This is a genomic window from Flavobacterium dankookense, from assembly GCF_004362665.1.
GTDB classification, from domain to species: domain Bacteria; phylum Bacteroidota; class Bacteroidia; order Flavobacteriales; family Flavobacteriaceae; genus Flavobacterium; species Flavobacterium dankookense.
In genome coordinates this window covers 230,687-346,029 of record NZ_SNXR01000011.1, presented here as the reverse complement: position 1 = coordinate 346,029, position 115,343 = coordinate 230,687, and the positions used below count along the sequence as shown (strand labels likewise).

125 protein-coding genes and 3 tRNA genes (2 of these 128 running past the window's edge) are annotated in these 115,343 nt (G+C 32.6%); 98 read left to right on the top strand and 30 right to left on the bottom strand.

Going from position 1 to position 115,343, the window contains the following annotated elements:
* The 4 genes from BC748_RS02800 to BC748_RS02785 all read left to right on the top strand — a co-directional run.
* Window positions 1–185, top strand: the final stretch of a protein-coding gene (locus BC748_RS02800) for a serine hydrolase (protein WP_133531939.1). It extends 1,357 nt beyond the left edge of the window; the window shows 185 of its 1,542 coding nt (coding positions 1,358–1,542); its start codon lies beyond the left edge, outside the window; its stop codon occupies window positions 183–185.
* 99 nt (window positions 186–284) lie between these two features.
* On the top strand, window positions 285–2,504 hold the full coding sequence (locus BC748_RS02795; RefSeq protein WP_133531938.1) for a RelA/SpoT family protein: 2,220 nt from the start codon (window positions 285–287) through the stop codon (window positions 2,502–2,504).
* A 58-nt stretch (window positions 2,505–2,562) separates the two neighbouring features.
* The gene (locus tag BC748_RS02790) at window positions 2,563–3,015 is read left to right on the top strand and encodes a Fur family transcriptional regulator (protein WP_133531937.1); all 453 of its coding nucleotides are present in this window, start codon (window positions 2,563–2,565) and stop codon (window positions 3,013–3,015) included.
* A gap of 152 nt (window positions 3,016–3,167) precedes the next feature.
* A complete protein-coding gene (locus tag BC748_RS02785; RefSeq protein WP_133531936.1) occupies window positions 3,168–4,439 on the top strand; it encodes an adenylosuccinate synthase in 1,272 nt (423 codons plus the stop codon).
* A 39-nt stretch (window positions 4,440–4,478) separates the two neighbouring features.
* Here BC748_RS02785 and BC748_RS02780 read toward each other — a convergent pair whose 3' ends face one another.
* Complete coding sequence (locus tag BC748_RS02780) at window positions 4,479–6,356, bottom strand: alpha-amylase family protein (protein ID WP_133531935.1); 1,878 nt, start codon at window positions 6,354–6,356, stop codon at window positions 4,479–4,481.
* A gap of 124 nt (window positions 6,357–6,480) precedes the next feature.
* On the opposite strand from BC748_RS02780, the gene BC748_RS02775 reads away from it, so the two are divergent.
* The 8 genes from BC748_RS02775 to rlmH all read left to right on the top strand — a co-directional run bounded on the left by BC748_RS02775 (window position 6,481) and on the right by rlmH (window position 15,161).
* On the top strand, window positions 6,481–8,562 hold the full coding sequence (locus BC748_RS02775; protein WP_133531934.1) for a prolyl oligopeptidase family serine peptidase: 2,082 nt from the start codon (window positions 6,481–6,483) through the stop codon (window positions 8,560–8,562).
* 92 nt (window positions 8,563–8,654) lie between these two features.
* Window positions 8,655–10,301 carry an OstA-like protein gene (locus BC748_RS02770; protein ID WP_133531933.1) on the top strand — a complete coding sequence of 549 codons (1,647 nt, stop codon included), beginning with the start codon at window positions 8,655–8,657 and terminating at the stop codon, window positions 10,299–10,301.
* Window positions 10,301–10,546: a hypothetical protein gene (locus BC748_RS02765; RefSeq protein ID WP_133531932.1), complete on the top strand. Its 246-nt coding sequence runs from the start codon at window positions 10,301–10,303 to the stop codon at window positions 10,544–10,546. Before BC748_RS02770 ends, BC748_RS02765 begins: the two co-directional genes overlap by 1 nt.
* Window positions 10,547–10,572: 26 nt before the next feature.
* Window positions 10,573–11,763, top strand: coding sequence for an aspartate aminotransferase family protein (locus BC748_RS02760; protein WP_133531931.1), 1,191 nt, complete (start codon window positions 10,573–10,575; stop codon window positions 11,761–11,763).
* A gap of 266 nt (window positions 11,764–12,029) precedes the next feature.
* A complete protein-coding gene (locus BC748_RS02755) occupies window positions 12,030–13,424 on the top strand; it encodes a tetratricopeptide repeat protein (RefSeq protein WP_133531930.1) in 1,395 nt (464 codons plus the stop codon).
* 2 nt (window positions 13,425–13,426) lie between these two features.
* A complete protein-coding gene (locus BC748_RS02750) occupies window positions 13,427–13,831 on the top strand; it encodes an energy transducer TonB (protein ID WP_133531929.1) in 405 nt (134 codons plus the stop codon).
* The gene (locus tag BC748_RS02745; protein ID WP_133531928.1) at window positions 13,828–14,565 is read left to right on the top strand and encodes a shikimate dehydrogenase family protein; all 738 of its coding nucleotides are present in this window, start codon (window positions 13,828–13,830) and stop codon (window positions 14,563–14,565) included. Before BC748_RS02750 ends, BC748_RS02745 begins: the two co-directional genes overlap by 4 nt.
* 122 nt (window positions 14,566–14,687) lie before the next feature.
* Window positions 14,688–15,161, top strand: a complete 474-nt coding sequence (gene rlmH / locus BC748_RS02740) for a 23S rRNA (pseudouridine(1915)-N(3))-methyltransferase RlmH (protein WP_133531927.1) — start codon at window positions 14,688–14,690, stop codon at window positions 15,159–15,161.
* A gap of 39 nt (window positions 15,162–15,200) precedes the next feature.
* Here rlmH and BC748_RS02735 read toward each other — a convergent pair whose 3' ends face one another.
* Complete coding sequence (locus BC748_RS02735) at window positions 15,201–15,836, bottom strand: hypothetical protein (protein WP_133531926.1); 636 nt, start codon at window positions 15,834–15,836, stop codon at window positions 15,201–15,203.
* A 2-nt stretch (window positions 15,837–15,838) separates the two neighbouring features.
* Window positions 15,839–16,663 carry a dihydropteroate synthase gene (gene folP / locus BC748_RS02730; protein ID WP_133531925.1) on the bottom strand — a complete coding sequence of 275 codons (825 nt, stop codon included), beginning with the start codon at window positions 16,661–16,663 and terminating at the stop codon, window positions 15,839–15,841.
* A gap of 123 nt (window positions 16,664–16,786) precedes the next feature.
* On the opposite strand from folP, the gene BC748_RS02725 reads away from it, so the two are divergent.
* From BC748_RS02725 to BC748_RS02690, 8 genes are all read left to right on the top strand, one after another.
* Entirely contained in the window at window positions 16,787–17,335 is a 549-nt protein-coding gene (locus BC748_RS02725; protein ID WP_133531924.1) for a DUF1599 domain-containing protein, read from the top strand.
* Window positions 17,336–17,345: 10 nt separating this feature from the next.
* Window positions 17,346–18,416 (top strand): MauE/DoxX family redox-associated membrane protein, encoded by a 1,071-nt coding sequence (locus BC748_RS02720; RefSeq protein ID WP_133531923.1) that lies wholly within the window; start codon window positions 17,346–17,348, stop codon window positions 18,414–18,416.
* Between the two features lie 12 nt (window positions 18,417–18,428).
* Window positions 18,429–18,740: a hypothetical protein gene (locus BC748_RS02715; RefSeq protein WP_133531922.1), complete on the top strand. Its 312-nt coding sequence runs from the start codon at window positions 18,429–18,431 to the stop codon at window positions 18,738–18,740.
* Window positions 18,737–19,234, top strand: coding sequence for a TlpA family protein disulfide reductase (locus BC748_RS02710; RefSeq protein WP_133531921.1), 498 nt, complete (start codon window positions 18,737–18,739; stop codon window positions 19,232–19,234). Before BC748_RS02715 ends, BC748_RS02710 begins: the two co-directional genes overlap by 4 nt.
* Entirely contained in the window at window positions 19,234–19,986 is a 753-nt protein-coding gene (gene tpiA, locus BC748_RS02705) for a triose-phosphate isomerase (protein WP_133531920.1), read from the top strand. The genes BC748_RS02710 and tpiA overlap by 1 nt, the downstream gene beginning before the upstream one ends.
* A gap of 150 nt (window positions 19,987–20,136) precedes the next feature.
* On the top strand, window positions 20,137–20,604 hold the full coding sequence (locus BC748_RS02700) for a hypothetical protein (RefSeq protein WP_133531919.1): 468 nt from the start codon (window positions 20,137–20,139) through the stop codon (window positions 20,602–20,604).
* Window positions 20,605–20,662: 58 nt separating this feature from the next.
* Window positions 20,663–21,496 carry a 50S ribosomal protein L11 methyltransferase gene (prmA, locus tag BC748_RS02695; protein ID WP_133531918.1) on the top strand — a complete coding sequence of 278 codons (834 nt, stop codon included), beginning with the start codon at window positions 20,663–20,665 and terminating at the stop codon, window positions 21,494–21,496.
* Between the two features lie 33 nt (window positions 21,497–21,529).
* Window positions 21,530–21,805, top strand: a complete 276-nt coding sequence (locus tag BC748_RS02690; RefSeq protein ID WP_133531917.1) for an ATP-dependent Clp protease adaptor ClpS — start codon at window positions 21,530–21,532, stop codon at window positions 21,803–21,805.
* On the opposite strand, the gene BC748_RS02685 is transcribed toward BC748_RS02690, so the two are convergent.
* The 5 genes from BC748_RS02685 to bamM all read right to left on the bottom strand — a co-directional run bounded on the left by BC748_RS02685 (window position 21,798) and on the right by bamM (window position 25,147).
* Window positions 21,798–22,223: a hypothetical protein gene (locus BC748_RS02685; protein WP_133531916.1), complete on the bottom strand. Its 426-nt coding sequence runs from the start codon at window positions 22,221–22,223 to the stop codon at window positions 21,798–21,800. The two genes, BC748_RS02690 and BC748_RS02685, sit on opposite strands and share 8 nt — an antisense overlap.
* A gap of 18 nt (window positions 22,224–22,241) precedes the next feature.
* Window positions 22,242–22,586, bottom strand: coding sequence for an Hpt domain-containing protein (locus BC748_RS02680; RefSeq protein WP_133531915.1), 345 nt, complete (start codon window positions 22,584–22,586; stop codon window positions 22,242–22,244).
* Window positions 22,586–23,197 carry a fumarylacetoacetate hydrolase family protein gene (locus BC748_RS02675; protein WP_133531914.1) on the bottom strand — a complete coding sequence of 204 codons (612 nt, stop codon included), beginning with the start codon at window positions 23,195–23,197 and terminating at the stop codon, window positions 22,586–22,588. Before BC748_RS02675 ends, BC748_RS02680 begins: the two co-directional genes overlap by 1 nt.
* A 21-nt stretch (window positions 23,198–23,218) precedes the next feature.
* Entirely contained in the window at window positions 23,219–23,989 is a 771-nt protein-coding gene (locus tag BC748_RS02670) for a 3'-5' exonuclease (RefSeq protein WP_133531913.1), read from the bottom strand.
* 120 nt (window positions 23,990–24,109) lie between these two features.
* A complete protein-coding gene (gene bamM / locus BC748_RS02665) occupies window positions 24,110–25,147 on the bottom strand; it encodes a BamM family beta-barrel-assembly machinery protein (protein WP_133531912.1) in 1,038 nt (345 codons plus the stop codon).
* Between the two features lie 79 nt (window positions 25,148–25,226).
* On the opposite strand from bamM, the gene BC748_RS02660 reads away from it, so the two are divergent.
* Both BC748_RS02660 and BC748_RS02655 read left to right on the top strand, forming a co-directional pair.
* Window positions 25,227–25,598, top strand: a complete 372-nt coding sequence (locus BC748_RS02660) for an RNA-binding S4 domain-containing protein (protein ID WP_133531911.1) — start codon at window positions 25,227–25,229, stop codon at window positions 25,596–25,598.
* Window positions 25,599–25,619: 21 nt separating this feature from the next.
* On the top strand, window positions 25,620–26,117 hold the full coding sequence (locus tag BC748_RS02655; RefSeq protein WP_133531910.1) for a phosphoribosyltransferase family protein: 498 nt from the start codon (window positions 25,620–25,622) through the stop codon (window positions 26,115–26,117).
* Here BC748_RS02655 and BC748_RS02650 read toward each other — a convergent pair.
* Window positions 26,109–26,630: a shikimate kinase gene (locus BC748_RS02650; RefSeq protein WP_246013989.1), complete on the bottom strand. Its 522-nt coding sequence runs from the start codon at window positions 26,628–26,630 to the stop codon at window positions 26,109–26,111. The genes BC748_RS02655 and BC748_RS02650 overlap by 9 nt on opposite strands.
* Before the next feature lie 124 nt (window positions 26,631–26,754).
* On the opposite strand from BC748_RS02650, the gene BC748_RS02645 reads away from it, so the two are divergent.
* From BC748_RS02645 to BC748_RS02615, 7 genes are all read left to right on the top strand, one after another.
* Window positions 26,755–26,827 (top strand) — tRNA-Lys (locus BC748_RS02645).
* Between the two features lie 25 nt (window positions 26,828–26,852).
* Window positions 26,853–26,925, top strand: a tRNA-Lys gene (locus tag BC748_RS02640).
* 41 nt (window positions 26,926–26,966) lie between these two features.
* A tRNA-Leu gene (locus tag BC748_RS02635) sits at window positions 26,967–27,048 on the top strand.
* Between the two features lie 103 nt (window positions 27,049–27,151).
* Window positions 27,152–28,048 carry a MerR family transcriptional regulator gene (locus tag BC748_RS02630; protein ID WP_133531909.1) on the top strand — a complete coding sequence of 299 codons (897 nt, stop codon included), beginning with the start codon at window positions 27,152–27,154 and terminating at the stop codon, window positions 28,046–28,048.
* A gap of 19 nt (window positions 28,049–28,067) precedes the next feature.
* Window positions 28,068–29,528, top strand: coding sequence for a phytoene desaturase family protein (locus BC748_RS02625; protein ID WP_133531908.1), 1,461 nt, complete (start codon window positions 28,068–28,070; stop codon window positions 29,526–29,528).
* A gap of 12 nt (window positions 29,529–29,540) precedes the next feature.
* Window positions 29,541–30,380, top strand: coding sequence for a phytoene/squalene synthase family protein (locus BC748_RS02620; RefSeq protein WP_133531907.1), 840 nt, complete (start codon window positions 29,541–29,543; stop codon window positions 30,378–30,380).
* A 6-nt stretch (window positions 30,381–30,386) separates the two neighbouring features.
* Window positions 30,387–30,830, top strand: a complete 444-nt coding sequence (locus BC748_RS02615) for a sterol desaturase family protein (RefSeq protein ID WP_133531906.1) — start codon at window positions 30,387–30,389, stop codon at window positions 30,828–30,830.
* 51 nt (window positions 30,831–30,881) lie between these two features.
* Here BC748_RS02615 and BC748_RS02610 read toward each other — a convergent pair whose 3' ends face one another.
* The 4 genes from BC748_RS02610 to BC748_RS02595 are packed head-to-tail and all read right to left on the bottom strand — an operon-like array spanning window position 30,882 to window position 32,895.
* Complete coding sequence (locus BC748_RS02610; protein ID WP_133531905.1) at window positions 30,882–31,415, bottom strand: DUF4252 domain-containing protein; 534 nt, start codon at window positions 31,413–31,415, stop codon at window positions 30,882–30,884.
* Window positions 31,416–31,418: 3 nt separating this feature from the next.
* The gene (locus tag BC748_RS02605) at window positions 31,419–31,943 is read right to left on the bottom strand and encodes a DUF4252 domain-containing protein (RefSeq protein ID WP_133531904.1); all 525 of its coding nucleotides are present in this window, start codon (window positions 31,941–31,943) and stop codon (window positions 31,419–31,421) included.
* 9 nt (window positions 31,944–31,952) lie between these two features.
* Complete coding sequence (locus BC748_RS02600; RefSeq protein ID WP_133531903.1) at window positions 31,953–32,399, bottom strand: hypothetical protein; 447 nt, start codon at window positions 32,397–32,399, stop codon at window positions 31,953–31,955.
* On the bottom strand, window positions 32,386–32,895 hold the full coding sequence (locus tag BC748_RS02595) for an RNA polymerase sigma factor (RefSeq protein ID WP_133531902.1): 510 nt from the start codon (window positions 32,893–32,895) through the stop codon (window positions 32,386–32,388). Before BC748_RS02595 ends, BC748_RS02600 begins: the two co-directional genes overlap by 14 nt.
* 111 nt (window positions 32,896–33,006) lie before the next feature.
* Here BC748_RS02595 and BC748_RS02590 point away from each other — a divergent pair, with 111 nt between their 5' ends.
* The 21 genes from BC748_RS02590 (at window position 33,007) to BC748_RS02495 (ending at window position 49,129) form a co-directional block, all read left to right on the top strand.
* Window positions 33,007–34,410 (top strand): S41 family peptidase, encoded by a 1,404-nt coding sequence (locus BC748_RS02590; RefSeq protein WP_133531901.1) that lies wholly within the window; start codon window positions 33,007–33,009, stop codon window positions 34,408–34,410.
* Window positions 34,411–34,753: 343 nt separating this feature from the next.
* Window positions 34,754–35,074, top strand: a complete 321-nt coding sequence (locus BC748_RS02585; RefSeq protein ID WP_133531900.1) for a hypothetical protein — start codon at window positions 34,754–34,756, stop codon at window positions 35,072–35,074.
* Between the two features lie 51 nt (window positions 35,075–35,125).
* A complete protein-coding gene (locus tag BC748_RS14140; protein ID WP_162846391.1) occupies window positions 35,126–35,266 on the top strand; it encodes a hypothetical protein in 141 nt (46 codons plus the stop codon).
* A gap of 183 nt (window positions 35,267–35,449) precedes the next feature.
* On the top strand, window positions 35,450–35,797 hold the full coding sequence (locus BC748_RS02580; RefSeq protein WP_133531899.1) for a hypothetical protein: 348 nt from the start codon (window positions 35,450–35,452) through the stop codon (window positions 35,795–35,797).
* A gap of 185 nt (window positions 35,798–35,982) precedes the next feature.
* Window positions 35,983–36,327: a hypothetical protein gene (locus tag BC748_RS02575; protein WP_133531898.1), complete on the top strand. Its 345-nt coding sequence runs from the start codon at window positions 35,983–35,985 to the stop codon at window positions 36,325–36,327.
* Window positions 36,328–36,545: 218 nt separating this feature from the next.
* Window positions 36,546–37,079 carry a CIA30 family protein gene (locus BC748_RS02570; protein WP_246013988.1) on the top strand — a complete coding sequence of 178 codons (534 nt, stop codon included), beginning with the start codon at window positions 36,546–36,548 and terminating at the stop codon, window positions 37,077–37,079.
* Window positions 37,080–37,411: 332 nt separating this feature from the next.
* Window positions 37,412–37,753 (top strand): cupin domain-containing protein, encoded by a 342-nt coding sequence (locus BC748_RS02565; protein WP_133531897.1) that lies wholly within the window; start codon window positions 37,412–37,414, stop codon window positions 37,751–37,753.
* Window positions 37,754–37,841: 88 nt separating this feature from the next.
* Entirely contained in the window at window positions 37,842–38,402 is a 561-nt protein-coding gene (locus tag BC748_RS02560; protein WP_133531896.1) for a helix-turn-helix domain-containing protein, read from the top strand.
* Window positions 38,403–38,538: 136 nt separating this feature from the next.
* On the top strand, window positions 38,539–38,865 hold the full coding sequence (locus BC748_RS02555; protein ID WP_133531895.1) for a ferritin family protein: 327 nt from the start codon (window positions 38,539–38,541) through the stop codon (window positions 38,863–38,865).
* Window positions 38,866–39,062: 197 nt separating this feature from the next.
* A complete protein-coding gene (locus BC748_RS14335; RefSeq protein ID WP_162846390.1) occupies window positions 39,063–40,517 on the top strand; it encodes an OmpA family protein in 1,455 nt (484 codons plus the stop codon).
* A gap of 163 nt (window positions 40,518–40,680) precedes the next feature.
* A complete protein-coding gene (locus BC748_RS02545) occupies window positions 40,681–41,715 on the top strand; it encodes a glycoside hydrolase family 130 protein (RefSeq protein ID WP_133531893.1) in 1,035 nt (344 codons plus the stop codon).
* A 1-nt stretch (window position 41,716) separates the two neighbouring features.
* Window positions 41,717–44,038, top strand: coding sequence for a glycosyltransferase (locus BC748_RS02540; protein WP_133531892.1), 2,322 nt, complete (start codon window positions 41,717–41,719; stop codon window positions 44,036–44,038).
* 181 nt (window positions 44,039–44,219) lie between these two features.
* On the top strand, window positions 44,220–44,693 hold the full coding sequence (locus BC748_RS02535; RefSeq protein ID WP_133531891.1) for a Dps family protein: 474 nt from the start codon (window positions 44,220–44,222) through the stop codon (window positions 44,691–44,693).
* 12 nt (window positions 44,694–44,705) lie between these two features.
* The gene (locus tag BC748_RS02530) at window positions 44,706–45,464 is read left to right on the top strand and encodes an MlaE family ABC transporter permease (RefSeq protein ID WP_133531890.1); all 759 of its coding nucleotides are present in this window, start codon (window positions 44,706–44,708) and stop codon (window positions 45,462–45,464) included.
* A 5-nt stretch (window positions 45,465–45,469) separates the two neighbouring features.
* A complete protein-coding gene (locus tag BC748_RS02525) occupies window positions 45,470–46,207 on the top strand; it encodes an ABC transporter ATP-binding protein (RefSeq protein WP_133531889.1) in 738 nt (245 codons plus the stop codon).
* A 15-nt stretch (window positions 46,208–46,222) separates the two neighbouring features.
* Window positions 46,223–47,215, top strand: a complete 993-nt coding sequence (locus BC748_RS02520) for an MlaD family protein (protein ID WP_133531888.1) — start codon at window positions 46,223–46,225, stop codon at window positions 47,213–47,215.
* 367 nt (window positions 47,216–47,582) lie between these two features.
* Window positions 47,583–47,837 (top strand): hypothetical protein, encoded by a 255-nt coding sequence (locus tag BC748_RS02515; RefSeq protein ID WP_133531887.1) that lies wholly within the window; start codon window positions 47,583–47,585, stop codon window positions 47,835–47,837.
* 68 nt (window positions 47,838–47,905) lie between these two features.
* Window positions 47,906–48,151, top strand: a complete 246-nt coding sequence (locus BC748_RS02510) for a hypothetical protein (protein WP_133531886.1) — start codon at window positions 47,906–47,908, stop codon at window positions 48,149–48,151.
* Between the two features lie 66 nt (window positions 48,152–48,217).
* Window positions 48,218–48,721, top strand: a complete 504-nt coding sequence (locus BC748_RS02505) for a hypothetical protein (protein WP_133531885.1) — start codon at window positions 48,218–48,220, stop codon at window positions 48,719–48,721.
* Window positions 48,721–48,873, top strand: a complete 153-nt coding sequence (locus tag BC748_RS02500) for a lmo0937 family membrane protein (protein ID WP_133531884.1) — start codon at window positions 48,721–48,723, stop codon at window positions 48,871–48,873. The genes BC748_RS02505 and BC748_RS02500 overlap by 1 nt, the downstream gene beginning before the upstream one ends.
* A 16-nt stretch (window positions 48,874–48,889) precedes the next feature.
* Complete coding sequence (locus BC748_RS02495) at window positions 48,890–49,129, top strand: YtxH domain-containing protein (protein ID WP_133531883.1); 240 nt, start codon at window positions 48,890–48,892, stop codon at window positions 49,127–49,129.
* 66 nt (window positions 49,130–49,195) lie between these two features.
* Here BC748_RS02495 and BC748_RS02490 read toward each other — a convergent pair whose 3' ends face one another.
* Window positions 49,196–49,585, bottom strand: coding sequence for a hypothetical protein (locus BC748_RS02490; RefSeq protein WP_133531882.1), 390 nt, complete (start codon window positions 49,583–49,585; stop codon window positions 49,196–49,198).
* 193 nt (window positions 49,586–49,778) lie between these two features.
* Here BC748_RS02490 and BC748_RS02485 point away from each other — a divergent pair, with 193 nt between their 5' ends.
* The 15 genes from BC748_RS02485 to BC748_RS02420 all read left to right on the top strand — a co-directional run bounded on the left by BC748_RS02485 (window position 49,779) and on the right by BC748_RS02420 (window position 65,269).
* Complete coding sequence (locus BC748_RS02485; RefSeq protein WP_133531881.1) at window positions 49,779–50,594, top strand: alpha/beta hydrolase; 816 nt, start codon at window positions 49,779–49,781, stop codon at window positions 50,592–50,594.
* Between the two features lie 288 nt (window positions 50,595–50,882).
* A complete protein-coding gene (locus tag BC748_RS14135) occupies window positions 50,883–51,050 on the top strand; it encodes a hypothetical protein (RefSeq protein ID WP_162846389.1) in 168 nt (55 codons plus the stop codon).
* A gap of 62 nt (window positions 51,051–51,112) precedes the next feature.
* Window positions 51,113–51,583, top strand: coding sequence for a DUF1572 family protein (locus BC748_RS02480; RefSeq protein ID WP_133531880.1), 471 nt, complete (start codon window positions 51,113–51,115; stop codon window positions 51,581–51,583).
* Between the two features lie 135 nt (window positions 51,584–51,718).
* A complete protein-coding gene (locus BC748_RS02475) occupies window positions 51,719–52,150 on the top strand; it encodes a MarR family winged helix-turn-helix transcriptional regulator (RefSeq protein ID WP_133531879.1) in 432 nt (143 codons plus the stop codon).
* A gap of 105 nt (window positions 52,151–52,255) precedes the next feature.
* Window positions 52,256–54,646 carry a 3-hydroxyacyl-CoA dehydrogenase/enoyl-CoA hydratase family protein gene (locus BC748_RS02470; RefSeq protein WP_133531878.1) on the top strand — a complete coding sequence of 797 codons (2,391 nt, stop codon included), beginning with the start codon at window positions 52,256–52,258 and terminating at the stop codon, window positions 54,644–54,646.
* Between the two features lie 3 nt (window positions 54,647–54,649).
* On the top strand, window positions 54,650–55,831 hold the full coding sequence (locus tag BC748_RS02465) for an acetyl-CoA C-acyltransferase (protein WP_133531877.1): 1,182 nt from the start codon (window positions 54,650–54,652) through the stop codon (window positions 55,829–55,831).
* Window positions 55,832–55,939: 108 nt separating this feature from the next.
* Window positions 55,940–57,730 carry an acyl-CoA dehydrogenase family protein gene (locus BC748_RS02460; protein ID WP_133531876.1) on the top strand — a complete coding sequence of 597 codons (1,791 nt, stop codon included), beginning with the start codon at window positions 55,940–55,942 and terminating at the stop codon, window positions 57,728–57,730.
* A 266-nt stretch (window positions 57,731–57,996) separates the two neighbouring features.
* Entirely contained in the window at window positions 57,997–58,875 is an 879-nt protein-coding gene (locus tag BC748_RS02455; protein WP_133531875.1) for a DNA-methyltransferase, read from the top strand.
* A complete protein-coding gene (locus BC748_RS02450) occupies window positions 58,835–59,572 on the top strand; it encodes a PmeII family type II restriction endonuclease (protein WP_133531874.1) in 738 nt (245 codons plus the stop codon). Before BC748_RS02455 ends, BC748_RS02450 begins: the two co-directional genes overlap by 41 nt.
* A 19-nt stretch (window positions 59,573–59,591) precedes the next feature.
* Complete coding sequence (locus BC748_RS02445; RefSeq protein ID WP_133531873.1) at window positions 59,592–59,840, top strand: hypothetical protein; 249 nt, start codon at window positions 59,592–59,594, stop codon at window positions 59,838–59,840.
* Window positions 59,841–60,460: 620 nt separating this feature from the next.
* Window positions 60,461–61,105 (top strand): peptide deformylase, encoded by a 645-nt coding sequence (def, locus tag BC748_RS02440; protein ID WP_133531872.1) that lies wholly within the window; start codon window positions 60,461–60,463, stop codon window positions 61,103–61,105.
* A 59-nt stretch (window positions 61,106–61,164) separates the two neighbouring features.
* Entirely contained in the window at window positions 61,165–62,841 is a 1,677-nt protein-coding gene (locus BC748_RS02435; protein ID WP_133531871.1) for a DUF8201 family protein, read from the top strand.
* A gap of 51 nt (window positions 62,842–62,892) precedes the next feature.
* Entirely contained in the window at window positions 62,893–63,417 is a 525-nt protein-coding gene (locus BC748_RS02430; RefSeq protein ID WP_133531870.1) for a superoxide dismutase family protein, read from the top strand.
* 7 nt (window positions 63,418–63,424) lie between these two features.
* Window positions 63,425–63,997: a YdeI/OmpD-associated family protein gene (locus BC748_RS02425; RefSeq protein ID WP_133531869.1), complete on the top strand. Its 573-nt coding sequence runs from the start codon at window positions 63,425–63,427 to the stop codon at window positions 63,995–63,997.
* Between the two features lie 72 nt (window positions 63,998–64,069).
* Complete coding sequence (locus tag BC748_RS02420) at window positions 64,070–65,269, top strand: LETM1-related biofilm-associated protein (protein ID WP_133531868.1); 1,200 nt, start codon at window positions 64,070–64,072, stop codon at window positions 65,267–65,269.
* 29 nt (window positions 65,270–65,298) lie between these two features.
* Here BC748_RS02420 and can read toward each other — a convergent pair whose 3' ends face one another.
* From can to BC748_RS02395, 5 genes are all read right to left on the bottom strand, one after another.
* On the bottom strand, window positions 65,299–65,934 hold the full coding sequence (gene can / locus BC748_RS02415) for a carbonate dehydratase (protein ID WP_133531867.1): 636 nt from the start codon (window positions 65,932–65,934) through the stop codon (window positions 65,299–65,301).
* 16 nt (window positions 65,935–65,950) lie between these two features.
* Entirely contained in the window at window positions 65,951–66,634 is a 684-nt protein-coding gene (locus BC748_RS02410) for a carbonic anhydrase family protein (protein ID WP_133531866.1), read from the bottom strand.
* A 27-nt stretch (window positions 66,635–66,661) separates the two neighbouring features.
* On the bottom strand, window positions 66,662–68,269 hold the full coding sequence (locus BC748_RS02405) for a SulP family inorganic anion transporter (RefSeq protein ID WP_133531865.1): 1,608 nt from the start codon (window positions 68,267–68,269) through the stop codon (window positions 66,662–66,664).
* Between the two features lie 60 nt (window positions 68,270–68,329).
* Window positions 68,330–68,617, bottom strand: a complete 288-nt coding sequence (locus tag BC748_RS02400; protein ID WP_133531864.1) for a hypothetical protein — start codon at window positions 68,615–68,617, stop codon at window positions 68,330–68,332.
* Window positions 68,618–68,685: 68 nt separating this feature from the next.
* Complete coding sequence (locus BC748_RS02395) at window positions 68,686–69,165, bottom strand: Dps family protein (protein ID WP_133531863.1); 480 nt, start codon at window positions 69,163–69,165, stop codon at window positions 68,686–68,688.
* 114 nt (window positions 69,166–69,279) lie between these two features.
* Between BC748_RS02395 and BC748_RS02390 the strand changes: the two genes are divergently transcribed.
* Complete coding sequence (locus BC748_RS02390; protein WP_133531862.1) at window positions 69,280–70,221, top strand: LysR substrate-binding domain-containing protein; 942 nt, start codon at window positions 69,280–69,282, stop codon at window positions 70,219–70,221.
* Between the two features lie 47 nt (window positions 70,222–70,268).
* Here the strand turns inward: BC748_RS02390 and BC748_RS14275 are convergent, their stop codons facing one another.
* From BC748_RS14275 to BC748_RS02365, 5 genes are all read right to left on the bottom strand, one after another.
* The gene (locus tag BC748_RS14275) at window positions 70,269–70,463 is read right to left on the bottom strand and encodes a hypothetical protein (RefSeq protein WP_133531861.1); all 195 of its coding nucleotides are present in this window, start codon (window positions 70,461–70,463) and stop codon (window positions 70,269–70,271) included.
* A gap of 206 nt (window positions 70,464–70,669) precedes the next feature.
* Complete coding sequence (locus tag BC748_RS02380; protein WP_425459543.1) at window positions 70,670–70,855, bottom strand: hypothetical protein; 186 nt, start codon at window positions 70,853–70,855, stop codon at window positions 70,670–70,672.
* 133 nt (window positions 70,856–70,988) lie between these two features.
* The gene (gene mnmC2, locus BC748_RS02375) at window positions 70,989–71,651 is read right to left on the bottom strand and encodes a tRNA (5-methylaminomethyl-2-thiouridine)(34)-methyltransferase MnmC2 (protein ID WP_133531859.1); all 663 of its coding nucleotides are present in this window, start codon (window positions 71,649–71,651) and stop codon (window positions 70,989–70,991) included.
* Between the two features lie 2 nt (window positions 71,652–71,653).
* Entirely contained in the window at window positions 71,654–72,115 is a 462-nt protein-coding gene (locus tag BC748_RS02370; protein ID WP_133531858.1) for a hypothetical protein, read from the bottom strand.
* 5 nt (window positions 72,116–72,120) lie between these two features.
* Window positions 72,121–72,615 carry a DUF4920 domain-containing protein gene (locus BC748_RS02365; protein WP_133531857.1) on the bottom strand — a complete coding sequence of 165 codons (495 nt, stop codon included), beginning with the start codon at window positions 72,613–72,615 and terminating at the stop codon, window positions 72,121–72,123.
* A 227-nt stretch (window positions 72,616–72,842) separates the two neighbouring features.
* Between BC748_RS02365 and BC748_RS02360 the strand changes: the two genes are divergently transcribed.
* The 4 genes from BC748_RS02360 to BC748_RS02345 all read left to right on the top strand — a co-directional run bounded on the left by BC748_RS02360 (window position 72,843) and on the right by BC748_RS02345 (window position 80,490).
* A complete protein-coding gene (locus BC748_RS02360; protein ID WP_133531856.1) occupies window positions 72,843–73,910 on the top strand; it encodes a branched-chain amino acid aminotransferase in 1,068 nt (355 codons plus the stop codon).
* A 261-nt stretch (window positions 73,911–74,171) separates the two neighbouring features.
* On the top strand, window positions 74,172–76,019 hold the full coding sequence (locus tag BC748_RS02355) for a tetratricopeptide repeat-containing sensor histidine kinase (RefSeq protein ID WP_162846388.1): 1,848 nt from the start codon (window positions 74,172–74,174) through the stop codon (window positions 76,017–76,019).
* The gene (locus BC748_RS02350) at window positions 76,019–76,768 is read left to right on the top strand and encodes a LytR/AlgR family response regulator transcription factor (protein ID WP_133531854.1); all 750 of its coding nucleotides are present in this window, start codon (window positions 76,019–76,021) and stop codon (window positions 76,766–76,768) included. Before BC748_RS02355 ends, BC748_RS02350 begins: the two co-directional genes overlap by 1 nt.
* A gap of 32 nt (window positions 76,769–76,800) precedes the next feature.
* Entirely contained in the window at window positions 76,801–80,490 is a 3,690-nt protein-coding gene (locus BC748_RS02345) for a DUF7619 domain-containing protein (protein ID WP_133531853.1), read from the top strand.
* A gap of 55 nt (window positions 80,491–80,545) precedes the next feature.
* Here BC748_RS02345 and BC748_RS02340 read toward each other — a convergent pair whose 3' ends face one another.
* Window positions 80,546–80,929 carry a pyrophosphohydrolase domain-containing protein gene (locus BC748_RS02340; protein ID WP_133531852.1) on the bottom strand — a complete coding sequence of 128 codons (384 nt, stop codon included), beginning with the start codon at window positions 80,927–80,929 and terminating at the stop codon, window positions 80,546–80,548.
* A 77-nt stretch (window positions 80,930–81,006) separates the two neighbouring features.
* Here BC748_RS02340 and BC748_RS02335 point away from each other — a divergent pair, with 77 nt between their 5' ends.
* The 14 genes from BC748_RS02335 to BC748_RS02270 all read left to right on the top strand — a co-directional run bounded on the left by BC748_RS02335 (window position 81,007) and on the right by BC748_RS02270 (window position 93,544).
* On the top strand, window positions 81,007–81,195 hold the full coding sequence (locus BC748_RS02335) for a hypothetical protein (protein ID WP_133531851.1): 189 nt from the start codon (window positions 81,007–81,009) through the stop codon (window positions 81,193–81,195).
* Between the two features lie 10 nt (window positions 81,196–81,205).
* Complete coding sequence (locus BC748_RS02330) at window positions 81,206–82,321, top strand: SRPBCC family protein (RefSeq protein ID WP_133531850.1); 1,116 nt, start codon at window positions 81,206–81,208, stop codon at window positions 82,319–82,321.
* Window positions 82,322–82,381: 60 nt separating this feature from the next.
* The gene (locus BC748_RS02325; protein WP_133531849.1) at window positions 82,382–82,924 is read left to right on the top strand and encodes an RNA polymerase sigma factor; all 543 of its coding nucleotides are present in this window, start codon (window positions 82,382–82,384) and stop codon (window positions 82,922–82,924) included.
* A 30-nt stretch (window positions 82,925–82,954) separates the two neighbouring features.
* Window positions 82,955–83,365, top strand: coding sequence for a hypothetical protein (locus BC748_RS02320; protein ID WP_133531848.1), 411 nt, complete (start codon window positions 82,955–82,957; stop codon window positions 83,363–83,365).
* A gap of 4 nt (window positions 83,366–83,369) precedes the next feature.
* Window positions 83,370–83,828, top strand: coding sequence for a sensor of ECF-type sigma factor (locus BC748_RS02315; RefSeq protein WP_133531847.1), 459 nt, complete (start codon window positions 83,370–83,372; stop codon window positions 83,826–83,828).
* A 123-nt stretch (window positions 83,829–83,951) separates the two neighbouring features.
* Entirely contained in the window at window positions 83,952–84,557 is a 606-nt protein-coding gene (locus BC748_RS02310) for a flavin reductase family protein (RefSeq protein WP_133531846.1), read from the top strand.
* Window positions 84,558–84,674: 117 nt separating this feature from the next.
* Window positions 84,675–86,975, top strand: a complete 2,301-nt coding sequence (locus BC748_RS02305; protein WP_133531845.1) for an oxidoreductase — start codon at window positions 84,675–84,677, stop codon at window positions 86,973–86,975.
* Window positions 86,976–86,996: 21 nt separating this feature from the next.
* Window positions 86,997–88,601 (top strand): AMP-binding protein, encoded by a 1,605-nt coding sequence (locus BC748_RS02300; RefSeq protein ID WP_133531844.1) that lies wholly within the window; start codon window positions 86,997–86,999, stop codon window positions 88,599–88,601.
* Window positions 88,602–88,831: 230 nt separating this feature from the next.
* Window positions 88,832–89,260 carry an acyl-CoA thioesterase gene (locus tag BC748_RS02295; protein WP_133531843.1) on the top strand — a complete coding sequence of 143 codons (429 nt, stop codon included), beginning with the start codon at window positions 88,832–88,834 and terminating at the stop codon, window positions 89,258–89,260.
* Between the two features lie 60 nt (window positions 89,261–89,320).
* The gene (locus BC748_RS02290) at window positions 89,321–90,301 is read left to right on the top strand and encodes a carbon-nitrogen hydrolase family protein (protein ID WP_133531842.1); all 981 of its coding nucleotides are present in this window, start codon (window positions 89,321–89,323) and stop codon (window positions 90,299–90,301) included.
* Window positions 90,302–90,386: 85 nt separating this feature from the next.
* A complete protein-coding gene (locus BC748_RS02285) occupies window positions 90,387–91,496 on the top strand; it encodes a cupin domain-containing protein (RefSeq protein ID WP_133531841.1) in 1,110 nt (369 codons plus the stop codon).
* 62 nt (window positions 91,497–91,558) lie between these two features.
* On the top strand, window positions 91,559–92,467 hold the full coding sequence (locus tag BC748_RS02280; protein WP_133531840.1) for a fumarylacetoacetate hydrolase family protein: 909 nt from the start codon (window positions 91,559–91,561) through the stop codon (window positions 92,465–92,467).
* A gap of 88 nt (window positions 92,468–92,555) precedes the next feature.
* Window positions 92,556–93,302, top strand: coding sequence for a maleate cis-trans isomerase family protein (locus BC748_RS02275; protein WP_281275063.1), 747 nt, complete (start codon window positions 92,556–92,558; stop codon window positions 93,300–93,302).
* Between the two features lie 5 nt (window positions 93,303–93,307).
* Window positions 93,308–93,544: a 4a-hydroxytetrahydrobiopterin dehydratase gene (locus tag BC748_RS02270; RefSeq protein ID WP_133531839.1), complete on the top strand. Its 237-nt coding sequence runs from the start codon at window positions 93,308–93,310 to the stop codon at window positions 93,542–93,544.
* Between the two features lie 168 nt (window positions 93,545–93,712).
* Here BC748_RS02270 and BC748_RS02265 read toward each other — a convergent pair whose 3' ends face one another.
* Window positions 93,713–95,689, bottom strand: coding sequence for an alpha-ketoacid dehydrogenase subunit alpha/beta (locus BC748_RS02265; RefSeq protein WP_133531838.1), 1,977 nt, complete (start codon window positions 95,687–95,689; stop codon window positions 93,713–93,715).
* Window positions 95,690–95,773: 84 nt separating this feature from the next.
* Window positions 95,774–96,823, bottom strand: coding sequence for a WD40/YVTN/BNR-like repeat-containing protein (locus BC748_RS02260; RefSeq protein WP_133531837.1), 1,050 nt, complete (start codon window positions 96,821–96,823; stop codon window positions 95,774–95,776).
* 136 nt (window positions 96,824–96,959) lie between these two features.
* On the opposite strand from BC748_RS02260, the gene BC748_RS02255 reads away from it, so the two are divergent.
* The 5 genes from BC748_RS02255 to BC748_RS02235 all read left to right on the top strand — a co-directional run bounded on the left by BC748_RS02255 (window position 96,960) and on the right by BC748_RS02235 (window position 105,093).
* A complete protein-coding gene (locus BC748_RS02255) occupies window positions 96,960–98,297 on the top strand; it encodes a hypothetical protein (protein WP_133531836.1) in 1,338 nt (445 codons plus the stop codon).
* A gap of 131 nt (window positions 98,298–98,428) precedes the next feature.
* The gene (locus tag BC748_RS02250) at window positions 98,429–100,405 is read left to right on the top strand and encodes a KUP/HAK/KT family potassium transporter (protein WP_133531835.1); all 1,977 of its coding nucleotides are present in this window, start codon (window positions 98,429–98,431) and stop codon (window positions 100,403–100,405) included.
* A gap of 83 nt (window positions 100,406–100,488) precedes the next feature.
* Window positions 100,489–101,700, top strand: coding sequence for an RsmB/NOP family class I SAM-dependent RNA methyltransferase (locus BC748_RS02245; protein ID WP_133531834.1), 1,212 nt, complete (start codon window positions 100,489–100,491; stop codon window positions 101,698–101,700).
* 5 nt (window positions 101,701–101,705) lie between these two features.
* Window positions 101,706–102,818, top strand: coding sequence for an endonuclease (locus tag BC748_RS02240; protein WP_133531833.1), 1,113 nt, complete (start codon window positions 101,706–101,708; stop codon window positions 102,816–102,818).
* A gap of 157 nt (window positions 102,819–102,975) precedes the next feature.
* Window positions 102,976–105,093, top strand: a complete 2,118-nt coding sequence (locus BC748_RS02235) for a DUF349 domain-containing protein (RefSeq protein WP_133531832.1) — start codon at window positions 102,976–102,978, stop codon at window positions 105,091–105,093.
* 29 nt (window positions 105,094–105,122) lie between these two features.
* On the opposite strand, the gene BC748_RS02230 is transcribed toward BC748_RS02235, so the two are convergent.
* Both BC748_RS02230 and pyrR read right to left on the bottom strand, forming a co-directional pair.
* The gene (locus BC748_RS02230; RefSeq protein WP_133531831.1) at window positions 105,123–106,052 is read right to left on the bottom strand and encodes an aspartate carbamoyltransferase catalytic subunit; all 930 of its coding nucleotides are present in this window, start codon (window positions 106,050–106,052) and stop codon (window positions 105,123–105,125) included.
* Window positions 106,053–106,153: 101 nt separating this feature from the next.
* Entirely contained in the window at window positions 106,154–106,687 is a 534-nt protein-coding gene (gene pyrR / locus BC748_RS02225; protein WP_133531830.1) for a bifunctional pyr operon transcriptional regulator/uracil phosphoribosyltransferase PyrR, read from the bottom strand.
* Window positions 106,688–106,912: 225 nt separating this feature from the next.
* Here pyrR and BC748_RS02220 point away from each other — a divergent pair, with 225 nt between their 5' ends.
* The 8 genes from BC748_RS02220 to BC748_RS02180 all read left to right on the top strand — a co-directional run bounded on the left by BC748_RS02220 (window position 106,913) and on the right by BC748_RS02180 (window position 113,025).
* Window positions 106,913–107,866, top strand: coding sequence for an isopenicillin N synthase family dioxygenase (locus BC748_RS02220; RefSeq protein ID WP_133531829.1), 954 nt, complete (start codon window positions 106,913–106,915; stop codon window positions 107,864–107,866).
* Window positions 107,867–107,950: 84 nt separating this feature from the next.
* Window positions 107,951–108,283, top strand: coding sequence for a translation initiation factor (locus BC748_RS02215; RefSeq protein WP_133531828.1), 333 nt, complete (start codon window positions 107,951–107,953; stop codon window positions 108,281–108,283).
* A gap of 38 nt (window positions 108,284–108,321) precedes the next feature.
* Complete coding sequence (locus BC748_RS02210; RefSeq protein ID WP_133531827.1) at window positions 108,322–109,188, top strand: nucleoside phosphorylase; 867 nt, start codon at window positions 108,322–108,324, stop codon at window positions 109,186–109,188.
* A 92-nt stretch (window positions 109,189–109,280) separates the two neighbouring features.
* Window positions 109,281–109,835: a GNAT family N-acetyltransferase gene (locus BC748_RS02205; RefSeq protein ID WP_133531826.1), complete on the top strand. Its 555-nt coding sequence runs from the start codon at window positions 109,281–109,283 to the stop codon at window positions 109,833–109,835.
* 94 nt (window positions 109,836–109,929) lie between these two features.
* Window positions 109,930–110,781 carry a substrate-binding domain-containing protein gene (locus BC748_RS02200; RefSeq protein WP_133531825.1) on the top strand — a complete coding sequence of 284 codons (852 nt, stop codon included), beginning with the start codon at window positions 109,930–109,932 and terminating at the stop codon, window positions 110,779–110,781.
* 17 nt (window positions 110,782–110,798) lie between these two features.
* Window positions 110,799–111,734 carry a transglutaminase-like domain-containing protein gene (locus BC748_RS02195; protein ID WP_133531824.1) on the top strand — a complete coding sequence of 312 codons (936 nt, stop codon included), beginning with the start codon at window positions 110,799–110,801 and terminating at the stop codon, window positions 111,732–111,734.
* Window positions 111,735–111,857: 123 nt separating this feature from the next.
* Window positions 111,858–112,424: a DUF3575 domain-containing protein gene (locus BC748_RS02185; RefSeq protein ID WP_133531823.1), complete on the top strand. Its 567-nt coding sequence runs from the start codon at window positions 111,858–111,860 to the stop codon at window positions 112,422–112,424.
* 10 nt (window positions 112,425–112,434) lie between these two features.
* Window positions 112,435–113,025 (top strand): hypothetical protein, encoded by a 591-nt coding sequence (locus tag BC748_RS02180; protein ID WP_133531822.1) that lies wholly within the window; start codon window positions 112,435–112,437, stop codon window positions 113,023–113,025.
* A gap of 3 nt (window positions 113,026–113,028) precedes the next feature.
* Here the strand turns inward: BC748_RS02180 and BC748_RS02175 are convergent, their stop codons facing one another.
* The gene (locus tag BC748_RS02175) at window positions 113,029–113,697 is read right to left on the bottom strand and encodes a uracil-DNA glycosylase (protein WP_133531821.1); all 669 of its coding nucleotides are present in this window, start codon (window positions 113,695–113,697) and stop codon (window positions 113,029–113,031) included.
* Between the two features lie 84 nt (window positions 113,698–113,781).
* Here BC748_RS02175 and BC748_RS02170 point away from each other — a divergent pair, with 84 nt between their 5' ends.
* Window positions 113,782–115,343 carry the 5' portion of an endonuclease MutS2 gene (locus BC748_RS02170; RefSeq protein WP_133531820.1) on the top strand. It continues 613 nt past the right edge of the window, so 1,562 of the gene's 2,175 nt are visible here — the first part of the coding sequence; its start codon is at window positions 113,782–113,784; the stop codon falls past the right edge of the window.

The following is a 115,343-nucleotide window of genomic DNA, read 5'->3' as shown; positions in this document are numbered from 1 at the left end:
TTTTATACAAAGACCAAAACTTTGTTGTAAAATGGAATATCCGAAGTTTTCATGCCGACTCACATATTTTCTTTGATGAAGACAAAACTGGAAAAGTAAATCATTTTACCATGAAAGCCATCTCACCTTTAACAGATTTTAGTTACGACTTTCATGATTTAGATTTTAACCGAGTTCAAAAATAAAAACAGAATTCGAATGTTTCGTTTTCATCAAAAAATTGTAATTTTTACTGCAAAACGTATCTTTTTTTTTCTTATTTTTAGTCGATAGAATTATTGGCTATGATTGAGATAGATTTAGAAGAGGAAAAAAAAGCAATTGCAAGAGAATACAAAGAATTACTGCGCATAAGTTATCAAACACTTACTGATGACGATAAAAAACTGATTCGCAAAGCATTTGATGTTGCCGTTGATGCTCACAAAGACCAACGAAGAAAATCAGGCGAAGCGTATATTTTTCATCCTATTGGTGTGGCAAAAATTGTCGCTTCCGAAATTGGACTTGGTGCAACGAGTATTGCAGCAGCTTTGATGCACGATGTAGTCGAAGATACCGATGTGACTATAGAAGACATTGAAAAAATTTTTAATCCTAAAATTGCTCATTTGGTTGAAGGATTGACAAAAATTTCGCAAGTCAAAAAAGACATGAACATTTCCATGCAAGCGGAAAACTTCAGAAAAATGTTGTTGACACTCAATGATGATGTTCGTGTAATTCTAATTAAAATCGCCGATCGTTTGCACAATATGCAAACTATGGATTCCATGCCCGATTACAAGCAAGTAAAAATCGCTTCCGAAACACTTTACATTTACGCACCATTAGCCCATCGATTGGGGTTATACAACATCAAAACCAAACTCGAAGATTTAGGTCTAAAATATACGGAGCCAGATATTTACAATGAAATAGTAAGCAAAATTAGAGAAACTAAAGAAGAACAAGATGCTTATATCAATTTGGTTTCAGATGTTTTAAAAAAATCACTTAGCGAAGAAGGCGTTGAATACACCATGAAAGGAAGACCAAAATCCATCTATTCTATTCGTAGAAAAATGGCGGCTCAAAATGTAACCTTTGATGAAGTATATGACAAATTTGCTCTCAGAATTATCTATAAATCAAACCTTCATGATGAAAAATTCCTTGCTTGGAAAATATATTCGGTAGTAACTGATCATTATCGTCCAAGTCCAAGTCGATTACGTGATTGGATATCTTCACCAAAATCAACAGGTTATGAAGCGTTGCACATTACAGTTATGGGACCAAAAGGTCGATGGGTAGAAATTCAAGTTCGTAGTGAACGAATGGATGAAATTGCTGAAAAAGGATATGCTGCACATTATAAATATAAAAATGGTGCCAACGAAGAAAGTGGTTTGGATGTTTGGCTCAATTTATTAAAAGAAGCTCTAGAAAATTCGGAAACAAATGCTGTCGATTTTGTAGAAGATTTCAAAATGAATTTGTATGCCAAAGAAATTTTTGTTTTCACTCCAAAAGGCGAAATAAAATCATTGCCAAAAGGCGCAACTTCTCTCGATTTTGCTTTTAGCATTCACTCCGAAATTGGTGTAAAAACACGCGGTACAAAGGTTAATGGAAAATTAGTTCCATTAAATCATGAACTTAAAAGTGGTGACCAAATTGAAATTATCACTTCGCCCAATCAAAAACCTACAATCAACTGGTTAGATTATGTAACCACATCGAGAGCCAAAAATAAAATCAGAAACGTTCTCAACGAAAATACAAAAAAAACAGCCGAAGAAGGAAGAGAATTACTAACCCGAAAACTAAAACATTTAAAAATCACTTTAAATGAAAGTGTCATCAACGAGTTAGTTAATTTCTTTAAACTCAAAACTAGTTTAGACTTATTTTATAGAGTTGGGATTGGCTCAATTGAAAATCAACAACTAAAAGATTTTGCTGCTCAAAAGAACAACTCCTTTATCAATTTCTTTAAAAATAGAATTAAACGTTCACCAAGTTCAAATCAAGAAGAAATTAATAAACCAGAACTAAGCAACAATTATGATATGCTTGTTTTTGGTAGTGAAAACGACAAGCTCGATTATAAATTATCTTCCTGTTGTAATCCAATTCCTGGTGATGATGTTTTTGGTTTTATAACCATCAACGAAGGAATAAAAGTTCATAAAAGAGACTGTCCAAATGCAATAACATTACAATCCAACTATGCATATCGAATTATGCCGGCTAAATGGATTGATTCCTCTCAACAAGAATTTAAAGCGCTTTTAAAAATTACTGGGATGGATACTTTGGGTCTAACTAACGAATTGACTAAAGTAATATCCAACCAAATGCACGTTAACATTCAAAGTATTTCGCTTAGTGGAGAAGCAGGAATGTTCAACGGACAAGTAGCCGTAATTGTAAACAACAACAATATTTTGAAAAAACTCATCGAAAACATCCGAAAAATAGATGGAGTTGACAAAGTAACGAGAGTTTATACAAATTAATTTTTTTTTGAAAACTCTAAACTTTTAAACTTTTAAACTTTTAAACTATCTTTGCCACATGACACTAATTGCTACAGATAATACCACAAATCAAGAAACTGTAAAAAACGTTTTTACACTCTATCTTGAAAACAAAGGTCATCGCAAAACACCTGAACGCTATGCGATTCTTCAAGAAATATATGATAGCGAAGAGCATTTTGATATTGAAAATTTATACATCAAAATGAAAAACAAAAACTATCGTGTTTCTCGAGCTACTTTATACAACACTATAGAATTACTCCTAGACTGTGGTTTAGTTCGCAAGCATCAGTTCGGACAAAATCAAGCACACTATGAGAAATCCTATTTTGACAAACAACATGATCATATTATCATGACAGATACAGGTGAAGTTATCGAATTTTGCGATCCAAGAATTCAAACCATTAAACAAACAATCGAAGAAATTTTTGGTATCGAAATTCACAATCATTCACTCTATTTTTATGCCAATAAAAAAGAGTAATTAGAAGCGAATCGTTCGGGCATTTCTACAAACCATATTCCCGCTTTTCGTTGCAAGTCCCGATAAAATCGGGAGCTTTCCACTACAATCGGGGCTAAAAAAGAAACCATAAAAATAAAAACAACAACACAACAAATACAACACACAAAACAATGACTGTAGATTTACTACTCGGATTACAATGGGGTGACGAAGGAAAAGGAAAAATCGTCGATGTTCTAACTTCAAAATATGACATTATTGCTCGTTTTCAAGGCGGACCAAATGCTGGACATACACTAGAATTTGACGGAATAAAACACGTTTTAAGAACCATTCCATCTGGAATTTTTCACAGTAACAACATCAACGTAATTGGAAATGGAGTGGTTATTGATCCTGTCGTTTTTAAACAAGAAATTGACGGATTAGCAAAATTCAATCTGGATTTAAAGTCAAAACTTATCATTTCTCGAAAAGCACATTTAATTTTACCAACACACAGATTGCTTGATGCCGCTTCTGAAGCTTCAAAAGGTAAAGCTAAAATTGGTTCTACTTTAAAAGGAATTGGACCAACCTATATGGACAAAACCGGTAGAAACGGAATTCGTGTTGGCGATATTGAACTAGCCGATTTCGAAGAAAAATACCGTGCTTTAGCAAACAAACACGAAGAAATGATTAAATTCTACGATGTTGCTATTCAATACAATTTACCCGAATTAGAAAAAGAATTTTTTGAAGCCATTCAAGATTTAAAAAAATTAGATTTCATCGATAGCGAAGAATACTTAAACCAAGCACAAAAAGCAGGAAAATCAATTCTTTGTGAAGGTGCACAAGGTTCATTATTAGATGTTGATTTTGGAACGTATCCATTTGTAACATCATCAAATACAACAGCTGCTGGAGCTTGCACTGGTTTAGGAATTGCTCCAAATAAAATTAAAGAAGTATATGGAATTTTCAAAGCCTACACAACTCGTGTTGGTTCTGGACCATTTCCTACAGAAGATTTCACTGATGCTGGCGATATGATGGCAAGCATTGGAAACGAATTTGGAAGCGTAACGGGAAGAAAAAGACGTTGTGGTTGGTTAGATTTAGTAGCGTTAAAATATGCCATTCAAGTAAATGGTGTAACACAATTAATGATGATGAAAGGCGATGTTTTATCGGGATTTGAAACATTAAAAGTGTGTACTTCTTACAATTACAAAGGAGAAATTATTCAGCATTTACCTTATAACATAGAAGAAGAAAATGTCAAACCAGTTTACACTGAATTCAAAGGATGGAAAGCCGATTTAACCGGATTAACCACTTATGAAAGTTTACCAAAAGAACTAAAAGAATACATCGAATTTATAGAAAAAGAAGTCGAAGTTCCAATAAAAATTGTTTCAGTTGGACCTGACAGAAAACAAACAATTTTGAAGTAAAAAAAGAAACCCTTTCAAATATGAAAGGGTTTCTTTTTTTTATAATTTGAAAATAAAACTTTCGCTCGGTTTAATTTTTACTTTCATATAACCTTCTCCATCAATCACCTTCAAAGTGACGGTCTCATTATTATAAAGTTGATCCTTAGTTTCATAAACACCATCTTGAAGTTTCCATTCTGAAATAATTTTTGCTGGAATTTTCAACACAAATTTACTTTCCGTAATCCAAGAAAAATTAGTAACGATAATTAATTTTTCAGTTGAAGACCATCTAACAAAAGAATATATCCCTGGATCATAATTAGCTGTTTGTTCCCTGTTTATGGATTGTATCTCTCTAAAACTTCCAAGCATTGCATCACTAGTCAATGTAAAATTTAAAAGACGTGAATAAAAGTCACGCAAACTTTTTTCACTTTCAGACAATGGCTCTCCATTAAACTTGCCTTCATTCATCCATCTTTGGTGATTAGGAACTCCAACATAATCAAAAATTGATGTTCTAGAGCGTTTTCCAAAACCCGCATCTTCATTACCAGCTTCGCCTACTTCTTGTCCAAAATAAATCATCGTTGGTGAAGAACTTATAGTTGCAGATACAACCATTAATGGTTTTCCTTTTTCTGGAGTTCCAGCAAACTCTGGACTTGCCAATCGTTGTTCATCATGATTATCTAAAAAATGTAACATGTGATGTTCTATATCTTGCAAATTATTTTGAATATCAGAAAGTCCATCTGGCAATGCTTTTCCTTGAATAACTGCTTTTAAATGGTCATAAGTTTCAACTTTATCATAGAGATAATCCATTTTACCAAGATGAATATAATTTCTATATTCCTTTGGATTATATACCTCTGCAAGCAAAAAAGCATTTGGATTTTTGATTTTTATTGATGAATTTAAATAGCTCCAGAACTCATAAGGAACCATTTCTGCCATGTCATATCTAAATCCATCTACACCTTTTTCTATCCAATATAGGGCAATGTCTTGAAATTTTTTCCAAGAATTAGGAACATCTTTTCCTTTCCAAAATGCTGCATGTTCTTCTATCGATTTTTTGTCGAAGCCTTCTGGTAATTCAGGAAAATCTTTTGTTCCATCAGGACGAATACCATAATTTACTTTTACTGTTTCATACCAATCGTTGATATCTGGTTTTGCTAATCGTGATCCATTTCCTGTCCATTTTGCAGGATATTCAGAAAACTTCCCATCACTTAATGTATTTTTTTCTCCATTCAATGGTTTGTAATCTGGAGATGTTGGTACTTCAAATGCTTTTCCTGGTATATAATAAAAGTTGTTATCTCTATCATATTCAACAGAAACTTTATCATCTGCGCCAAAATCTTTAACTCCTTTTGGATTATTCAATCCTTTGTAATTTCTAGCAATATGATTGGGTACAATATCAATAATTACTTTTAATCCGTTAGCATGAGAACGAGCAATTAGTGCTTCAAACTCTTCTAATCTTTTGGCTGGATCAACGGCTAAATCCGGATTTACATTATAATAATCTTTAACAGCATAAGGTGAACCTGCTCTACCTTTTACTACATCTGGATCATCATTAGAAATTCCAAATTTTGTATAATCTCGAATCACGGCATGATGAGGAACACCTGTGTACCAAATATGTGTTACACCTAATTTTTTTATTTCTTGAAGTGCTACATCGGTAAAATCATTAAACTTCCCTACTCCATTTTCTTCAATTGTTCCCCAAGGTTTGTTGGTAGTATTTGTGTTTCCAAACAATCTAGTAAAAACTTGATAAACAACAGTTTTTTTGGGTTGTTCAACAACCGGTTCGCTTTTCTTCATAAGAGCAAATGATTTTTTTTGGGCTAAAGTTGAACTTCCTGTAAACGCAATAGCCAGCAGTAATACTATTTTTTTATTCATAACTTTCTACTTGTTTATTTTTTTGACAAGTCTATAGTTACAAATATAAATAAACCACTAATAAAAACTATTTATTATAACTTATATTTAATTGATATTTTTACATTTTGAAAAACAACCGTCAATGAAAAAATCGTTCCTTTTTTTGCTTTTTATTAGCCAAACCATTTTTAGTCAAAATAATTTATCTACAAAAAAAATTCCAACATCTTATAAACTTCATAATGTTTCAATTGAAGATAACTATAGTTGGTTAGAAGAAATTAAATCAGTAGCTACCCTAAATTGGGTGAAAGAACAAAACGATGTAACTAATTTACATATTAATCAAATCGTTGGTGAATACGATTTTGAAAAAAAAATCAGAAAATATAACACTCATAATTCTAGTAACTTTCCTAGAAAAAAAGGCGGCTATTTTTTTTCAATGTACTACAAGGAAAAAGATAAGCCTTCTTCACTTTTTATTCGAAAAAAATTAGAAGATCCGCCAACAGAACTTATTGATACTTGGGCTATTTTTAAAGACCGGAATGTAGTTATTGAAAATTATTATCCTTCTAAAAGCTCTAGCATTGTAGCTTTTAAAACAAGTAATGATGGTAGCGATGTTAAAGAAGTTAGATTTATCAATACTTTCAAAAAAGAACTCTATGATGATGTTCTAAAAAGCGTTAAATTTTCAGATATTGAATGGAATTTAGATTTTGGTGTGTTTTATAAAAAAAATAGTAACCAAAACCGAATTGAAAAAGACTCTACTTTTCAAATAATGTACCACAAGATAGGTACAAGTCAAAATGAGGATTTATTGGTTTATGATGCCACGAATAAAGCAGTTTCTTTTGATTTTTTTACCACTAGAGATAAGCTAATTATTTCAGAAAAGAATGCCATCACACAAATTACAACCTATTATAAAGTTTCTCTTTCAGATGAAAGTTTTCAACTGGTTAAATTATTTGAAAAAGATTCTGAAAAGTTCAAATTATTAAACTACATTAATGATCTAGTTTATTTTTCATCAAAAGAGTATGATTGGGGTGATGTTAGATCATTTCACGTTAATGACATTGGAAATGAGAAAACCATAGTTCCACAAATATATTCACATTTATTATTACAATCCTATTTAACCGAAAACTACCTGTTTTGTGTTTACAAAAACAACAATAAATATGCTATTAGAGTATATGATTATAATGGAAACTTTATAAAAAAATTTGATGCTCCAGAAGGTTCAATATTTAAAATCAAATACTATGACAAAGAAAGTAACAATCTATTTGTAGAAATGAATTCCTATACGATTTATAATTATAACTTTAAATTAAATTTAGAAACTGGCGAGGCAAATCCCTATTTTAATCAATATATAAAAGCCAAGCCAACTCTTTTTCCATTTGATTATTTCATAACGAAACATGTCACTTATAAAAGTAATGATAACAAAGATATTCCATTAACTATAGTTTATAAAAAAGGAACACCTATTGATGGTAATAATCCAACATTGCTCGAGGCTTATGGTGGATTTGGAGTAATAAGTCTTCCATCCTATTCAACTAGTTTATTGAGTTTTATAGAAAAAGGAGGCGTTTATGCTTTTGCAGAAATTCGTGGTGGTGGCGAAAAAGGTAATCAATGGGCTATTGATGGAAAAGGCTTAAAAAAGAACAATTCTTTTAATGATTTTATTGCAGCCGCAGAATTTTTAATAAAGGAAAAATATACTTCATCAAATAGATTAGCAATTAGTGGTGGTTCAAATGGTGGTTTAGTTGTTGGCGTTGCAATGACAAAACGACCAGACCTTTTTAAAGTTGTAATTCCTGAGGTTGGTGTTTTTGACATGCTGAAATTTGACAAATACACCATCGGAAATCATCATTATCAAGAATATGGAAACCCTAACATTAAATTGGAATTTGAGTCCTTATTAAGTTATTCTCCATATCATAATATTAAAGAAGATGTTAACTATCCTACAACATTAATCATAACTTCAGAAAATGACGATAGAGTCGTTCCATTGCATTCCTATAAGTTTGCAGCACATTTACAAAATAGAACAGCCCAAAAAAATCCAATATATCTTTTAGAATATAGCGATTCAGGCCATTATGGTAAAATATCAACTTATGATTCGTATGTAAAACGTCAAGCCGATTTTTATTCATTTTTGTGGTTTCACTTAAACAAATAATTCCAATTCTAATTTAAGATTGATATATAAATAATTCTTAATAAACATTTTGATTGCTCCTATTTTCATAAATTTGGCAAAAATTAAAACACTTGAAAAAGTTACTATTTCTTAGCTTTCTATTATTTTGTTTTGGATTAACTATTCAAGCACAAAAAGCATCTAAAATAAAAGTAGAATATGCAGATCATTTTGACATCAATCAAACCGAAATTCCTGATGCGGCATTACTACGAGGCAATGTTAGAGTAAGTCACGATGGCGTTGTTTTTACCTGCAATAAAGCCTATTATTTTCAAGAAGAAAATTACATTAAAGCCTTTGGAGATGTACAAATGGTGCAAGGCGACACACTTTTCTTAAACAGTAAATATGCAGAGTACAGTGGCGAAGTAAAAAAAGCTTATGCAACAGGAAATGTAATTATGCGTTCACCTGAATCAACTTTAGTAACAGATACTATTAACTTTGATAGAAATGTTCAAGAAGCTTTTTACAATTCTCATGCAACCATTACCAATCGTGATAATACTTTGAAGAGTAAGTCAGGTCGCTATTATGTGACACAAAAAAAATTTCAGTTTCTAACAGCGGTAACAATTACTAATCCTAAATATGTAATCAAATCCAACCATTTAGATTATTATACCAATTCTGGACACTCCTATCTATTTGGACCGTCAACCATTACTAGCAAAGAAAATTATATTTATACCGAAAAAGGATTTTACGATACGAAGAAAAATGTCTCTTATTTCAAGAAAAAATCATACATAAAATATAAAGACCGATTAATAGAAGGTGATAGTTTGTTTTACGATCGAAATCGGGAATATGCTTCGGCAACAAACAATGTAAAAATTACAGACACTATAAATAAAGGTCTTGTTAAAGGTCATTATGCCGAAATTTATCGGGATTTAAAAACTCAAAAAGACTCGATGATGATTACTAAACGTGCCGTTGCAATTACTTTAGTTGAAAAAGACTCAATGTATATTCACGGAAAGAAAATGTTAATCACAGGAAAACCGGGTGAACGAATTGTTCGTGCGTTCAACAACGTTCGCTTTTTCAAAACGGATATGAGCGGAAAATGCGATTCTATTCATTCCGACCAAAAAACAGGTTTAACCAAAATGATTAAAAACCCTATTCTTTGGAACTTTGAAAACCAAATGACTGGTGACATTATGCATCTTATCGGCAACAACGAAACTGAAAAGTTGGACTCGCTAAAAGTATTGAATAATGCTTTCATTATTTCAAAAGACACACTCAGCACAGGATACAATCAAGTGAAGGGACAAAATCTGTACGGCAAATTCATTGAAAATAAACTCAAAGAAGTTGATGTGGTTAAAAACACGGAAGTTATCTATTTCATGCGAAATGATGAAAAAGAACTCATCGGTATAAACAAAAGTACAAGTGGTCGATTGAACATGATTTTGGAGGGTAATGCTATTGAAACGCTAACGAATTTTAATCAAATTGAAGGTGAGATTTATCCAGAAGTTGAACTTCCCGAAAATGCTCGAAAGCTCAGAGGTTTCATTTGGCGCGGCGATGAACGAATAAAAACAAAAGACGACATCTTTCCACCAGAAGAAAACGAATTAGACGCAAATATTCAAGCAAAGAAAAAAGCCGCATCAGCTGAAGAAAATAAACCACTTGAACCAAGCAAAGAAACCTTGGATTATGACAAAAACAATCCAAAACCAATGGTAAAATAATGACTACACAACAATGTCCAAAGTGCAAACAAAATGCTTTTACTTGGTATGTTAGTGAAGTTTTGCCCAACATAACCGTTTGGAGTTGCAATGCCTGTCCGCTTCAAATATATGAAGATGATAAAGAGGAAGAAGTCTGTGAAAACTGCAACGAAAAAACCAAAACGTTTCTTCAAAGTCAAGAAGAACAATTCAATTGGTGTTCCGAATGTAACGCAGTGACCAATTATCAATTAAATGAATAACAGATTACTTCACAAGTTTTAAAAACATGAAAGAAGATTTTCTAAAATACCAAGCCCAAACATCGCCTTATCCTTTAGCAATGGAAGTTTCCTATGCAAAAGGTTCCTATATTTATGATACAAATGATAAAAAATACCTTGACTTTGTAGCCGGAGTTTCCGCTTGTTCACTTGGTCATCAACATCCTCGTGTCAATGCCGCAATTATTGATCAATTGAACAAATATTCACACGTGATGGTTTATGGCGAATATGCCCAACATCCAGCTGTGGAATACTGCAAATTATTGGTTGAAAATTTACACCCAAGTTTAAACAAAGTCTACCTAGTAAACTCTGGAACTGAAGCTTGTGAAGGTGCGCTAAAACTCGTTCGTCGCGTTACAGGAAGAAGCCAATTGATTTCTTGTCACAATGCTTATCACGGAAATACTATGGGTTCGATGAGTGTAATGGGTTTTGAAGAACGTAAACAAATTTTTCGCCCATTAATTCCTGATGTGGATTTCATCACCTTTAATAATGAAGATGATATTCAAAAAATAACAACCAAAACGGCAGGAATTATTCTCGAAAGTATTCAAGGTGGTGCAGGTTTTATCGAGCCTAAAAATGATTTCTTGGCAAAAGTTAAAAAGCGTTGCGAGGAAGTTGGAGCACTAATGATTATCGATGAAATTCAACCAGGATTTGGACGAACAGGAAAACTATTTGGTTACGAAAACTACAATGTCGTTCCCGATGTTGTCATTATTGGTAAAGGAATGGCTGGTGGAATGCCTGTTGGTGGATTTATTGCCAACTCCAATTACATGGATTTACTTAGTCACGATCCAAAACTCGGACACATTACCACTTTTGGCGGACATCCTGTCATTGCGGCAGCAAGTTTGGCTACATTAAAAGAAATTTTAGACAAGGATTATGCGGCGCAATCTTTAAAAAAAGAAAAGCTTTTTAGAGAACTACTAGTTCATCCATTAATAAAAGAAATAAGAGGAAAAGGCTTGATGCTTGCAGCCATGACAAGCGATGCCGAGATAACTAATAAATTGATTTTCAAATGCCAAGACAAAGGTTTGATACTGTTTTGGTTACTCTTTGAAACCAAAGCCATCCGAATTTCGCCACCTTTAACCATTTCCGAAGATGAAATTAGAGAAGGTTGTGGCATTATTATTGAAGCAATGAATGAAGTAATGGATGAAAACCGCTAATTTTTTTTGGAGCAATTTCCAGCTTTACACTATATCTTTTCATCTCGTTTTGAAAACGAGATAAAAAGGATGCCGTTTCAATCTGGGCTAAACAATCAGTAAAGATTAGTTCAAAAGTAAAAGTCAGTTAACATTTGTAAACAATTTAAAGCTCTGAACTAAAAACAAAAAATTGTTAATTAAATTGTTTACAACAATAAAGTTAATCAATTAAAAAAAGGAAGCATTTCTCTACTTTTATTAAGGATAATTTTAAACCTACTATTATGCATTTGGATCACGACGAAGAAGACTACAACTTATCCCTATCGAAGTTTGAATCCATGTTGAAAACCAACAAAGTATTCTTTTTCGACTCAGAGGAATTCGAGGAAATCATTCTGCATTATCTCGACATAGGTAAAGCTAATTTAGCCAAAAAAGCGTTAAAATTAGGATTAGACCAACACCCAAAATCTACTGGATTAAAATTAGTTCAAGTAGAAATGTTGGTTTATGATGACAAATTGGATCAAGCAGAAAAGTTGTTAAACGAACTCTATGCAATCGAACCAACTAATGAAGAAATTTTTATCCAAAAAGCTAATATTTATTCCAAAAGAGATCAACACGAAAAAGCTGTTGAATACCTAAATATCGCTTTGAAATATACCGAAGATTTTGCAGACGTCTATAATTTAATTGGTATGGAATATCTTTTTATGGATAATCTAGAACAAGCAAAACAAAGTTTTATTAAATGTTTAGAAGAAGATATTGAAGACCAATCGGCTTTGTACAATGTGGTTTATTGCTATGAATTTTTAGACCAAAACCTTGAAGCAATAGAATATCTCAAAACGTATATCGAACGAAATCCCTACAGCGAAATCGCTTGGCATCAGTCGGGACGATTGTATTATGGTTTAAAAGATTACGAAAATGCAGTGCGTGCTTTTGAATTTTCAACCTACATCGATGATGAGTTTATTGGTGCTTACATGGAAATGGGAAAAGCACAAGAGCGTTTAAAAAAATATAACGAAGCAATTGAAAGTTATCAAAGAACCATCGAATTAGACGATCCAACTTCGTATGCTTTACTTCGCATCGGAAAATGTTACGAAAAGCTAGGAAATAAAGTTGAAGCTTTAAAATATTTCAACAAAACTGTTCATGAAGATCCGCTTTTAGACAAAGGTTGGATTGCCATTACCGATTTTTATGTGCGTCAAAAAAACTTCCTAAAAGCATTATATTATGTAAACAAAGCTTTGGCAATAGATGACCAAAATCGTTTGTATTGGAAACGTTTTGGAACCATCAATAAAGCAATGGACAATTTTGAAGAAGCAGAATTCGGATACCGAAAAGCGGTAGAATTTGGAGATTATCAATTGGATACTTGGTTATTTTGGGTTGATATGATGCACCAAATGGGCGAATACAACAATGCCATTTTAACTTTAATTCAAGCAGCTGAGTATTTTCCAGAAGAAGCAGAAATTGAATACCGTTTGGCTGGTTTACACTTATCCTTACACGAAGACGAAAAAGGAAATTTTCACCTTAGCAACGGACTTCGATTGAATGTAAAACATCAATCTATTTTACAAGAAATGTTTCCAATGATTTGGGATTTGAAATCGGTTCAAGAGTATATTGCAAAATATAAAAAATAATAATGAAGAAATTAATCTTTTTCATTTTGTTATTTTCTGTAACATTTGGTCAAAACAAAAAAGAAGTTACCAAAGAAGAAAAAATATACAATCAGAACGAATTAGACGAAACTGCACACTACATAGACGGAAAAGATTTGCTATATGCTAAAATTTATCGCAATTACAAAAACCCTACTGCATTAGAAAAAAATGATATAACAAGATGTTCTATCGCAATTTCTTTTACAATTGAAAAAAATGGAAAAATCAGTAATTTAAAGTCAATTCGTGACTGTGGGTTAGGTTCCGGTGAAGAAGCAATTAGAGTTTTAAAAAGCATCAAGGGATGGAAACCTGGAAGAATTAAAAATAAAGCGGTCAGATCTTCATACATTATTAGCATTCATTTAAGAAACTTGGAATGAGAAAGAACTACGGTTTAATCGGCAAAAATATTTCCTATTCTTTTTCTAAAAAATATTTCACTGAAAAATTTGCTTTAGGAAATTTGGAAGGTTATGTTTATGAAAATTTCGATGTACAATCCATTGAAGAGTTTCCAAAACTCATCACTGAAAATCCCAATTTAAAAGGTCTGAACGTAACCATTCCATACAAGGAAGAAATCATTCCTTATTTAAGTAAATTATCAAAAAAAGCATCGCAAATTGGTGCCGTAAATGTTATTCGTTTTACTAAAAAAAGAAAATTAAAAGGTTACAATTCAGATTATTATGGATTTAAAAAATCATTACAACCTTTATTGCAACCGCATCATAAAAAAGCATTAATTCTTGGAACTGGCGGTGCAGCTAAAGCCGTTGCCTTTGCTTTGAACGAACTCCGAATTCTCTACACCTTTGTTTCTCGCGAAGAAAAAGAAGGAATGATTGATTACAACCGAATTAACGATACAACATTTGACAATTATCATATAATTATCAATTGTACGCCATTAGGAACAAGTCCGAATATTAAAGATTTTCCACTTTTACCATATCAATTTTTCACCGAAAAACACATCGCTTTTGATTTGATTTACAATCCCGAAGAAACGCAATACTTGAAAAAAGCCAAAAAGAAAGGCGCAATAACTAAAAACGGTTATGAAATGTTGGTTTTTCAAGCAGAAAAAGCGTGGAAAATTTGGAATAAATAATAAAACAAATTCAAACCATATAAGAAGTGTAAGGTCATTTAAGTTTTTTTATATTCAAAATTATCTATGTCTTTCTAAAATCTTATATGACCTTAAATGCCTTAAATGGTTAAAACAAAAAAATGAACATCAAACTAATCGCCATTGGAAAAACCGATAATAAATCGTTGCAAACTTTGATTGACGATTATACTAAACGTTTATCTTTTTACATCAAATTTGATTTAGAAATCATTCCAGATATTAAAAATGTAAAAAATCTATCGGAAAGCCAACAAAAAGAAAAAGAAGGCGAATTAATTTTATCAAAGCTCACTCCTACTGATCAATTGATTTTGTTAGACGAAAATGGAAGTACTTATTCGAGTATGAAGTTTTCCGATTTTTTACAAAAGAAGATGAATTCTGGTGTAAAAACTTTGGTTTTTGTAATCGGCGGACCATATGGCTTTAGCGATGAAGTTTACAAAAAAGCACAAGGAAAAGTTTCGCTTTCTGAAATGACTTTTTCACATCAAATGGTGCGTTTATTTTTTATTGAACAATTGTATCGCGGATTTACAATTTTAAGAAATGAACCGTATCATCATCAGTGATTTAGTGTTCAGTTAACAGTTTTTAGTTGGCAGTTGAAACTAATAAATAAACTCTTTGGTATAATTAATAGTCAAGCTCAATTTAGTTATCACTATTTTTTTAGTCTTCAACCTATATTTTAAATAGTTTTCAAAACTCAAATTTTTATCATAACCAATAAAAATTTCACTTTCTCTTTCAACTTTCAAATTATTAAGATATTGCTCTAACTCTTGTTCTGATAATTGTTGATTGTTAAAAAAAATCTTCTCATCAGTTTTAAAGTAAAGTGTATTTAATCCCAATATTGCTTTATCAAAAACATATTCAACATCAATTAGTGGTAAAAAAGCCAATGTCTTCTTCTCTTTATCCATATAAGTAAAATAGTTTTCAGAACCTTCTTTTTTATGTGAACTTTTCGCTTTTTTGGCTTGGAGTTTCTGAATTTCAGGGATAACTAATTTCAACGGCAATCGCTTGTCGATATTAAACAACCAATTGGTCGAACTAATCGAATTACTGCGGTTCACATCAATCAAAGTGTCATTTCCATTGGTTTCAAAAAACATATAAATAGGCGAATGATCTTTGACATCAGCAACAACAGTTTCGCCCAATTGAGGCAATTGGATTTCTTTTTTACCACAAGAAAATGATGAAATCAGCAATAAAGCAACTACTATTTTTTTCATACTTACCCAATTAGACTGTTGTAAAGTTTTACACATTCCAAAGCTTCTTTTACATCGTGAACTCTGAGAATTTTTGCTCCTTTTTGCAACGCAATGGTATTCAAAACAGTCGTTCCGTTCAAGGCAAATTCAGCCGAAGTTTCAAGTGTTTTGTATATCATCGATTTTCTTGAAATACCAACCAGCAAAGGCAATTCAAGCATTTGAAATAAATCTAATTTGTTCATTGCTTCAAAATTTTGTTCCAATGTTTTAGCAAATCCAAATCCAGGATCGATGATTAAATCATTTATCCCTAAACTTCTCGCCTGCGCCACTTTTTCTGAAAAATAAAACAACATTTCTTTGACGATATTTTCATATTGAGCCAAACTTTGCATCGTTTGAGGATTGCCTTTCATATGCATCATAATGTAAGGAACTTGAAGTTTTGCAACGGTTTGCATCATGTTTTCATCCAAACTTCCAGCAGAAATATCATTAATAATACAAGCTCCGTTTTCAATTGCTTTTTTTGCAACAATAGCACGAAAAGTATCTACAGAAATTAAAGTTTCGGGGAAATGTTTTAAAACCAAATCAATTACAGGAAGTAAACGACTAACTTCTTCATTTTCAGAAACAAATTCAGCATTTGGTTTACTCGAATACGCACCAACATCGATAAACGTTGCACCATCAACCAACATTTTTTCAACTTGCTGTAAGACAGAATTATCATCAGCATATTTTCCGCCATCAAAAAACGAATTTGGCGTAATATTCAAAATTCCCATTATTTTGGGCAAAGTCAAATCGATTAAATTTCCTTTACAATTGATAGTCATTTCTATTTTAAGATAGTTATAAGATTTAGTACTTTGAACTTCAATCTTTATTCTTTACTTTTGACGCTAGACCTTTTTGGTTGAACCAATAAAGCAAAAAATTTGACACAAAGATACATCGAAATGAGTACTACTTCTCAAGAATATGACAAAGTTATCGCTATTTGCCGACAACTTTACATCAATAAAATGAAAGATTATGGAAGTGCTTGGCGCATATTGAGATTGCCATCATTAACCGACCAAATATTTATCAAAGCCCAACGCATCAGAAGTTTACAGCAAAACGAAGTTCGAAAAGTTGACGAAGACGAAACCGGAGAATTCATCGGAATTATCAATTATTCCATCATGGCATTAATTCAATTGGAACTCGGCGTTGTAGAACAACCTGATTTAGATATTGAAAAAGCTACACAACTTTACGACGAAAAAGTAGCCTTAACCAAAGCTTTAATGGAAGCCAAAAATCATGATTATGGCGAAGCTTGGCGCGAAATGCGTGTTAGTTCATTAACCGATTTGATTTTACAAAAACTGCTTCGAGTGAAACAAATTGAAGATAACAAAGGAAAAACTATCGTTTCAGAAGGAATTGATGCCAATTATCAAGATATGCTAAATTACTCTGTATTTGCATTAATTTTAATGGGATTTGGACAAAAAAATTAAACTAAAAATTATGTCAAAAAATAATATCGCTTGGGGAATTCGAATAATTATTTCGTTTTTATTCTTGCTTTCAGCTGTAGCAAAATTATATCCATCACCTTATTTTGCTATTTCAACATTTGAAGTAAAACAATTGTATCCAATGGGATTTTCAGAAGGTTTCGCACCTTATTTTTCCCGAATTCTTATTGGAATTGAATTCGCGCTCGGTTTTTTATTACTTCAGAAAAACTTTTTAAGAAAAATTGTTATTCCTGCAACCATTTTATTACTAGCTGTTTTCACTACACATTTAACAATCGAGACGTTTGTTAACGGAGGAAATTCAGGCAATTGTGGTTGTTTTGGAAGTTTGTTGCCAATGACACCAATTGAAGCAATTATCAAAAACGTTGTTGCAATGGCTTTACTTATTTGGTTGTTTATAATTCTCCCAAAATCAAGCGAAAGAGGACATAATTTTTGGGTTTTAAATTCAGTTACTTTGGCTTCTATTTTAGCATTATTCATGGTTGCGCCAATTCAACCAATTGAAGCAAAACCAGTTGAAATAGAAGTAAATTCTGTTTTACCATCAATAGACACAACCTTTACGTCAGAACCAAAAATTGAAACTAACATTGATACTACATCAAAGGTTACTGAAAAAACAGTTGAAAAAGTAGTTGATGAGCCAACAAAGAAAAAATCAGGTTATGCGCAATATTTTTCAACAATTGATAATGGTAGAAAAACACTTGCATTATTTGTTCCAGGCTGTGATCACTGTCGCGATGCCGCAAAAGAGTTAACCGATTTAAGAAAAAAAACCAAAAATTTCCCGGAAATTTCAATTATCTTTATGAATGAAGAAGCGGATTTAATACCCGATTTTTTCAAAGCAGCTGGTGCTGAATATCCATATAAGATTATTGAAGTAATTCCTTTTTGGAAATTACTTGGCACAGGAAGAGATACACCAGGAATAAAATACCTTTGGAACGGAAATGAATACAAATTTTATGACGGCATCAATGCCAATAAATTTGATATTATTGATTTCCAAAAACTAATTGAAAAAAAGCATACTGAATTAAAATAAACATCATAAATAATGATAAAGTTATTTAAAAGAAGAAAAAACTCCGACAATTCATATATCGCTTTGATAGTATGTATTGTGGTTTTAATAATTGGATACATTACACTGAACCACATTTCAATGTTGGAAGATCCACCACTTGGAAATACTTTCTATATTTTTCTTGGAAGTACATTATTGTGCTGTGGTTTGTTGGGTATAATAGTCATAATTAAACATCTTCGCGATGTTGAAAGAAAAAAAAGAAAGCAAGAATACCTGAGAAAAAAACATAAAATTGTATTTCTAAAGGATACACAAACAAAATCTGAAAACAAATCATGAAACAATTAGCAATAGTAATTATCACAGCAATTATGACATTATCTTGTTCAAATGCTCAAAACAAGCAGTTTTCTAAAGAAGCGTTGTCAAAAAATTTGATAAAAGAAGACAAATCGAATATAACTTTTAGTGAAATTTTAAAAAAACACAATGGAAAAGTTACTGTAATTGAAGTTTGGGCTTCATGGTGTAGCGATTGTGTTAAAGCAATGCCTAAATTAAAAGAATTACAGTCCAATAATCCTGAAGTTGATTTTGTGTTTATTTCAATGGATAAAGATTTTGAAAAATGGCAATCAGGTATTCAAAAACATGAATTGAAAGGAGACCAATATTGGGCAACCGATGGAATGAAAGGAGCGTTTGGTAAATCAATAGATTTAGATTGGATTCCGCGCTATATCGTTGTCGATAAAGACCAAAATGTAGTTCTTTATAGAGCAATTGAAACTGATTTTGAAACAATACAAACGACATTAAAAAACCTAAAATAATGAGACAAAAAATTGTAGCTGGAAACTGGAAAATGCACAAAAACGCAGAGGAAACAGAAGATTTACTAAATGAATTAATCGATAAAATTCCAAATGATATTGATGCACAAATTATTGTAGCACCAACATTCGTAAATTTAGCATCGGCAGTTGACCATTTAGAATTTACAACAATAAATGTAGCAGCACAAAACATGCATCAAAACGAAAATGGTGCTTACACTGGTGAAATTTCGGCTGATATGTTGACAAGTATTGGTGTAACCACGGTAATTATTGGTCATTCAGAGCGCAGAGCTTATTTCAATGAAAGTGATGCCATTTTAGCAGAAAAAGTAACAACAGCTTTAAAACATGATATGACTTCTATTTTTTGTTTTGGTGAAGAATTGAAAGACCGAAAAGATGGACAACATTTCAATGTAGTTGAAAACCAACTATGTGATGGCTTATTTCACATTGAAAATGAAGATTGGAAAAAAATAATACTTGCTTATGAACCAGTTTGGGCAATTGGAACTGGAGAAACTGCTTCACCAGAACAAGCACAAGAAATGCACGAATTTATTAGAGAAACAGTTAGAAAAAGATACGGAAGTAACATTGCGGAAGGAGTTTCAATTCTTTATGGTGGAAGCGTAAAACCAGAAAATGCAAAAGAAATCTTTTCAAAACCAGATGTTGATGGAGGATTAATTGGTGGTGCAGCATTAAAAGCCGATGATTTTTGTAAAATTGCAACTTCTATTTAGTTGAATAAATAGCTACAAATAGAAAATATAAAACTTATTTTTAAAGTTTATTTTTACGTAATTGAAGATAAATGTGTTTTTCGTCGATTTTTTTAGCATTTTAACGGTAATTTAAATTACATTTACAACTGAATGTCAAAATCACAAATAATGAAAACAAAATTAGTTTTACTATTGCTATTTTTTTCTTGCGTGAAAATTTTTGCTCAAGTTGATAATCAAAAACGTTTACAATCTGATACCAGAAAGTATTACGTGTGGAATAACGAGTTCAAAAAGTATGAATTGATGGAGACCGAATATGAACATTCCGTAATTGATATTCGAGAAATTGGTTCAAAAACAAATGGCTATATCGCGATCAGTATGTTAGACAACGGATTGACTCGTTTACATCATGGTTCGATAACAAATTTTGCTCAAACGAGTGAAAACGAGGGAACTTGGATAATTCGTTCCAAAAGCATGAAAGCAAAACTAACTTACAATCCACAGGATAATACGGTTACTTATTTGTATGATGCAGATAATGATAGATACAAAAGACTAATGATTTTTAATGTATATCCAAACGATATTCCTGATTCAAGTTTGAGAACAATCACAAAGATTGACTAAAAAATTTATTTTTATTTAGAAAAAGTAGTATCGATTACTACCTTTGCAAAAAAAATAAATGTCAAATATATATTTAGGATACAACTTCACTGTTGAACCAAAAGAATTAGGTTCAGAAATACTAATTGCTGAACTAGGAGAAAAACCATTTGAAAGTTTCATCGAAACTGATAATGGTTTTATTGCTTACATTCAGAAAGATCTTTGGAATACAAACATCCTTGACGACATCTATTTGTTAACCTCACCAGAATTTACAATATCGTATAGCGTCGAAGAAATTGACCAAGTTAATTGGAATGAAGAATGGGAAAAAAACTTTGAACCTATTGATGTAGATGGAAAATGTCATGTTCGCGCGCCATTTCATCCAAAAACAAATGCAGAATTTGATATTGTTATCGAACCAAAAATGAGCTTTGGTACTGGTCATCATGAAACGACACACATGATGATACAACATCTATTGGAAACTGATGTAATGAACATGAAAACTTTAGATATGGGTTGTGGTACTGCTATTTTAGCTATTTTAGCTGAAATGAAAGGAGCAAAACCAATTGATGCCATTGATATTGATAATTGGTGTTATTTAAATTCGATTGAAAACTGTGAACGTAATAATTGTAATCAAATATCAGTTTTTGAAGGTGATGCAGCATTACTAAATGGAAAAAAATATGATTTACTAATTGCCAATATCAACAGAAATATTTTATTAAACGATATGCAACAATATGTAAATTGTTTGAATAAAGATGGAATACTTTTATTAAGTGGTTTTTACACAGAAGACATTCCATTTATTGATGCATCTTGTAAAGAAAAAGGATTAACTTTTGTTAAAAAATTTGAACGAAACAATTGGGTTTCATTAAAATATATAAATTAGTCAACTGAAAATTAAAGGTAAGAATAAATGAAAATGAGCACTGTAGAAAAAATTCAAGAAGAAGTTTTAGTTGAAGAACAAGTTGGAGTTAATAACGAAATTGTGTTGTACAATGATGATGTTAACACGTTTGATCATGTAATTGAAACATTAATTCGAGTATGCAATCATACATCCGAACAAGCGGAACAATGTGCTATATTGGTTCATTATAAAGGAAAATGTACCGTAAAAACGGGTTCGTTTGATGAATTAAAACCACAATGCACACAGCTTTTAGAAGCTGGATTGAGTGCTGAAATTATTTAAATTTCCAGTCAAATTCATCATTGTCTTTGATAATCGCACCAATTTCAAGACGAATAATTTCTCCAAATTCCGATTGTAGAATTAACCAATTGCTTTCATTGAAGTGATTTTCTACACTATCAAAATCATCTTGTTCCCAAGATTTAAAAGGCAATTCGGATTTTACTTCCTCAACTTTTTTACCAATTATCTTTTTATCAAGAATAAGTAACTCAGGATTTGAGGTAATCAAATATCCTAATCTAAAATCTTCATCTTGATAAAAAGTCAATCGTAATTTATGAGCATAGTATAACCAAATTATATTATCATCTTCATCAGAAAAAAATTTATCTGGTGAACCATAAATTGCTTCAACATCTTTTTGTTTCATACCAAAAAGAAGTTTATCGATACCTATTTTAGGAATTATTTTCAATTAAAAAAAAATTATAAACTACAAGTCGTAGTCTTTCTTAATTTCCTTAACCGCTTTTTCAACTTGGCTTTCGATGCTTTTGAAAGTTTCTACAATTTCCTTTCTTTTACCTTCACGTTTTGTCCAAGCTTCAACTTGAAGAATTTCTTCAAAAGCAACAGTCATACCAAGCAAATCTAGTGTTGGTTTTATTTTGTGAGCATAACTATATGCTAACTTGTGGTCTTTCGTTTTTATACCTAAGTCTATTTGCGTCATGTCTTGTGGAACTTCTGTTACAAATAGTGTAATAATTTGCATAACAAATTCAGGGTCATTGTCTGAAAGTGCATATACTTTTGATAAGTTGTAGTTTATTGCCATTATTTAATGTGTAATCTTAATACTTTTTTGTTTTCTATAAAACCTTCTAAAACATCATTCTGTTTTACGGCAGCAACACCTTCTGGAGTTCCTGTAAAAATAATGTCTCCCTTTTTTAATGTAAAATAGTTCGAAACATGAGCAATTATTTCGTCTATTTTCCACAACATTTGGTTGGTATTGCCCTTTTGGACTACTTTTCCGTTGTTATGCAATTCAAATGTAATACTTTCAATGGAACTAAAAATATTTTTCGGTATAAAGTCACCAATAATCGCTGAACCGTCAAAAGCTTTTGATTTTTCCCAAGGCAAACCTTTTTCTTTGAGTTTATTTTGCAAATCTCTAGCTGTAAAATCTATTCCTAATCCAATTTCATCATAATACTTGTGGGCAAACTTTTTGTCAATATATTTTCCCACTTTATTTATTTTGACTAAAATTTCCACTTCGTGATGAACATCATTACTAAACTCTGGGATATAAAATGGTGTTTTCTTTGGGAGAATAGCTGTATCAGGTTTCATGAAAATGACAGGTTCATCAGGACGTTCGTTTTTTAACTCCTCAATGTGATTGGCATAATTTCGTCCGATGCAAATTATTTTCATTCTTGAATTTTTAAAATAATGCTACTTTGTATTGAGTTTTCTCAATTTAATTGCTGTAAGTACTTTTTTAGTATATAACGGAAACTCCGCATTTTGTATCCATCCAAAATAACCTGGTTCTTTCTCTAAAACGTCATCAACTAAAGCGCCTTTATGCTTTCCGAAAGTGAAGATTTCTTGACCTTTATCATTAAGCGCAATAAAACCAGCAAAATCAACTGATTTTTTTCGGGTTGTAAATTCTGAAAGTGATTTCATGTCATTATCTAAATCGTCATATCGCTCCAATTGTGCTTTCAAAATTTCAAAGGTAGCATTTGTATCAGCTTCTGCAGAATGGGCATTTTCTAGTGTTTGATTACAATAAAATTTATATGCTGCACTTAGTGTTCGTTCTTCTTTTTTATGAAAAATAGTTTGAACATCAACAGAAACTCTATTTTTCATATCAAAATCAACATCAGCACGTAGTAACTCTTCTGCTAAAAGCGGAATATCAAACCTATCAGAATTAAATCCTGCTAAATCACTATCTTTAATCATGGAATAAATCTGAGACGAAAGTTGAGTAAATGTTGGTTCGTTGGCTACTTTTTCATTAGTAATTCCATGAACAGCTGTTGATTGTGGCGGGATTGGAATAGTTGGATTTACTAACCAAGTTTTGCTTTCTTTATTACCATTTGGAAATACTTTAAGAATAGCTATTTCAACAATTCTATCTTTGGCAACATCAATCCCAGTGGTTTCCAAATCAAAGAAACAAATAGGTCGGTTTAGTTTTAATTCCATTATTTAAATTTAAGTTCACAAATATAAAATATTGTGATTACCGTTTATCGATATTAGAAAATTATTGCAATAAAAAAACCTGCTCAAAAAAGAACAGGTTATAGTTTAAATGCAAACTATTTAGTGACAGATATTTGAGAGATGTTTTTTCTTTCCATCTGTACAAGTTGGAATATCTGCATAAGGAAATGCTTCTCCGGTCAATGGATTTTTAATTTCGCTTGCGGTAGTGAAATAATCGCCATCGTCATCTCCATCTAAAAAATCAGGTATGTTATCTTTTCTATAATATGCTGGTGGATTTGAACCCGGAATTTGCACTGCTATTTCATTAGTGTTGTCAGTATTTGTAACACCATCTTCAAGTAAGTACATATATCTGTCATTATTTAAATCCTCTTGATAAGAGGGAATTCCATCACCGTCTTGGTCAGTTCTTTCAATTTCATATAATTTAAAACTAAAAATAAGTGGTGAATAGGCAGGAATACTTACAGTAGAAGTACCATAATATGCCAATCCTGAAGGTATAAACATTACTCCAGCACCAAAATCAAAGAACGAAGTAGTTCCATCGGTATTTCCGCTATAACTACCAGTACTAAACTGAGGGAAAATTTCGCTCCAACCTCTTATTACACTTGTTAAATTAAAAAATGTTTGAGGATTTACTGATTCTTCAAATTGTGTTATTTTTAATTTTTCAACTTCGTTTCCATTTTCTTCAACTGTTTCAGTTGAGATATATTTGCCGTTATATGAAGTCAAAACTCTATCCACATTACATGGGAATTTACTATTTGGTCCACTTCCTTCTCTTAATTTTAAATAATAAATTTTATAAGTGATATCAGCACCGTTCTGTTTTACCGTAACATTTCTAGTCAATAGTGGATAAGTAGTTTGATTCCAAATAGAAGTTTGTGTTCCACCGGTTGGTATTTTTGTATAAGTAACATCCATATCCTCTGTAGCTCCTGGATTAGAAACTACTTCTATGTAATGTGTTTTTAAAAATTCTTCTATTTTAGCTAAATCGGTTTCATATTGGGTTGCATAATCACGTAAAGGTAAAGAAGTTGTATCGTCATTTTTATCGCACGAAACAACTAATACCAGAGTAATTAATAGAAAAAAAGTTTTGAAAAATTTGTTCATTTTTATTTGTATTTTGGATGCGCAAGATACAATATTGATTTATTTTTGTAAACAAATTAACGTTGATTTTAGAAAAAAGATGAGAGTGGATAAATATTTATGGTGTATGAGGTATTATAAAACGAGAAATATGGTTACTGAAGCCTGTAAAAAGAACCAAATAACCGTAAATAATCAAGTTGCTAAGGCTTCTCGAGAAGTTTTTCCAAGTGATAAAATTACCTTTAGAAAAGATCAAATTACTTATGTTATTGTAGTTTTAGACATTCCTGACAATCGTGTTGGTGCAAAATTAGTAGATATTTACAGAAAAGATGAAACTCCAGCAGAAGCTTTTGAACATTTAGAACTATTAAAACTTTCAAAAGAACACTATAGGAAACATGGTGAAGGAAGACCTACAAAAAAAGACAGAAGAGATTTAGACAACTTAGAATTTAATATTGAATAAAAACATAACAATAACAAACCAATGAGCCAGAATATTATTCTTACCCACGAAGAAATTGAACATAAAACTCAAAGAATAGCTTATCAGATCTATGAAACATTTGGTGATGATGAAGAGCTTATCATTGCAGGTATATCAAAAAATGGTTTTATTCTAGCCGAGAATATTTTAAAAAAAATATCAAAAATAATGGCTACAAAAATTACCATCTGTGAAGTTTTTATTGATAAACAAAACCCTTTAAACCCTGTAACAACATCAATACCAAAAGAAATTTATACAGATAAAAATCTTGTTTTAATTGATGATGTTTTAAACTCTGGAACAACATTAATATATGGAGTAAAACACTTTTTAGAAGTGCCAATCAAAAAATTTAAAACAGTTGTATTAGTTGATAGAAATCATAAAAAATATCCAGTAAAGGCAGATTTTAAAGGAATTTCTTTGTCAACATCTTCAAAAGAACATGTTCAAGTTGTTTTTGAAAATAATAACAGTTACGCATATTTAGTCTAAAATTGAAAATATTTCAGAAGCAACTTCTTCAACCGTTTTACCGTCAACATCAATTTTATATTTGGCTTGATTGTAAAAATAATTTCTTTCAAAAAGATGCTTTCCAATAAACTCTTTTAATTCATCGTTAGAAATTGATGAAACCAAAGGGCGTTTATTTTTTTCATTTATTATGCGATGATATATTGTTTCAATAGATGCCTTTAAATAAATTGAAACTACATTTATTTCATTTAGATAAATATGATTATTAAAATAACAAGGAGTTCCACCACCAGTTGACATAACAAAAGTTTCATGATTTTCAATATATTCTCTGAAAATTTCATGCTCAGCTTTCCTAAATGAAATTTCTCCTTTCATTTTAAAAATTTCAGATACCTTAAGTTTAAGTCTATTTTCAATTAAATCATCCAAATCGTAACAATCAATTTTCAGATGATTTGATAATTTTTGAGCAATCAACGACTTACCTGCTCCCATATAACCAACTAAAATAATTTTTCTAACCATTTTAAAACCTTATAAATTAACAGATTAAGTCAAACACATAAAAAAAGGTAAATTTATACTAAAATTGCTTTGAAATATAAAGAATAACACCTTATATTTGCACCCGCATTCAAAAAAGAAAATAGACTCGATAGCTCAGTCGGTAGAGCACATCACTTTTAATGATGGGGTCCTGGGTTCGAGCCCCAGTCGGGTCACATTTTTTCTCTTTTTTTATGTAATGACTCGATAGCTCAGTCGGTAGAGCACATCACTTTTAATGATGGGGTCCTGGGTTCGAGCCCCAGTCGGGTCACAAAAAGTCGAACAAGTTATTGTTTGACTTTTTTCATTTATGGCCACGTGGAGAAATTGGTAGACTCGCTATCTTGAGGGGGTAGTGTCGCAAGACGTGTCAGTTCGAATCTGATCGTGGTCACAATAAAAGGTAAGTTCATTTTTGGCTTACCTTTTTTTATTTTTAATAAATTGCTTTAAATCATTATTTTTTATTATTTTTGTTTAACTTTTATATAAAAAAGATGAACAACGTAAAAAATATTTTCAGCATAAAAGATCTTGAAAACCTTTCTGGAATAAAAGCTCATACAATTCGTATATGGGAAAAAAGGTATAGTGTTTTGGAACCAATGAGAACAGAAACCAATATTAGGATGTATGATTTAGCTAATCTGCAGAAACTCTTAAATATTACACTACTTCATAATCATGGCTATAAAATATCGAAAATATCAAAATTCCCTAAAGATAGAATCCCTGAACTTGTCAATGAAATAGTAACTATTAAAAGTGCAAAAAGTCATGCGATAAGCTCATTTAAAATGGCAATGATGAATTTTGATCAAGTATTATTTTTTAATACTTATGACAAACTTTTATCTGAAAAATCTTTTCGAGAAGTTTTCTTTGAGGTATTTATACCACTAATCCAAGAAATTGGTACACTTTGGCAAACAGATACAATATCCCCAGCTCACGAGCATTTTATTAGTTATCTCATAAAACAAAAACTATTAATTAATACAGAAAAATTACAAACACAACCTCCTACTAATGAGGATAAAGTGTTCATTTTATACCTGCCAAGTAATGAAATACATGAGTTGGGTTTAATGTATTTAAATTATGAAATTTTGCTAAGTGGTTATAAAACTATATATTTAGGAGAAAGTGTTCCTATAGATTCTATAAAAGATGTTACAAAATATTTTGATAATATTACTTTTGTTTGCTACATGACTGTTGAGCCTACAAAAGATGAAGTAAATAATTACGTCAAACAAATAAAAACCGAATTCGAAGATAACAATTCAAATTTTTGGTTTATTGGCAGAATGACTGAAAACATAGATAAAAAACTACTCACTGATAAGTTGAATATCTACAATTCTATTATTGATTTAACTTACGATTTATAATCCCAACATTCAACTTCAAATGTCCAAAAAAATAACAATAATAGGTTCAGGTTTTTCATCCTTAGCAGCTGCATGTTATTCAGCCAAAGCTGGTAACGAAGTAACCGTATACGAAAAAAACGCTACAATTGGTGGAAGAGCAAGACAACTAAAAAAAGAAGGATTTACTTTTGATATCGGACCAACTTGGTATTGGATGCCAGATGTTTTCGAACGTTTCTTTGCAGATTTTAATAAAAAACCATCTGATTATTATGAACTGATAAAATTATCACCAGCATATCAAGTTTATTTTGGTGTTAAAGATTTTGTCACAATTGCTGATAATTTACCTGAGATAGTAAAAACATTTGAGCAAATTGAAACTGGAAGTGGCAAACAATTAGAGAATTTTATAAAAGAGGCACAAAGTAATTATGATATTGCTATAAAAGACTTGGTTTACAGGCCTGGAGTTTCACCCTTAGAATTGATAACAATTGAAACTGCAAAAAAAGTCAATCAATTTTTTGGTAATATTTCAAGCGATATCCGAAGAAAATTCAAAAACAAAAAACTAATCCAAATTCTTGAATTTCCTGTTTTATTCCTTGGAGCAAAACCATCTGATACTCCTTCATTTTATAGTTTCATGAATTTTGCAGATTTTGGTCTTGGAACATGGCATCCAAAAAATGGTATGTACAGCGTCATTCTAGCTATGGAAAAATTAGCGATAGAACTTGGTGTAAAAATCTATACGAACTCAAATATTGAAAAAATAGAAGTTGAAAACGGAACAGCAAAAGCCTTAATTATAAATGGTGAAAAAATTATATCAGACGTTATTCTCAGTGGAGCTGATTATCATCATAGCGAGAGTTTGTTAGATGAAAAACACCGTGCTTACTCTGAAAAATATTGGAATAATAAAACCTTTGCTCCTTCTTCACTCCTATTTTATGTTGGATTTGACAAGAAAATTCAAAACGTTGAACACCATTCATTATTTTTTGATGTAGATTTTGATGTTCATGCTTCTGACATATATGATAATCCAAAATGGCCGAAAGAACCACTTTTTTATGCAAGTTTTCCATCAAAAACTGATGAAAATTCAGCACCAGAAGGAAAAGAAGCAGGTATATTTTTAATTCCTCTTGCTCCTGGTTTAGAAGATACAGAAGAACTTAGAAATGTATATTTCGAAAAAATAATTACACGATTTGAAAATTTAACACAGCAAGAAGTTAAAAATTCTATTATCTTTAGGGAATCGTTTTGTGTAAATGATTTCATTAAAGACTACAATTCGTATAAAGGGAATGCTTATGGCTTGGCAAACACGCTGCTGCAAACCGCTTTTTTGAGACCAAAATTGAAAAGTAAAAAAGTGAAAAACCTCTATTTTACTGGTCAATTAACAGTTCCAGGTCCAGGAGTTCCGCCTGCATTAATTTCAGGGAAACTCGTATCGGAACTCATAGAAAAAAACAGTTAAAATTCATTTGCTATGAAATCCATTTTTGACACTGTATCCTTTGATTGCAGTAAAAACGTAACTAAATCTTACAGTACTTCTTTTTCGGCAGCAGTAAAAATGCTTGGACCAAAAATAAGACAAGACATTTACAATATTTATGGTTTTGTTCGATTTGCGGATGAAATTGTAGACACATTTCATGACTATAACAAAGAAGAACTTTTTGGGCTTTTTGAAAAAGATTTAGAAAATGCTTTGAACAACAAAATAAGTTTAAATCCTATTCTAAATTCATTTCAACATACGGTACACAATTATTCCATTCCAAGAGAAATGATTGATGCTTTTATGAAAAGTATGAAACTTGATCTTCATAAAACAGTTTACAAAACTACAGAAGAGTATAATGAATACATTTATGGTTCCGCCGATGTTGTTGGGTTGATGTGTTTAAAAGTTTTTGTTAATGGAGATGAAAAAAAATTCAAAGAATTAGAACACTCAGCTATGCGATTGGGTTCAGCATTCCAAAAAGTAAATTTTCTTCGTGATTTGAAGGCTGATTTTGAGGATTTAAACCGTACTTATTTTCCAAATACTGATTTATCAAAACTAGACGAACAATCTAAAAATGAAATCATCAAAGAGATTGAAGCAGATTTTCATGCTGGTTTTGAAGGTATTTTGAAATTACCTATTGAAGCTAAATTTGGAGTATATACTGCTTATGTATATTACAAAAAACTACTTTCAAAATTGAAGAAAACACCATCGATGGAAATAAAAAATACTCGAATTCGTGTTTCTGATTATCAAAAAGTTGGCTTACTAGCCAAATGTTATGTCAATTATCGATTAAACTTAATTTAATATTTTATGCTACTTCACATTGTTGTTTTTTTATTAACTTTTTGCATGATGGAGTTCATGGCTTGGTTCACTCACAAGTATGTAATGCATGGCTTTTTATGGAATTTACATGCTGACCATCACAAAAAAGACCATGACTCATGGTTCGAACGAAACGATACTTTTTTTATTTTCTATGCTGTGGTTAGTATCGGCTTCTTTTTGCTTTGGCAAAATAATATTTTAGAAATTGGGCTTGCAATTGGCTTAGGTATTTTTGCCTATGGATTAGCCTATTTTATTGTTCATGACATTTTTATTCACCAACGCTTTAAACTATTCCGAAATGCAAATAATATTTATGCAAAAGGTGTAAGACGAGCTCATAAAATGCATCATAAGCACATTGGAAAAGATGATAGCGAATGTTTTGGAATGCTTTTCGTTCCTTTCAAATACTTTAAAAAATAAAAAAAGTCCCGAAATAATTCGGGACTTTTTTACTAACTAACCAATTACAATTTATTTCATTAAATCTTCTAGTGGTTTCAATTGTTCCATATCTATATTGGCATCTTTCAAAACCGAAAGCATTGTCATTATATTATTTGGGTTCATATCATCACCAAGAATTCTAACTACTGCAAAACCATTTTCTTTCTTATTTGCATAAATTATAAATTCATCAATATTGTCTTCATTACCAACAAAACTTATGGAAGCAGCATCTTTACCTGAACCAACTTTCATTAATTCCTGATACGTTTCATCCTTCAGAATTTTAGAAAGTTTTTCACGCTCTTGTTCATATAGAGCAGCATTGTTTTTATCCAATTTGAAGGCAAGAATATTCATTTTGTCAAATGATTCCAATGCTGTTTTTTGATCAGCGGTCAACTTGGTTTTATTGACATTCAAAATACTTGGGGAAACATCAAGTGAGATAAAATCTTTTTTCTCAGAATTGTCAACGAAATAGCGTTGCAAACTTGGTTCGGAATTACAGCTTGCTAACATTGTAGCTGCAAGTAATGCTAGAAATAAAGACAGTTTCATAACTTATTTTTTAGTTTTTGAAGCTTTATTCAAAACATCTCTTCCAGGTAAATTCATTTTTTCTGTTAAAACAGACAGTTCGTCTAAATCAAAATTACCTGTTAAGGACATTAATACCGTTTCTTCTTTTCCTCCTCCTTCAATAAACATGAATAGCTCTTTGATTTGAGAGTCTGTCGCTCCTGATTTTACAAAGATTTTTACCAATTTACCTTTTTCGTTAATTCTCATTAACTCTTCAAGTGCTGCTGATTTTAAATATTTATCCGAAGTGGTTTTCATTTCATTTGCCCATGTAGCATTGCTCGTTACAAACACTTTAAGGTTGTCCAATTTTTTGATAAGATTCACATATTGTTGTGTTTCTTTATCTTCTACTTTCATTTTGCTTAAAAGCGAAAACATTTTTTTGTTTACAATGACTGAAGAAACATTTTCTTTTCCGTCAAACTTGTCAAAAAGTGTTTGCTGTGCAAAAATGGTATTGCTTATAAATACTAATGCAACGATTAAAATTAACTTTCTCATGATTTCTTTTTATTTAAAAATTTTGTTTTTTGATTGTTCATATTCACTTAAATAGTTCACACTTTCTATGCCGGTATTTACATGTTTTGATATAAGTGCCAATGCTTTTTGTGTTTCTCTAAAGGCTATTTCTGGATCTTCAATAACGCCTAAATCCTGATGCTTTGGTTCACTTGTACCTTGGTATGCAAACACTCCAACAGCAAGCATAACAACTAACGATGCTGCAACAGATAGCCAAACTACTTTAGTTTGTTTTTTAGTGTGTAATGGTATCGTTGCCGTAAACTGTTCTTGTTTTGCTTGAGAGAAATAACCAAATAATGGTTGGTAATGTTCCAAATGCTGCGCAACATCTGATGAGGAAAAATAATCTTTCAATTCTTTTTCTTCGGCACTACTTGTTTCTCCTTCGAAGTATTTTTCTATTAATTTTTCTATTCTATCCAATGCCATAATGGTGTGTTTTTGTCATTTTTTCTCTTATCACTTTTCTTGCTCTCGACAAGGCTGTTCTAATTGCTTGTTCGTTCATTTCCAAGACTTTGCTTATTTCTTCAAATTCCATTTCTTCAATGTCACGCATTTGAATAATTAGCTTTTGTTGTTCGGGTAGATCGTTTATTATTTTTTCAACCCAGTTCCATGTGTCACTGTCTTCTATTTTTTGTTGTAAACCTGCTTCCCTATCGGTGAAGTTGTTATGAACTATAGTTAGATTACTGGCTCTTTTTGATTTTAATTGGTCCAAACAATAATTTTTTGTCATTGTCATCGCCATGGCTTCAACACTTTTATATTCTTCTAGACTTTCGTTCTTTTTCCATAACTTAACCATTACTTCTTGAGTTGCATCTTCGGCTTCTTCCGTGCTAACGAGTAACCGTTTTGCCATTCGGAAGACTTTATCCTTAAACGGATTTACAACTTGCATAAACTCTTTTTGGTTCATTGTATTGGTTGGGTTATATAGTCAAGACGAGCGATAATTTGTTTTGTTACAAAAAAATATTTTTTTCTAAACTAAACTTGCTAAATTTACGTTTATAAAAAGAAACACGCTATGAAAAAGATTGTATTTTATTTATTACTAGGTTTCGTTGTTTTCCTTCCGTTGGGATGTGAAGACAATGATGATAACTTGATTCCATCTAGTCTGCAAAGTAAGGACTTTGTTTGGAAAGGAATGAACCTTTATTATCTCTGGCAAGAACAAATTGACAATTTAGCTGACGATCGATTTGCAACTCAAAACGAATTGAATACATTTCTAAAAGAGTTTACTTCGCCTTCAACGTTATTTACTAGTTTGCTTTATGAGCGAGCAACGGTTGATAAATACAGTGTTATTTTTAGTGATTATTCCGTGTTGGAAGGTATATTAACTGGAAATACTAAGAATAATGGTGTTGATTTTGCTATCAGAGAAAAACCTGGGAGTACAACAGAAGTTTATGGTTGGGTTCGATATATTATTCCAGGTTCTGATGCTGCTGGAAAGGATATTCAGCGCGGTGATTTGTTTTATGCTGTTAATGGAACTGCTCTTACTGTTGATAATTACAGGAGTTTATTATCTACTGATAACTATACTTTAAACCTTGCGGATTATAATGGTGGTGCAATAACTCCAAATGGACAATCGGTTTCGTTAACCAAAACTGTTTTGGCAGAAAATCCAATTTTAGTGAATACTGTTCTTACCGAAGGTGATAAAAAGATTGGTTACTTGATGTACAACGGTTTCTTTTCGGCTTATGATACGCAATTGAATAGTGTTTTTGGTACTTTTAGTGCTCAAGGCGTTACTGATTTGGTTTTGGATTTAAGGTATAACTCTGGAGGAGCAGTTACCTCAGCAACTAAATTGGCAAGCATGATTACAGGACAATTTGATGGGCAATTATTTGCCAAAGAACAATGGAACAGCAAAGCGCAAGCCTATTTCTTAGCTAATAATCCAGGTAGATTGGAGAATAAATTTGTTAGCGGCTTGAATAGTTTGAATTTGACTAAAGTGTATGTGCTTACTTCCAAGAGTTCTGCCTCTGCTAGTGAGCTGGTTATTAATTGTTTGAAACCTTATATTCAAGTTGTTCAAATTGGAGATGTTACGGCGGGAAAAAATGTAGGTTCTATTACACTTTATGACTCTCCAACTTTTTCTAAAACGGATGTTAATACAAGTCATAAGTATGCAATGCAACCAATAGTGTTGAAAATAGTAAACAAAAATGGTGTTGGCGATTATACTGCTGGTATTACTCCTGACTATGAGCTTTTTGAAGACATGGCGATGCTTGGTGTTCTTGGTGATAGCGATGAAACGTTACTTAACAAAGCCATTACTTTAATTACTGGCAGTGGCAGAATGACAAATCAACCTGCAGAAGTTAAACAACGTGATTTAACAGATGCTAAAGCGCTTCAACCGTTGCGCAGTGAGATGTATGTTGAGATGAAATAAGATTTATTTATAATTTATATATAAAAAGGAGCTTCATTGGCTCCTTTTTTTGTGGACTTAATTAATAAAAAGTTTTTGAGTAGTCTAGCTAAGAAATTTCAAAATCAGCAAAATTAGTTGAGGATTGCAAAAAATTCTATTTCTAAAAAAAACTTCCTACATCAGCAGTTTTCGAGCTATTGCTGGTTTTTCTTGAGTTGTTCTTATTTCTTCACGAAAATATTTTATCTTAGCAGGAAGTACGCTGTTCGCTGATTTCGCAAATACAAATAGCCTAGAAACGTAATGACTACTCTCGTTCGACGGAAATATAAAAGTAAATCAGACATCTAAATTGTAGATAATGAAATTAATAACAAAAATATTTTTTTTGACCATTATTCTTAATTCTTGTGTCGGAAAAAATGAAACGACCGAATTGGCTACGTTTGATAAAAACGGGAAAATGATTGTTTATAATGAAGGTGTTTATGCTAAAATGTGGACGGAAAATAATAACCTAGATGTTACGGTGATTGACGCATTATGCATTAGTCAAAAAGCAAAAGCAATAAACGATATTAAAAATGGAAAACTGATATATTTTGGTTTAATTCCTGAACAAATTAAAAGTAAAGTTATAAAAACATTTCGTCAACACGGTATTGAAACAAAAGAACACTAAGGGCGTTGCGTCAGAATGAAAGGTTTTGAACCCTACTGCTATCAAAATGAAATGTATAGAGCGATATTAAAAAAATATGGAGACAATTTTATTGATTTAACTTTCGAAAATGCAAAAAAAGAATTTGTAAAAGAGAACCCGAAAACAGAACTTACAGAAGATGGAATAAAGTTGAGTGAAAAATATAAATAAAAAAACTATACGCTACACAAAGTCTCTCGACTTTGCTAATAATACCTAACTACCACGCCAAACCGAAACACTATAATCTAAACAATTCAAAAATATCACAAAGTATTCGCTACAACTTCTGCAACGAAAATAAATTTATTCTAACTTTTTTTCGTAAACTTGTTACACCTTAAAACATGTACTATGAGACTATTAATCGTATCCCTTTTGATTGTATTCAACTTTTTCTTTATTGGACAAGATGCTATTAAACTAAGTTTTAAAAATGATTATGAAGATGCTTATCATCTTTCGTTGATTATATTCACTCCAGATGGTAAAGGTCAAACCAGAGTAAGCAATGTTGAGCCAAATGCTAATAAAGAATATAATTTTCCAGTTGGCACAGCAATCTATGTTGCTGACAATAAGCAAGAAGCATTCGCCATGAAAGGAAATGACATAAGAAAAACAGACGCAAAACCATGGCTTGTAGTATCAAAAACTGATAATAATAGAATTGTTTTATTAACTAGTTTTCAGCAGAAGTAATTTTTTTCATTTATAAAAATGCATCAGCTGCCGCAAGAAACCTTTCTGTGGTAATTATTTATTTTTATAACAATCCACCACGTCACTTGGAGTATTTTTGGCAAATTAAAAACCATCAACAGAAAAACAAATCACAAAGTCCAAAAATGTATCGAGAAGCAACAATCTAAAATCCAACAAGTATCATGAAAAAAAAGTTAGCCTCCATTTATCATTTTGTTGTTGCCTTTATTTTAATAACAAAAGGGTTTGACAAAATTCAGCACCATCACAGTTTTATAGGATGGACAATTCTGTTACTAGGTTGTATTATCTTAGGCTATTTTATTAATGTAAAAATTTTAAAGAGAAACCATTCCTCGTTGGAGATCGTGATCCATTTCTTTGAAAGTATTGCTTTGTTTCTAACATCTTATGTTTACTTCGAAGAGGGAAAAACTTGGTTGCCTTATGTAACTCTCTTTGCAGGAATTGGATTTTTAATCACAACTATTTTACATTTAAAACAGCATAAAAAAAACCACAATTAAGCAAATAAATACTTTAATCCTACTCGTCTCTTTGAGTGTTGTTGGCTAATAAAAAAATGGCACTTCAAACAAATGCAATGATTTGAATATTATAGAGTAAAGACAGAACATAATTAAAAATCCTTTTCAGTACATTTGTTCAAAACCAACAGCACTACAAAACGCGAATTGTTAATACCATAACAACAGTAAAAAGGTCGTACTAAACCCAAAAACAAATGAAATACCTTATATTCCTATTTTCCATCAGCCTTTTTGCTCAAACCAACATGAAAAAAATATACACCTTTAGCGAACAAACAAAACCCAACGAATGGCGCGTAGTAAATGATGGTGTTATGGGTGGAATATCCAGCAGCAGCATCCAACTAACGGATAACAAAAACGGTCAATTCTCTGGTCATGTCTCTCTAGAAAACTACGGAGGATTTGCTTCCATTCAATTGGATAAAACTATAGCTATTGAAGAAAAAAAACACATCGTTTTACGTATCAAAGGAGATGGAAAAAACTATGAATTCCGTCTAAAAGGCTTTAGTGACCAACCCGAATCCTATGTTCACTCCTTCTCTACAACAGGCGATTGGGAAATAATAAAATTACCAATCAATGAATTCTACCCACAGTTTCGAGGAAGAAAACTAAACCTTCCCAATTTTAATTTTAATACCATCGAACAACTAAGTTTTTTAATTGCAAACAAGCAAGAAGAAGACTTTACATTGCTCATCGATTGGATAGCACTAGAGTAATTGTAATCGATTTGATTAATACCATCAATTTGTAAAAAAAACAATAGCCACTACGCTATAAAATTGAATTATTACCAAAAACTCCACTTCAAAAAGTCCACACGACTTTACAAAAATCAAATCCACAAATCTAATAATCTAATAATCTAATAATCTAACATTCTAACAATCTAATAATTTAATAATCTAAATAGTCTAATAATCCCATAATGTGGTAATTATATAAAATTTTACTGATATTTCATAACCAATAATAGTTATATCTAGCTACCTTTACTATATATTATTACTATTTTATAATTGCGGTTAAAAACCCTCACTAAACCTATCCAATGGACAACAAAGAACTAGAAAAATCTAAATCGCATATTATTGTTGAAATCATTCAATACATACCAAACGCCGTGGTTAGCAAGACGATTATCAAAAAAACAACAGGCAACATAACCGCTTCCTCTTTTGATGCTGGCGAAGAACTAGCCGAAAAAACATCGCCTTATGATAATTATATTCAAATTATTGACGGCACAGCAGAGATTATTATTAAAGAAAAAAAACACAAACTGGTTTTGGGTGAAGGTATCATCATTCCTGCGCATGCACAACACAGTTTTAATGCCAACGAACAATTTAAAATGATTTCTACCATAATCAAAAGTGGTTACGAAGATTAGAAAGCATATTCTCTAAAGCTATAATAGCGCTCAAAACTTTAGTAGATGACACCAATAACAGTTAGAAAATTCTTAGACAGAATAACAAATGAAACTATACATAAAATATATGGTCAGTTTACGATGCAAAATGGTTGTCAAAGAAGAATTAAAAAATCTTGGACTTCATTTTACCTGTGTTGAGCTTGGCTTTGCTGATATACTTGAAACCATCACAGAGGAACAAAGAATAGAATTAAAAAAGAATTTATCCCTTTGTGGTTTAGAACTAATGGATGATAAGAAGGCAATGCTTATCGAAAAAATAAAGATTGTCATCACCGAAATGGTGCATTATAATGATGAATTGCCCAAAGTTAATTTCTCCGAATACTTGAGTAATATTATGGGTTATGATTACACTTATCTTGCCAATATCTTCTCGGAAGTAAAAGGAATTACCATCGAACATTATATTATTTCACATAAAATAGAACGAGTTAAAGAACTGCTAATCTACGATGAACTTAACTTAACTGAAATCTCGTATAAGATGAACTATAGTAGCGTTTCCCACCTTTCGTCTCAGTTCAAAAAAGTAACTGGACTAACACCTACTTTCTTCAAAAACTTAAAAGATAAAAAGCGTACTTCCTTAGAAAATATGTGAATTATATCACATTATAAGCTAATTTCATAACAATCCTTATTTCATTTTAAAGCAACTTTGTCCTATAATTAACTAACGTTATAAAAACAAGTTGAACAGTGTTTAAAAGATTTTTTTAACCTCTAAATGAAACAATATGAAAACGAAAATAAGCAACAATTTATCTAGAGTTACTAGCATTAATCATGTAAAAAAGATAATTGCTAGCAGAAGATATGATGGTATAGACCAATCCAAACATTTATTATTAAAAGAATTAAAAAAAATTTACGAACATGAAGTACAATTGTTAGTAGCAATTGATTTAATGATGATGGGTGCTTCTACTTTTGAACTCGTTAACTATTTGACAGTACATTTGAAATATACACGAGACCATATTAAACACCTAGAAGAAAATTTTCCAGACTTTTTTGACACCCAAAAAAGTGATATCATTATGCATAGCGCCATAGCGTGCTAAACCATTTTTTTCTTTGATAGATTGAATAAATGTAGAGACCATTTGTTCGGAAAGTCCTGTTTTTCATACTACAGGGCTTTTTTTTATGCCTTTTTCTAAAACAAAAATGTGTGAATAACACAAACATAAATAATAGTTGTATAACAAATCAGCTTGGCAGTTGAATGACCTTTGTCCTAATATTAAATATCATAAATATGAAAAAATTATTACTTCTATGTATTTGCTTAGCATCTACAATTACATCGAATGCGCAAACGGAAGATAAAAAATGGAACTTTGGTCTTCATGGTGGAATTATCCAATACCACGGCGATTTAGGAAGAGATTGGTATAAAACAGACGAAACCATGTATGGTTTTGGAGGTATTTCAGCTACTCGCTTTTTATCTAAATACTTCGATTTGAACTTATCCTTTTCTAGAGGAACTTTAGGATACAACAGTGGTGTTACTGGTTATAAAAGTGATTTCAGTGCTGCTTCGTTAAACTTACGTTTGAATTTGTTAAGCTCTGATTATTATATTAGTCCTTACGTTTTTGGTGGTGTTGGTGCAATTCTTTTTGATAATCAATTAAACTTTCACACCGAAAAAATTGATTACGCCTTGCCTACTGCTGGTGCTGGTATCAACATTAAACTATCTCCAGTATTGATTCTTAACATCCAAGAGAAATTTCTTTTTACAGACAATGACCAAAGAGATGGAGTTGAGTCAGGAAAAAACGATGACTATGTGATGCACTCTGCGGGTTTAACATTCAATTTTGGAGACAAAAAAGATGCCGACCTTGATGGTGTTTCGGATAGTAATGACAAATGTCCTGATACGCCAGCTGGTGTAGCAGTTGACAAAAAAGGTTGTCCGCTAGATAAAGACAATGATGGTGTTGCCGATTATCTAGACAATTGTCCTGATGCTGCTGGAAATGCACTAATGAATGGTTGTCCAGATAGAGACAATGATGGTGTAGCCGACAAAGACGACAGATGTCCTGATGTTACAGGAACAACAGCCTTAAAAGGTTGTCCAGATTCTGACAATGATGGCGTTGCTGATATGGATGATAAATGTCCAAACTCAACACCAGGAAGCAAAGTAGATCAAACTGGTTGTGCTATGGATAATGATAAAGATGGTGTTACTAATGACAAAGATAAATGTCCAGATATTGCTGGTCCAGCAAGTCTAAACGGTTGTCCTGATACGGATGGCGATGGCGTTGCTGATATTGACGATAAATGTCCAACATTAAAAGGAAATATCGCTAACAAAGGTTGTCCAGAAATAGCAAAACAAGATGCTGTGAGAATTACTTATATCGGTAGTAAACTTTTCTTTGAAAACAATAGTGATAAACTTAAAGTAGCTTCATTAACGTTGTTAGATGAATTGACTGCTATCCTTAACAAATATGAAGGTGCAAGTTTATACATCGATGGTCATACTGATAGCGTTGGTTCGGACGATTCTAATATGGTTTTATCACAAAAAAGAACCAACTCAGTGAGAACTTATTTAATTGGAAAAGGAATTTCAGAAAGTAGATTGACTGCAACAGGTTTTGGCGAAAGCAAACCAATAGCCACTAACGAAACTTCATTAGGTCGTTCTAAAAACCGAAGAGTAGAATTAAGAACTAACTACTAATTTATAGAATCCCAATTATTTATTAGTTAATTAAAAGGTTGTCCCTCATGTGGCAACCTTTTTCTATTGTGGGAATAATGCAACTCAATTTTAAAATTATATAACAGTTACTACACCAATTATCTCGAAATTTAAAATAGTAAAAAAACTAATAAAAACCCTAATGATACAAGTCATAAAAGAAGGCATTCTACTAAAAAAAACCAATCATAATTTTGAAAACGAAGGCGTTCTTAATCCAGCGGCAATTAGAGATGGTGAACATGTTCATCTTTTATATCGTGCGGTTCGGATTGGAAATCATTCTACTATTGGCTATTGTCGATTGGATGGTCCATTGTTTATTGAGCAACGAAACGAAACACCTTTGCTTTCTCCCGAAATGGATTATGAAAGTCATGGTATTGAAGATCCGAGAATTGTGAAAATTGACGATACCTATTATTTGACCTATACGGGTTATGATGGTGTAAACGCATTGGGTTGTTTGGCTACCTCAACAGATTTAGTGAATTTCGATAGAAAAGGTATCATCGTTCCACAAATAACTTATGAAGAATTTAATGATTTAGCCAAAGAGAATGCAACGATTAACGAAAAATACTTTCGCTACAATCAACACGAACATATTATAGAAAAAGATGGCGTAAAGATGTTGGTTTGGGACAAAAACCTCATTTTCTTTCCCAGAAAGATAAACGGTAAACTCTTCTTTCTCCATCGTATTAGACCAGAAATTCAAATTGTAGTTGGTGTTGAAACCATAGAAGAACTAACCCCAGAGTTTTGGAGAAATTACTTTCTTAATTTCAATGATTACTTAGTGCTTACGCCAAAATACAAGCATGAGATAAGCTACATTGGTGGTGGTTGTCCTCCAATAGAAACTGAATTTGGTTGGCTACTTATTTATCATGGTGTTCACGATACGCTAAAAGGATATGTCTATTCTGCGTGTGCCGCAATGCTCGATTTAGATAATCCACAAAAAGAAATTGCGCGTCTTCCCTATCCGCTGTTTTATCCAGAATTCCATTGGGAATTAAAAGGCGAAGTCAACAATGTTTGTTTCCCAACAGGTGCAGTTGTTTTTGACGAGACTTTATATATCTATTATGGTGCTGCAGATGAACGAATTGCTTGTGCCTCTATGAATTTACAGGAATTAATAACCGAATTAATGCTAAACAAAATCTAACATGAAAAATAACATTCAAGCCGAAAATCTTCCTGAAATAGTTTTAATAACGTCTTATCCACCAAGAGAATGTGGCATCGCAACCTATTCGCAAGATTTGGTTTTTGCAATCAAAAATAAATTCGAAAAAACGTTCAAACTGTCTATTTGTGCTTTAGAATATGAAAATGAAAAACAGTTTTATCCAAAAGAAGTAAAATACATTCTCGAAACGGACAATGAGGTTTCCTATAAAGAAACTGCTACCAAGATTAATAATAACGAGTTAATTCAAATAGTAGTAATACAACACGAATTTGGATTGTTTAGAACTAATGAAACTGATTTTATTGCGTTTTTAAATCTACTAAACAAACCTATTATTGTTGCCTTTCACACCGTTTTACCAAAACCAAATGAAGAGTTAAGAAAACTAGTAAAAAGTATTGAAAAAGTAGCCAAATCGATTATAGTAATGACAAAATCTTCGGCAAAAATTTTAATTGCTGATTATGACTTGGATGCTGCCAAAATTGAAATTATTCCTCATGGAACCCATTTAGTAGAACACACTGATAAAGATATTTTAAAAGAAAAATACAACCTACTAGGTAGAAAAGTTCTTGCCACATTTGGACTGTTAAGTTCTGGAAAATGCATAGAAACAACTATCAATGCTTTACGAATCATCGTGAAACGATATCCAGATGTGTTGTTTTTAGTCATCGGGAAAACGCATCCCAATGTGGTTAAGCAAGAAAACGAAAGCTATAGAGAACAACTTATAGCTCGAATTGAAGAACTAAACCTTCAAAGAAACGTCCAATTCATTAACCAATATTTGCCATTGCCAATATTGCTCGAATACCTTCAGCTAACCGATATTTATTTGTTTACATCCAAAGACAGAAACCAAGCTGTGAGCGGAACATTTTCCTATGCGTTAAGTTGCGGTTGTCCAATAATCTCAACTCCTATTCCTCATGCTGTGGAAATATTGCAAAACGAAACTGGAATAATCATCGACTTTGAAAATCCAAAACAACTCGCTAGAAAAGTAATTGATTTACTTGAAAATGACGCTTTATGCAACAGTATTTCAGCCAACGGCATTCACAAATTAGCGCCAACAGCTTGGGAGAATTCAGCGATAGCACACACATTGTTATTTGAGTCTATTTCGGAACGTAATTTAAACTTAGCGTATAAAATTCCAGAAGTAAATCTAAACCATGTGAAAAAACTAACCACCGAATTCGGTATGATACAGTTTTCAAACATCAACAAACCCGATGCTGAATCAGGTTACACGCTCGATGATAATGCGCGTGCATTAGTAGCAATGTGTCAGCAATTTGAAATATCAAAAGATGCCAATGATTTGACTTATATTTCTCTTTATTTTAACTTTATTAAAAAGTGTCTTCACAAAGAGGGCTATTTTTTAAACTACTTGTGTATTGACAAAAAGTTTACCAATCAAAACAACGAAACCAATCTTTCTGACTCTAATGGAAGAGCAATTTGGGCTTTAGGTTATTTGATTTCCAATCGTGAAATACTTCCTGATACTCTGATTGAAGATGCTATCAAAACGATGCAACTCGCTTTGACCAATGTGCTGAAAATACATTCGCCAAGAGCAATGGCTTTTATTATAAAAGGCATTTACTACAGTAACAAAACACATAAAACCACTGATAATCTAAACATTACAAAACATCTTGCCGACAAACTAGTTCAAATGTACAAACATGAAACTACTGAAGATTGGCGTTGGTTTGAAAGCTATCTAACCTATGGCAACAGTATTCTTCCCGAAGCTATGCTTTGTGCTTACTTAACTTTGGGCACACCAAAATATGGAGAAATTGCCATCCTTAGTTTTGATTTTTTATTATCTAAAACATTTACAGAAGACAGTATAAAAGTAGTCTCAAATAAAGGTTGGTTGCAAAACAACACCCAAAATAACGAGGAAGTAATTGGTGGCGAACAACCTATTGATGTGGCTTATACCATAATGGCGTTGAGCAAATTCTATGATACGTTTTTAGACGAAAGTTATTTAGATAAAATGTCCATTGCATTTAACTGGTTCTTAGGAAAAAATCATTTGAACAAAATTATTTATAATCCGTGTACTGGCGGATGTTATGACGGTTTAGAAGAAGATTACATCAACCTAAATCAAGGTGCCGAGTCGACTGTGAGTTATTTAATGGCACGATTAACTATTGGCAACTACTTCAAAACAAATCAAAAGTTAGTTCCAAAAATGCCCGCTATTGCTAAAAAGAAACCGATACCAACCAATAAAAAATCACAAACCATTACCATTTAAAAAAACAACCACCATGACCGTTTTAAAAAAGAAAAAAAGTACAACGAAAACAACAAAACCAGCTAAAAAGACCAGTATTTCAAATACGACTAACAAATCCATTTATTCAAAACAAAACATCAAAAAGAAACTGAACGAGTTCGGAGATAATGATGCTTTATAAAACTGAGAAATTATGATAATGACACCAAAAATAGGAATAACAGAAGCCAATTTAAAAAGTAGCGCATCTCGTCTATCCATTGTCCTTTCGGACGAAATGACTTTATATGTCAAAACACGAAAATTCCATTGGAACATAAAAGGCAATAGCTTTATGGAATTGCACAAACTGTTCGAAACACAATACAATGAATTAGAGTTAATCATTGACGAAGTAGCCGAAAGAATTAACAAATTAGGTGAAAAAACCATTGGAACTATGGAAGAATTTTTAGCTCAAACCCGATTAAAAGAAACACCCAATTCATATCCATTACAAAAAGATATGATTTTGGAATTATTAAACGATAACGAATTACTGATTTCCGAAATTAGAAAAGACATCGATACCTGTACTGATGAATACCACGATGCTGGCACGGCAGATTTACTAACCGGAATATTGCAAAAACACGAAACCATGGCTTGGATCTTACGACGCTATTTAAACTAATTTATTTCCCATTTGATACTAGCATTAAAAAATATATTTACTGATACTGGCAACATCGCTTTGTTTATAGGAAGGTTTTTCAAAGAGCTTTTCCTTCCGCCATTTCAAATAAACGAGTTCCTTAGACAATGCTATGCTGTTGGTTTCAAGTCATTGCCGCTTGTGACCATAACGGGTTTTATCATGGGATTGGTATTGACCATTCAATCCAGACCAACCATGGCAAAATTTGGTGCCGAAACTTGGTTGCCAAGTATGGTGTCACTTTCACTAATTAGAGAAATTGCTCCTGTTATTACCGCGTTAATTTGTGCTGGGAAAATTGCTTCAAGCATCAGTGCTGAACTAGGTTCTATGAAAGTAACCGAACAAATTGACGCGATGGAAGTTTCGGCAGTAAATCCGTATAAGTATTTAGTTGTTACCCGAATTTTAGCTACCACAATTATGGTACCGATTTTAGTAATTTATGCCGACTTGGTTGGTGTTTATGGCGGTTATATTGGCTATAACATTCATGGCGATATAACAATGTTCCGTTACTTTTCGGATGTGTTTGAACATTTAGAATTTCTAGACATTATACCAGCAACTATCAAAACTTTTTTCTTCGGTTTCTTCATCGGAATGATTGGTTGCTACAAAGGGTTCAACGCTTCTAACGGAACAGCTGGCGTTGGCATTGCGGCTAACTCGGCTGTGGTTTCGGCTTCACTATCTATTTTTATTATTGATATGCTTGCCGTTCAAATAACGGACTTCTTTTTTTAAACGTTATGGAAAAAAAAGAAACAATTATTGAAATCACAAATCTTCATAAAAAATTTGGAGATAACGAAGTTCTTAAAGGAATAACACTGACAGTTTACAAAGGCGAAAACCTCGTAATACTTGGTCGTTCGGGTTCTGGAAAATCAGTAACTATCAAATGTTTGGTTGGTTTGGTTCCAGCTGACGAAGGCGAAATAAAAGTATTTGATACGGATATTACAAAACTAAAAAAGACCGAACTCAACACTTTGCGTGTGCGAATAGGCTTTATGTTTCAAAATGGTGCTTTGTACGACTCGATGTCCGTCAGGCAAAATCTAACCTTTACGCTAAAACATCATACGAAAGACATTGAAAAAGAAGCGATAGAAACCCAAATCAATGAAGCCTTAGAAAATGTTGGATTACTAGAAGCTATCGATAAAATGCCCGCCGATTTATCTGGTGGAATGCGCAAAAGAATTGCCATGGCTCGAACCGTAATTATCAAACCCGAAATCATCCTTTATGACGAACCAACTTCTGGCTTGGACACTATTACAGCTAGAGAAATTAGCGAACTGATGGTTTCCATTCAAAAAAAATACCAAACCACATCTATTATCATCACACACGATATGGCTTGCGCCAAAAGTACGAGCGATAGAATATTGATAGTAAAAGATGGAGTCATTAATGCCGAAGGAACATACGAAGAACTGGAAAAAAGCGATGACGAATGGGTAAAATCATTTTTTATATAATTTAAAATCAAAACCATGAAAAAAAATAATAACTACATCTGGAAATTAGGAATGTTTGTCATCATTGGCTTGTTCCTTTTTGTAGTCACGATCTATTTTATTGGAAAAACAAGAAACCTTTTTGGCGAAACCTTCCAATTAAAATCGGTTTTTAAAAACGTTAGCGGATTAAAAATTGGAAACAACGTTCGCCTTTCGGGTATCAATATCGGAACGGTAAAAGAAATTGAATTTGAAACCGATTCTACAGTTATTGTTACCGTTGTCATCAAAGAAGAAATGTTGCAATACATCAAAACCGATGCCATTGCCAGTATTGGTTCCGATGGATTAATGGGCGATAAAGTATTGACCATTTCACCCGGAAAAACTTCTAACAAAGCTGTAAAAAATAACAACACTATCGCTTCTACCAAAGCCATTGAAATGGAGGACTTGATGAAAAGCGTAAAAGTAAGCGTTGACAATGCTGCTATAATAACCAATGAATTGGCTGTTTTTAGTCAAAAAATGAATAACAACGATGGCGCATTATCCAAAATAATGAACGATAAAAAATTGGCTCAATCTATAGAGAATACACTTTTCAATATTGAAACAGGAACGGAAGGTTTTGCTTCTTTCACTAGCAAAATGAACAACAATAACAGTGTACTTTCCAAATTTACCACTGATGAAAAATTAGCAAAATCACTTGAAAATGCTTTCACCAATATCGAAAATGGCACACAAAACTTTTCAACGTTTACTAACAAAATAAACAATACCAACAGTATCTTCTCTAAACTAGCCACTGACGAAAAAATGGGCAAATCACTCGACTCAACTTTTATCAACATACAAGACGCAACCAAAGGTTTGAACGAAAACATGGAAGCACTGAAACACAACTTTCTTTTTCGTGGTTATTTCAACAAAAAGAAAAAAGCAGCAGCAAAAAAAGCTAAAGCAATTCAAGAAGCAACCCAAAAAGAAGCCGACAACAAGACAAAACTCCTCAAAAAATGATAATTATATAAATCTTTAACAAAATTATGAAAGAGAAAATAGCACAACTAGAATGACCTTTGACTATTCAAAATCTACTAATGCTAAAAAGAGATTGTCTAACAAAATGATTGCAACGTAAGAATAAAACAGAGTTACATTATCAAATGTATTGTTATCAAAAATCAAAACTCGTTTAATCTTTCTTTGAATACTATTACAAACGCTATCATCTATCTGACAATCTCTTTTCTTTTTTAAACTCCACTTTTTTTTTAAATATGTGAATTATAAAACTCTTCACCATAGTAGTATAACTTCAAAAGAAAGAATCCAAACGAACTTTACACTATTATAAAAATGAATTTATAATTTTAAATACAACACCATGTTAGAAGTAAACAAAAAAGTAAAAAAAGTAGTTGACGAAGCTACCGAAACTCAAAAAGTAATTAACAACCACGAAGAAGCAGCAAAACACCACGAAGCTGCCGCACATCATCATAATGAAGCTGCAAAGCATTATAAAGAAGGAAACAAAGAAACAGCCTGCGGATGTGGGATGAAAGCCAAAGGCGAAAGCAAACTGGCTAAAAAACTCCAGAAAAAAAACCTGAAAAAATATGCCACCGTCGCCAAATAATCCTGTGACCAAAGACATCAAAAAAAGCACTAATCAACTGGTGCTTTTTTTTAATAAAATTATCCGTTATGTCATCAAAAGATACACTAAATAGTAATATTCTAGCCATTACCCTAAAAATAAATAATCAATATCCTGAATTGTCTAAGTTTCTAAACGAAATGCCTGCTACAATTCCCAATCAAGAAAATCCCGAAGTAAACAATCACTCCTTAGAGCAATATTACAATTCATTAGTTGACCTTTTGAAAGAATACAAAGAAACGCATCAAGTCAAAATGGGAATTATACAAATCAATTCGAAAATACTATAACACAAAAACCCTATTCATGGCTGAACTTTGACAGTATTCAAAAACGCATAAAAACAATTTAATCTTATGAAAGAAACACACACAAAACAACTAAGTATCTCGATGATGAGAGCTAAATTCCTTGCACTATTAGTAGTTACAGGACTTCTAATTAGTCTAAGTTTGACAAGTTGCAAATCCAACTCCGAAAAAGAAGCGGATGCTTTAGAAAATCTAAACGAAGCTAATGAGAACATGGAAAATGTAGAGACAGAAGTAAGCAACGACAGTGTCAGAAAAGCCAATGATGAAGAATGGCAAATGTTCAAACGTGAAGCTCAAGAAGCTATTGCTGCCAATGAAAAACAAATTATCTCATTGCGCGATGCACTAAAAAAACCTGGAAACAAATTCACCGAATCCTACACCAAAGCCATTTCTGATCTTGAAGAAAAAAACGACGGACTACAATCTCGAATTGACAACTATGAAAACAACCAAACCAATTGGGCCAATTTCAAACAAGAATTTAAAAATGACATGGACAATCTTGGTCAAGATATTAAAAACGCAACCGAAAAAAATAAATAATGAGCAATTTACTCTACACCGTAGCCATCGTGCTAGTCATTCTATGGGCAATTGGATTTTTCGCCTATAGCGCAACAGGAATAATACACATCCTGCTAATAATTGCTGCCATAGCAGTTATACTCCGTTTAATTCAAGGAAGAAAATTATAAAACAAATACAACAATAATGGAAACAAACAAAGTGATTTTAGGTGTTCTTAGCGGAATAGCCATCGGAGCAGTTGCAGGAATACTTTTTGCCCCAGCAAAAGGAAGCAAAACAAGAAAACGAATTATGAAAAAAGGAACAGACTATACCAGCGAATTAAAACATAAATTCGATGACATCTACAAAGACATTACCCACAAGTATGAAGAACTAGTAGAAGACACCAAAGAATTTGCTGAAAACAACAGTCTAAAGTAAAACTATAACTAGTTTAAAAAAAATAGAGTAAAACTATGTCGGGTTTTGCTCTATTTTTGATTCATATCAATTAGCAACCAAAACCTTAGCCGGTCTAATTGGTTTACTTGAATAATTAGCTGGATGCAGTAACTTGTGCTTTGCCAAAAACAAATAAGGCGCATCATCAACACAATCTTCTAACACCACAAACAAACCATTTCTAAAACAATAACCTCGATAATTTGATGGTATAGAAGAAGCTGTAACCCAAATAGTATTGGCTTTGTAAAGAAACAAACCCGAAGTTTTATCATAATATGCCTCGAGATTAGGATAATAATTATATCTCGAAACCACAGCACTTTTCACCTTGGATTTATTTTGAATAAAAACAGTATCCAACGCCACTTGCGAACTAAGAAACTGTGAAGAGAAAACAAAAAATCCAACTACAAGCAAACTACTCTTTTTCATGACAAATATTTTTTTAGATTACACTAATACTATCTAATAAAATTACGCACCAAAAACACAAAAACCCTTATACAATAAAACATTATAATTGCATAATAGTCAGAAGATCAATCAAAGTATAATCATTAAAAAAAAGTAGTATTTTTGCTTAATTAAGGCTGTTGTTATTTTCAATCCTAAATATAAAACAAACATGAAATTCATCTATTGTAAATTACTTTTTATATTTTTAATACTAACGAGTTGTTCAAACGCATCACAACCTAATGATCCAATTCCTAAACACGAAACCTTTACTATCCAATCGAAACAAGTTGGCGAAAAAAGAATAATCAACGTTTGGACACCACCCGAATATAATACTAACAACGACTCGTTACCCGTAATGTATATGGCAGATGGAGGAATTAAAGAAGACTTTCCACATATTGCCAACACCATTGCTGAATTAATAAAAACAAAAAAAATAAGTCCTATCATTCTCGTTGGTATAGAAAACACACAACGCAGAAGAGATTTAACAGGATTTACTGAAATAGCGAAAGACAAAGAAATTGCACCAGTGGTTGGTGGTTCTGAAAAATTTAGAGCCTTTATTAAAGAAGAACTCTTTCCAGAAATTAACAAACGATACCGAACAACAGACGAAAAAAGTATCATTGGCGAATCATTATCAGGACTATTTGTAATAGAAACATTTTTTCTAGAACCTGATATGTTTGACCAATATATTGCATTTGATCCTTCCTTATGGTGGAACAATCATTATTTGGTTAAAACAGCTAAAGACCGTTTGACAAAATCCCCTACTACTAATAAAAAATTATGGTTTGCTGGTTCCAATGCTGAAGATATTTATGTCCATACCAAAGAATTAGCAACTATTTTACAATCAGTAAACAACAGCAATATAAAATGGAATTATTCCAACGAACCCAAAGAAGAACATGCCACCATCTTTAGAGCCACAAAAGAAAAGGCATTCCTCTGGACATTTGGAACAAAATAAAAACAAGATTTACTTTTAAACAAAAGAAAATATAGATTAAAAACAATGCAGTTTCTTAGCTATTAAGGTTAAGAAGTTAAAAGTTCAAATGCTATATAATTAATCAATTTCACTTTTTTATTAAACTGCGGAAAATCTTCAATTTCAAACAAATAAATAGATACATCTTTTTATAATTCACAATTACCGATTTAAATAATCGTTACATTAAGTAACTTAATCATTTGATAACAAAAAAAACTACCGTAATCGATTTATGTTTCATAACTTTATTTAAACAAATAAATCATGGAAACAAATTGGATAACAATCGGCGCTGTAATTATTTTAGCAATGAGTTTAATAATCTTTCTCATCAAGCGTAACCTCAAAGACAAAAAAGAATTAGAAACCTTTTTGGAGAATAATGACATGCCAATAGACAAAGAAAATGACGAACCAAACAACAAGATATAATCAAATACAAATTAAAATTATTTTATAAAATTCATATCTTTGAGAATACCAATAAAAAATCGATGAAAAGTACACATGAAATAGCTAAACGATTTAGAGAAGTCATTTTAAATGGAACATGGATAGCCAATACTAATTATAAAGACCAATTAGACAATCTTGATTGGAAAATCGCTACAACCCAATTCCAATCGCTAAATACTATTGCTATTCTTGCACAACACATTCATTATTATATCAAAGGAATAAATAATGTATTCAAAGGTGGAACACTCGATATCAAAGACAAATTTAGTTTTGATTTTCCACTTATAGAATCACAATCCGATTGGGAGAACTTCCTTTCTATTTTTTGGACTGACGCAGAACTATTCGCGACACTAATTGATCAAATGCCCGATGAAAAACTACAGCAAGTATTCACAGACGAAAAATATGGTACTTACTATCGTAACATAGATGCAATGATAGAACACGCTTACTACCATCTAGGTCAAATCGTACTAATTAAAAAGTGTTTAGCAAACAATTAGAAAGCCTTTTCTTTAGTAATCTTTTCAAACAATTGTAAAAAAAAATATTTTTTTATTAAATACTATGCGCGCATAATAAATTTTTTATATCTTTGAATTCCCAACTAAATCGTTTTAGTAAAATACGGAAATCAAATGAGAGAAAAAACAATTGACTATATTCTTCGTGCAACTTGGCAAGCTGTTTCAAGAATGTACAACGAAGAAGCTTCAAAATTTGATGGTTCAATGGCTATAGGTTTTGCTCTTTTAAGCATAGACAAAGAAGAAGGAACTCCATCAACAGCTATCAGTTCTAGAATGGGAATGGAGGCAACTTCTCTAACCAGAACCTTAAAAACATTAGAAGAAAAAGGTCTAATCATACGAAAGAAAAATCCAGATGATGGTCGTGGCGTTTTAATCTACCTGACCGATTTAGGTAAACAAATGAGAGAACAATCAAAAACCACCGTATTAAAATTCAATGAAGTAGTAAAACAAAACATCTCAGAAGAAAAACTAAATCATTTCATTGAAGTTGCAGATGTTATAAATGATTTAATAACGGAGAAGAAGATATTTTAAATTTAGATAATAGAGGAGAGACGGATAGATGATAGACAAATCCGAATTTAAGAAAAAGTCTTTCATCTTTTAGTCCATTATCTCTTCTCTCAAATAAAAAAAAAAATGAAACGAACAATTAAAAAAGTGGCAGTAGTTGGTTCTGGAATAATGGGTTCTGGAATTGCTTGTCATTTTGCTAACATCGGTTTAGAAGTACTCCTTTTAGACATTGTGCCCAACGCACTAACTGAAATCGAGGAAAAGAAAGGACTAACTTTAGAGAGTAAAGTCGTTCGCAACCGTGTGGTAAATGACCATTTAGCAAATGCTTTAAAAAGCAATCCATCGCCTATTTACAGTCAGAAATTTGCAAGTCGAATTACAACTGGAAACACGACAGATGATATGTCCAAAATTGCAACTTGCGATTGGATTATCGAAGTTGTGGTAGAACGTTTGGACATCAAGAAATTGGTTTTTGAACAAATCGACAAATTCCGTAAACCCGGAACATTGGTAACGTCAAACACTTCGGGAATTCCTATTAAGTTTATGAGCGAAGGCAGAAGCGATGATTTTCAAGCACATTTCTGTGGAACGCATTTCTTCAATCCAGCTCGCTATTTGAAATTATTCGAAATCATTCCAGGTCCAAAAACTTCACAAGAAGTATTGGATTTCCTTTTTGAATACGGTTCAAAATTCTTAGGAAAAACTTCAGTTATAGCAAAAGATACTCCAGCTTTCATCGGAAACAGAATTGGTATTTTCGGAATTCAAAGTCTATTCCACCAAGTAAAAGAAATGGGATTAACCATAGAAGAAGTTGATAAATTAACAGGTCCGGTTATTGGTCGTCCAAAATCGGCAACCTTCAGAACTGTGGATGTCGTTGGTTTAGATACGTTAGTTCACGTAGCCAACGGAATTTATGACAATTGTCCAAATGACGAAGCACATGACTTGTTCAAACTACCCGATTTCATCAACAAAATGATGGAAAACAAATGGCTAGGAAGCAAAACTGGTCAAGGATTTTACAAAAAAGAAGGCAAAGATATTTTGTCTTTAGACTTAGATACATTAGAATACAGAGCAGCAAAAAAAGCATCGTTCGCAACCTTAGAACTAACAAAAACTATCGAAAAACCAATTGATAGATTCAAAGTTTTAGTAAAAGGAAAAGACAAAGCAGGTGATTTCTACAGAAAGAACTTCTCGGCAATGTTCGCTTATTGCTCAAACAGAGTTCCGGAAATCACTGACGAATTCTACAAAATCGACGATGCCATGAAAGCTGGTTTCGGTTGGGAAAACGGACCATTCGAAATTTGGGATGCCATTGGTGTAGAAAAAGCCATTGCCATGATGGAAGCCGAAGGTTACAAACCAGCAACTTGGGTAACGGATATGTTGATTTCAGGAAATAAATCGTTTTATTCTGTTAAAAATGGTAAAACATGTTTCTACAATATTTCATCAAAAGCTCAAGAAGAAAAACCAGGTCAAGATGCCTTTATCATTTTAGATAATATCAGAGAAAGTCACAAAGTTTGGGGTAATTCAGATGCATCAGTTATCGATTTAGGTGACGGAATTTTGAACTTAGAATTCCACTCTAAAATGAATACTATTGGTGGTGGTGTTTTAACCGCAATCAACAAAGCAATCGACTTAGCTGAAAAAGACTGTAAAGGATTAGTGATTGGAAATCAAGGAACTAATTTCTCAGTTGGAGCTAACATCGGAATGATTTTCATGATGGCTGTTGAGCAAGAATACGACGAATTGAATATGGCTATCAAAATGTTCCAGGACACTATGATGCGAGTTCGCTACTCTTCTATTCCAGTAATTGTTGCGCCACATGGAATGACACTTGGTGGTGGATGTGAAATGAGTATGCACGCCGACAGAGTGGTTGCCGCTGCTGAAACCTATATTGGTTTAGTAGAATTTGGAGTGGGTGTAATTCCTGGTGGTGGTGGTTCTAAAGAAATGGCAGTTCGTGCAAGTGATTTATTCCGCAAAAATGATGTGGAATTAAACGTTCTTCAAGAAAATTTCCTAACCATCGGAATGGCAAAAGTTGCAACTTCAGCTTATGAAGCATTCGACTTGGGAATTTTACAAAAAGGAAAAGACATCGTTGTGGTAAACAAAGACCGTCAAATTGCAGTAGCTAAACAAGTAGCATTACAAATGGCTGACCAAGGATATACTCAACCAGTAAGAAGAACCGACATCAAAGTATTAGGTAAACAAGCATTAGGAATGTTCTTAGTAGGAACCAACCAAATGGTAGCAGGAAAATACATCTCTGAACACGATTTGAAAATTGCTAACAAACTAGCTTATGTAATGGCTGGAGGCGATTTGTCAGAACCAACATTAGTAAGTGAACAATACTTATTAGATATCGAACGTGAAGCTTTCTTGTCACTTTGTACTGAAAGAAAAACGTTGGAAAGAATTCAATTCATGCTTACTAAAGGGAAACCGTTAAGAAACTAAACTATGAAGACTGCATATATTGTAAAAGGATACCGCACAGCGGTAGGGAAAGCTCCAAAAGGAGTATTTAGATTTAAAAGACCTGATGAGTTAGCAGCAGAAACCATCGAACACATGATGGCACAATTGCCTGATTTCGAAAAAAAAAGAATTGACGACGTAATGGTTGGAAACGCCATGCCAGAAGCTGAGCAAGGTTTGAATGTGGGACGATTAATTTCCTTAATGGGATTAAAAGTTACAGACGTTCCAGGGGTAACAGTAAATAGATACTGCGCTTCAGGATTAGAAACAATCGGAATGGCAACGGCTAAAATCCAAAGTGGAATGGCTGATTGTATCATCGCGGGTGGCGCTGAAAGCATGAGTTTTATCCCAATGGGTGGATATAAACCTACTCCAGATTACGCCGTAGCAAAAGAAGGTCATGAAGATTACTATTGGGGAATGGGTTTAACGGCTGAAGCTGTTGCTAAACAATTCAACGTTTCTCGTGAAGATCAAGATGAGTTTGCTTTCAATTCGCATCAAAAAGCGTTGAAAGCACAAGCCGAAGGTAAATTTGACAAACAAATTGTTCCTATCACAGTGGAGCAAACCTTTATCAATGAAAATGGTAAAAAAGAAACCAAATCGTATGTAGTAAATAAAGACGAAGGTCCAAGAGCCGACACCAATATTGCTGCTTTAGGAAAACTAAAACCAGTATTCGCAGCCGATGGTTCAGTAACAGCTGGAAACTCTTCACAAATGAGTGATGGTGCGGCTTTCGTATTAATTATGAGTGAAGAACTAGTAAAAGAACTTGGCGTTACTCCTATTGCACGATTAGTAAATTTTGCATCAGCAGGTGTTGAACCAAGAATTATGGGAATTGGTCCAGTAAAAGCTATTCCAAAAGCACTAAAACAAGCAGGTTTAACCTTGAATGACATCGATTTAATCGAACTAAACGAAGCATTTGCCTCTCAATCATTAGCTGTTGTTAGAGAATTAGGTTTAAATCCTGATATCGTAAATGTAAACGGTGGCGCGATTGCACTTGGACATCCACTAGGTTGTACTGGAGCAAAACTATCAGTTCAATTATTTGATGAAATGCGTTTAAGAAAATCCAAATACGGAATTGTAAGTATGTGTGTTGGAACTGGACAAGGTTCTGCTGGAATTTACGAACTTCTATAAAAAAAGCAACACAGATTTAAGAAATCAAAAAAATTATTAAAATTTCTCAAATTTCTTAAATCCGTGTTACAAAAAGCTAAAACTATTAAAATTAAAAAACATAAAACCATGGAAGATATAACAAGAGGTGGACAATTTTTGGTAAAAGAAACCAAATGTGAAAATGTCTTTACACCAGAAGATTTCTCGGAAGAGCAAATCATGATGCGCGACAGCGTTAAAGAATTCGTTGATAAAGAAATTTGGCCAAACAAAGACCGTTTTGAGCACAAAGACTATGCTTTTACAGAAGAAATGATGCGTAAAGCAGGAGAAATGGGCTTTCTAAGCGTTGCCGTTCCAGAAAATTATGGCGGAATGGGAATGGGATTTGTTGATACGTGTCTGGTTTGTGATTATATTTCGGGTGCAACAGGTTCATTTTCTACAGCTTTTGGTGCGCATACTGGAATTGGAACGATGCCAATTACTTTATACGGAACCGAAGAACAAAAACAAAAATACGTACCAAAATTAGCCTCTGGTGAATGGTTTGGAGCGTATTGTTTAACAGAACCTGGCGCAGGATCAGATGCGAATTCAGGTAAAACGAAAGCGGTTCTTTCAGAAGATGGAACACATTACAAAATCACGGGACAAAAAATGTGGATTTCTAATGCAGGTTTTTGTTCGGTTTTCATTGTTTTCGCCCGAATTGAAGATGATAAAAACATCACTGGTTTCATTGTAGAAAATGATCCAAGCAATGGAATTACCATGAACGAAGAAGAACATAAATTAGGAATTCGTGCTTCTTCTACACGTCAAGTTTTCTTTGCAGATACTAAAGTTCCTGTAGAAAATATGTTGGCTGCTCGTGGCGAAGGTTTCAAAATCGCTATGAATGCCTTAAATGTTGGTCGTATCAAATTGGCAGCCGCTTGTTTGGATGCGCAACGTCGTGTAACTTCTAACGCTGTGAACTATGCTAACGAAAGAATACAGTTCAACACGCCTATTTCCTCTTTTGGAGCCATTCGTTATAAATTGGCAGAAATGGCAACTTCCGCTTATGCTGGAGAAAGTGCAACCTATCGTGCGGCAAAAGACATTGAAAACCGCATCAAACTTCGTGAAGCTGAAGGCGCAAGTCATCAAGAAGCCGAATTAAAAGGAGTTGAAGAATTTGCTATCGAATGTTCTATCTTGAAAGTAGCCGTTTCGGAAGACGTTCAAAACTGTGCTGATGAAGGAATTCAAATTTATGGCGGAATGGGATTCTCTGAAGATACACCAATGGAAAGTGCTTGGCGTGATGCTCGTATTGCTCGTATCTATGAAGGAACGAACGAAATCAACAGAATGCTATCCGTTGGAATGTTAATCAAAAAAGCGATGAAAGGTCACGTTGATTTGCTTGGACCAGCCATGAAAGTGCAAGAAGAATTAATGGGAATTCCATCATTCGATACTCCTGATTATTCAGAACTATTTTCGGAAGAAAAAGAAATGGTAGGCAAATTGAAAAAAGCTTTCCTAATGGTTGCTGGTGCTGCCGTTCAAAAGTATGGAATGGATTTAGATGCACACCAACAACTATTAATGGCTGCTGCCGATATGTTGATTGAAATTTACATGGCAGAAAGCACCATTCTAAGAACTGAAAAGTTAGCTAAAAAAGAAGGAGAAGACAAAGCCAAAGAGCAAATTGCTATGGCAAAATTATACTTATACAAAGCCGTAGATATTGTTGCTGCCAGAGGAAAAGAAAGCATTATCTCTTTTGCCGAAGGCGACGAACAACGAATGATGCTTATGGGATTACGCCGATTTACAAAATACACCAACATGCCTAATATTGTTGGGTTGAGAGAAACTATTACAGCTAAGTTAGTGGCTGAAAATAGTTATTGTTTTTAAGTTTAAATAATTAATTGTTTCGAAAAACCACCTCTAAACGGGTGGTTTTTTGTTGTAATACTATTTATGTAGTTTTATTTTATATTTTTACGATAACAACAACTTATATACGATTGTAACTACTTGTAAAGATTCACAAACTAACTTGTGACAATCTGTTTGTTAGGCTGCATTCTCCAACCCTGAAAAATAGATATTACTACTTATTAACAGCACAAAAAAAATACATCTAAATAAACTAAATTTGTAAAAAGATTAAAAAGTTTATGGAAATAAGAACCGATTTGTATCTAGGAGACAGTAAAAATATGCTTAAAAAGCTTAAAGACAATTCTGTTGACTTAATTGTGACTTCGCCTCCATATGCAGACCAGAGAAAAAGCACTTACGGAGGAATACATCCTGACAAATACGTTGAATGGTTTCTACCAATATCTAAAGAGCTTTTAAGAGTATTAAAACCAACAGGTACTTTCGTTTTAAACATAAAAGAAAAAGTTGTAGATGGAGAACGTAGTACTTATGTTATGGAATTAATTATTGCTATGAGAAAGCAAGGATGGTTTTGGACAGAAGAGTTCATGTGGCACAAAAAAAACTCCTATCCAGGTAAATGGCCAAATCGTTTTAGAGACTCATGGGAAAGACTTCTGCAATTCAACAAGCAAAAACACTTCAATATGTATCAAGAAGAAGTTATGGTTCCTATGGGAGATTGGGCTAAAACACGCTTAAAAAAACTTTCAGAAACAGACAAAACTAGAGACAATTCAAAAGTGGGTAGCGGTTTTGGGAAAAATATTTCTAATTGGGTAGACAGAGAAATGGCGTATCCATCTAATGTTTTACATTTAGCAACCGAATGTAATAATAAAAAACACAGTGCCGCATTTCCTGAAGAATTACCAGAATGGTTTATAAAACTATTCACAAAAGAGCAAGATGTTGTTCTCGACCCTTTTATGGGTTCAGGGACAACATTAACAGTTGCAAATCGAATGAGGCGACATTCTATCGGTATAGATATTATACCAGAATATTATGATATGGTAAGAGAACAATTAAAGCCTGTTGCATTATATATTTTAGAACCTAAACCGACATATGAACAAATTGAACCTGAAGGACGTATCGCAATACGTTGAGCAAAATATCGGAATTTTTCATCAAAAAAGAATTCAAAGTCTTGACGATTTAAAATTAATAAAAGTCTTAAAAAGAAAAAATCCATATTTGTACAAAGCAAAATATGTATTGACTGCTGATGAAATCGTCAGAGGAATTGTTGACGCCCAAATTTCTTCAAATGAAGAAACAGTATTTGGTGATTGGCTTGAAGGATTAGCAATTTTTATAAATGAAAAAGTGTATGGTGGCAGAAAGTCTGGAATTGCAGGTATTGACTTGGAATTTGATAATGATGGTATACGATATATAGTAACAATTAAATCTGGCCCAAATTGGGCTAATAGTCGACAGTTAGTTGAAATGAAAGGAAGCTTTATAACAGCACAAAAAACACTTAGAACTAGTAATTCAAAATTACAGGTTATTGCTGTTAATGGATGCTGTTATGGTAGAGATAACAAACCCGATAAAGGAACTTATTATAAATATTGTGGACAAAAATTTTGGGAGTTCATTTCTGGCGACAGTAATTTATTCACTGAATTAATCGAGCCACTTGGTCATCAAGCGAAAGAAAGAAATGATGATTTTCTTCAATCATATTCTCAAATGATAAATAAATTTACTAAAGAATTTACAACAGATTTTTGTGACGCAAATGGAGCAATTGAATGGGAAAAATTAGTTAAGCTTAATTCTGCTATAAAACAGTAACCAATAAAACTGAAATATTATGCCAAGATGTTTAATTCCAAATTGTCCAAATAACGGGCAAAACAATATAACTGTACGCCTGAGAAGAGAAGATACAAGTGCTATATGGGCACCAAATTCAGAAGGATATCTGTGCGATACTCATGCTGATGAAGGATATACTATTGATGTAATTTTAACTCCTGTAGCAACTAGAACAATAACTACAAATGTCAGTGCTGGTGGTCAAATTGCGACACGAACAACTAACATAATTCATCATCCATAAAACTTGGAAGAATAAGAATCCGACAGCGTGAATATATAAAGCACTCGACAGCTCATATTTGCAATCCCTACCAACAAAACAATCCCTAAACCCCAACCTTTGTCAATGTTTCTTACTCTGGCAAAGGTTTTTTTTTGACTAAATATTACTCCCACAAATTGAAAAACCATCAAAACGTTGTTTTTTTAGGCAAAAAAAGCGCTTTGTAACTACTTCATTTTCAGTATTTAAAATTAAAAACAATAGTATAAGGCATAACAAACAATAGTATAAAGCATAACAAACAGTAGTATAAAGCATAACAAACAATAGTATAAAGCATAACAAACAGTAGTATAAAGCATACCTTAGTTTAGCTTTATACTATACTTAGTTTAGCTTTATGCTCAACTTAGTTTAGCCTTATACTCTAGTTAGTTTAGCTTTATACTCTACTTAGTTTAGCCTTATGCTCAACTTAGTATAGGCTTATGCTCAACTTAGTATAGCCTTATGCTCAACTCAGTTTAGCTTTATACTAAACTTAGTTTAGCTTTATGCTTAACTTAAGTAAGCATAAGTAAATAGTAATCGAAGTTATTTACCAAAATCTGTATCTTTGAAAAAAGTAACGTTTCGCTATGAAGTATATCATCAAAACCTTTCTGTTCACTCTATTGTTTTCTACTGTAGCCTATTCGCAGCAATATGAAAAGCTAACCACTCAGGAAAAAGAGTTAATTCTTGTCGATACTACCCAAATGATGCGGGTAACGCAAACCAAGTTTCACAACGATTCTATCATTTTAAAAAGTGTTTCCAAACCCATAAATCCAAATGACAAACTGACCAAAGTGTTGGCAAAACGAATGCTTAAATCGGTTCAAGATGTGAACCATCGTGGTGTTGGGATTGCCGCACCACAAGTAGGCATCAACCGCCGAATGGTTTTAGTACAACGATTTGACAAAGAAAACAAACCCTTTGAGGTTTTCATCAATCCAGAAATTAGTTGGAAATCGGAGTTAATGCAAAAAGGTCCAGAAGGCGATTTATCGTTTGACGAACGCGGCATGATTATGCGTCATTACTCGGTTCAAGTGCAGTATTACAATTTGAAAGGCGAAAAAGTAACCGAAATTCTAGAAGGTTTTACAGCAGTTATTTTTCAGCACGAACGCGACCATTTGGACGGAATTCTCCTTGTCGATAGGCAAAAAGAACAAGAAAATCTCAAATTCAAACCGTCATCCACCACAGCCAATTTGTATTTTATTGAAAAATAAATCGATGCAACTAATCCATTTCTTTGCTATTTTTACGCTGAATAACTAACCAACTAATTGTGATTTACTTACTTCTAAGTTTGCTCGTTATACTTCCGCTGCTTTTCGGTTGGGGAAAATTGACTTCTCGTTTATTAGGTTTTACTTTTACTAGTCTGTGGGCAAACCTTACTGCTGGAATAGTTGGCATTACTGTTGTTGCCAGCGTTTTTGCTTTCTTTTTCCCTCTTGGAAAAGCATTTGAAATTGGTGTTATTCTCATCGGATTGATTGGTTTAGTTTCAGCTAAAAACCGTTTTTTCGAACTCTTTTCAATTCTAAAAAATCGATGGTTACTGGTGTTTCTCTTCCTCGGAATGGGCATCAGCACCTTTGCTCCTTTCATCAACGACCATTTTGGCTACTACGTCGGAACGATTAAATGGCTTAGTGAATATGGTATCGTAAAAGGCATTTCAAATATTAATCTGATATTGGGTCAGCAGTCGTCTTGGCATATTTTTCAAGCGTGTTTCGACCAAATTCTAGATCCTTTTCTTCGAATAAATTGGGTTATCTTTCTCATTTTCATTCTCTATATTTTTGAAAAAAAGAAATGGGCATTACTCCTATTCTTGCCGTTCTTCTTGATTTATTTGCAATCGTCATCGCCCGATTTGCCTGTGTACTGTCTAGCTATTATTTGCACAATCGAAGCATTTGAAAAGAACAACAAACCCAATTATAAGGCGCTTTGGTTATTATCAATATATCTTTTTACACTCAAAGCCATCGTGTTTTGGTTGCCGCTATTCATTTTTATTTTATGGTGGAAATCCGATGGATATAAAGTAATTTTCCAACGGAAGAATGTTCTTATTACTGCATTTTTATTGGTTTTATTTTTTGGTAAACAACTATGGTCGTTTGGGGATTTTGTTTTTCCGATGCAAACCAATTTAGTAGATGTTCCTTGGAAACCTTCGTCGTTTTTGCTAGAAGTTTCTAACCGATATGCGTTGCAAAAAACCTATGATATGCAATATTCCGAAGCCGAAATTAAAGCTTGGGATACTACAACTAAAATCGTAAAATGGTTCACTTTGAGTGGATTTAAAAGCATCATCAATAGCCTAATTGTGTTCGGATTACTTCTTTTTGGCGGCATTGCTTTTCTGAAAAAAGAGAATAAAATGAAACTGCTTTGGCTGTGCGTTGCGCTCAAAGTAGTGCTTATTTTCTACCTTTCTGGACAATATCGTTTTATGCTTGATGCCATGCTTCCGCTATTGGCGTTGTTGCTTTTGATGCTTTCTATCAAGCCGATTTATTATAAATTTATCGCTGTTTTTGGTTCATTGGCAATCGTGTTGGTATTTGTATTTCCTCATTTTTTACAACAAAACGTTTCTTCGTTCTATGTTGGGCAACTGATGGGACAACCAAAGAAAGAGCAAGTTTTAAAACCTCAAGAATATAGCATTTCCGATTATGACACCTACACAGTTGGGAAACTAAAATTTCATACGCCAAACAATTACCATTTGATGTTGGATGTTCCGTTGCCGTGTTTTGTTCCTTATTCTTTGCACGAATTTGTAGTAGCAGAAGTCTATCCCGAACCTTATGATTCTAATGACTTGAGCAAAGGATTTTACCTGCGAAACATTACACCTGCCGAAAAGCAACAGTTAGAAATCATTCTAAAAAAATACACTATTTATTATCCGCTAGACAAACCTTTTGTAAAACGTTAAAGAAATAAATGCTACGTGTAAAATGCTTAAATTTGATAAAAATTAACTCTCATGAAAAAATTATTTATTTATGGCGCCATTGCTATTAGTGTCTTGATAGCATGCAAATCTAGTAGTACAAACAACAGCAAGAAACTAGTCCTTCAGCTGGAAGCAAAAAGCGGAAGTACGGTTAACGGTGTGGCATCGTTTACAGAAAAAAATGGGTTTGTTACTTTTGAAGCTACCATAAAAAATTTAAAACCTGGAGTTCATGGTCTTCATATTCATGAAAAAGCAGATTGCTCTTCGGCTGATGCTGCTTCGGCTGGTGGACATTGGAACCCAACGTTCAAAAAACACGGAAGATGGTCAGATGATGAACACCACAAAGGCGATATTGGTAATGTTGCTACAGATGAAAATGGAACAGCAACTATCACTTTAAAAACGGACGAATGGTGTATTGGTTGTGCCGATGAAACAAAAAATATTGTGGGTAAAGCAATTATTGTTCATGCCAATCCAGATGATTTTACTACACAACCAACAGGAAACGCTGGCGGACGAATAGCCTGTTCAGCAATTATCGAATAAGAGTGCCTTGGAAGAAGAACATTTCTATTTTAAGAATGCAAAAGAATGGCGCGATTGGTTACACGAAAATCATGCAACCTGTCAACGTGCTCATTTGATTTTCTATAAAGTAAATAGCGATTTTGAAAGTATGCGATGGGAAGAAGCAGTTCAAGTTGCCATTTGCTATGGTTGGATAGATTCAACTGTTAAACGAATTGATGACAACAGAAGAAAACAGCTTTTTACTCCGAGGAAAGATAAAAGCGTTTGGAGTAAACTAAACAAAACCTACATCGAGAAACTAATTTCAGATAATTTAATGCACGAAAGTGGTTTAAAAAAGATAGAAATTGCTAAGAAAAATGGCTCTTGGGAATCCTTAGATGATGTTGAGAATTTAGTTATCCCAAACGATTTGGCAACAGCATTCCAACAGCACCCAACAGCTTTTAGTAACTATTCGCAATTTAGTCCATCCTACAAAAAAAGCTATCTGTATTGGCTAAATCAAGCCAAAAGAGAAGAAACACGAGCGAACAGAATTGCCGAAATTATTGAACTTTGCGAACAAAATATCAAGTCGCGAAGTAGCTATTAAAAGGGTTAACTATTTCTTATTCTTTTACTACCAAAAAAAGATTTAGCTTTGCAACGAAATTAATTCTCGGAAATGATTAACCCTTCAATACACGGCTGGATAGACAAGTTTTTTGTTGAGCAAAAACACTCAATCGAAGGAGTAATTATTGACGAAATTTCGTTGTATGATTCCATCAAAAAAACAGGTTTTATTTTTGGTCATATTGTCAATGTAGATACAAGAATTCCTATTCCAATAGCGAATTGGCTACCAACAGAGATTTCGAAAATCAGTTTGTTGAATACGCTTTTTAAAATGCATTGTTTGGTTAATCAATCGGTTGATACGGCAAAGTTCACAAGTGATTGTGTTAGTTTTTATAAAAATTTAAATCCAAAAAGCAGTTCGATATTTACTATTTTAAGTAGTCAATCGAGTTCGTCGAATCTAGAAGAAATAATTCATACTAGAGTTCAAACGAATGAGGATATCTTTAGTAAAAACTTTTCTCATGTAATTACTAATGCGTTATCATTTATTGATGTTTTAGCATTTAAAAAGTATTTGGAGTTAGGCGAAATTCCAGAAAAATACTCCAATAAAATTGAAGAAATTGTCATCAATGTCGTTTCGATTTCTTTAAAATCAAAGACAGGAATTTCTGTGCACGATGAATTATTACAAAAACTATTTGAATCGTCTGTTCGTTACAATAAATTTTCGAGTGTAACTAGCAAAAACATTGAGAGTATCGATTTGAGCTATTTGGAAAATGTAATGGAAAAATTATACATCATCGACTTAGCCGGAATTAGTTTGTGGAGCGATGAAAAAGTAGAAAACGAAGAACGCTATTTTATGTATAAGCTGGGCGAAAAATTAGATCTGCCTGAGACAACTGTTTTGAATAGTATTGACTATGTAAACTATTTTATTGTAAAATATAAAAGTGAGATTCCTTATTTCAACTTTTCAAATCCAGTAAAACACTTTTATGACAATACAACCGAAAGCGTTAGTGTTTTGATTACACGAAACAAAAAACGTTTAGTTAAAGAAATCCAACAAAGTAAAGAATTGATGCAACTTTTAGCCAAGTCAACGCACAAAGATTTGGACAAGGAAGAAAAGAAAAAAATAAAAAAGCAATTGTTAGACATTTGTAAAACCGTTCCGTCGCTGACGATATTTTTGCTTCCTGGTGGTGCTTTACTCCTACCGATATTGATAAAATTTATACCAAAAATGTTACCATCCGCTTTTAATGAAAATAGTGATGATGACTTATAAAAAAAGCCGCTTAAAAGCGGCGTTTCTATTTAAAATTTGAGTTGATAAACATCGTCTAAATCTTTTTCTGAACTTATGTTAACATTCAAATCCGTTACATAACCTGAATTTAGTCCGTAAACCCAACCGTGTAAAAAAAGTTCCTGATTGTTTTTCCAAGCATTTTGTACGATGGACGTTTTAGCTAAATCGAATACTTGTTCTTTTACATTAATTTCAACAAATGTATTAAAACGATCATCTTCATTAGGAATATTATCTAATTCGTCTTTGTGCAAACGATATACATCTTTAATGTGACGAATCCAATTGTCAATAATACCTATAGAACTGTTGCCTAAAGCAGCTTTTACGCCACCACAACCATAATGTCCACAGACGATTACGTGTTTAACTTTTAGAACATTAACCGCATAATCAAGCACGCTCAACATGTTCATATCTGAGTGAACCACCATATTAGCTATGTTTCTGTGAACAAAAACGTCGCCAGGTTTTCCTCCAACTATTTCATTGGCAGGAACGCGACTATCAGAACAACCAATCCAAAGAAGTTGCGGATTTTGGCCTTTTGCCAAGTCTTTAAAAAAGTCTTTATCAAGCGCCAATTGATCTTCAACCCATTTTTTATTGTTTTCTAATAGTTGCTTATATAACTCACTCATGTTTTGTTATTTAATATTAATGTCTTAGCTCAGCAACTGAAAAATCTGGATTTACATCGTCTTTGATGTAAGTTACATCGTCATAAAAAGTTACTTTACCTGTTTCAAGATCGTGCATTCCACCGACAATTCCTATTTCACCATTTTCAAGCATTTGCTCTAAAATAAAACTACGCTCAATGATGCTTTTTACGCTTCTCTTTACGTTAATTTGGGCAACGTTTTCAACAAATGTAGCGTTTTTGGAACTTCTTTCTCCAGTTGTCTCATTCTCTTGATAAACGGCTGGTTGAAGCTTTGACAATAATTCGGTAAGATTACCCATTTCTACGTGATCGCAAGCACCTTTTACTGCACCACATTTACTGTGACCAAGAACTACAATAAGTTTAGAACCAGCAACTTTACAAGCAAATTCCATACTTCCTAAAATATCAGTGTTTACTATATTTCCAGCAATTCTAACAGAGAAAACGTCGCCTAAACCTTGATCAAAAATTAATTCAGCAGATGTTCTACTATCAATACAACTTAAGATTGTAGCAAATGGCCATTGCCCATCACGCGTTTCATTGGCTTGTTTTAATAAATCTCTATCCGATTGTAGATTTTTCATAAATCTACTATTTCCTTCTTTTAAAATTTCTAGTGCTTTTCGTGGAGTAATTTCTGCTTGTAATTCTTTATTTAGTGTTTTCATTTCGTGTAATTTAATTTTTTTTAAACTTTAATTTTTAGGAACTTTTTGTTCAAAAAATACATTCTTATCAGAGACAGCCGTATTTTCTAAATCGTATGCTTTTTTAAATCCTACAAGCTTTACTTTAATATTATCTTCTTTCGCTCTAATTTTTTTGAACTCATTGATTAAATCCTGAATATCATGTGCAATATAAACGGTATCAGAAGCATTGATGATTACTTTTGAATTATCTGGTATAGAAGCTAATGTATTCTTAATTGCCGCTTTATTTAAAAACGAAACTTCTTGCGCTAAATCAATATGGATAATATCACCATCTTTATATTCTTCTTTTCTAAAGTTGTAAGCATGCTTCATGTTACCTCTAAGAATAAAAATGATGCTAATAATCATTCCTAATGCAACACCTTTTAATAAATCTGTAAAAACAACCGCAGCAAAAGTAGCAATGAAAGGAACGAATTGGTATTTCCCTTTTTCCCAAAAATGCTTGAATACTGATGGTTTTGCTAATTTATATCCAACTAATAAAAGAACAGCAGCCAATGTCGCTAAAGGAATTTTATTCAACAAAGCTGGAATTGCTAAAACGCTAATCAATAATAATAATCCATGAATTATAGCTGACATTTTAGATTTTGCACCAGCAGCAGCATTCGCTGAAGTTCTTACCACAACAGAAGTCATTGGTAAACCGCCTAACAAAGAACTGATAATATTTCCAACACCTTGTGCTTTTAGTTCGACGTTTGTATCTGTATATCGTTTTTGAACATCCATTCTGTCGGCAGCTTCAATACAAAGTAATGTTTCAATAGAAGCAACAATTGCAATGGTAACACCAACAACCCAAACTTTTGCATTGGTAATAGCCGTAAAATCAGGTAAAATAATGATATTTTTAAATTCTTCAAAAGTGGTTGGAACAGGTAAACTAACCAAATGTTCTTTGCCAATAGCTAGAGCATTTCCAGTACGAATAAAAAATTCATTTATTAAAATACTGACGATAACAGCTACTAATGCTGGCGGAACTAATTTAATTTTTCTTAAAAAATCAACTTTATTCCAAGCTATCAAAATAAATAATGAAATAGCTGCAATAACTACTGCTCCTAAATTTATATAATCCAGAAAATTGAAAAGCTCAGTGAAGGTGTTTTGTCCATCTGCTTGTACAAAAGCTTCATCTCCTTCAAAGTCAGCATCATACCCAAAAGCATGTGGAATTTGTTTAAGAATGATAATAACACCAATTCCGGCAAGCATTCCTTCAATAACATTAGTTGGAAAATAATTTGATATGGAACCCGCTTTTATAAATCCTAATCCAAGCTGTAATAATCCAGCTATCAATCCAGCAAGAAGAAATACATTGAAAGCACCCAAATCGGTTATAGCCGTTAAAACTATTGCGGTCAAACCAGCAGCTGGACCAGAAACACTTAAGTGAGATTTACTCAAATATCCAACAATAATTCCGCCAACCACACCTGCTATTATTCCTGAAAATAATGGTGCACCAGACGCTAACGCTATTCCTAAACAAAGTGGAAGTGCCACCAAAAAAACCACTAAACCCGATGCGAAATCAGACTTAAGGTTTGCAAAAAGATTTATTTTTTTTGTCATTACCTTTAATTAATTTAATACAATATTGTTCCGCTAAAGCGAAAAGTAAGCTTGTTTGTATTAAATTAATTCAGGTGGTTGAGAAAAGATTTCATCTGAAACGTTATCATGTTTTGACAAGTTTTCAGAAATGATAGTTGAATTTTCCTTGATTGTAGCATTCGAAAAAGGATAATCAAAACTTTGTTTTATTTCTGCTTTGACTTCTTTTAGTTCTTTATGAGTTTCTTCTTCAGCAAAACTATAGAACATGGAAACATCATAATTTTTCTCAATCAAACTAACCACGGTAGGTGTTGAAAGAAAAGTAACAAAGAGAAACAATATGATTATTGCCGCGAATTTCATACTTCAAAGATAATAATAGTAATCGCGTTTGAGCTGTTTTTTTTAAATAAATTTTAATATCAAAAATATTAATATTTTTCTTCTAACCAAGCATTCATCATCCACATAGTTTTTTCTTGTTCTTTAATAAAATCACTCATCATTGCGTTGGTTCCTTCATCATTAATTTCATCTGATTGCGATAAAATTATTCGTTCAATTTTTAATAACTCAGTTAATGAATTTACAATTAACACAATAGCTTCTTCATCATTGTGAATATTTTTTCCAACTTTGAGTTTACTATTTGAAATATAATCTTCAAATGTATGTAAAGGAGTTTCACCCAATGTTAAAACGCGCTCTGCAATTAAGTCGATTTTTAATTGGCTATCGTTGTATAATTCTTCAAACTTTAGATGCAAGTCAAAAAAACGTTTGCCTTTAATATTCCAATGTAAACCTCTCAAATTTTGATAATATATTTGAAAATTAGCTAACAGTATATTCAATTCTACAGCTAGAATTTCTGTTTCTTTTACTGGCAATCCCAAAGCATTTAATTTCATTTTCTTGATTTTATTATTTTGATACAATGTATAACAAATTTTGTCATAAATTGATAATAAATACTATAAGTTAAATTGATAGTATTTATATTTGCATCAAATTTTACTATTCTCATGACAATTACACAACTTCAATATGTTTTGGCAGTTGCCGAACACAAAAACTTTACACTTGCAGCAGAAAAATGTTTTGTTACCCAACCAACATTAAGTATGCAAATTCAAAAAATTGAAGAAGAACTAGCTATTCAAATATTTGATAGGACAAAAAAACCAATACAGTTAACTGAAATTGGTCAAAAAATTGTCAATCAAGCAAAGAATATTGTTAATGAAGCTGACAGAATTCATGACATTGTTGAACAACAAAAAGGATTTATTGGTGGTGAATTTCGTTTAGGAATTATTCCAACAGTTATGCCAACTTTGCTTCCAATGTTTTTGAATAATTTCATAAAAAAATATCCTAAAGTAAAATTGATTATTGAGGAATTAAACACCAATGAAATTATTTCAAAATTAAAAAATGGTCACTTGGATGCTGCAATTGCTGTAACACCTTTGGAAGATGAAAAAATAAAAGAAATTGTATTATACTTTGAACCTTTTGTAGCTTATGTTCCTGAAAACCATTCTTCGTTTAAAAAACAAGAAATAACAATTGATGATTTAGATATTAATGAAATTTTACTTCTTCAAGATGGTCATTGTTTTAGAGATGGAATTTTGAATTTGTGTAAAAACAAAGGCCAAAATGAAAACAATCATTTTCAAATTGAAAGCGGAAGTTTTGAAACCTTGATAAAATTAGCAGACGAAGGTTTAGGCACAACTTTGCTTCCTTATTTACATACACTAGACTTGAACGAAAAAAACAAAACAAAACTTCGTCACTTTGCTTCACCAAAACCAGCAAGAGAAGTAAGTTTAATTTTTCCTAAAAATGAATTAAAGATTCATATCATTGATGCTTTAAGAAACAGTATTTCCGGTGTGGTTAGAGGTGCAATTGCATTTCAAAATGTAGAAATTATTAGTCCAATACAAAAAAAATAAGGAGTTCGCACAAACTCCTTATTCTAATCAATCAACTAATCAAATTACTAATTTATAACCAACAAACATTTTGTTAACTCGGGTTTTTCTTTTGTGAAAAACTGCAACCACCTTTTAAGTTGTTCTAACTCATAAGGCAGTAAATTTCTAATTGCTTTTTTTAACTCTTTAGCAAATAAAGCTGGGTCAAAACTGACTCTCTCGAGTACAGATTTTGTGTAATCATAGATCATTCGTGGCATAATGTTAAGATTTGGGGTTAACTCTTATTTGAACGTTGAGTAAAAGTAGATTAAATAATTCATTCAAACAAGTTTTTTTTACAAAAAACATCGTTTAAATGCATTTTTATACGATAAAATGATTTAATTAACATTATTTAAATATATTTTCTTACAATTAAAAATAAGCTTTAAAAAAAAGGAACCATTTAAGCTCCTTTAGTTTTTTATGGATTAATTTTGATTAAACATTGCTTCAAATCGGGTTTGTCGTTTGTGAATTTTAATAACCAATTTGTTAATTCTTCAAGTTCATAAGGCAGTAAAAGTTTATAAGCCTTTTCTAGTTCTTTATAAAATAGATTTACATCAAAACTGACGATTCTCAAAACTCTTTTTGTGTGTGCTAACATAGTTTTTGTCATAACAAAATGAAATTAATTAATAGAGATAATAAAAAGCCTTTTACATTTTTTCAAAGTTACCAAAAAAACTATGCCTGTTTTGACAACAAAAAGTTAAATAAAACTATAGGAATGTTAAATTTTAGTCTTGTTTACTTGCCCGAAGCATTTCTCTTTTTCCAGGTGCACCAGGAAGTTTCTCGATTTTAAAACCAGCAGCAATCATCGAGTTTTTTATCACTGTTCTACAAGCATAAGTTACTAAAATACCGCCAGACTTCAAGGCATTAAACATTTTTAAGAAAATCTCGTCAGACCATAATTCAGGTTGAACATCGTATCCAAAAGCATCAAAATAAATTAGATCGAAAACCTCAACATCTGCTATGTCTTGAAAAAATTGCTTTCGTTTAGTAAGGTGAAATGTTGGATTGACTTGGATTGGAGTTTCCCAATCCATTTGATGGATTTTTTTAAACTCTTCTTTTTTTGAGGCATCAATTTGATTGACATAATTCATAGTAAAAGCTTCATCCATAGAGACTGGATAAGCTTCTACTCCAACATAATCTATAATTTGATTATTTTTTTGTGATTCTAAACTGGTGATAAAAGCATTCAAACCAGTTCCAAAACCAATTTCTAAAATAGAAATGGGTTTTCTCTCAAAAAGAGAAAACCCATTTTTTATAAACACATGATAGGCTTCTTGAATTGCGCCATTTTTTGAATGATACGTTTCATTCAATTCAGGCAAATAGAATGTTGTTGAGCCGTCTTTGGTTTGAATAATTTCTTTTTTCAAAATTATTCTTTGATATATAGTTTTTTAATCCTTGGAATTGGTCCGCCACATTTTTTCTGATGACATTGAATACAAGCATCAACGCCAGCATTAAAATGTTCTTTTGCATTGGCTGGATCTTTATAAATCATCTCTTGTGCTTTGATAAACTTTGCGGCTTGTTCTTTGAAAAAATCATCGTTTTCTTGTTTATCAGTCATTACAGCTTTGTGAATTTTTAAGAAATGCTGAGGAAACTCGCCAATTTTTTCACCTTTTTGAATACGCTCTTTTAATCGTTGGTTGTCCACATACATTTGTTCCATCAAAGCTGCCATTTCGGACATTTGATACATTTCGAACTTCTTTTCGCCCGATTTGATGATAGTATCTGTAGTGCAGTTTTCGTCTTTCTTAGCTTCTTCTTTCTTTTGACAAGAAATTACAGCAACTACAAGCAAGCATAAAATAACCTTTTTAAACATGATTGTTATTTCTTAATGTAAACTCCGTTTGCCATAAAAGCATAGGTTATTTCAGGTTTCTTTATTTTATTGATTTCGGCTTGTGTTTTACCTCCATCCTTTGCATAATGCTTTAACTCGTCTACACTTACAACATCAATATAAGCTTTTCCATAAACAATAGACTCGCTACCATCAGCATTTAGTGGCACAAAAAAACCATAGTCTTTAAATTTTACAAATGCTTTATTATCATCCGTCAAATCTAAGTTCATCCAACAACCTTTCTTTTTGCAAACTGTTTTAATGTCTGATTGGAACTTTACGTATATAGTATCGCCTTTTTTTAATGATTTATATTTTTTTAGCATTTCCTTTTCGGTCATGACTTTATCTAATGTGAACTTTTCTCCAAATAGTGCATAGTCATTTGGATTTAATTTTGCTTTTTTATTGGATTGTGCAAATCCAGTTGCAACAAAAAAGAAGCATACTAATAAAAGTGAAATAGTTTTTTTCATAAAAAAATTAAATTGATTAACTGAAACAAAAGTAATTAGAATAGCAGAAACTTAATTTAAAATTTGATTAATTTTTTAAAAATGAAAAAATAAATCTTCATGCTAAATCGAAAATATTTTTTATTAGTTTTACAAAATACAAACAACACAACTACTAACTTTTAAAGTATTGTGTATTTCATTATTTATCAGATGATTACAAATATTTTTAAACAAATAAAATTTTAATGAGTTTAAATTCTACAAACGAAATCGATATAGTTAAGGCTATTTCTTCAAAAATTAATGATGTTGACTTTGAAAATCTTTCTTTTGGAAGCACTTTTACTGACCATATGTTGGTTTGTGATTTCAAAGAAGGACATTGGCAAAAACCAATTATAAAACCTTATGAACCGTTTATGATTGATCCATCTGCCAAGGTGTTTCATTATGGACAAGCTATTTTTGAAGGAATGAAAGCCTATAAAGGTGAAAATAATTCCGTTTGGCTTTTCCGTCCTGAAGAAAACTTAATCCGTTTTAATAAATCAGCCGTGAGAATGGCCATGCCAGAAGTTCCTGGAAGCATTTTTATTGATGGACTGAAAACAATTTTAGATATTGAAAGAGATTGGGTAAAGAAAGGTTTAGGAAATACACTTTACATCAGACCATTTATGATTGCTGTTGGCTCAGGAGTTATTGCACAACCATCAACTCAATACCGATTTATGATTATTCTTTCGCCTGCAAAATCCTATTATTCTGGTGAGGTAAAAGTTATTATTGCTGAGCATTATAGTAGAGCTGCAAATGGTGGAATTGGTGCTGCAAAAGCCGCTGGAAATTATTCAGCTCAATTTTATCCTCAAAAATTGGCACAAGAAAAAGGATTCCAACAAATCATTTGGACCGATGATGCCACACACACTAAGCTAGAAGAAGCTGGAACGATGAATGTATTTTTCAGAATCAATGATACATTATATACAGCGCCAACTAGCGAAAGAATTCTTGATGGTGTTACTCGTAAAAGCTTAATCGACTTAGCTAAAAGAGAAGGAATAAATGTTGATGTGCGTTCGGTTTTAGTTGACGAATTAATTGCCGCTGCAAAAGACGGAAGCTTAAAAGAAATTTTTGGTGCAGGAACAGCAGCTGTGGTTAGTCCTATTGTTGGTTTTCAATATCAAGGAACGTATTATGAACTTCCAAAAATTGAAAACTCAATTGCGATGCAACTTAAAGATAAATTAACTAAAATTCAATATAAACTAGCAGAAGATACTTTTGGTTGGACTGTGGAAGTTTAAATTTTAGTTTTTATATAATAACTACAAACCCGATTTTCAATGAAAATCGGGTTTTGATTTTTAACAAATAACTCATCACAAAGAAATAATAACTCAAAACTATCTAATAATAAGTTACTTCATTTTTAACAAACAACTTACTTTATATTTGCTTTAGAAATTAAAACAACGATTTTGAAAAGTAAATACATCATAGTATCAATAATAAACTTTGCTTTCATAAGCTCTTTCGGTCAGATGCATAATGCAAAAATTGACAGTTTGAAACGAGTTGTAAAAGCAACTAAAATTGATACTACTCGAGCTAATCTTTACAATCAAATTGCAGACGAATACAAAGTTATTCATCCAGACTCTACTGCTGCATTTGCATTAAAAGCATCTACATTATCAAAACAAAAGAAATTTGAATTTGGTTATGCCACATCATTTATCAACTTAGGAAACGCAAAGATTATACTTGGTGATTATAAAAAAGCTAAACAAACCATCGAAAAAGCAATTCATTTATTTGAAAACTTAGTAGAAAACGAACCTGATAACAAACGAAACAAAATTGGATTGGCTAGAGCTTACGCTAGTTTTGGAGTAATATCATCAGAAGAAAATAATTATGGTTTAGCATTAGAAAATTATCAAAAATCGCTTCAACTTTATGTAAAACTAAATGAAAAAGTTGGTATTTCAAAAGCATACAACAATATCGGAATTGTTTATAAATCAGAAAGAAATAACAAAAAAGCACTAGAATATCTAAAAAAAGCGGCTAAAATTCAAGAAGAAATTGGAGAGCAGACATTACCTGTAACCTTTACCAATATTGGTGTTATTTATTTTGAAAAGAATGATTTAAAAAATGCTCTTATTTATTATTCAAAAGCAAAAAAAATATTTGAAACTATTGAAAATAAGCGTGGAAATGCTCTTTTATTAAATTATCTAGGCGATTTTTATAAGACGGAAAATAAAATAACCGAAGCAATTGAAAACTATAATGCTTCCATTGCAATGAGTGAAAGCATCGCTAATAAATTTGTTGCTTCATTAGCGTTATATAATCTAGGGCAATTGCATTATGAACAAAAACAAGTTGAGAAAGCACTTCCTTATGCTGAAAAATCATTACAATATGCAAAAGAAATTGGTGTTTTGGACCAAACCTTTCATTCTGAGAAATTACTAAGTGAAATTCACGAAATTAAAGGAAATGACAAGTTATCATTACAGCATTACAAAGCTTATATTCAAGCTCGCGACAGTATAATTAATTTAGAAAATAACAAAAAATTTCTTCGTGCTGAAATGAATTTTGAATACCAGATGAAAGAAAGTGTCTTGATGGAAAAGAGCAAACAAAATAAGTTGATTACTTTCTTTTCTATCATTGGTGGATTGTTGTTGATAGGTTTAGTATTTGTAATTTTCAACAGAAGACAAGTAAAACGCCGATTGACTTTGCAAAAAGAAGTTGCAGAATACGAACAAAAAGCATTACATCTGCAAATGAATCCACACTTTGTCTTCAACTGTTTGGGTTCTATTTCTAGTTTTATTGTTCAAAATGGAACCGATCAAGCATTGAAATACCTTTCAAAATTTTCAAAATTAATGCGATTAACACTTGAATATTCGAAAGGTTCGATTATTCCTATTGACAAAGAAATCGAGAGTTTACAGAACTACTTAGAGTTAGAACAACTACGTTTTCATAATAAGTTTGTCTTTAAAATTTCTTCAAGCGATTCCGTTGAATTTAATATGGGATTACCTCCGTTATTGATACAACCTTTTGTAGAAAACGCCATTCTTCATGGTTTAGTTCCAAAAGAAAGCAACGGAAAAATTGAAGTTTCCTTTGTCGTAAAAGAAAATCAGCTAGTTTGTACTATTACTGATGATGGAATTGGAATTTCCAAATCAAAAGAGATAAAACAAAATTCAATGCAAGCACATCAATCTATGGCATTGGAAATCACAAAAAAACGATTGGAAATTATGGAAGCAACCATATCAAAGTCGGCGCAAATCGAAATCAAAGAAATAGAAGAAAACAACAACATTAAAGGAACTCGAGTAACCTTGAAATTGCCAATACAATATATTCAATAATGATAACAGCAGTATTAATTGACGACGACAAACATCTAAGAACAGGTTTGAAAGCTTTGCTAGAACGTTATACCAACGAAATTCAAATCATTGGTGAAGCCGAAAGCGTAAAAACCGGTGTTGAGCTATTAAAAAGCTCCAATCCACAAGTTATTTTTCTTGACATCCATCTCAATGATGGAACTGGTTTTGACATACTTGAAAAACTTGGAAAAACAACTGCACATATTGTATTTATAACTGCTCATGAACAATATGCGGTGAAAGCATTTAAGTTTTCGGCATTAGATTTTATTTTAAAACCTGTTGATCCTGAAGAACTACAAAGTACAATTGTAAAAATAAAAGAAGTAGTTGGAAAAAGTAGCTCATTTGAACATATTGATTTATTGTTGGAAAACATTCGAAAAAAAGTAGATAATTTCAAAAGAATAGCACTTTCTACTAGTGATGGTATTCATTTATTTGAAGTGTCAGACATTATTCGATGTGAAGCAAAAGTGAATTATACTGAGTTTTTTATCAAAAATCATAAACCGCTTTTGATTTCAAGAACATTAAAAGAGTATGAAGAACTATTGACGGAACACGGCTTTGAACGCATTCATCAATCGCATTTAATTAATTTATCTTACCTAAAATCATATATCAAATCAGATGGTGGTTATGTGATTATGGCAGATAATACCAACATTCCCATTGCGCAAAGTAAAAAAGAACGACTGCAAGAATTAATTAAGAATTTTTAAAAACCATAACAAAACAAGATAAAGTAGTAATTATGAAAAAAATACTAATCCTACTAATGCTATTTACCGGGATGGTAAATGCTCAAATAGTGACTATTCCTGATGCTAATTTCAAAGCAAAATTGATTGCTGATGGATTTGACATCAATTCTGATGGAGAAATTCAACAAACAGAAGCCCAACAAGTTGGTTTTCTGGATGTGTCGGATAGCAATATTCAAGATTTAACAGGTATCACAAGCTTTACCAATTTAGGTATTTTGTATTGTTTTAATAATTCAATTACAAATTTGAATTTAACTGGTCTATTTGGTTTATATATAATAGATTGTTCAAATAATTCTATAAGTACATTAAATTTAACTGGGGTTTCAAATCTATCTTCACTTAGTTGCTCCAATAATCAACTCACAACTTTAAATGGTGTTGCTGATACTATAAATAACTTAATTTGTAACAATAATAAATTAACAAGTTTTAATGCTTCCAATTTGAACAATCTTCAATATTTGGATATATCACATAATAAAATTGCAACTTTTAATCTAAACGCACCAAACTTATCATCATTACTTTGCAGCTCAAATCTTTTAACAGCAATAGACATTAACAGTTTTACAAATTTAAATAATATTGATTGCTCCAATAACAAATTAACAGCCTTAAATATTACTAATCATTCTGCTTTAGTCTCAATTAATTGTATCGCAAACCCTGAATTAGTTACAGTTAATTTAAACAATTTAAGTAGTTTACAGTCACTGAATTTAACAGGAATAACTGATATTGGGAATGGATTTGATAGTCCTACTGGTAATCTTTCAAATTTAACTTTGATAAATGTACCTCAACTATCGCAACTTAATTGTTCTTATAATAAGATAGAAACATTAAATCTTGCTAATTTATCTAGTTTAACCTATTTAGATTGTTCTTTTAATTTACTAATTAATTTATCTCTAAACAATCTACCCAATTTAACAAATCTGACTTGCTATGTAAATAAATTTGAAAGTTTAGACCTTTCTAATCTAAGTGCTTTAACAACTTTTAGATGCGGAAGCGGATACCGAGTAAATGGTCAGATAACAAATGTATTGCAGAGTTTAAACCTAACTGGTTTGTCAAATTTAAATCGATTTGAATGTTATGAAACACTTATAACTAACCTAGATGTATCTGATTTGACCAATATCGAATATTTCTATTTTAACGGAATTCAAAATGCGGGAACATTAACTAGTATCGATGTTAATAGCTTAACTAATTTAAAGGAATTATCGTGTAACTTCACAGCATTGACCTCTCTTGATGTAAGCAACTTGGCTAATCTAGTAACATTAGATTGTTATCAAGGTCGAATTACAAACCTCGATGTAAATAATTTATTAAATCTAAAAAATCTAAATTGTTCACAAAATTATTTAGCTAATTTAAATCTAACAAACCTACCACTTCTTGAAAGTTTAAGTTGCTCTAGTAACCAACTTGAAACGTTAAATGTATCTAACTTAACTAGTTTAAAAACCCTATATTGTGGTTATAATTTACTCACAACACTAAACTTAAATGGATTAATTGCATTAGAAAATTTAGATTTTTCCAATAATAATTTAGGCTTAGCCAATATTAGTGGTATATCTACAAATTTAATAACGCTAGGTTGCGGGTTTAATAATTTGACAAGTTTAGACATTACAAGCTTTCCTGCATTAGAAAATTTAAACTGTCAAAACAATTTATTAAGCGATCTGAATTTGTCTGCAACAAACAATTTAAAAACATTAAATTGTAGTGGTAATCAGTTAACATCTCTTAACATTTCTAACTTGAGTAATTTAGTACAACTGGAATGTAGCAACAACAATTTAACCGCTATTGACACTAGTAATTCACCAATACTATCAACATTTCAATGTAATGAAAACTCCATTACTTCTTTAGATTTATCAAACAATCCACTTCTATATCTTTTAGGTTATACCAACAATCCGTTGTCCAATTTTAATGTAAATGATTTAGTGAACTTAAGAGTCTTATCCCTTTTCGATACGCAAACTAGCGTTTTAGATGTTTCGAATTTAGTCAATTTAGAAGTTTTGTTTTGTGATAATAACCTGCTGGAAACTATCGATGTAAGCAATTGTAAAAAATTAACTCAACTGACCTGCAGTAATAACCAACTGACTACTTTATTTATCAAAAATGGTATAAGCGAACAAAACTTAAACATTTCTCAAAATCCAAATCTGCAATACATTTGCGCTGATACACAACAATTATACGCACTTCAAACGCAGTTAAATGGCTTGGGTATGAACGCTACAGTTAGTAATTCGTATTGCTCTTTTACACCAGGAGGCAATTACAATACCATCACTGGTCTAACCATTTTTGATGATAACAACAACGGTTGTGAGATTACTGACGAAGTAAATCCGTTTATTAGATTAGACATTACTGATGGTGTGGAAACAGGTGCAACAGTAACCAATATTGATGGTAGCTATAATTATTTTACAAACGCTGGTAATTATACTATCACTCCAAATGTTGAAAACCCAACATGGTTTAATTTTTCACCAACTTCTGCCAATTTTAATTTTCTTGATAACAACAACAATATCTCTGCTCAAGACTTTTGTATCCAAGCGGTTGGCATACATAAGGATATAGAAGTAGTATTAATTCCTATTGATTTTGCTCGTCCTGGCTTTGATGCTGTCTACAAAATTGTGTATAAAAACAAAGGAAATCAAATGCATTCTGGCAGTGTTACACTATCGTTTGATGATGCAAGGTTAAATGTTATCGATGCTAACCCTACAGTAGATGCTAGTGTATTGAACCTTAAAACTTGGAATTTTACCAACCTAATGCCTTTTGAAAATAGAAGTATCACCGTAAAAATAAATGTAAACTCTCCACAAGAAACACCTGCTGTTAACAATGGTGATATTTTAAATTTTACAACTAGTATAACACCAGTCATTGATGATGAACTGCCTAGCGATAATTCATTTACTTTCAATCAAATAGTAGTGGGTTCTTATGACCCAAATGATATTACGTGTATTGAAGGCGAAACCGTTTCTCCAACAGAAATTGGCAAGTATTTGCATTATGTAATCAACTTCGAAAATCTAGGTACTTTCTATGCTGAAAATGTAGTTGTTAGAACCGAAATTGACACTACCAAATACGATATCGAAACGCTACAAGTTATGAACACCTCTAATCCTTCGAGTACAAGAATAAATGGCAATATTGTTGAATTTGTTTTTGAAGGAATAAATCTAGCTGCTGCAGCAGGTAATCCACCCGTTGGTGGACATGGAAACGTATTGTTTAAAATAAAAACTAAAAACAGTCTTCAAGTGAATGATGTGGTTTCTAAAAAAGCAAACATCTATTTCGATTACAACTTCCCAATTGCAACCAATGATGCGGAAACTACTTTTGCTGCCCTGAATAATGGCGATATTAAAATTGACAAAGGTATTACCATCTATCCTAACCCAACAAATGGCGTTATCACTATCAATAGTTTAACAACTCTTCAATCAGTTGCGCTATTCGATGTACAAGGAAGATTGATGGAAACACACCTACTTGACGAAATGACTACTACTATAAACATTACCAACAAAGCCAAAGGAATTTATTTCCTCAAAATAACTTCAGATAATGGAACTAAAGTAGAAAAGATTATCAAAGAATAAATTACTAGTTTTTTTTCTAAACTAAAACCCGATTTTTAAATTTAAATCGGGTTTTTTACTTCAAAATCTCCTCAAAATTGGGTTTAAAATAGTTTGGACCTTTCAATACTTTGCCGTCTTCTCTGTAAATAGGTTTCCCATCGTCTCCTAGTTTACTCATATTACTGCGCTGAATTTCGTCGAAAACAGCTTCAATTTTATGTTGCAATCCGTGTTCGAGTATTGTTCCGCAAAGGATGTAGAGCATATCGCCTAGCGCATCGGCTATTTCAACAATGTCATTATTTTGTACTGCTTCGAGGTATTCTTCGTTTTCTTCTTTCATTAAATCAAAGCGAAGTTTGTTTTTTTGTTCGCCCAAATCGGCTTTCATCGTTTGGCTAACACCAAGTCCAAAGGCGGTGTGAAATTCTGATACGGCAGTAAGTTGTTTTTGCATTGTAGATAAAATTAATTGATGATGCAAATTACAACATTCCAATACATTTGAGTAAATTTGTTGAAAATTTGAAATAAATGTTTACAACTGGTCAATGGATTTTTGCTGCACTGTTTTTAGTAGCATTCATAATAGTGATGTATTTTGCTTATGGAAAAGACAAAGCTTTACATCAAAAATTTTATAAAGGAAGTTATAAAATCCTGTTAGGTTTTTTACTTTTCATAGTGGTTTTGTTCCTTATTAAATTCTTCTTCAAGCGATAACAACTAGTTTATGAATATTTTAAAGTATTTAGCTATTCTAATCGTCCTACTCTTTTTGGCGTTAACAGTGTATATCGTTACTCAAAAAGGTGATTATCAAGTGTCGCGTTCTATGGTGTTAAAAACGCCAAGAACAGTGATATTTGATTATGTAAACGATTATAAAAACTGGGAAACCTTTAATGCAGCAAGCAAAGAGGACGATGGAATAACATTTACGTATCCGGCAAAAACAGCAGGAATTGGCGGAAGCTATACTTGGAATGGTAGCGATGGCGAAGGATTTATGAAAACTACTTTTGTAAAAGAAAACGATAGTATTGCCCAAAAAATGATTTTAGACGGAAATAGTTCTACCGTAAACTGGAAATTAAAAGATACTGTTGGCGGCACAAAAGTAACGATAAGTAGCAAAGGCAGTATTGGATTGTTTGATAAAATCACCACTTTCTTTTCAGGTGGCATTACTAGAATTTTAGAGAATTCCTATGAAAAAAGCTTGGCAAACCTAGATAAAACCTTGGCGTATGAAATGAAAACCTATTCCATTAAAAACAATGGAACAGTGCAGCGCGGTGCGGCTAACTTTTTAATGCAAACAGTTTCGTGCAAAAGAAAAAGCTTAGGTAGAAACATAAAAATTATCTTGCCTAGAATGGTTTACTTTTTCAAGAAAAACAATATCCCGATGGCTGGAAAACCATTCATACTTTATGATAATATAAGTTTAACGAATGATGTTGTAACGTTCTCCGTTTGTATTCCAACTACTCAAAAAATTGCTATTCAATCTGATAGTGATGTTGCTTCAGGAAGCATGGAAGCATTTACGTGTTTAAAAACTACACTTACAGGAGATTATTCACACCTTCCAGAAACATGGAAAAAAGCACAAACGTATATTGCTGACAATGGTTATAAACCCAACTTTGCAGGTAAATATGTAGAAGTATATACCAAAACCATTGATGACGTAAAAAACCCATCTAAGTGGACAACCGAGTTGTTAATTCCTGTTTTTCCTAAGGAAATTCCAGTGGTAAAACCAACGGTAACTTCGCCACAACAACCTGCAACGGTCGTTCAACCCGCAGTGGAAGAACCAGCAATAGAAGAAATTCCATAAATTTATGTAGCGGAATTAAACCTTTTCACTTAATTTTATTCCAATACTAAAATCCATCCATTGCAAGACGAAAAGGTTTTTATCAAAGAATTGCTTAACCCAAAAACGCAAAACACAGCGTTTCAAAAGCTCTTGCGCGACTATCAAAAACCGTTGTATAACCACATTCGAAACATTGTATTAAACCATGATGATGCCGATGATGTATTGCAAAACACTTTTGTAAAAGTATTTCAATACCTAAAGGATTTTAAAGGTGATAGTAAGCTATTCTCATGGATGTATCGTATTGCTACTAATGAAGCTATTACATTTATTAACCAAAAAGCAAAAAAAAATAACACCACTAGTGAAGCAATGCAAACTAAGATTGTTGATAATTTGAAAGCCGACAGCTATTTTGATGGAAATGAAATTCAACTCAAACTTCAAAAAGCAATTGCTTTACTTCCCGAAAAACAACAATTGGTCTTTAAAATGAAGTATTTTGAAGAAATTAAATACGAAGAAATGTCAAAGATTTTAGGAACGTCGGTTGGTGCTTTGAAAGCTTCCTACCATCATGCGGTAAAAAAAATAGAAGATTTTATGAATGCTAATTAAACCATTTGCTACTAATTTTGTCAAAAGAATATGAAAAACTTTAGCCTAGATAATGAACCCAAAATAGAAACTGGTTTTAGAGTACCAGAAAACTATTTTGTTACATTATCAGAAAAAATTAACGACAAGCTACCAAGTGAAACACCAAAAGTTATTCCGCTTTATAAAAAGAAAAAAGTTTGGATGTATAGCGTTGCTGCGGTTGCAGTGGTGAGTATGTCTATTTTATTGGTTCAGCAATTCAATACAAAACCAAGTCTAGATAGCGAATTTCTAGAAAATTATATCTCACAAAATACATCCGTTTCGCAAGATGATATCATTGACCTCTTGGAACAAGAAGACATTGAGAAACTAAAAGTAGATTACAATCTCGAAGAAGACCTTATTGAAGAAACATTAATAAACAGTTCTGATTTAGAACACTATTTAACAAATTAATATTATGAATATCAAATCACTACTAGCATTTATACTACTGATTACAACTACACTTTCGTTCTCTCAAAACGGGCGACTTTTAAAGCAGAAAAAAGAACAAGTTAAATCAATAAAAGTAGCTTACATCACCAATGAATTAAATTTAACGCCAGATGAAGCAACTAAATTTTGGCCTTTATACAATGAGTTTGAAGAAAAACAAAACCAAATCAGAAGAGAAAAATTAAAAGCGCATTTAAACCGAATAGACGATACTGATTTTGATAACCTTTCCGAAAAAGAAGCCACTACACTACTCGCTCAAATGGAAAGCTCAGAAGACGAATTGCATTTGTTACGCAAAAAATTTGTAGCCAATTTAAAAAACGTTTTGCCAGCTACAAAAATCCTAAAACTAAAAAAAGCAGAAGACGGATTTAACAAAAAACTATTGCAACAAATCAGAGAAAAACGAGGAAGATAATTTCAATTTATAATACTTCATTTTACTGCTAACAGCAACTAATCTTTAGTTGCTGTTTTGTTTTTGGATGTTTTCATTTAATTTATAGTTTTTGAATATATTTGTAGAAACAACTAAACTACAATGCAATTCAATCCTGATGATTTAGAACGCTCAGCAGTATACAAACTGCTTACAGGTTCAATAATTCCTAGACCAATTGGTTGGATTTCTTCCATTAGCGAAGACGGAATTAACAACCTTGCTCCTTTTTCCTATTTCAATATGCTTGGCGATGATCCGCCACATGTTATGTTTTCTACTCGAAGAGATAACGACAAAAACAAAGACACATTAAACAATGTTCTAGCAACTAAACAATTTGTCGTGAATATGGTTACCGAAGATACTGTTGAGCAAATGAACACCACATCCCAAAGTATTCCTGCTGACGAAAGTGAATTTGATTTAGCTAATCTTAGACCAATTCCATCTATAAAAGTAAAACCAATGCGCGTCAAAGAAAGTAAAATTCATTTTGAATGTGAATTAGTGCATCATTATTTTCTTGAAGGACATCAACAAGGTGGCGCTTGCGTTGTTATTGGACGTATTGTCATGATGCATTTTGATGATCAAGTATTGTTAGAAGACTATAAAATCAACTTAGAAACATACAAACCTGTATCGAGATTAGCCGGTTCAAATTATAGTAAAATAGGTGAGATTTTTTCAATAAAAAGAAGTTGACAATATCAAAAGTCAAACTCAAAATTCAACTTCAATAATTTGTGAAAATTTGAGAAAACTGTGTTTAATAAAAATATAAAATGAGGATAAGATTGCTTCTTTCCTTGCAATGACAACATGAAAATAACAGTAATTGGTGGCGGTCCAGGCGGATTGTACTTTTCGATATTAACAAAAAAAGCACGTCCTGATTGGGAAATAACCGTGTACGAACGCAATAAACCCGATGACAGTTTCGGTTTTGGAGTTGTTTTTTCAGATGAAACCTTAAGCGAATTCCTAAAAAGAGACATGCAATCCTACGATTTAATTCGTTCAAATTTTGCTTATTGGGATGATATCATCATTGCTCGCGATGGACAAAGTGTAAACATAGCTGGGAATGGATTTTGTGGCTGTTCCAGAAAAAAATTGTTACAATTACTGCATCAACGTTGCCTTGAAGAAGGTATAAAACTGCACTTCGAACAAAATATTAACGACTTATCTCAATTTTCAAATTCAGATATTATTGTGGCTTGTGATGGTATCGGAAGTCAGATTAGAACACAGTTTCAAGACCAATTTGGAACAAAAATAGCATTGAAACAAAATCGTTTTGTGTGGTGTGGTTCAACAAAACCATTGGATGCTTTTACTTATTTTTTTAGAAATACAGAACACGGATTGATTGTAGCTCATTCTTATCAATACGAACCAGGAATGAGCACATGGATTTTTGAATGTAGTAATGAAACTTGGGAAAAACATGGGTTTGAAATCACCAATGAAGCCGATACTGTTTCAAAAATCGAAACTATTTTTGCTCAAGAATTAGATGGTCATTCATTAATTACTAATAAATCCAATTGGCGTCAATTCCCTCATATTACCAACGAAAAATGGTATCATAAAAACATCGTTCTTCTCGGCGATGCCAAAGCCACGGCACATTATTCCATCGGTTCAGGAACAAAATTAGCCATGGATAGCGCCATTGGTCTGTCTGATGCTGTTTTAGCAAATCCAAATGATGTGCAAGCTGCTTTTCAACAGTATGATAAATCCAGGAGAAATACAGTTGAAATGATACAACATGCAGCATTGGTATCGCTTGATTGGTTTGAAAATATGGATAGAAACAACCAACATCCATTTTACCAATTTGCATTCGGATGCATGACCCGTTCTAAAAAAGTAACTTTCGAAAATCTTCGTTTGCGCGATAAATCATTTACAGATAAGGTTTTAAGTGAATTCAATAATAAAAATCAAATTGTCACATCGAGCGCAGTCGAGATGCCAGCTGCATTTTCAAAATTCAAATTGCGAAATTTAGAACTCCAAAACCGAATTGTAATGTCATCCATGGGACAATATTCAGCAAAAAATGGTTTGGTAAACGATTGGCATTTTCAACACTATACATCCAGAGCGATTGGTGGTTTAGGATTAATAATGACTGAAATGACGGCTGTTTCAGAAACTGGACGTATTACTTTAGGTTGTGCAGGTATTTATAATGAAAATCAAATAAATGAATGGAAAAGAATAACTAATTTCATTCATCAAAATACACAAACTAAAATCGGAATTCAATTAGGTCATTCAGGTCGAAAAGGTGGTTCTAAAATTCCGTGGGAAGAAAATTTTTCTGGTGAAAATTGGGAATTACTTTCGGCTTCGGCTGTTCCTTTTAATGAAAATGCTGCAACACCAACAGAAATGACTTTATCAGATATGGATTTGGTTACTTCTCAATTCATACAAGCAACAAAAAATGCAGATGAAACCGATTTTGACATGATAGAATTGCAAGCACATCATGGATTTTTATTGGCTTCCTTCCTATCGCCGTTGACTAATATTCGAAATGATAAATTTGGCGGAAGCATCGAAAACCGATTAAAATTTCCTTTACGTGTTTTCACCGAAATGCGAAACGTTTTTCCAAAAGAAAAACCAATGTCGGTTCGAATTTCAGCAACAGATTGGACAGAAAACGGAATTTCAGACGAAGATGTAATCGCAATTGCAACGGCTTTTAAAAACGCTGGAGCAGATATCATCAATGTATCATCTGGAAATACTGTAGCTAATCAAAAACCCCAAACAGGAAGAATGTGGCAAGTTCCGTTTTCAGATACTATTCGAAATACAGTAAATATTCCAACGATTACTGCTGGAAACATAACCGATATCGATCAAATAAACACCATAATTTTAAATGGTAAAGCTGATTTAGTGGCTTTAGGAAAACCGATGTTGCTCGATGCTAATTTTGTGCGCAACGCACAAGCCTATGAACAATTTCAACCTGAAGATATTCCAAATCAATACAAAATGGGAATTTCACATTTATATCCATTAAAAGCTTCAGAACGAAGACAAACCGAAGGAATGAAAAAAGCGTTGAAACCGAAGAGCAACAAGAAATAATCATGAATTAGAAATTATTTTATGAAACATTACGAAGATAATTTTACACACAACAATCTTCCTAATCAGGATTTACAACCTGATTATACTTTCTTGGATTTACCGCAATTCAGTCATTCAGATCCCGAAATTTCGGGACCAAATTGTGTTCATCGATTATTGGATTATCATATCGAAATTGGAAATGGTAACAACATTTGCATTCGTACATTCACAGAAACTTGGAACTATCAAGATTTATATGAAAAAGCCAATCAAATTGCTCATGTTTTAGTGGATGATTTGGGATTAAAATCAGGAAATAGAGTTTTAATTCGTTCTGCTAACAATCCAATGATGGTCGCTTGTTGGTTTGCCATTTTAAAAGCTGGCGGAATTGTAGTTGCAACCATGCCACTTCTTCGCTCCAAAGAATTAACAACCATAATTAATTGTGCCGAAATCAGTCATGCCTTTTGCGACAGCGAATTATCCGAAGAAATGAATTTTGTAAAATCAGATTTTCTACAAGAAGTCTGCTTCTACAGAAATGGAAATTTGGAACAATTAATGACTACCAAACCCAAAACTTTTGATAATTTTCATTCCAAAGCTGACAGTGTTGCGCTAATCGGATTTACTTCGGGAACAACAGGTTTGCCAAAAATGACGGCTCACTATCATAGAGACATTTTAAATATTTGCGAAGCTTTTCCAAATTATTCATTACAACCAACTCAAAATGATGTATTTACAGGAAGTCCGCCAATTGGATTTACCTTTGGTCTAGGTGGATTGGTTTTATTCCCAATGTATTTTGGAGCATCAACATTTTTAATAGAAAAACCTTCGCCAGACCTTTTGCTACAAGCCATACAAGATTACAAAATAACCATATGTTTCACAGCACCAACGGCTTGGCGAATTATAACAACCAAAGTAAATGAATTTAATATTTCCAGCTTACGCAAATGTGTTTCAGCAGGAGAAACGCTACCCTTGAAAGTTTGGCAAGATTGGTATGAAGCTACTGGTTTGAAAATCATCGATGGTATTGGCGCAACCGAACTTTTGCATATCTTTATATCGTCCAACGAAACCAATATCAAATCTGGTGCAACTGGCTTACCAATAACAGGTTACGAAGCAAAAATTATTGATACAAACGGAAATGAAGTCCCAAGAAATCAAGCCGGAAGATTGGCAGTTCGTGGCATTACAGGTTGCAAATATCTAAATCGTAAAGAAAAACAAAAAGAATATGTCGAAAACGGTTGGAACATCACAGGCGATATATTTCGTCAAGACGAAGACGGCTATTTTTGGTTCGTAGCTCGTGGCGACGACATGATTATTTCCGCTGGATACAACATTGCAGCGATTGAAGTAGAAAGTGTTTTACTAACCCATGAAGCTATTTTAGAATGTGCAGTAGTTGGTTTGCCCGACGAAGAACGTGGCATGTTAGTTTGTGCGCACATTGTTTTAAAAGAAAAATCAAACGCGTCAGAAAACATGAAAAATCACATTCAACATTGGTTCAAGCAAGTCGCTGCACCATACAAATATCCAAGAGTAATTTATTTTGTTGAAACATTACCCAAAACAGAAACTGGTAAAATTCAACGATTTAAATTAAAAAGTTAGTTATTTTTTGGAGCTATTTCCAGCTATCCGTTGCAATCTTTTCTTTTTTTAAAGAAAAAAAGAAAAGGATTTCCACTACTATCTGGGCTAAAACATCAGGAATGACTAGTAACAAATTTAAAATCCGTGTTAATCTGTAAAATCAGTTTAATCCGTGGCAAAAAATAAGTAAAATAAACACAATCATCAGAATTCGTGCAAATTTGTGCAATTCGAGTAAAAAATAACAAATGAAATTCATAAAACAAGAAAAAATACGTTTCAAACACATCGACTATGCCGGAATAGTTTTCTATCCACGATTTTTAGAAATGCTCAATGATTTAGTAGAAGACTGGTTTGAAGAAGCATTAGAAAGACCATTTTCCAAAATTCACGAAACCAACGGAATTCCAACCGTTGACCTAAAAGTGCAATTCAAAAATGCAGCAAGAATTGGCGAAATTCTAACCAAATCACTTTGGGTAAAAGAACTAAAAAACTCCTCCATCATCTGCGGATTTCAATTTATAAATGAAAAAGAAAAAACCGTACTCGAAGGCGAAGTAACACTCGTAAACGTAGCCATTCAAGAAGACCGACAAAGCATCAAAGCCGAAGCTTTCAACGAGGAAATGAAGGAAAAAATTATGAATTACAAATTAGAAATTACGAAATAAAAATCCGTTAAAATCCGCGTTTGTAAATCCGTTTCATCCGCGTTCAAAAAAAAATAGAATATGGAATTCAAAAAATTCAAAGCCGCAACCGTACAAACATCACCAGTTTTTTTAAACGTAGAAAAAACGATTGACAAAGCCATTTCTTTCATCAAAGAAGCCAGTCAAAACGGAGCACAATTAATCGCTTTTCCCGAAGTTTTCATTGCGGGTTATCCGTATTGGAATTGGATCATGACACCAGTACAAGGAAGTAAATGGTACGAAGAATTATATAAATCTTCTGTAAAAGTTACCGATGCTTCGATGCAATCCTTGTTTCAAGCAGCAAAAGATTATAATATCCATATAGTAATCGGCATCAACGAACGCGGCGATAGTTATGGTGAAATTTACAACACCAATTTAATCATCGACAACAACGGAAACCTAATTGGAAAACATAGAAAACTAGTACCAACTTGGGCAGAAAAGCTCACTTGGACATCGGGCGACGGTTCTTCTTTAAAAGTATACAATACAGAAATTGGACCAATTGGAACGTTGGCATGTGGTGAAAACACCAATACATTAGCACGTTTCACGTTACTTTCACAAGGCGAATTAATTCACATTGCCAACTACATTTCGCTTCCAGTTGCGCCACCAGATTACGATATGGCAGAAGCAATCAAAATTAGAGCAGCCGCACATTCATTCGAAGGAAAATTATTTACTATCGTTTCGTGTTCAACGATTTCGCAAGAAATAAAAGATGCCTTGCGTGCCGATGTTCCCAATGTTGACGAACTATTAGACCGAAAAAGTTCTGCTTTTTCAGGATTTATTGGTCCAAATGGTGCTGTAATTGGTGATCCATTAATTGACGACGAAGGAATTGTGTACGCCGATATCGATTTGCAGAAATGCATCCAACCCAAACAAATGCACGACATTCTCGGACATTACAATAGATTTGATATTTTTGATTTGCGAGTAAACATTGCTCCTACTAGAAAAATTACATTTATTGATAATCATGAGGAGTTTAATAAGAGATAGTAGTTAAACCATTAAGGAATTAAGTTTCATTAAGAGATAACTTAATTTTCTTAACTATCTTAATTGTTAAAAAAAAATAATAGTTATGAACGAAAATCATTCAGACGATCAAATAGGAAGAGCGCGAGTTCACGACACACCAGAACTCGAGGCATACTACAAAGAACTAGAAACCCTTGGCGCTGGCGCATTATGGACCGTTGCCAATGACATCGAGCCTTGGGAACCAAGAAGTTCATCAGTTCCAATGCTTTGGAAATACGACGACTTGAGAGAATTAGTACTAAAATCATCCGAATTAGTTACGCCAGAACAAGCTGGAAGACGCGTTGTTTATTTGGTAAACGACAAACGAAAAGACGTTTCTGCAGCTGTTGGTTGGTTGTACACCGGAATTCAAGTTACACGTCCAGGCGAAAGTACATCAGCACACAAACACAAAGCTTCGGCATTGCGTTTCATCATGGAAGGCGAAGGCGGATATACTGTGGTTGATGGAAATAAAATCACATTTGAAGTCAACGATTTTGTGATTACGCCAAACTCAACATGGCACGAACATGGCGTTGATGCAAACGGAAAAACCTGCATCTGGCAAGACGGTTTAGATATTCCATTAGTAAATGCGCTCGAAGCCAATGATTATGCGGTTTATGATGGCAAACAACCATTAGATTTTCCAGTAAATTATTCACCATTAACCTACGGAACTTCCGGATTTATTCCAGCTGATAAAATTTGGGACAAACCGTATTCGCCATTATTCAAATATTCTTGGAAAACCGTTTATCCTGCGTTGTTAGAAGCTGTAAAAGTCAATGAAATCAATCCATTTGATGGAATTTTGATGCACTATTCCAATCCGTTAACTGGCGGACATGTGATGCAAACGATGAGTGCATCAATGCAATCATTACCAGCCAATTTCAAAGGAAAAGCACACAAACATACAGGTTCATTTGTGTATCAATGTGCCAAAGGAAAAGGATATTCCATCATCAACGGAAAACGATTTGACTGGAAAGAGCGCGATATTTTCTGTGTTCCGTCTTGGGCTTGGCACGAACACCACAATTTATCCGAAACAGAAGATGCTTGCTTGTTTTCGTTCAACGATTTGCCAGTTATAGAAAAACTAGGATTGTATCAATCTCGAGAAATGGAAGAAAATAACGGACATCAGAAAATAGAATAAAGAAAATAGACTAAAGAAAATAGATTTTAAACTTGGCGCCTTAGCGTCTTAGCGGCATAAACATGAAACTACTTACCTACAAAACACAAGACACCGAACCAAGATTGGGCTTCATCTACAACAATCAAGTTATCGACATGGAAGATTTTGGCGAAATATCCAACTTTCCATTACCAAATGATATGTTGGACCTAATCGATATGGGATTTGAAATCATAGCTGAAATCACCGAAATGGTTTCTGAAACTCCAGAAAATTTCTTCGAAGAAATCTGTTACGAAATGGACGAAGTAACCATACTTGCTCCAATCGAAAAACCTAGAAAAAATATCATCGGAATTGGTTTGAACTATACCGAACACGTTGCCGAAAGCGCAAGAACATTGGATACAACAGGGAAATTACCGCAAAAACCAATCATATTTTCAAAACCGCCAACAACCGTTACAGCTACAAATACTGAAATTATCAAAAATACCAAACTAACCGAACAATTGGATTGGGAAGTGGAATTGGCAGTTGTAATTGGCAAAAAAGGAAAATACGTTGCTAAAGCAGATGCTATGGATTATGTTTTTGGTTACACTGTAATCAACGATATTTCGGCACGTGATTGTCGTCGTGAAGGTCAATGGATAGTTTCTAAAGGTCAGGATACCTTTGCACCGATGGGACCAATTTTGGTTACCAAAGACGAAATTGAAAATCCGCACAACTTGAATTTATCATTAAAAGTAAACGGCGTTGAAAAACAAAATTCGAATACTAAATTCTTACTTTTCAACATCAATGATTTAATTGAAGATTTAAGTATAGTTTTCACTTTAGAACCAGGCGATATCATTGCAACTGGAACACCATCTGGTGTTGGCGCTGGCAGAAATCCACAAGAATGGTTGTACGATGGTGATGTTGTAGAAGCAACTGTCGAAGGAATTGGAACGATTGTGAATACGGTTAAGGAGATTTAAAAAAGTGTTCAGTGCTCAGTGCTCAGTGTTCAGTAATTAGTATCTGAGCAACTTTTAAACTTTTAAACCATAAACTTTTAAACTAAAAATGAAATACAGAATAGGACAAATAGTTCCATCAAGTAATGTAACGATGGAAACCGAAATACCAGCAATCTTTCGTTCTCGTGAAACCATTTTACCCGAACGTTTTACTTTCCATTCGAGCAGAATGCGAATGAAAAAAGTAACAAAAGAAGAACTCGAAGCCATGGATGCCATGAGTTTGAAATGCGCACAAGAACTTTCTGATGCACATGTTGACGTTATGGGTTACGCTTGTTTGGTAGCGATAATGAGCATGGGACGAGGATATCATTGCGTTTCGGAAGTGAATTTACATCAGGAAACTGTAGCCAATGACTCTCCTACTCCAATTGTAACTTCTGCTGGAGCTTTAATTAACGGATTAAAAGTTTTAGGTGCAAAACAAATTTCGATTATTACACCTTACATGCGACCATTAACCGACATGGTTGTAGATTACATCGAACATCAAGGCATTAAAGTAAAAGAAAGTATTGCTTTGGAAATTCCCGATAACTTGGAAGTGGCAGCTCAAAATCCGTTGAATTTATTGGAAATTTACAAGCAATTGGATTTGACTGATGTTGATGTTTTAGTAATTTCTGCATGCGTTCAAATGCCATCATTAGAAGCAATTGATTTAATTCAAGCAGAATGTGGAATTCCTGTTACATCTGCCGCAGTTTGTACTACCTTTGAAATGATGAAGAAACTCGGCATCGAAACCAAATCGGCAATCGGTGGAGAACTTCTAAACGGTAAATACTAAATATCATGGAATGGAACGTAATTGACGGAAAACTAGTAAACAATTTCAAGTTTAAATCACAAACTGAATTAGCACAATTTCTATTAAAAGTAGCCAATTACGCTGATGAAATCAACCATCATCCCGATTGTAAAATCCATAAAGCCTTTCAACTTGAAATCTCTTTATACAGTCACGATAAAAATGCAATAACCGATTTAGATCATCAACTAGCTCAAAAAATTGACACTTTAATTAATTAAAAAAAGAAAATCTATGAAGAACTTAATCGCATTAATCGGAGCATTTTTTGCAGCAAAGAACACAAAATTCGGATGTTTAGGAACAATAATCGTTTTTATTGTTGTTTATTGGTTAATCAAAAAGGTTCTGTAAAAATTAAGGAGTTCAAATGAACACCTTATTTATTTCTAATACCTCAACAATTCCAACAACTCTTTCTCAAATCTTACCTTAGGTAAATATTGATCTTCCAATGATTTTACAAATGGAATTGGACTTTCTAAACTTCCAACTCTACGAACGGGCGCATCAAGATATTCAAAACACTGCTCCATAATTAGTGCTGAAATATCACTTGAAATTCCTCCAAAAAGCGTGTCTTCTTGCAAAACAATACATCTTCCTGTTTTCTTTATTGATGTAAAAATCGTTTCGGTATCCAAAGGTTGTAAACTTCTTAAATCAATCAAATCTGCTTTGACATCTGAATTTTTGGTTAACGTTTCCAAAGCCCAATGAACTCCAGCTCCAAACGAAATAATCGTCACATCTGCACCTTCTTTAATAACCGAAGCTTTGCCAAAAGGAATAGTATAATAATTTTTAGGCACATCTTGATAAACAGAACGATACAACTGCTTGTGCTCAAAATAAAGCACTGGATTTGGATCATTAATTGCGGTATTCAATAAACCTTTTGCATCATATGGAAATGCTGGATAAACCACTTTTAAACCTGGTGTTTTTGTAAACCAAGCTTCATTGGTTTGGGAGTGAAATGGTCCAGCTTGAGTTCCACCGCCACAAGGCATTCGCACGACAACATCGGCTTTTTCTCCCCAACGATAATGTTGTTTTGCTAATAAATTCACTATTGGATTAAATCCAGAGGAAACAAAATCGGCAAATTGCATTTCAACAATTGCTTTGTATCCATTAATTGATAAACCGTTTGCAGCAGAAACAACTGCACTCTCACAAATTGGCGTATTGCGAACTCGTTCTTTACCAAATTGCTCCACAAAACCTTCGGTAATTTTAAACGCACCACCATATTCGGCAATGTCTTGTCCCATGATTACAAGGTTAGGATAGCGTTCCATCGATTGTTTTAAAGAAGACGAAATAGCATCAATAACACGAATGTTTTCTACTTCTGATGATGGCTCAACTAATTCAAAATTATAAGGTTTGTAAACATCATTTAATTCTTCAAATAAATCAGCTTCAAAATCTGGTTCGTCTTGAGTAATTGCCCAATTTTTGTCAATTTCTTTCTTGATTACCGATTTCAACTCTGTATCTAATTCTTCGGATAAAACACCAATATTGATTAAATAATCTTTATAATTTGAAACTGGATCTTTTTTAGCCCATTCGTCCATTAATTCTTGAGGAACATATTTTGTACCGCTAGCTTCCTCGTGACCACGCATTCTGAAGGTTTTAAATTCCAATAAAATTGGTCGTGGATTTTCAGCTAACGATGCTTTTAATTCCACTATTTTATTATAAACTTCTAGAATATTATTTCCGTTAATAATATGACTTTCTATTCCATAGCCAATTCCTTTATCAGCTAAATTTTCACAACGATATTGTTCATTTGTTGGCGTTGAAAGTCCGTAACCATTATTTTCTATCACAAATAAAACGGGTAAATCCCAAACAGCGGCAATGTTTAACGCTTCGTGAAAATCACCCTCACTCGTTGCGCCTTCTCCAGTAAAAACAGCCGTTACTTTTCCGTTTTTCTGTAATTTATTTGCTAGAGCAATTCCATCGGCAATTCCCATTTGTGGTCCAAGATGTGAAATCATTCCAATGATATTAAACTCTTGCGTTCCGAAGTGAAAACTTCTATCACGACCTTTAGTAAATCCCGATTTTTTGCCTTGCCATTGCGAAAACAATCGATGCAAAGGAATATCTCTTGAAGTAAAAACACCAAGATTTCTGTGCATTGGCAAAATGTATTCGTCTTTATCCAAAGCATTTGTAATTCCCACCGAAATTGCTTCTTGACCAATTCCAGAAAACCATTTGGACACTTTACCTTGACGAAGAAGAATTAGCATTTTTTCTTCTATCATTCTTGGCATTAAAAGTCGCTTGTACAAGTCTAATAAGCGTATGTTGGAAAGGTCTTTTCTATCAAAGTTCATTTGTTTTATTTTAGCGTTGCAAAAGTATAAAACTGTTTTCAATCGATTGCGCTTTTTTTAAGACAATAACAAAATCATTATAGATTAGTTAAAGACAATCTTTACAATTTTATTCTTTCCAGCAGCAAATGCAGTATTCCTATTAAGAAAACGAATAGTATACAATGTTTTATCATCTGACAATTGTTTCCAAGAAATGCCACCGTTGGAGGAATAATGAATACCTGTAGCTCCAACAACAACCAATTCTTTGCCATCCGAATTTGGAATAAATTGAACGCAAGAGGCATAGCCAAATCCTTGATTTTCGGCGATTAATGTCCATGTTTTTCCTCCATCCTTTGTTATAGCTTTATTTTTAAAATTCTGCTCTAACTTCTCGTAATTTCCTCCTGCGACGAAACCTTTTTTTTTATTATAAAAATCTGCCGTGAAAATTCCTGTCATTGCATCTCCTTGAACAATTGATGTTTCATGTACTTTCCATATAGTTCCTTTATCAGAAGAATGAAAAACTCTAGATTTTTTTCCGCCTGAAACTATCCAACAATCGTTTTCTTTAATCATAACATTTGTGTTACTAGCCGCAAAAGCCGCTTCACCATCAAACGTTTTAGGTAAATTTGCGCAAGGTATTTTGTTCCAAGTAGTTCCACCATCGCGAGTGATAAGTATAGATAAACAGTTATCAATTGGATCGCCTATTAGTATTCCTTCTTTTTCGTTCCAAAAATTCATACTATCATAAAATACTTTTTCGTGGACTTCGGTATAAACACGTTTAACTGATAAATCAATTTTACTAATTTTAAAGATGTTAGCTGGATTACCAATATTAGCTATAAAAACATACTCTTTGTTTTGAGCTATGCTTCTAAATTCTTTATTGATGCTATCACTTTTTATTGTAATTTCTTTATTTTTCTTGGTTTTAAAATCATAAAATCCAAACCTGTTTTTGTCAGCAGCATACCAAAGTTTATCATTATCAACTTCAATTGCCCTAATGCTAATTTTATCATGCAAGAGCGTGTCAATCGTAATAGAGTTAAAAGAAATGATTACAGCATCTTTACCTGATTTACAACTCACAAAAAAGAAAGGAAGACAAATAATACAAACTATTTTTTTCATTTGAAAGGCTTGAATAATAAGCGAATATACATTTTTTAACTGACTTTCTATTTGTTAAAGTTTCTTTAAATAAAAAATTGTGGCACAGTAATTGGATAATCGTAAATAGCTATTTATCAATTAAAAATATACTATTATGAAATCACAAATCCTTTCTCTATCGCTTTTGGCTACACTTAGTTTTAGCACATTATTTGCTCAAGATAGAACTACAGTTACTGCAACAAATTCTGAAATTAGTGATAATTTAGATTTACGAGCTGTTGCATCCATTTTTGGAGATTCAGAAAACTTAGAAGATTTTGAAAGAAGATTGAATGACCCAAAATCACAAATATCTAATCTAGATTTAAACGAAGATAATCAAGTTGATTATATGCGTGTAATTGAAACTATTGAAGGTAACACGCATATTATTGTTATCCAATCTGTTCTAGGTCGTGATAGATTTCAAGATGTAGCTTCAATCGAAGTTGAAAAAGACAGAAACAATAGAATTCAAGTTCAAGTAGTTGGTGATGTTTATATGTATGGACAAAATTATATTTACGAACCGGTATATTCATATACGCCAGTAATTTATAGCTCTTTTTGGGTGAATAATTACAGACCTTATTGTTCTTCTTGGTATTGGGGTTATTATCCAAGTTATTACGTAGCGTGGAATCCATTTCCAATATTCAGATATAGAAATCATATTAGTTTCCACATTAACACGTATCATCACTACAATTATGTAAATATCCGTAGATGTCAAAGCGCTTACAATGTATATTACAATGGTGGAAGAAGAGGCGTTGCTTATCAAAACCAACATCCAAATCGTTCTTTTACAAGTAGAAATACAAGTTACACTAACCGATATGAATTAGATCAAAAAAGAAACATCAGAACAGTTTCTCCTAGAAATGAAGTTGCCAATACAAATGGTAGAATAAATTCAAGACCAGAAACTGTTAGAAATTCAGTAACAGGAAGAGTAAATTCAGTTAGAACAGATAATACAAGAATCGAATCAACTAGAAATATTTCGCAAAGAGATCTTTCAACTGAAAATACAATTGGCAGAACTACTACTAGAGATAATTTTGTAAAAAATGAAAATACAAGAAGCGAAACTCCAAGAAGTATTTCTCAAAGAGATCTAACACGTGAAAATGTTCCTAATAGAGTTACTACAAGAGATAATAGTGTTCGAAATGAAATAACTCGCAGTGAAACTCCAAGAAGTATTTCACAAAAAAATGAAAGCGCTCCAACCAGAACAAATACAAGCAGTAACAGTGTGAAATATGAAGCGCCTAGAAGTGTTCCGCAAAGAAATGTAACTAGTGAAAGTGCTCCAGCAAGAAGCAACTCAAGAAGTGAAAGCACTAGAAATTCTGATAATCAAAGAGCAAGTTCTAGAAATTTATCAGAAAACAAATCGTCTGAAAGAGTACAAAGTGGCTCAAGAGGAAACAGAAGAAGTTAGTTTTTGTACTTAGTTTTATTGTGATTGAAAGCCATTGTTAACGCGATGGCTTTTTGTTTTTAAAATAAATACCTATAAAAACATCCACATATTTGAAAAAGATATAAATTTGCATTCTTTAACAATTTATTATGAGTTCTCATAGTCATCAAAATTTGCACTCCAAACTCACTACTGGAGGATTACTTGTTACATTAGGAATTATATATGGTGATATTGGAACTTCTCCACTATACGTAATGAAAGCCATACTTGGTATTCATGCCATATCTAGAGATATTGTTCTGGGTGGAATTTCCTGTATTTTTTGGACATTAACACTCCAAACAACACTAAAATATGTTTTGATTACACTGAGTGCTGACAATCACGGTGAAGGTGGAATTTTTGCGCTTTTTGCTTTGGTTAAAAGAACAAAGATAAAATGGCTCATCGTACCAGCAATAATTGGTGGAAGTGCATTGCTAGCTGATGGTATAATTACACCGCCAATCTCAGTTTCGTCAGCCGTTGAAGGACTACGCATCTTTAAACCAGATATTAATACTATTCCAATTGTAATTGGTATTTTGATTGCTTTATTTACCATACAACAGTTTGGAACTAAATTAGTTGGTAAATTTTTCGCCCCAATGATGTTGATTTGGTTTACCATGCTAGGTGTGCTTGGAGCCATTCAAATTTTTAGCGATTTGTCTGTCTTTGCTGCAGTAAATCCGTATTATGCTTATGAGTTATTACAAATTCATCCAGAAGGTTTCTTCGTTCTTGGTGCTGTATTTCTTTGTACTACAGGAGCTGAAGCCTTGTATTCTGACATGGGACATTGCGGAAGAAAAAACATTAGAGTAAGTTGGATTTTTGTAAAAATAATGCTTCTGTTAAACTACTTCGGACAAGGCGCTTATTTGATAAATCATGAAGGAAAAACATTAGCAGAACTTGGAGGAAAAGCTGGAAATCCTTTCTATTTAATCATGGCGGATTGGTTTCAACCAATAGGAATTGTTATTGCTACATTGGCTGCCGTTATTGCATCTCAAGCATTAATAAGTGGTTCATTTACTTTGATTAATGAAGCAATGCGTTTGAACTTTTGGCCAAAAGTTAAAATTAAATATCCAACCGATTTAAAAGGGCAACTCTATATTCCGTCAATTAACTGGCTATTATTATTAGGTTGTATTGGAATAGTTCTATATTTTGAAGAATCATCAAATATGGAACATGCCTATGGATTAGCCATTGTATTGTGTATGATTATGACAACAATCCTACTCAATTTTTATTTGATAATGAAACGAGTAAAACTTTACTTTATAATTCCACTAATTACCATTTATCTAGTAATTGAATTTAGTTTCTTATATGCCAATATTGTTAAATTTTTCCATGGTGGTTTTGTAACATTAATTATTGCATCAGGTTTAATCGGAATAATGGCAACTTGGTTTTTAGCAAAACAAATTAGTAAAAACTACACTAAGATTGTAAAAATCGAAGATTACAAAAAAGTGTTAGCCGAACTAAGCGTTGACTTGTCAATTCCAAAATATGCAACTCATTTGGTATACATGACCAATTCACAACGTAGCGATGAGATAGAAGAAAAAGTGATGTATTCTATTCTTCAAAAAAGACCAAAAAGAGCTGACTTATATTGGTTTGTTCACGTAAATATTTTAAGCGAACCTTATAAAAAAGAATATCGTGTTACTGAAATAATTAAAGATGATATTTATAGAATAGACTTCTACCTTGGTTTCAGAGAACCGACAAAAATCAATTTGATGTTCAAGCAAGTTATCAAAGAAATGGTTGATCGCGGTGAAGTGGATATCACTAGTCGATATGAATCATTGAGTAAAAATAATATCATTGGAGATTTCAAATTTGTTCTTTCTGAAAAATTCCTTTCTAATGATAGTGACTTAACTTTCTTTGAAAAAGTAGTTATGAATACTTATTTCACAATGAAAAAATTCAGTTTATCAGAAGAAAAAGGATTTGGGCTAGACAGTAGTTCTGTAAAAATTGAACAATTCCCACTCGTTCTCCATGCTCCAGAGAAAATTGAAATGCGAAGAATTGACAAATCTTGCGAATAAAAAAACTAAAAAGTATTCTACCAAAGAATACTTTTTTTTGTTTGCATTAAAAGCAATATCTTTGCCCGCTGATTTTTTTACAAATGCGATTACATAGAAACCTAGTTTACACAACGATTGACTCCCTGAACGCCATCTTCAATGAAGGTGAATATGCAGATAAAGTAGTTGCTCGTGCCTTGAAAAAAGACAAACGTTGGGGAAGTTCCGATAGAAAGTTTGTTGCCGAAACCATATACGAAATTGTTCGTTGGAAACGTCTGTATATGGAAATAGCAGATGTAAAAGAACCGCTTGACCGTGACCAATTATGGCGAATTTTCGCTGTTTGGGCAGTACTTCGTGGGTATACAATTCCAGATTGGAGACAATTAGAAGGAACACCTGCACGAAAAATCAAAGGTCGTTTTGACGAATTATCCAAAATTAGAAAATACCGTGAGTCTATTCCAGATTGGATGGACGAATTGGGAATAAAAGAACTTGGTGAAGAACTTTGGACCAAAGAAATTGCTGCTCAAAACCAACAAGCAAAAGTAATTCTAAGAGTTAACACTCTAAAAACCACCAAGGAAAAACTTCATGCACTGTTGATGGATTTAAATATCGAAACTGAGTTTTTAAAAAATCAGCCCGATGCTTTAGTTCTAAAAGAAAGAGCCAATGTTTTTTTAACTGATGCTTTTAAAGAAGGATTATTTGAAGTTCAAGATGCGTCTTCTCAATTAGTTGCTGCTTTTCTTGATGTACAACCAGGCATGCGAGTTGTTGATACTTGTGCTGGTGCTGGTGGAAAAACGTTGCATATGGCATCATTAATGGAAAATAAAGGTCAATTAATTGCCATGGATTTATATGAAAGCAAACTTAAGCAATTAAAACTTAGAGCCAAAAGAAACGGTGCTTTCAACATAGAATACCGAATTATTGATAGTACAAAAGTTATCAAAAAACTTCATGAAAAAGCCGATAGAGTTCTAATCGATGCACCATGTAGCGGTTTAGGTGTTTTAAAAAGAAACCCAGACAGCAAATGGAAGTTACAACCCGAGTTTATTGAAAATATTAAAAAAACACAAGCCGAAGTTCTAGAAAATTATTCAAAGATTGTTAAACCAGGTGGAAAATTAGTTTATGCTACATGTTCTATCTTACCATCTGAAAATCAGGAACAAATTAAGCGTTTTTTAACAACCGAAAGCGGCAAAAACTTTACCTTTGTTAAAGATTCAAAATTACTAGCTTCAGAAAGTGGTTTTGATGGTTTTTACATGGCATTATTAGAAAGAAAATAAAATTTATGAAAAATATAATTACCTCATTTTTACTATTAGTTTCCACAATTACTATTGCACAAGTTGCCAATAGCGTTGAATCAATCCCAAATGGATATTATAATACAGCAACTGGAACTGGATACACATTAAAAACACAATTATTCAATATCATCAACGACCATAATGATAGAGGTTATAATGGTAACAATGGTATTTATGTAACTTACTTAACATCAGACATTGATAATTATTATGAAAATAATGGAACTATGTTGGATATGTACACCGAAAACCCAACAGGAACGGAATGTGAATACGAATATGGTGGTGGTTTACAAGATGATGGTACTTTAGGAAATGCTGAATGCCAAAGATATAACAGAGAACATTTAATACCTCAGTCGGTATATAATTCTCTACAACCAATGCTTTCTGATGCTCATTGTGTTGTTCCTTCTGATAAATATGTAAACGCACAAAGAGATAGTTGGCCATTTAGCAAGGTAAATAATGCTACTTCTACCTATTCAAATGGTTCAAAAAAAGGTTCAAATTTAAATTCTGGATATTCTGCAGGTTACACAGGAACAGTTTTCGAACCAATTGATGAATTTAAAGGAGATATTGCTAGAATGATATTATATTTTGCTACTCGATATGAAGACCAAGTTTCTGGATGGAACTATCCAATGTTCAACAACACAAGTAATCAAGTATTTACTAATCAAGCAATTAATGTTTTATTAACTTGGCATAATAATGATCCTGTAAGCCAAAGAGAAAGAGACAGAAATGATGCAATTTATGCACGTCAAAACAATAGAAATCCGTATATAGATAATCCATCCTATGCTATGTCTATTTGGGGAAGTTTATTAAATACAGAAACATTCAATGCATTAAATTCAATAACTGTATATCCAAATCCATCTAATACTGGTAAAATCAACATTCAATCAGAAGTTGAATTATCAGAAATAAACATTATTACAATAAACGGTCAATTAGTACAACAAATCAAAAGCCCGGAAAGACTTGATACTACATACGAATTGACTAATCTTCCGAAGGGTTTTTACTTTTTGCAATTGAACGCAAATAATCAATCGGTTACAAAAAAGATAGCGGTTAACTAAAATTTTTCCAAAATAATTATCAAAAGTTCTGTTACTACTGTGACAGAACTTTTTGATTCATACTAAAAAGTACAGAAAACATTGATTTTCTTTGAAATTTAGTAGTAGTTTACTATCTTTCGCCCTCAAATTGTGTAACCTTTAAAACATTTTCAAAATGTTAGAAGAAAAGAATGATAACCTGCTAGAAGCAGATGGAAACTTGGCTAATGAATCAAATGATTCAACACCAACAGAAAATCAAGAAGTTGTAGTTGAAACTGCTGTTGAAATTTCAGAAGAAATTGAAACTGTAGTTGCAGAAGAGGCAGCAATTTCTGAAGAAGTAATTGAAGAAACTGCCGCTGTTGTTTCTGAAGAAGTTGAAATACCAACTGTTGAAGAAGTAGTTGAAACTATTTCAGAACCAGAAAATGTAGTTAAACTTACAGACGAACAAGTAGCGGACGATACTTTAGTTATAGAAGATGATAACCATTCTGCGATAACTGCAATACAAAATGTAAATGCAGAGGAAAGCGAAGACGAAACGTTAAAAGATAGACATCATATTGAAATGATGGATTATGAAACGTTGTCTATGGAAGAATTGGTAAATGAATTGAGCGTTCTTGTTGCTGTTGAAAAAGTAATGTCAGTTAAAGACCATGTTGAAGAATTAAAAAAATCATTCTTATCAAAATACTATCATTTTATTGACGAGAAAAAAGAGGAATTCCATGCTGAAAATCCTGAAACAACGGAGGATTTCCATTATCATTTTCCGTTAAAAGTAAAATTTGATCAACTATATACTTCCTATAGAGAAAGAAAAAACAGTCATTTTCAAAGTTTACAAAATAGTCTGAAATCAAATTTAGAGAATAGACTTGCCATTGTCGAAGAATTAAAAAACTTAATTCACAGCCAAGAAGCAATTTCAGTTACTCTAAAACAATTTAACGATATTAGAGAACGATGGAAAGTTGCTGGACCAATTCCAAAAGACAAATACAACCACGTTTGGAATAATTACCATTTCCATTTAGAAAACTTCTACGATATTCTTCACTTGGATAGAGAAATTCGTGATTTAGATTTCAAACACAACTTAGAGCAAAAACTAAAAATTATTGCTCGTGTGGAAGAATTAAATCAAGAGGAAGACATCAACAAAGCGTTTCGTGAATTACAAGATTTACACCGAATTTGGAAAGAAGATATCGGACCAGTTTCTCGAGATCATCGTGAAGAAATTTGGAATAAATTCAGTGATTTAACCAAACAACTTCATGACAAACGTGAAGGTTATTATGAAAAATTCCGTGAAATTGAACAAGCAAACTTAGTTGCTAAAAAAGATTTAATTGCACAAATTGAAGTTTTAGCACAAGAAAAAGTTAATTCTCACAATGCTTGGCTAGGCCAAATTGAAAAAGTAGAAAAGCTTAGAGAAGCCTTTTTCAAAACTGGAAAAGTTCCTGCAGAAGTAAATGAAGAAACTTGGGCAGCATTCAAAGTTGCTGTCAGAAATTTTAATGTTCTGAAAAATTCATTTTATAAAGAAATTAAAAAAGACCAAAACGACAACTTAACCAAAAAACAAGCACTTGTTGCCAAAGCCATTGAACTAAAAGATTCTACGGATTTTGCAACTACTACTCCATTGATGAAACAAATTCAAGAAGAGTGGAAAACTATTGGACATGTTCCAAGAAAATTTTCAGACAAAATTTGGGGAGAATTTAGAGCTGCTTGTAATGAGTATTTTGAAAAATTAAAAGAGCAAAAATCCGAAGTTAATGAAGATGAAGTAGCTGCTTTTGAAAACAAAAAAGCCTATTTAGAAACACTAAGAAATTTCGAACTTGTTGGTGATCATAAAACGGATTTAGATGCTATAAAAGCTCATATTGAAACTTGGAAAAGTTTTGGAAAAGTTCCCTTTCCAAGACGTCATATCGAAGGAAAATTTAATAAAATCTTAGATACGTTGTTCGAAAAATTAAGTGCTAGCAAGAAAGACAATGAAATGGCAAGATTTGCTAATAGACTAGATAATTTAGCACATTCTGACACAAGAAAATTAGACAACGAAAAAGTATTCATCATCCGTAAAATTGATGAAGTACAAAACGATATTTTCCAATTAGAAAACAATATTCAATTCTTTTCAAATGCCAAATCAGACAATCCGTTGGTAAAAGAAGTTTTGAAAAATATTGAAAGACAAAAAGAAGAATTAGCCACTTGGAAAGAAAAGCTAAAACAACTTAGAAATCTGAAAACAGAATAATTAAAAAGTCCCGAAAATTCGGGACTTTTTTATTGTTGTATTTTAGAAGCTAAAAGATAAATAACCGCCATTCGTATAGCAACACCATTTTCAACTTGATCCAATATTACGGATTGCTGCGAGTCAGCAACATCAGATGTAATTTCAACTCCACGATTGATTGGTCCGGGATGCATGATAATAATTTCCTTTTTGAGAGAGTTTAGTAATTCTTTGTCAACACCATATTGTTGTGCATATTCTCGTGTAGAAGGAAAATAATTCACATCCATTCGTTCGTTTTGAACACGAAGCATATTAGCTACATCACACCAATCTAATGCTTTTCTAAGATTTGGTTCAACCGTAACACCGAGACTTTCGATAAATTTGGGAATTAGTGTTTTTGGTCCACACACTTTAACTTCTGCACCTTGCAATTGTAAGGCATAAATATTAGAAAGTGCTACTCGTGAATGCAAAATATCACCTACGATGACCACTTTTTTTCCTGCAACTTCTCCTAATCTTTCTCTTATGGAAAAACTATCTAACAAAGCTTGTGTTGGATGTTCATGAGCACCATCACCAGCATTAACTATACTTGCTTTTACATTTTGAGATAAAAAATAAGCCGCACCTGGATTAGCGTGTCTCATCACAACCATGTCGACTTTCATTGAAAGAATATTATTTACAGTATCAATCAATGTTTCGCCTTTTTTTACTGAAGATTGAGCAGCAGAAAAGCTAATTACATCCGCCGAAAGTCGTTTTTGTGCTAATTCAAAAGAGAGTTTTGTTCTAGTACTATTTTCAAAAAAAATATTAGCAATAGTGATGTCTCGCAGTGAAGGCACTTTTTTTATTGGACGATTAATAACTTCTTTGAAATGATCGGCTGTTTCAAAAATCAAGTTAATATCTTCTTTTTTGAGATACTTTATTCCTAATAAATGGTTAACTGATAATTCAGACATTTTAGTTGTGTGTTGTATGTTGTGTGTTGTTGTCTCTTTTAATTAAAATTCGTAATTTTTAATTAGTAATTAGCTGCGCTCCGTTCGCCTTCGGCTCGGGTCTAAATTAAATAAACCGCATCTTCTCCATCCTTTTCATTCCATGAAACGATTACTTTTTCATTATTGATAACATCAACTTGACGACCTCGATAATCAGGTTGAATGGGCAAATGGCGACTAAATCTTCTATCAATCAATACTAAAAGTTCTACTTCTGATGGTCTTCCAAAAGATTGAATGGCGCTTAACGCAGCATTGATACTTCTTCCTGTAAAAAGGACATCATCAATAAATACTACTTTTTTATCTTCAACCAAAAAATCAATTTGAGTTTTGTTGGCTTCTAATTGTTTTTCTCCTCTACGAAAATCATCACGAAAAAAAGTAATATCTAAAAAACCAAGTTGTATTCCATTGATTTTATATTCGTTTTCCAATAAAAATTTGATACGATTGGCCAAATAAATACCTCTTGGTTGAATTCCGATTAAAACAGTATTGGAAAAATCTAAATGGTTTTCGATTAACTGACAAGCCAAACGATGGAGTATGATATTGACTTCTTTGGAAGTGAGCAATACTTTTTGACTCATAGTAGTGTTGTTTGGGTTGTAAAAGTAGTATTTTTTATTGAGTGTGTCAACTAGCTTGTAGAAATTTATTGGTAATTGAAATATTCAAATTGTTTGCCTATAAATTAGCAATCGTTTTGCCACGAATTGTTAACAACTTTGAAAAATCGTATTTAAAAATTAATTACATTTGTAGCTATGCATTGATTTTAATGCGTTTTAAGTTATTAACAAAAAAGTTTTAGTATGCAACAAATTCCAAGTGTTGACTTACGTGATTTCCTGTCGGATGATCCGGCACGTAAACAAAAGTTTGTAAATGAAATCGGAAAAGCTTACGAAGAAATAGGTTTCGTAGCATTAAAAGGTCATTTTTTAGATGACAAATTAGTTAGTGATTTATATAGTGAAGTGCGCAACTTTTTTTCGCTTCCGCTAGAAACAAAAGCTAGTTATGAAATCCCAGGAATTGGCGGACAAAGAGGTTATGTTTCTTTTGGTAAAGAACATGCAAAAGGTCGTTCAGCTGGCGATTTAAAAGAATTTTGGCATTTTGGACAATATGTTTCTGAAGGTTCAAAATATGCGGGCGAATATCCTGAAAATGTTACCGTAACTGAATTACCTCATTTCAATCAAGTTGGAAAAGAAGCGTATCAAATGCTTGAAAAAACAGGTATTTATGTGTTAAGAGCTTTGGCTATTCATATTGGATTGGACGAATTTTATTTTGACAATTATATTAAAGATGGAAACTCAATTTTGAGACCAATCCATTATCCACCAATAACTGATGAGCCAAAAGATGGTGCTGTTCGCGCTGCTGCTCATGGAGATATCAATCTAATCACACTTTTAATGGGTGCGCAAGGTAAAGGTTTACAGGTTCAAAACCACGATGGTCAATGGATTGATGCCATGGCAGAACCAGATGAATTGATGATAAATGTTGGCGATATGTTGTCAAGACATACAAACAATAAATTAAAATCTACTATTCATCAAGTGGTTAATCCACCGAGAGAACTTTGGGGAACGTCGCGTTTTTCAATTCCGTTCTTTATGCATCCTGTTAGCGATATGAAATTAAATTGTTTGGAGCAATGTATTGATGCAGATAATCCAAAACTTTATGACGATATCACAGCGGGAGAATTCCTTGACGAACGTCTAGTGGAATTAGGATTAAAGAAAAAATAAAGTTTAGACTATTCATTTTAAAATTCCAAATTCCAATAATTTTTCATTGGAATTTGGAATTTAATTTTTTGGAATTTACATTTTATGGATTTACAAGACCAACTAAAAAAAATATTTCCCGACCATGAAGTTTCCAACGAACCAGAAACCGTTGATGAAACTCCACACAAATTATTTGTTCAAAAAGAACCAATACTTTGCAAATACGAAAAACGAAAAGGAAAACCAACTACCATAATCTCAGGCTATGAAGGTGAAGACGAAGATTTTAAACTTTTAGCCAAAGAAATCAAAAGCAAACTCGCCGTTGGCGGAAGTTTCAAAGATGGAGAAATAATCCTTCAAGGAGATTATCGTGATAAAATCATGAAAATTCTACAAGACAAAGGATTTAAAACAAAACGCGTTGGCGGCTGATTCAATTAAAAATTAAGAATTAACAATTAAAAATTAAAATGATACAATCATCCGAATTAATATTAAATCCAGATGGAAGTGTTTACCACTTAAATCTAAAACCCGAACATATTGCTAACGATATTATCTTCGTAGGCGACCAAAACCGAGTGGAAAAAATCACGCAATTCTTTGAAAAAATTGAATTTTCAACTCAAAAACGTGAATTCAAAACCCAAACTGGTTTCTTCAAAGGAAAACGAATGACCGTAATGTCAACCGGAATTGGACCTGACAATATAGACATCGTGATGAACGAACTCGATGCCTTGGTGAATATCGACTTAGAAACTCGCAAACCAAAAGAGAACTTAACATCGCTAAACATCATCCGAATTGGAACATCAGGTTCATTACAAGCCAATATTCCTGTCGATAGTTTCGTGTTGAGCAAATACGCCGTTGGATTAGACAACATGCTTCGCTCCTATTTAATTGACGAAATTTCAGAAAAAAACCTCGAAGAAGCTTTCATTTCCCAAACCAATTGGGATTTACGCAAAGGACAACCATATGTAATATCGTGCTCAGAAACTTTGGAACAAAAAATCGAAAGTCCACGTTTTCACAAAGGTTTCACTGGAACAGCTGGCGGATTTTATGGACCGCAAGGTCGCGTTTTACGTCTTGAAATTCAGGACAGCGAACTCAACAGCAAAATGGACGCATTCGAATTTGAAGGAACAAAAATGACAAATCTCGAAATGGAAACTGCAGCCATTTATGGACTAGGAAAACTGCTTGGACACAATTGCTTGTCATTGAATGCTATCATTGCCAATCGTGCCAATGGAACATTTAGCGCCGATCCATACAAAGCTGTAGATGAACTAATTGCTTATACTTTACAAAAACTTTCTGAATAATTTTTTTTGGAGCTATTTCCCGCTTTCGCCTTTATCTCGCTCCGTAAACTACGCGAGGATATCGGCTCTATCGGGGCTAAAAACCTTAAATTATGAACTTAATTCTCGAAACAGAACGATTGCTACTTCGTCCATTAGAACTTTCTGATGCCGACGAAATGTTTGCTATGGATAATCAAGTAGAAGTACACAAATATCTTTGGCAAAATCCAACACAAACCGTTGAAGAAACCATCAAAATAATTGAAATGGTTCAAAAACAATATCAAGAAAACGGAATTGGTCGATTTGCAACCATTTTGAAAGACACGAGCAATAGCGAACTGGCAAAGCAAACCAACGAATTCATTGGCTGGACAGGAATAAAGTTTGTAAACGACCATGTTGAGAATGGAAACACCAATTTTTATGATTATGGTTATCGCTTAAACCCAAAATTTTGGGGAAAAGGTTACGCCACCGAAGCTTCAATCGCTTGGCTTGACTATGGTTTCAATCAAATGAATATCCAAGAAATGAACGCTTATACGCATGCTGAAAACGCTGCATCCAATCGTGTTTTAGAAAAAGTGGGAATGACTTTTATGGAAAATTATCCAGATGAAAGTGGCGTAACTTGGAAATGGTGGCAAATGAAAAATAGATAATTAGATTTTTAGAAAATTAGATGATTAGACTTAAATCTATTATCTCTTTTCAATTATCTAATAATCCAACAATCTAACAATCTAAGAAGTCTAAATGAAAACAATAAAAATAGCTGGCGTTCCAGAACATTTCAATCTACCGTGGCAACTTTGCGTCGAAAATGGCGAATTTGAGAACGAAGGCATCGATTTACAATGGACAGACATTCCCGAAGGAACAGGAAAAATGTGTCAAATGCTTCGCGATGGAGAAACCGATATTGCTGTCATTCTTTCGGAAGGAATTGTAAAAGACATCGTTGGTGGAAATCCAAGTTCTATTGTTCAAGTTTATGTAGAAAGTCCATTGATTTGGGGAATTCACGTTGCGGCAAATTCAAAATTTAAAACACTTCCCGATTTAGAAAATACCAAAGCGGCAATTTCTCGATTAGGTTCAGGTTCACATTTGATGGCTTTTGTGAATGCACAAGATAACAATTGGAACACCGAAAAACTTGAATTTGAAATTGTAAACACGATTGACGGTGCAGTTGAAGCTTTAACTTCAGGAAAAGCCGATTATTTTATGTGGGAACGATTTATGACTAAACCATTGGTTGACAAAGGTGTTTTCCGTCGAATAGCGGATTGTCCGACGCCTTGGCCATGTTTTGTTATTGCGGTTAGAAATGAAGTTTTAGAAAAACATCCGCAAACCATTAGCCGAATTTTGGAAATTATCAACGCTACAACATCTGAGTTTAAAGAAATTCCTAGTATTGATAGAACTTTAGCCTCAAAATTTGACCAAAAAATTGAAGATATCAACGAATGGTTATCGCTCACAAAATGGTCACAAAAACCATTGCAAGAAAAAGTGTTAAACAAAATTCAAAATCAACTCTTTGACCTTAAAATTATAGATAAAAAAGGTACTTTTGCTGAAATAGTAAAAGCTGTTTAGCTTTTTGCTTTAGCACTATGATAAAATTTGGAAATCTTTCTTATCAACAACTTAAAGAAAAAATTAGGATAGACAGTCCGTGGGATAGTATTATCATTTTTATTCTGAGTTTGCTTTTCACTATTCCAATTTTTATTATTTGTCATCAAAATCTAATTGATATTAAATGGTCACTTCAATTGGATAGAATATTTCTTTTTCTATTGATTATATTTCTAATTCATTTCATTTTAAAAAAATTACGAAAACTTACATTAATTAGTGTAGTTCTCTATTTTTTATTTTTAATTTTTGGAACTGTTTTTGGAGGATATGGTTTTAATAGTGTTTTTGAAGATTATCGTTCGATGGTTTATGCAATGTCTGACAATCCATATCCACAAGATATTATAGTATCAAAATTATTACCTTTTCCTAACAAATATAAAATCCTAAATGCCATAGAATATGACAATCCAAAAGTCAGAAGTTTTTCGATAATGGCTACCAATAAGCATTTCAAAGAAGTAAAAGGATTTAAAAATGAATACTTTACAATCATTCAATGTTTTGCTGTATTTAAAGAAATTAATAGTAGATGGCATTATGTTAGTGACCCAAAAGGTAGTGATTATATTGCTACCGCAACAGAATCGCTAGAATATCTATCGGGAGATTGTGATGATCATTCTATTTTGATGGCTGCTTGTATTCGCTCAATTGGCGGAACTCCAAGGTTAATTCACACTAAAGGACATATTTATCCAGAAATATATATTGGCAACAAAACGGATTTAGAAGCCATAAATTACTTAATAAAAAAAGTTCTTTTTCCGAGAGAAACAATGAATAATTCACTTCATTATCATATTGATGAGCGCGGTGATATTTGGTTGAACTTAGATTACACCGCAAAATTTCCTGGCGGACCATTTATGAGCGAAGAAATCCTTGGAGCTTTAACGCTGGAATAATTGATAATTGATAATTGATAATTGATAATTGATAATTGATAATTGATAATTGATAATTGATAATTTTTAATTCGTAATTTTTAATTTTTAACTATATTCGCTTACTGATAAAAAACTATTGGAATGAAAAAGATACTTATTGCTTTACTACTATTAACTAGCTATGCTAATGCACAAGAAGAAAGCGCCATTTCTAGCAAAAAAAACGAATTTAGAATTGATGTGTTATCGGCAGTTTTATCATCAAAAATCAGTTTAAGTTATGAACGTTTTCTTGAAAATGACTTTTCAGTTGGTATCAATATTAACTATTCCGACAGTAAAAAACTAACAGAAGATTTTGAAGATGGTTACACTAATAACTTAGCAAAATACGAATTCAATCCTTATGTGAGATATGCTTTGTCAAAAAGTAAAACAAGATATTATTTTGCCGAAGTATTCGGTTCCTACAATGGAGGTGATTTCAAAGAAATTATCCGCGAAGAAAATGGTGGAACAGCTATTTACACAACCAAAATATCAAATTATACTGATTTTGGAGCTGGTGCATGTTTAGGTTACAAAATGTATTTTAATGATAGTTTCGCTCTAGAATTACTAGTTGGTTTTGGTTATAATTTTGCCAATACAGACAAAAGTCCAGATAAAATATCAAGAGTTGGAATTAATTTAGGATACCGATTTTAATTAAATTGTTATGAAGAAAATAAAATATATACTAGTAGTTTTAATAGCGTTTTTATTCTCAAATTGTGATATAAACGACGACGGATTTTATAATAATACAACTATTGACGTTACAACAAACTTGGTAACTTATAACCCAATTGTCAACTACAATGTTGGTGATTATCTTTATGTCAATGCAGATTTTTCAAGATTTCAAGCCGAAGTTGGACAAACTGGTTTACTTGATTTATATGCTACAACTGGAAATGCTGAAAATTATGCTTTTTCGTATGTAATTGAGAAAAGAGTTAATGAAACTGAATGGGAAACTGTTTTTGTAAATGATTCCCAGCTTCAAATTATTAAAGGAAGTGCGCAAAATGGTTCTTATGTTTATGGTAAATGTGAATACAATTCTGTAGACGAAACCTATGAATATAATGTTGGATTTCCTCTTCTTTCAACTGGAAACTATCGCTTGAGTTTTGGATACAATAGCGAATCTATCAATTCTGTTGAGCTACGTTCAATAAATAATCCAAAAGAAATTACATTAAACATCAATAGTCCGTTGGCGAACTTAGACAATAATGGCTATTTCTTTTTTAACGTAAATTAGAAATTACCAATCAATTTGTTTTTTTCCAATAGATGATAAATAATCATTTGTTTGACTAAAATGCTTATTACCAAACCATTTCCCTTGATTAGCGCTCATCGGTGATGGATGTCCTGATTTTAAGATTTTATGTTTAGACACATCTATTAATTTCTCTTTTTGAATTGCAAAATTTCCCCAAAGTAAAAAAACTACATTCTCATTTTCTTCTGAAATTTTCTTGATTACAGCATCCGTGAATACATTCCATTTCAAATGTTTGTGACTATTTGGAATATCTTTTCTAACGGTTAAACCTGCATTTAAAAGTAAAATTCCTTGTTTTGCCCATCGCTCTAAATTACCTGAAGTTGGCAAAAAAATAGTACCTAAATCTGAATTTATTTCTTTAAAAATATTTATCAATGAAGGTGGAATTTTTATTGAATCATTCACTGAGAAACACAATCCATTAGCTTCACCTTCACCATGATATGGATCTTGACCAATTATTACCACTTTGAGATTTTCAAAATCAAATTGATTAAAAGCGCTAAAAATTAATTCCTTGGAAGGAAAACAAATATGATTTTTATATTCCTCATCAACAGCTGTAATCAACTCCTTGAAATAGTCCTTTTCAAACTCATCCGAAAGTAAATTTTGCCAAGAAGAATTAATTTTTATAAACATCTCTTAAAATTTTACCAAAAATACTGTTTTCTATTTCAATATGGATTTTATCCTTTGTAACTTTGAAGCAAAGACAAAGATTTCATGATTTCGATAACCGATAAAACATTAAAAGACTTAGAATTTACAACTGTTTTACAAACCATTTCTGAACGATGCAACACAGAAATTGGAAAGGAAAAAGCATTGGAAATTATTCCATTCAAAGACAAGGAAACATTATTAGATGTATTACTTCAAACGTCGGAATATTTATCATCGTTTTCGAATAATAATGCTATTCCAAATCATGGATTTGATAACATAACTAATGATATTAAATTTTTAAGTATTGAAGACAGTTTCTTAGAAGTTGGAAGTTTTAGAAAAATTGCAACACTATCAGAAACCGTAAATGTTTTATTGCTTTTCTTTAAAAAATTCAATGACTATTATCCCAAACTGAATGAAAAAGCAACACAAGTTGACTATACAAAATATATAATCCAAAAAATTGATGAAGTAGTCGATAAATATGGAGAAATAAAAGACAATGCTTCACCTGATTTAATCAATATTCGCAGAGACATGAGTGTTGTTCGAGGCAAAGTAAATCAAAGTTTTGGTCAGGCAATGTCACAATACAATTCACTTGGATATTTAGACGATATCAAGGAAAGTTTTGTTGAAAATCGTAGAGTTTTAGCCGTTTTGGCAATGTATCGTAGAAAAGTAAAAGGTTCCATTTTAGGTAGTTCAAAAACAGGAAGTATTGCTTATATTGAACCTGAGACTACTTTGAAATATTCCAGAGAATTAAGTAACCTAGAATATGAAGAGCGAGAAGAAATTACACGAATTCTAAAAAAATTATCAAACGAAATTCGTCCACATGTTGCGCTTTTAAAACAGTATCAAGAATTTCTTAGTGACATTGATGTTATCGCTGCTAAAGCAAAATATGCAAGAAAAATAAATGGTATTTTACCAACTATTATTGAAGAAAAAAGACTTTTTTTCAGAGATGCCTTCCATCCTATTCTATTTTTAAACAATTTAGAAAAGAAAGAAAAAACATTTCCTCAAACCATTGAATTAAATAACGAAAGTAGAATTATAGTCATTTCTGGTCCAAATGCTGGTGGAAAAACCATCTCACTAAAAACTGTTGGATTATTGCAGTTAATGCTTCAATGTGGTATATTAATTCCGGTACACGAACGCAGCGAAACGTTTTTATTCGATAGAATTCTTACCGACATCGGAGACAATCAATCCATTGAAAATCATTTAAGTACATACAGTTACCGATTGAAAAACATGAATTATTTCTTAAAAAAATGTAATTCAAAAACGCTTTTCTTAATTGATGAATTTGGAACAGGTTCTGATCCAGAACTTGGTGGTGCTTTGGCAGAAACTTTCTTGGAAGAATTTTATCATAGAGAAGCATTTGGAATCATAACGACACACTATTCCAATCTAAAAATTTTAGCTAATGAATTGCCTTTTGCGTCCAATGCTAATATGCTTTTTGACGAAAAATCTTTGGAACCAATGTACAAACTGATTTTGGGACAAGCCGGAAGTTCTTTCACCTTTGAAGTAGCTCAAAAAAACGGAATTCCATATGGATTGATAAATCGAGCAAAAAAGAAAATCGAAGG

Coding starts and splice junctions, on each gene's coding strand:
- BC748_RS02565 (WP_133531897.1), top strand. CDS start 37,412: ATGGACAACAAAGAACTAGAAAAATCTAAATCGCATATTATTGTTGAA.
- BC748_RS02680 (WP_133531915.1), bottom strand. CDS start 22,586: ATGGCAATAAACTACAACTTATCAAAAGTATATGCACTTTCAGACAAT.
- BC748_RS02520 (WP_133531888.1), top strand. CDS start 46,223: ATGAAAAAAAATAATAACTACATCTGGAAATTAGGAATGTTTGTCATC.
- BC748_RS02230 (WP_133531831.1), bottom strand. CDS start 106,052: ATGTCTGAATTATCAGTTAACCATTTATTAGGAATAAAGTATCTCAAA.
- BC748_RS02445 (WP_133531873.1), top strand. CDS start 59,592: ATGCCAAGATGTTTAATTCCAAATTGTCCAAATAACGGGCAAAACAAT.
- BC748_RS02505 (WP_133531885.1), top strand. CDS start 48,218: ATGAAAGAAACACACACAAAACAACTAAGTATCTCGATGATGAGAGCT.
- def (WP_133531872.1), top strand. CDS start 60,461: ATGAAGTATATCATCAAAACCTTTCTGTTCACTCTATTGTTTTCTACT.
- BC748_RS02475 (WP_133531879.1), top strand. CDS start 51,719: ATGAGAGAAAAAACAATTGACTATATTCTTCGTGCAACTTGGCAAGCT.
- BC748_RS02310 (WP_133531846.1), top strand. CDS start 83,952: ATGCAATTCAATCCTGATGATTTAGAACGCTCAGCAGTATACAAACTG.
- BC748_RS02195 (WP_133531824.1), top strand. CDS start 110,799: ATGATAAAATTTGGAAATCTTTCTTATCAACAACTTAAAGAAAAAATT.
- can (WP_133531867.1), bottom strand. CDS start 65,934: ATGAGTGAGTTATATAAGCAACTATTAGAAAACAATAAAAAATGGGTT.
- BC748_RS02750 (WP_133531929.1), top strand. CDS start 13,427: ATGAAGAAATTAATCTTTTTCATTTTGTTATTTTCTGTAACATTTGGT.
- BC748_RS02775 (WP_133531934.1), top strand. CDS start 6,481: ATGAAAAAATCGTTCCTTTTTTTGCTTTTTATTAGCCAAACCATTTTT.
- BC748_RS02720 (WP_133531923.1), top strand. CDS start 17,346: ATGTCAAAAAATAATATCGCTTGGGGAATTCGAATAATTATTTCGTTT.
- BC748_RS02410 (WP_133531866.1), bottom strand. CDS start 66,634: ATGAAAACACTAAATAAAGAATTACAAGCAGAAATTACTCCACGAAAA.
- BC748_RS02245 (WP_133531834.1), top strand. CDS start 100,489: ATGCGATTACATAGAAACCTAGTTTACACAACGATTGACTCCCTGAAC.
- BC748_RS02380 (WP_425459543.1), bottom strand. CDS start 70,855: ATGTTAGCACACACAAAAAGAGTTTTGAGAATCGTCAGTTTTGATGTA.
- BC748_RS14275 (WP_133531861.1), bottom strand. CDS start 70,463: ATGCCACGAATGATCTATGATTACACAAAATCTGTACTCGAGAGAGTC.
- BC748_RS02595 (WP_133531902.1), bottom strand. CDS start 32,895: ATGAACCAAAAAGAGTTTATGCAAGTTGTAAATCCGTTTAAGGATAAA.
- BC748_RS02260 (WP_133531837.1), bottom strand. CDS start 96,823: ATGAAAAAAATAGTTTGTATTATTTGTCTTCCTTTCTTTTTTGTGAGT.
- BC748_RS14140 (WP_162846391.1), top strand. CDS start 35,126: ATGTATAGAGCGATATTAAAAAAATATGGAGACAATTTTATTGATTTA.
- BC748_RS02570 (WP_246013988.1), top strand. CDS start 36,546: ATGAAATACCTTATATTCCTATTTTCCATCAGCCTTTTTGCTCAAACC.
- BC748_RS02525 (WP_133531889.1), top strand. CDS start 45,470: ATGGAAAAAAAAGAAACAATTATTGAAATCACAAATCTTCATAAAAAA.
- BC748_RS02235 (WP_133531832.1), top strand. CDS start 102,976: ATGTTAGAAGAAAAGAATGATAACCTGCTAGAAGCAGATGGAAACTTG.
- BC748_RS02250 (WP_133531835.1), top strand. CDS start 98,429: ATGAGTTCTCATAGTCATCAAAATTTGCACTCCAAACTCACTACTGGA.
- BC748_RS14335 (WP_162846390.1), top strand. CDS start 39,063: ATGAAAAAATTATTACTTCTATGTATTTGCTTAGCATCTACAATTACA.
- BC748_RS02290 (WP_133531842.1), top strand. CDS start 89,321: ATGGAATTCAAAAAATTCAAAGCCGCAACCGTACAAACATCACCAGTT.
- BC748_RS02495 (WP_133531883.1), top strand. CDS start 48,890: ATGGAAACAAACAAAGTGATTTTAGGTGTTCTTAGCGGAATAGCCATC.
- BC748_RS02745 (WP_133531928.1), top strand. CDS start 13,828: ATGAGAAAGAACTACGGTTTAATCGGCAAAAATATTTCCTATTCTTTT.
- BC748_RS02240 (WP_133531833.1), top strand. CDS start 101,706: ATGAAAAATATAATTACCTCATTTTTACTATTAGTTTCCACAATTACT.
- BC748_RS02430 (WP_133531870.1), top strand. CDS start 62,893: ATGAAAAAATTATTTATTTATGGCGCCATTGCTATTAGTGTCTTGATA.
- BC748_RS02510 (WP_133531886.1), top strand. CDS start 47,906: ATGTCATCAAAAGATACACTAAATAGTAATATTCTAGCCATTACCCTA.
- BC748_RS02390 (WP_133531862.1), top strand. CDS start 69,280: ATGACAATTACACAACTTCAATATGTTTTGGCAGTTGCCGAACACAAA.
- BC748_RS02660 (WP_133531911.1), top strand. CDS start 25,227: ATGAGAGTGGATAAATATTTATGGTGTATGAGGTATTATAAAACGAGA.
- BC748_RS02285 (WP_133531841.1), top strand. CDS start 90,387: ATGAACGAAAATCATTCAGACGATCAAATAGGAAGAGCGCGAGTTCAC.
- BC748_RS02540 (WP_133531892.1), top strand. CDS start 41,717: ATGAAAAATAACATTCAAGCCGAAAATCTTCCTGAAATAGTTTTAATA.
- BC748_RS02790 (WP_133531937.1), top strand. CDS start 2,563: ATGACACTAATTGCTACAGATAATACCACAAATCAAGAAACTGTAAAA.
- prmA (WP_133531918.1), top strand. CDS start 20,663: ATGTCAAATATATATTTAGGATACAACTTCACTGTTGAACCAAAAGAA.
- rlmH (WP_133531927.1), top strand. CDS start 14,688: ATGAACATCAAACTAATCGCCATTGGAAAAACCGATAATAAATCGTTG.
- BC748_RS02350 (WP_133531854.1), top strand. CDS start 76,019: ATGATAACAGCAGTATTAATTGACGACGACAAACATCTAAGAACAGGT.
- BC748_RS02460 (WP_133531876.1), top strand. CDS start 55,940: ATGGAAGATATAACAAGAGGTGGACAATTTTTGGTAAAAGAAACCAAA.
- BC748_RS02615 (WP_133531906.1), top strand. CDS start 30,387: ATGCTACTTCACATTGTTGTTTTTTTATTAACTTTTTGCATGATGGAG.
- BC748_RS02725 (WP_133531924.1), top strand. CDS start 16,787: ATGAGTACTACTTCTCAAGAATATGACAAAGTTATCGCTATTTGCCGA.
- BC748_RS02485 (WP_133531881.1), top strand. CDS start 49,779: ATGAAATTCATCTATTGTAAATTACTTTTTATATTTTTAATACTAACG.
- BC748_RS02335 (WP_133531851.1), top strand. CDS start 81,007: ATGTTTACAACTGGTCAATGGATTTTTGCTGCACTGTTTTTAGTAGCA.
- BC748_RS02715 (WP_133531922.1), top strand. CDS start 18,429: ATGATAAAGTTATTTAAAAGAAGAAAAAACTCCGACAATTCATATATC.
- BC748_RS02360 (WP_133531856.1), top strand. CDS start 72,843: ATGAGTTTAAATTCTACAAACGAAATCGATATAGTTAAGGCTATTTCT.
- BC748_RS02320 (WP_133531848.1), top strand. CDS start 82,955: ATGAAAAACTTTAGCCTAGATAATGAACCCAAAATAGAAACTGGTTTT.
- BC748_RS02370 (WP_133531858.1), bottom strand. CDS start 72,115: ATGTTTAAAAAGGTTATTTTATGCTTGCTTGTAGTTGCTGTAATTTCT.
- BC748_RS02785 (WP_133531936.1), top strand. CDS start 3,168: ATGACTGTAGATTTACTACTCGGATTACAATGGGGTGACGAAGGAAAA.
- BC748_RS02265 (WP_133531838.1), bottom strand. CDS start 95,689: ATGAACTTTGATAGAAAAGACCTTTCCAACATACGCTTATTAGACTTG.
- BC748_RS02560 (WP_133531896.1), top strand. CDS start 37,842: ATGAAACTATACATAAAATATATGGTCAGTTTACGATGCAAAATGGTT.
- BC748_RS02185 (WP_133531823.1), top strand. CDS start 111,858: ATGAAAAAGATACTTATTGCTTTACTACTATTAACTAGCTATGCTAAT.
- BC748_RS02760 (WP_133531931.1), top strand. CDS start 10,573: ATGAAAGAAGATTTTCTAAAATACCAAGCCCAAACATCGCCTTATCCT.
- BC748_RS02210 (WP_133531827.1), top strand. CDS start 108,322: ATGATACAATCATCCGAATTAATATTAAATCCAGATGGAAGTGTTTAC.
- BC748_RS02295 (WP_133531843.1), top strand. CDS start 88,832: ATGAAATTCATAAAACAAGAAAAAATACGTTTCAAACACATCGACTAT.
- tpiA (WP_133531920.1), top strand. CDS start 19,234: ATGAGACAAAAAATTGTAGCTGGAAACTGGAAAATGCACAAAAACGCA.
- BC748_RS02500 (WP_133531884.1), top strand. CDS start 48,721: ATGAGCAATTTACTCTACACCGTAGCCATCGTGCTAGTCATTCTATGG.
- BC748_RS02180 (WP_133531822.1), top strand. CDS start 112,435: ATGAAGAAAATAAAATATATACTAGTAGTTTTAATAGCGTTTTTATTC.
- BC748_RS02305 (WP_133531845.1), top strand. CDS start 84,675: ATGAAAATAACAGTAATTGGTGGCGGTCCAGGCGGATTGTACTTTTCG.
- BC748_RS02275 (WP_281275063.1), top strand. CDS start 92,556: ATGAAATACAGAATAGGACAAATAGTTCCATCAAGTAATGTAACGATG.
- BC748_RS02655 (WP_133531910.1), top strand. CDS start 25,620: ATGAGCCAGAATATTATTCTTACCCACGAAGAAATTGAACATAAAACT.
- BC748_RS02215 (WP_133531828.1), top strand. CDS start 107,951: ATGGATTTACAAGACCAACTAAAAAAAATATTTCCCGACCATGAAGTT.
- BC748_RS02515 (WP_133531887.1), top strand. CDS start 47,583: ATGTTAGAAGTAAACAAAAAAGTAAAAAAAGTAGTTGACGAAGCTACC.
- BC748_RS02625 (WP_133531908.1), top strand. CDS start 28,068: ATGTCCAAAAAAATAACAATAATAGGTTCAGGTTTTTCATCCTTAGCA.
- BC748_RS02205 (WP_133531826.1), top strand. CDS start 109,281: ATGAACTTAATTCTCGAAACAGAACGATTGCTACTTCGTCCATTAGAA.
- BC748_RS02590 (WP_133531901.1), top strand. CDS start 33,007: ATGAAAAAGATTGTATTTTATTTATTACTAGGTTTCGTTGTTTTCCTT.
- BC748_RS02450 (WP_133531874.1), top strand. CDS start 58,835: ATGAACAAATTGAACCTGAAGGACGTATCGCAATACGTTGAGCAAAAT.
- BC748_RS02175 (WP_133531821.1), bottom strand. CDS start 113,697: ATGTTTATAAAAATTAATTCTTCTTGGCAAAATTTACTTTCGGATGAG.
- BC748_RS02535 (WP_133531891.1), top strand. CDS start 44,220: ATGACACCAAAAATAGGAATAACAGAAGCCAATTTAAAAAGTAGCGCA.
- BC748_RS02330 (WP_133531850.1), top strand. CDS start 81,206: ATGAATATTTTAAAGTATTTAGCTATTCTAATCGTCCTACTCTTTTTG.
- BC748_RS02650 (WP_246013989.1), bottom strand. CDS start 26,630: ATGGTTAGAAAAATTATTTTAGTTGGTTATATGGGAGCAGGTAAGTCG.
- BC748_RS02365 (WP_133531857.1), bottom strand. CDS start 72,615: ATGAAAAAAACTATTTCACTTTTATTAGTATGCTTCTTTTTTGTTGCA.
- bamM (WP_133531912.1), bottom strand. CDS start 25,147: ATGAACAAATTTTTCAAAACTTTTTTTCTATTAATTACTCTGGTATTA.
- BC748_RS02620 (WP_133531907.1), top strand. CDS start 29,541: ATGAAATCCATTTTTGACACTGTATCCTTTGATTGCAGTAAAAACGTA.
- BC748_RS02675 (WP_133531914.1), bottom strand. CDS start 23,197: ATGAAAATAATTTGCATCGGACGAAATTATGCCAATCACATTGAGGAG.
- BC748_RS02555 (WP_133531895.1), top strand. CDS start 38,539: ATGAAAACGAAAATAAGCAACAATTTATCTAGAGTTACTAGCATTAAT.
- BC748_RS02400 (WP_133531864.1), bottom strand. CDS start 68,617: ATGAAATTCGCGGCAATAATCATATTGTTTCTCTTTGTTACTTTTCTT.
- BC748_RS02395 (WP_133531863.1), bottom strand. CDS start 69,165: ATGAAATTAAATGCTTTGGGATTGCCAGTAAAAGAAACAGAAATTCTA.
- BC748_RS02765 (WP_133531932.1), top strand. CDS start 10,301: ATGACTACACAACAATGTCCAAAGTGCAAACAAAATGCTTTTACTTGG.
- BC748_RS02470 (WP_133531878.1), top strand. CDS start 52,256: ATGAAACGAACAATTAAAAAAGTGGCAGTAGTTGGTTCTGGAATAATG.
- folP (WP_133531925.1), bottom strand. CDS start 16,663: ATGACTATCAATTGTAAAGGAAATTTAATCGATTTGACTTTGCCCAAA.
- BC748_RS02780 (WP_133531935.1), bottom strand. CDS start 6,356: ATGAATAAAAAAATAGTATTACTGCTGGCTATTGCGTTTACAGGAAGT.
- BC748_RS02465 (WP_133531877.1), top strand. CDS start 54,650: ATGAAGACTGCATATATTGTAAAAGGATACCGCACAGCGGTAGGGAAA.
- BC748_RS02490 (WP_133531882.1), bottom strand. CDS start 49,585: ATGAAAAAGAGTAGTTTGCTTGTAGTTGGATTTTTTGTTTTCTCTTCA.
- BC748_RS02795 (WP_133531938.1), top strand. CDS start 285: ATGATTGAGATAGATTTAGAAGAGGAAAAAAAAGCAATTGCAAGAGAA.
- pyrR (WP_133531830.1), bottom strand. CDS start 106,687: ATGAGTCAAAAAGTATTGCTCACTTCCAAAGAAGTCAATATCATACTC.
- BC748_RS02670 (WP_133531913.1), bottom strand. CDS start 23,989: ATGGAATTAAAACTAAACCGACCTATTTGTTTCTTTGATTTGGAAACC.
- BC748_RS14135 (WP_162846389.1), top strand. CDS start 50,883: ATGGAAACAAATTGGATAACAATCGGCGCTGTAATTATTTTAGCAATG.
- BC748_RS02405 (WP_133531865.1), bottom strand. CDS start 68,269: ATGACAAAAAAAATAAATCTTTTTGCAAACCTTAAGTCTGATTTCGCA.
- BC748_RS02200 (WP_133531825.1), top strand. CDS start 109,930: ATGAAAACAATAAAAATAGCTGGCGTTCCAGAACATTTCAATCTACCG.
- BC748_RS02545 (WP_133531893.1), top strand. CDS start 40,681: ATGATACAAGTCATAAAAGAAGGCATTCTACTAAAAAAAACCAATCAT.
- BC748_RS02480 (WP_133531880.1), top strand. CDS start 51,113: ATGAAAAGTACACATGAAATAGCTAAACGATTTAGAGAAGTCATTTTA.
- BC748_RS02600 (WP_133531903.1), bottom strand. CDS start 32,399: ATGGCATTGGATAGAATAGAAAAATTAATAGAAAAATACTTCGAAGGA.
- BC748_RS02455 (WP_133531875.1), top strand. CDS start 57,997: ATGGAAATAAGAACCGATTTGTATCTAGGAGACAGTAAAAATATGCTT.
- BC748_RS02755 (WP_133531930.1), top strand. CDS start 12,030: ATGCATTTGGATCACGACGAAGAAGACTACAACTTATCCCTATCGAAG.
- BC748_RS02315 (WP_133531847.1), top strand. CDS start 83,370: ATGAATATCAAATCACTACTAGCATTTATACTACTGATTACAACTACA.
- BC748_RS02580 (WP_133531899.1), top strand. CDS start 35,450: ATGAGACTATTAATCGTATCCCTTTTGATTGTATTCAACTTTTTCTTT.
- BC748_RS02255 (WP_133531836.1), top strand. CDS start 96,960: ATGAAATCACAAATCCTTTCTCTATCGCTTTTGGCTACACTTAGTTTT.
- BC748_RS02690 (WP_133531917.1), top strand. CDS start 21,530: ATGAGCACTGTAGAAAAAATTCAAGAAGAAGTTTTAGTTGAAGAACAA.
- BC748_RS02345 (WP_133531853.1), top strand. CDS start 76,801: ATGAAAAAAATACTAATCCTACTAATGCTATTTACCGGGATGGTAAAT.
- BC748_RS02280 (WP_133531840.1), top strand. CDS start 91,559: ATGAAACTACTTACCTACAAAACACAAGACACCGAACCAAGATTGGGC.
- BC748_RS02420 (WP_133531868.1), top strand. CDS start 64,070: ATGATTAACCCTTCAATACACGGCTGGATAGACAAGTTTTTTGTTGAG.
- BC748_RS02585 (WP_133531900.1), top strand. CDS start 34,754: ATGAAATTAATAACAAAAATATTTTTTTTGACCATTATTCTTAATTCT.
- BC748_RS02220 (WP_133531829.1), top strand. CDS start 106,913: ATGCAACAAATTCCAAGTGTTGACTTACGTGATTTCCTGTCGGATGAT.
- BC748_RS02735 (WP_133531926.1), bottom strand. CDS start 15,836: ATGAAAAAAATAGTAGTTGCTTTATTGCTGATTTCATCATTTTCTTGT.
- BC748_RS02710 (WP_133531921.1), top strand. CDS start 18,737: ATGAAACAATTAGCAATAGTAATTATCACAGCAATTATGACATTATCT.
- BC748_RS02610 (WP_133531905.1), bottom strand. CDS start 31,415: ATGAAACTGTCTTTATTTCTAGCATTACTTGCAGCTACAATGTTAGCA.
- BC748_RS02340 (WP_133531852.1), bottom strand. CDS start 80,929: ATGCAAAAACAACTTACTGCCGTATCAGAATTTCACACCGCCTTTGGA.
- BC748_RS02605 (WP_133531904.1), bottom strand. CDS start 31,943: ATGAGAAAGTTAATTTTAATCGTTGCATTAGTATTTATAAGCAATACC.
- BC748_RS02700 (WP_133531919.1), top strand. CDS start 20,137: ATGAAAACAAAATTAGTTTTACTATTGCTATTTTTTTCTTGCGTGAAA.
- BC748_RS02630 (WP_133531909.1), top strand. CDS start 27,152: ATGAACAACGTAAAAAATATTTTCAGCATAAAAGATCTTGAAAACCTT.
- BC748_RS02270 (WP_133531839.1), top strand. CDS start 93,308: ATGGAATGGAACGTAATTGACGGAAAACTAGTAAACAATTTCAAGTTT.
- BC748_RS02300 (WP_133531844.1), top strand. CDS start 86,997: ATGAAACATTACGAAGATAATTTTACACACAACAATCTTCCTAATCAG.
- BC748_RS02575 (WP_133531898.1), top strand. CDS start 35,983: ATGAAAAAAAAGTTAGCCTCCATTTATCATTTTGTTGTTGCCTTTATT.